Consider the following 115343-nt stretch of genomic DNA (forward strand, 5'->3'; position numbering starts at 1 on the left):
GTCGCTGGCCGCAGCCGGATTAACCCCGCCGCGTCAGACCGGGCGCCAGCTGGAGCAATGCCTCATATACCCGCGGCGGGGTAATTGACGCCACGTTATTATCCGCTGCATGCAATATCCTATGCTCCACCCGCCATGGCGACCAGCACACGGGATCGCTGTCACCGAACAGCGCGACTATTCCTTTTCCCAATCCCGCCGCGATATGCATGGCCCCACCATCGCTGGTCACCACGCGATCGCAAAGCTGCATGGCCGCTATCAGTTCATCCAGCGATTGGGTCGCGATAGGTATGAGGTTGGGTAAATCACAGGCGGCGATGATCCTGGCGGCCAGTTCATCATCGCCGGGATGGGCGGGATTGTCCGCGGTTCCGGGCGACCACAGCAGGATAATCTGGCAAGGACCCGCGGCCGCGATCGTGCGAGCCAGGGCTACGAAATCGGCCTCGGGCCAGCGCTGCAATACCCGGCGGGCGCTGATTTGCAGGCCGATAGCGGGCAGCCGGTCATCAATGCCGTAACGCCGGGACAGGGCGAGGGCCTGCGCCGGCGCGGCATTCAACACTAACGGGCCGGCGGCGCCGCGGATGCCCAGCGGGGCCAGCATGCGGTGAAAACGGTTGACCAAATGCTCCCCGCCGGCGGGAGGGGTCACCAAATCGGTGATCGCCGGATGGGATTGGTCTCCGAGGGCCAGAACCCTGCGCGCGCCCGATAGCGTGCCCCATTTCAACACCCGCCGATCCCAGCGGCTTTTGGCAATCACGGCCACGTCATAGTCCGTGCGCCTGATGCGCCACATAACCTTCAGCCGCTGCGCAATCACGGCCAGCCGGGATTCCCCCGCGGCGCGGTGGTGAATTTTTTTATAAATAAATACCGTGGCGACATCCGGATTCAGCGCGAGCACCGCGGCGTTATAGCTGTTGGCGACGACGTCCACCCGATAGTGGCCCTGGGTGGCCAATGCGTGAATCAGCGGCGTCGTCAGCAGCGTATCCCCGATATTATCCCGGCATATCACCAAGGCTCTCATTCACCCTCTCCGTACGTTAAAATGCGGTTTGGCGCGCGGCGCCGTGGGCCAAAATGCCGGCCAGCCGCAGATATGACACCGGCTTGGTTAACACGTTCATTGCAACGGAAGAGGAAGAGGATATGCAGCCCGGCCAATGCGCGGGGCATGGCCGGGCCGAGACGATGGCGAAAACGCTGCGGCGGGCAAAACGGCATCGACGGCGGGTAATCGACGCCTGGCAAAAGATGGGCAACCCGCCCGCTATTTGAGGATAAAACGATCCAGCCGCTGGAGCAGTTGGCGATTTTCCGTTTTAAGCCGCCTGATTTCATCAAGCAGGCTGACCGCCAGGGCGACGCCCGCCCAATCTATCTCCAGATCCTGCCGCAGGCGCTGCGCCCGTTGCAGATCGTACAGCGCCGCGGGCTCGAAGCGCCAATCGTCCGATGACTTATCGCGCGGGGCGATGATGCCCAGCGCGACGACTTCAAACAGCTCATCCCGGGAAATAGCGGCCGACTGGCAAATTTCGGTGATCTCCAGAGTAACCCTGACTTCGGTCATGACCCATTACTCCCATTCCGCACGAGGATTAAATGCACAATGCGTGGCGAGTTGCGCCCACAGCTCGCGGGCCTGTTCGTCGGCCTGCTGCGGCATCACCACTTTGATAAGGGCATATAAATCGCCGCTGCCCTGCTTATTCACCAACCCCTTGCCTTTAATGCGCAACTGCTGGCCGGTCTGGCTATTAGGCGGGACGGTGAGGGTAATCTTGCCGGTAAGCGTCGGCACGGTGACTTTGGCGCCCAGCGCTGCCTCCCACGGCGCCAGCGGCAAGGTCACCAGCAGGTTGTTGCCGTCGAGATCGAACAGCGGATGGGGCGCGATGCGAATGACCAGATACAGGTCGCCATTGGCGCCGCCGCCGCTGCCGGCCGGTCCCTGCCCTTTGACGCGAATGCGATCGCCGTCGCTGACCCCGGCCGGCACTTTCACCTTCAGCGTTTTGCTGACCGGCGGCCCCTGGCGGCCGCGCTCGACGGCGCCGGGCAGCTGGTAGCTGATGGTGCGCTGGTGCTCCTCAAGGGTTTCCTCCAGGAAAATCGGCACCTCGATTTCCACGTCCTGGCCGCGCCTGGCGGCCCGTGCGCGCTGGCCTCCCGAGGACTGGCCGCCGAACACCGATTCAAAAAAATCGGAATAATCGCGCTGCTGGAAACCGCCGGAGGCTTCGGCGCCGGCGCGTCCGCTCGGCTGCCAGCCGGGCGGCGCTTCGAAGCGCCCGCCCTGGCCGTATTTGCGCAAATCGTCATATTCCGCCCGGCGCGCGCTATCCTTCAGCACCTCGTAGGCCTCGGCGATCTCTTTGAATTTGCTTTCGGCATTGGATTCGGTGCTGACATCGGGATGGTATTTGCGCGCCAGGCGTCGATAAGCGGTTTTAATCGTTTTCACATCGGCAGAGGGATCGACACCCAATGCGGCATAATAGTCTTTAAAGTCCATACTGCTCTACCGCCATGTTTTTATGTGGAAAATCGCGGATTTTGAATCAGCCCGCTGACGGGGATACCTGCAATTTAATTCACTCTAGCACTTCGGCCGGGGCATTTAAAGCTTGCCCGGCAGGCCATATTCTACCTCATCGCGGCGCGGCCGATTATCAACCGCATGACTACCGGATGGAATAACCGCGATAGTGCAGGGCAACCGTCCATACAGCATAAAAGTCCACTTAATAGGGATAAAATAGCTGAATAATGTGATTCATATATCACAAAACCCGTTTTAGTAGCAGGAATGTGTATATCTTTAGCCAGCCGGGTCTCACGGTAGCCAGCAATGTGTTCCATGGTAGGGACGTATTCGGCACATCGCCAATGAACAAGCAGTTTGGAGACGACCATGTCACTGTCTGGTGAATATAAATTTTCCGTCGCCGCGACCGGCCCGCAGGCCGCCGGTAATGCGCGTTTTATGAATGCTTTTATTTCTTTTGCCGCCGCCATGGCGGGTTTGCTGTTCGGGTTGGATATCGGCGTGATCGCCGGGGCGCTGCCCTTGATTACCGAACATTTTTCCCTGGGCAGCCGGCTCCAGGAATGGATCGTCAGCAGCATGATGCTCGGCGCCGCCCTGGGCGCGCTGGCCAACGGCTGGTTCTCCTCCCGCCTGGGACGTAAATATAGCCTGATGATCGGCGCGGTGCTGTTTATCTTCGGTTCGCTGGGATCGGCCATGGCCCAGTCGCCGGAAATATTATTGCTGTGCCGGGTATTGCTGGGATTTGCCATCGGCATCGCCTCCTACACCGCGCCGCTCTATCTGTCGGAAATGGCCAGCGAATCCATGCGCGGCAAACTGATCGCCATGTATCAATTAATGGTGACCCTGGGCATCCTGCTGGCGTTTTTATCCGATACCGCTTTTAGCTACAGCGGCAACTGGCGCGGCATGCTCGGCGTGCTGTGCATACCGGCGATTATCCTGCTGGCGGCGGTATTATTCCTGCCCAACAGCCCGCGCTGGCTGGCTTCCAAAGGACGGCATATCGAAGCGGAACAGGTGCTGCGCATGTTGCGCGATACCTCGGAAAAGGCGCGGCAGGAGCTGAACGATATCCGTGAAAGCCTGAAATTAAAGCAAAACGGCTGGGGATTATTCAAAACCAATAGCAATGTGCGCCGCGCGGTGTATCTGGGCATGTTATTACAGGCCATGCAGCAGTTTACCGGGATGAACATCATTATGTATTACGCCCCGAAAATCTTCGGCCTGGCGGGGTTCACCACCACCCATCAACAAATGATGGCCACGGTGATCGTGGGCCTGACCTTTGTGCTGGCCACCTTTATCGCCATCGGCATGGTGGATAAAGCCGGGCGGAAACCCGCGCTGAAAATCGGTTTTAGCGTTATCGCCATCGGCACGTTGATGCTGGGGATTTGCCTGCAACTCATCGATAGCGGCAACCATTCCGCCGGGATTTCGTATTTATCGGTGGGGATGACCATGATGTGTATTGCCGGTTACGCCATGAGCGCCGCGCCGGTGGTCTGGATTTTATGCTCGGAAATCCAGCCGCTGAAAAGCCGCGACTTCGGCATCACCTGCTCCACCACCACCAACTGGGTCGCCAATATGATTATCGGCGCCACCTTCCTGACCTTGATGAACCATATCGGCGCCGCCGCCACCTTCTGGTTATACAGTGCGCTGAATATCGCTTTTGTGGCGATCACTTTTATCCTGGTGCCGGAAACCAAAAACATGACGCTGGAAAAAATCGAGCACAACCTGATGTCGGGTAAAAAACTGCGTGATATCGGGCAATGACCAGCGCGAAACGCGGCCTAGCGGCGCCGTTCCAGCATGGCGAAAAACACCACCGTCATGGCCAGCACAATCAGCAATAGCGCCAGGGCGGCCGCCGATCCCTCATTGATGGAGAGCCCGAGAAAAGCCCGGCGGTAAGCAAAAAAGCTCAGCACTTCGGTGGCGGTGCCGGGACCGCCGCGGGTCAGGACATACGGTAAATCATAGGTACGCAGTTCATTGATAAGCTGGATAACCACGGCAATGGCCGCCACCGGCCGCAGCATCGGCAGGGTAATATACCAAAATTGCTGCAGCCGTCCCGCCCCGTCCATTTCCGCGGCTTCGTAGGGGTCGCGGGGCAGCGCGGCCAGGCCGGCCGCCAGGATCAATATCACAAAAGACATTTGCTGCCAGACATCGATAAACGCCATGGTCCAGAACGCCAGGGTGGGATTCCCCAGCCAGTCCACCCGCGGCCAGCCCCAGGATTCCAGCAGATGATTGATGATGCCGAGATTAGGTTGCAGCAGCATGCGCCAGATAAGTCCCACGCAGACCGGCGACATGGCCATCGGGATAGTCAATAATGCGAAATAGAGCGGCCGGGTCCTGACCACCCGGTTAAGCATCAGGGCGATACCCAGCCCCACCACGAATTCCCCGGCGACGGTGATCAGGGAATATTTGATGGTCAGCCAGGCGGCCGACCAGAATGCCCCGTCGTTCAGTACGGCGACAAAGTTATCGATGCCGGCGAATGGCGCCAGCGCCGGCCGCATCAGGGTAAATGAGGAGAACGCCAGCACCACCGCGTAAATCACCGGGAAACCCAGCACGATGGCCAGCGCCAGTAAGCCCGGCGAGGCGAACGCCCAGCCGGTTAAACGAAACCGATCAAACCCGGCGACGCCGGGTTTACGTTGCCGCACAGGGGTTGCGGAAGTTTTAGTCAGCATCGTTGATCACTTTTTCATCAGCTTTTCAAGCTGCGTGGCCGATTCCGCCAGGGCGCCATCGATACTCCCGTTGCCGCCGGCCACCTGGGAAAGCTGGGTGCCGAGCACATCCTCATACTGGGCGGAATACGTAAAGATCGGGAAGGATTTGCCGCTGGCCACTACCTGCTGCGCGGTCTGGTAGTAAGGGAATTTAGCCAGAACTTCAGGGTCCTGATACACATCGGCGCGCACCGGCGCATGCCCCTCAAGCGCCCGCTGGGTTTCGACTTTTTTACTTTGCACCCATTGGATAAAGGTCCAGGCGGCCTGTTTTTCCTCCGGCGAAACGTTGCTGGGAATACCCCAGCCCCAGCCGCCGCTTTCACCATGGCCGCCGGGCATCGTGGCCAGCGCCAGCTTACCGGCCACCGCCGGGCATGCTTTCTCGTTATCCAGCTGCGGCAGCATCCACCAATAGGTAATCATGCTAAAGGCCTTACCGCTGCACATCAGGCGCATGGTATCGTCGAGCGTGGCGGATAGCGCCCCGGCCTGGGCGGCATTCTTGATGGCATCGACATATAATGTCAGGGCCTGCTTACCCGCCGGGCTGTTTAACACCACTTTATTATTCTCGTCCAGATAGTCGCCGCCGGCGGCAAACAGATAATTAGAGAACTCCATGCTATTGGGGTCGCCCCGTTGCCCTTGCATGGCCGCGCCGGCAATGCCCTGCTTTTGTTTAATATATTTGGCCAGCGTCACGTAATCCGCCAACGTCTGCGGCAGGGCCAGGGGTTTATTTATGTCGGCTTGATATTGTTTCTGTAATGTTTTGTCCGCCAATATATCCGTGCGGTAAATCAGGCCCATGGAATAGTTATACATGGGCAGTATATATAATTTTTCTTTATCGTGATTAAGTAGGGAAACGGTGGAAGGTATAAACGCCGGTGTATCGAATTTTGACTGTTTCACCATTGGCGTGAGATCGGTCAGCCAATTAGCGGCGGGAAACTCGCCGGCCCACAGGAAATCCACCTCCAGCAGATTGTAATAACTTTGCGGCGCAATCAGCTGGGAGACCAGCTTATCATGCATATCGCCATAACCGATTTTTTCAAACTCAACCTTTATTCCGCTTTCTTTTTCAAATTGCGGCAGCATTTGTTCGATAATGTGGGTTTCCGGGACATCTTCCATTAATGCGCGCAATACCACTTCTTTGGCTTGCGCCCCCATGGCGGCGGATAATATGACCAAACCTGATAAGCATAATAATTTTTTCTTTAGCAACATGGCTGTCTCCTGTTTCGTCTGGATAGACGTTTTTTCGAGTGAAAAAATACGCTGGCACCACTACTTAACGCTGCCGAAAGTCAGTCCTTTGACTATATAACGCTGGATAAAATGTGAAGCGATAATCAACGGTAAAATGGCCAATACCACGCCGGCCGAGACTTTACCTATTTGTACGCCATTGGAGGTTTGCAACGCGGCCAACGCCACCGGAATAGTGGCGGTTTGCGGCCCGCTAAGGACCAAGGCAAATAAAAACTCGTTCCAGGAAAGAATAAAACCCAGCACCGCGGCGGCGGCGAGACCCGGCAGGGAAACCGGCAGAACGATATGGCGAAAAGCGCCCCAGGCCGTGGCGCCGTCGGTCATGGCCGCCCATTCCAGATCGACCGGAATACCTTCAAAAAACCCCATTAAAATCCAGGTGAGAAACGGGAGGTTCAGCGCGGCGTACACCAGCGTTAAACCCGTCAGGGAGTTAGTCATGCCCAAGGTGCGCAATAACGCGAAGGCCGGTAACACCAGCGCCACCGCCGGCAGCATTTGCGTCGCCAGCATAATAAAACGCGCCGCCGGCCCGCCGGTTTTGAAACGGGCGAACGCATAACCGGTGGCCGCGGCGAACGGCATCGCCAGGACAACCGAACCAAACGAGACAATCAGGCTGTTGCCATAATGGGTCAAAAAATTATTATTGCTGATAAGTCCCCGATAATTCTCCCAAGACCAGGCGGGGAAAATATCGGTGCTATAAGCCATGGATTCGGGCACCAGGCTGGTGCGCAGCGCCCAAAGCGGCGGCAAGATCACGACGATACAAGCGATAATCAGTCCAACATGCAGTGCGATTTTGCGTAGCATGACCGTGACCCCCGGTAATTAGCTGGCGAGCGGCGGCGAAGCCCGGCGCGGCAAAACGTCGCCGGTATGGCTATCAAATAAATGCAGCGGATCGGGGTCCATATACAAAGTAATGGTATCGCCCGGCGCCGGCAAGGTGTGCCGGTCGAGGCGTACGACAAACCGGACATCGTCAATGGTGCCGGTGACGATATTTTCCGCCCCCAGCGCTTCCACGGCGGTCACTTTAAATTGCAAAGGCTGCCAATTCGGATCGAGCTGGCGGGCGTGAAAATCTTCCGGGCGGATACCCAGGGTCACCGTTTGGCCGTCATAGCGGCGGTAATCCGCCTGGGCATAATCCGACACCCGGATACGGCACCCCTCGGTGAGCATCAATGATACGCCGTTGGCCCAGGCGCGCACCACGCAGGGCAGTAAATTGATCGGCGGCGAGGAAAGAAAACGCGCCACGAAAATATTGGCCGGATTGGCATAAACCTCCAGCGGCTTGCCGCTTTGCACCAAATAACCATCACGCATAATGCATATACGATCGCCCATAGTCATGGCTTCAACCTGATCATGGGTCACATAAATCATAGTTTTACCCAGCCGGCGGTGAAGTTTTATTAATTCGGTGCGCATTTCGGCGCGCAGCTGCGCGTCCAGGTTGGATAGCGGTTCATCCAGTAAAAAGGCCTGGGGTTCGCGGACAATTGCGCGTCCCAGCGCTACCCGCTGGCGCTGGCCGCCCGATAGCGCGGCCGGTTTGCGATGCAATAATTGGTCCAGCCCGAGCATAGCGGCGGTTTCGGCAACTTTTTGCCGGATAATATCGGTAGGGGTGCCGCGCATTTTAAGGCCGAAGGCCATATTCTCCGCCACGGTCATATGCGGGTATAGGGCATAGCTTTGAAATACCACCGCGATATTGCGGTCCCGGGGGGCCACCCGGTTAACGTTTTGCCCGTTAATGCGCAATTCGCCGGACGTAATACTTTCCAAACCGGCAATCATGCGCAGCGTGGTGGATTTCCCGCAACCGGACGGGCCGAGAAATATTACGAATTCGCCATCATGGATGGTTAAATTAACATCCCGCACGCTGTATTGATTACTTTGATAGATTTTCGAAACATTTTGCAATTCGATCGAAGCCATAGGCTTTTCCCCCGATGCTGGTGCAAATGTCCTCCGCTGCCACGGTCAGCTGTCACGGTAAGCTGTCACAGTTAAAGAATGGCAAACGGTTGCTTATACTGAAAGCTGAAAGAAATCATCTACCTCATCCGCTCCTGAGGATCGCTGTTCGAAATTATTTATAATGTTACTTTTTGTTTGATATTCAACCAGTATATACGCCCCCGGTCACGTTTATTCCCTGGCCGGTCATAAACCGGGCGGCGTCGGAACACAAAAACACCACCACGTCGGCCACATCTTCCGGGGTCTCCAGGCGTCCCAGGGGCGTTTGACGGATATAATCATCAATCACCTGCTCGGACGTGATGGAGCGCAACTCGGCTTCCCATTCTATCTCACGGGACTGCATGCCGGTTTTGACGAACCCGGGACATACGGCATTGACCCGGATGCCCTTGCCCGCCAATTCCCGCGCCAGGGCCTGAGTCCAGCCCAGCACGGCGAATTTACTGGCGGAGTAATGGGCCAGCAGCGGCGCGCCCACCTTGGCCGCCAGCGAAGCGGTATTGACAATGACGCCCTGCCCCTGGGCCACGAACTGGCGGGCGGCAATCTGGTTGGTAAGAAAAATTCCCCTGGTGTTGACGTCAAAATTAAAATCCCACTCTTCATCGGTGAGTTTTAACGCATGCTGCATGGTTGAGACCCCGGCGTTGGCCGCCAAAATCTGAAAACTGCCGAAGACATCGTTCACCCGGGCGAATCCGTCGGCCACGGACTGGCGGGAACGGACATCCACATAAAAACCGATAGTATCGCCGCCCAGTTCTTCCGCGGTGCGTTTAGCCAATACTTCATTGATATCGCCGATGGCGACGCGAACGCCCTGGGCCATCAGCGCGCGGGCAATGGCCCGGCCGATGCCCGCGGCGCCGCCGGTGACGACGGCGGACTGTCCCGCCAGGCCGGGAAACTGACAGGGGCTGGGGTTCTCATTGGTCATTTTGCGCTCCTTTAAGTGATGTACTATTATCTACAACAAATAAACAAACAAATCAAAACAAATCAATCTACGATTTGTTTGATATAAATTTAATAATCCGTATTATGTTTGAATAAATGTTTGAATATCGCATCAATTCGAACATCACGGCTAAAATGGACATCGGCATGAATGCAAATCGAGACGAGCTACCGGCATATGAGCAAAAGCCGGAGCGTATCAAGCTTCTGGCACAGGATCGGCAGTTATATATCATTGAAACCCTGGTGCAGCAGGGTTCCGTGTCGGTAAGCAGCATCGCCGCCGAACTGGACGTGTCGGATATGACCATCCGCCGCGACCTGGTGGAGCTGGAATCGGAAGGCAAGCTGGTGCGCATCCACGGCGGCGCGGTATTGCCCGAAAACAGCACGCCGGTGGCCATGGATCGCGAAGAACCCAGCTTTGATACGCGCCTGATACAAAACTGCGAAGCCAAGGCGCGCATTGCGGCGGTCGCGGCGGAGATTGCCTGCGGTTATCTCACCGTGGCGCTGGACGTGGGCACCACCACGTTTTTGGTGGCGGAAAGGCTGCTGGAACGCAATCGGATGAAAATATTCACCAATAGCGTACGCATTGCCCACCGCATGAGTAGCGGCGCGCCGGAAATCTACCTGGCGGGCGGACATATGCGCGGCGATGAAATGGCCGTAGGCGGCCCCGCCGCCATCGCCCAGTTTGAACAGTTGTGGTTCGATATCGCCTTTGTGGGGGTGTCCGGCATCACCTGTAGCGGTATTTACGATTACTCTTTTGAGGATGTCGACCTGAAGCGGCTGTATCTCAACCGCTCGGGTTTCAAGGTGGTGCTGTGCGATTCCTCAAAATTCCAACACATGTCCCTGGTCAATATCGCCCCATTACAGGGCGTGGACATGCTGATTACCGAAAGTTCGCCGCCGCCGGCCATCGCCCTGGCGCTGGAGGCGGCAAAAGTTAAGGTGGTCATCGCCCCGCCTTTGCCCGAAGCCTGCTGATAGGTGGAAGTGAAGCACGCCTTCCCAATTACATCGTCTGGAGCGTCCTATGATTTTTGAATTTTTAGGTACTAAGAAAAAAGCCGTTATCGCCATGGCGCATATCGGCGCATTGCCGGGTTCTCCGCTTTACGATGCCGATGGCGGCATTGATAAGCTGATAGGCGACGTATTGGCCGACGTGGAAAAATTGCAGGCCGGCGGCGTGGATGCCATTATGTTCGGCAATGAAAACGACCGGCCCTATGTATTCAACGCCGCATTGGAAGGCGTGGCCGCCATGTCGGCGGTGGTACAGGCCGTCAAGCCCGTACTGAAAGTGCCGTTCGGCGTCAATTACCTATGGGACCCCAAGGCCAGCGTGGCCATCGGCGCCGTCACCGGCGCCAGCTTCGTGCGGGAAATCTTTACCGGCGTCTTCGCCTCGGATATGGGTATCTGGCAGCCCGATTGCGCCGCCGCGTCCCGCCTGCGGCACAGCCTGGGCCGCGACGATATGAAGCTGCTGTTTAATATTAATGCCGAATTCGCCCACTCGCTGGATAGCCGGCCGATAGAACTGCGGGCGCGCAGCGCCGTGTTTTCTTCACTGGCCGACGCCATTCTGGTCTCCGGTCCGATTACCGGGGAAGCGGCGGACCAATCCCATCTGCGCAAGGTGTGCGAAGCGGTGACCGACGTACCGGTGTTCGCCAATACCGGCACCAATATCGATAACGTGCGCGACGTCTTGAGCCTGGCCAGCGGCGTGATCATCGGCACGCATTTCAAAATTGACGGCAATACCTGGAACGCGGTTGACGGCGATCGGGTCAAACGCTTCATGGACGTGGTAGAAGGGCTGCGCTAACCAACGCCGCCGCGGCGATTGACGGGAGAACGCATGAACTGCTTGCTGGGTATTGATATAGGAACCACTTCCACTATCGGCATGTTGATTCAATTGCCGGATCGGGTGCTGGGCATAGTCTCACGTCCCGTGCGGTTGTCCTCGCCGCAGCCGGGCTGGACCGAGGAAGATCCCGAACAGTGGTGGCACAACGTCGGCGAGATTTGCCGCGAGCTGTTGGCCAGCGGCGGCGTCAGCGCCGATGCCATCGCCGGTATCGGCGTCACCGGCATGCTGCCCGCCGTGGTGCTGCTTGACGACCGCGGGCAGGTTTTGCGCCCGAGTATCCAGCAAAGCGACGGCCGCTGCGGCCAGCAGGTCGCCGAAATCCGCGCCGAGCAGGATGAAACGGCGTTTATCAAACGCAGCGGCAACGGCATCAACCAGCAATTGGTCGGGGCCAAGATCCGCTGGATCGAACGGCACGAACCGCAGATCCACGCGCGCATCGCCACGGTGTTCGGCTCCTATGATTTTATCAATTGGCGGCTGACCGGCGAAAAGGCGGTTGAGCAAAACTGGGCGCTGGAAGCGGGTTTTATCAATATCGCCACCCATCGCCTCGACGACGAACAGATAGCCGTGGCCCACCTGCCCCGCCGGGCCGTGCCGCGCCTGGTACCCTCCCATGAAATCCTGGGCCGGGTCAGCGCGGCGGCGGCGCGGTTCACCGGTCTGGCGGCCGGCACGCCGGTTATTGGCGGGGCGGCGGACATGATAGCGTCCGCGCTGGGGGCCGGGGTCACTCAACCGGGCGACGTGCTGTTGAAATTCGGCGGTTCGGTGGATGTTCTGACCGCCGCCGCCACGGTAAACCCGGACGCGCGCCTGTACCTCGATTATCACCTGATCCCCGGCATGTATATGCCCAACGGCTGTATGTCCACCGGCGGCTCGGGCCTGAACTGGTTTGCGGAAAACTTTGCCGGCCAGCACCGGGCGGCGGCGGAGCAGGCCGGATTATCCCTGCATCAATACCTTGATAGCCTGGCGCAGCAGCGTCCCGCGGGCGCCGCGGGCGTGTTGTGCCTGCCCTACTTCCTGGGGGAAAAAACCCCGCTGCACGATCCGGCGGCGCGCGGCGTGTTGTTCGGCCTGACCTTGTCCCATGACGCCGGCCACATCTGGCGCGCGTTATTGGAAGCCTATGCCTACGCCATTAAACATCATATCGACACCCTGCATGATATCGGTTACCCCACCCGGCGCTACATCGTTTCCGACGGGGGGTCGGCCAGCCGCTTATGGATGCAAATCGTGGCCGACGTGCTCGGCGTGCCGCTGCTGCGCCTGGTGGGACATCCCGGTTCATGCCTGGGCGCCGCCTGGACCGCCGCCATCGGTACCGGTTTAAGCACGGACTGGAACGGCGCGAGCGCGTTTGTGCGTTTCGGCGAAATCATTGAGTCAGACGCGCAAAGCCATCATTACTACACCGGCCAGTATCCGCGTTTTCGCGCGCTTTACGGCCAGTGCCAGCCGCTGACCGGCGCGCCGGCGCCATGATAATCCCGCGCGCCGGGGCCGGTTTAGCTAGCGCGGACCGCTAGCGTCCTCAGGCACGCGCCCGGGATTTAAAGCTTTCCAGCATCACGGCGATGATAATAATGGCGCCTTTAACCACCTGCTGGTTATAGCCGGAGATATTCATCAAATTCATCAGGTTGGAAATGATACTCAGGATCAGCACGCCGATAATGGTATTAACCACCGTGCCCCGGCCGCCGGCCAGGCTGGCGCCGCCCACCACCACCGCCGCGATCACATCCAGCTCGAAGCCGATGGACATCACCGGCGACCCCACGCCCGTACGGGTGGAGGCCAGCACGCCGGCCAGGCCGCAGGCCAATCCGCTCAGGGCATACACGGCGAATTTATACCAGTCGACCCGGACGCCCGCAAAACGGGTGGCGGTTTCGTTGGAACCGATGGAAATCACCAGCCGGCCGAATACCGTATATTGATAGACAAAATGGGCCAGGATCGCAAAGGCGATAAACACATAGACCGGCAGCGGCAGCCCTAAAAAGTAGCCGGTACCGAAATTCACATACGACACGTCGTCGATAAAGATCGGTTGGCCCTTGGCGGCAATCAGCGCCCCGCCGCGCGCGATGGTCATCATGGCCAGCGTGGCGATAAACGGGGCGATATTAAAGAACGTCACCAGGCACCCGGCCGCTGCCCCCACCAGCGTGGCGATGCCGGCGCCGGCGATAATGGCCGGGATAACCCCGATTTCAGGGATCAGCAGCGCCACGGCCACCGAGACCAGCGCCATGATCGACCCCACCGACAAATCGATGCCGCCGGTCAGGATCACGAACAGCATGCCGATCGCCGCCAGTCCGAGCGGAACGCTCTGCCTTAATACATTGGTAATATTCTCCGGGCTATAAAAGCGATCGGATAAAAAATTGGCGACAATCAACATCACAAAAAATACCAGTAACGTCGAGTTGTTGGCAAAAAACTTCAGTACTTTGGTCCGCAAGGCAAAGCCCGTCGTTTTCGTGGGATTGTTTACCGTTTCCATAATCTTTCCTCAGCTACACTAAAGCGCGTTTAGGTATGGCGAATCTCATGATGTTCTCTTCGGTAATTTGATCGCCCTGCAATTCCGTGGTTATGGTGCCTTCGCTCATGACATAAACCCGATGAGATAAGGAAATCACCTCGATCATTTCTGAAGAAATAACAATAATGGCGTAGCCCTTTTCGGCTAATTCATGAATGACGTTATAAATTTCCACCTTGGCGCCCACATCCACGCCGCGGGTGGGTTCATCGAGGATGAGCAAATCACATTCGGTGGCCAGCCATTTGGCGATCACCACTTTTTGCTGGTTGCCCCCGCTGAGGCTGGAAATAGGGTCCTCCACCGAACCTAATTTAATCGCCAGGCGTTTGCGCGACAGTTCGCTAAACGCTCTTTCGCTGCGGTAATTTATAATGCCGAACCTGTAACAAACGCGCTTTAAATTGGATAACGTCATATTCTCCCGGATAGGCCGGGATAAAATAGCGCCCTGCTCTTTGCGGCTTTCCGGCACCAGGCCAATACCCTGGCGCATGGCATCCGCCGGGTGGCGAATAGTGATTTCCTTGCCGTTTTTAACAACCCTGCCGGCGGTCATGCGATCCAGGCCAAACAGGCAACGGGAAATTTCCGTACGCCCGGAACCCACCAATCCCGCCAGACCGACGATTTCACCTTTTTTGGCGGTAATGCTGATATCTTTTAACAGCGACTTGGTGGACATGCCATAAACCTCAAGTACCGTTTCTTCCTGGGGAATATTTTTGGGCGGATAAAGGTTTTCAAATTTACGCCCCACCATGCTGGAAATAATGTCATCTTCCGTGCAGGTTTTGGGGTCAAGGTCGGTAACCGTTTCACCATCCTTGATCACCGTAATCGCATCGGCGATGGCAAATATTTCATCCAGCCGGTGGGAAATATAGAGGATGGTGACCCCCTGGCCTTTAAGCAGCTTCAACTGACTGAACAGAATATCGATTTCCCGGTTCGACAATACCGCCGACGGTTCATCCAGGATCAATATTTTCACGTCCCGGGCCAGCGATTTGGCGATTTCGACCATTTGCTGGTAAGCGACGCTCAGGGTACCGAGCCGCGCCGTGGGTGGAATATGAAAGCCGAGGTTGGATAATACCCGGCCGGCTTTCTGGTTCATTTTTTTCCAATTGACGAACTGGCCGCCAAAGCCCAGGTCGCCCAGAAAAATATTCTCCGCCACGGTGAGGTCGGGGGCCAGTGCCAGCTCCTGATAGATAATACCGATATTATTTTCCCGGCTCTGTTTTGGCGAAGTGAAATGGACCTCCTTACCGTTGATGTAGATGGTGCCGCTGTCTTTAATATAAATGCCGGACAGAATCTTCATCAGGGTGGATTTACCCGCGCCGTTTTCTCCCACGATGGCGTGGATGCTGCCTTTCTTCACTTTCAAATCAATGCTTTTTAGCGCATGGACGCCGCCAAAACTTTTTTTTACCTTATCGATAACGACTGCATACTGGTCCATGAAAATACCTCATTTTCAGCCCCCCTTGCTGACAAGGGGGGGAAGACTTTAGAAAAGTGATTTAGGATCGTAGACTTGTTTTACGTTATCTTTAGTGATCAATACGGTCGGGGTGTAGACGTAATCAGGGAAGTCTTTACTGCCGGCCTGATATTTGGCGATAATATCCAATACGGTATTGGTCAGGGTATTGGGGTTATTGGCCGCCGTCGCCTGCAGGTCGCCGCGTTCTACTGCTTCCAGTCCTTTCTTATAACCGTCGTGGGCAAAGACTTTCACATCCTGAAGCTTATTGGCCCCTTTTAGCGACAGTATCGCGCCGAGCGCCATGTCATCCATTTCGCTATATACGCAGTTAATTTTGTTGCCCTGGGCGACGATGATATCTTCCATGGCCTTCAGACCGCCCTGTTGATCCCAGTTGCCCCACCCCTGGCTGACAATGGTCAGATTGGTTTGGTTATATTTGCGGAGCTGCGCTTCCATTACGCCGCGGATAAAGTTGGAACGACGCGCTTCGCCCACCAGGTTGCCCTGGTTGCCGCTGATCAGGACGCAATTCATCGGTTTGTTGCCGAACTGCTCCACCGCATATTCGCCGATGGCGATATTGTTTTTGGCATTATTGGCCTGCACGCGGGTAATGACCGGCGCATCGAGGGAAATATCGCTATCGAGAATAACGGTGGGAATATTCGCGCGTTTGGCGATTTGCGTAATCCGCATGCCGGCTTCGGGGTCCTGCGGATTGAGCACCAGATAATTAATGCCCTGGGAAATCATATCTTCAACGTCCGAGATCTGCTTATTTAAGTCCCCACGCGCATCGGTGGTAATCAGATCGTAGCCGCGTTCCTTGGCATGAATCTTCATATACTCGGTCAGGCCGTTGAAAAAGGCACCATTGAGGGTCCGGTTTGCAAAACCAACTTTGATTTTATCTTCGGCATGGGCGGAAACCGCCACCGATGCGACAGCCAGCAGAAGACTCACTAATACTTTTTTCATCTGTATCCTTCCTTCTCTTTTATGGCGTTGGGGTAGACGTTGGTAGGGCGAAACCGTCTACTTCTTATGGTATTTGCGCTGGTAAAACGCCGTACTTATAGGCTTCCCGACCCGCGGCAACCGCGTTTGGGCCGGGAAACGTTATGGGTTATAGCACCAGTTTCCTGGCCTCCACCTGTTGGCGGTAAAACAGCCGGTAGCGGGCCAAACGACCGCGCAGCTGTTCGGCCCGGTCGGTTCCGGCGGTGAAACGGGTATGGATCGCCGGTTTACGGCAAACCTCGGCCTCGTTGCCGCCCACCGCCAGCCAGCCCAGGCGCGCGGCGCCCAGGGCGCCGCCGGCCGCGCCGTCCCTATGGGTCACCACCGGGATGTCGACCACATCGGCTATCAGCTGCGCCCACCAGGGACTACGGGCGCCGCCGCCAATCAGTGAAAATTGTTCGATCCTGCTGCCGGCCTGTTTCATCACTTCCAGTCCGTCATCCAGGCCGAACGCCACCCCTTCCAGCACCGCGTAGGCCAAAGAGGCGCGCTCGGTGGAGTGCGTCAGCCCGTGGAACGACCCGCTGGCGATGGGATCGTTATGGGGCGTGCGCTCGCCGGAAAGATAAGGCAAGAAGATCGGCGCCCGCTGCTGTTCTTCTATACTCAGCGCGGCTACTTCAGCCAACAGGGTGGGTTCGTCGGTACGCAATATCTGGCACAGCCAGCGCAGGGCGCTGGCGGCGGTGAGCATGACGCTCATCTGGTGCCAGCGGTTCGGCAGGGCATGGCAAAAAGCATGTACCGCCGACTGAGGATTGGGCCGGAAGCTTTCGTTTACGGCAAAAATCACCCCGGAGGTGCCCAGGGAAATAAAGGCATCGCCGGTATTCACCGCGCCGATCCCCACCGCGCTGGCCGCGTTATCACCGCCGCCGCCGGCGATGACCACGTTTTCAGACAGCCCCCACTCCCGGGCGACGGCGGCCGTCAGGGTGGCGGAAGGCGCGGAGCCCTCCACCAATGACGGCATATGATCCCGGCTCAGGCCGCAGGCGTGCAGCAGCGAATCCGACCAGTCCCGTTTGGCGACATCCAGCCAGAGGGTGCCCGCCGCATCGGACATGTCCGATACTTTTTCGCCGCTCATCAGCAAACGCAGATAATCTTTCGGCAACAGCACGGTCTGGATTTGGGCGAAAACCGCCGGCTCGTGTTTAGCCACCCACAGCAGCTTGGGCGCGGTAAAACCGGGCATGGCCAGGTTGCCGGCGATGCGGTGCAGTTCAGGCGCCCGATCGGTCAGTTCCTGGCACTCAAGGGCGCTGCGGGTGTCGTTCCACAGGATGGCCGGACGGAGAACCTGGTCGCCGGCGCCGAGCAATACCGCGCCGTGCATCTGGCCGGACAGGCCGATGCTGCGAATGCCCGCCCATAGGTCCTGGTGCCGGGCGCGTAGCCGGGCAATGGCCCGATTGGTGGCCGTCCACCACTGTTCCGGGTCCTGCTCCGACCATTGCGGGTGCGGACGTTGCACGGTCAGCGGTTCGCCTTCGCTCGCGACCAGGGTTCCAGCGTCATCAATAATGACGACTTTTATCTCCGAGGTGCCTAAATCAAGACCGAGATACATAATCGCTCCCTCTACGTTAGATGTGATGAATTAATGGCTGGCGGCCATCGGAGCATTCGCCTTCACCCAGGCATCAAGCCGGGTAATGGTTTCGCGCAGCAACTGCTCGAATTCCCCTTTGGCGGCCAATGGCCCGAACAGCTTGGCATCGCGGGCATACTGCGCGATGGGATCGGCCGACGCGAACATGGCGTGGGTGGCCGCCTCATCCAGAATGCCGTCCTGATAGGCATAAGGCAGATCTCCTTTATGCCAGCGGCGCATAAAGATGAAAAACAGGGCCGGCAATACGGCGGTGGCCTTGGGCTGCTGGCCGCGGCCGTAGCATTCAATCAGGGTCGGGGTAATAAAGCCCGGGATCTTGGAAAAGCCATCGGCCGCCACCCGCTGGTTAGTGTCGCGAATGTAGGGGTTGCTAAATCTCTCCAGCACGACGTCGCGGTATTGGGCGAGATCCAGGGGGCTTGGGGTCAGCGAGGGGATCACATCCTGCGTCACATAGTCATAGGCCATCTGGCGGATATCGTCGGTCCCGGTGCTTTCGTGGATATAGGATTGGCCGATCAGCGTGCCGGCCCAGGCGATACAGCTATGGCTGGCATTGAGGATGCGGATTTTCGCTTCTTCATAGGGCACGACCGAATCGACCATCTCGACGTCGACATCTTCCAGCGCGGGACGCCCGGCGATAAAGTTATCCTCCACCACCCATTGAATAAAGGATTCGCCCATGACCGGCGCCCGGTCGTCCATGCCCAGTTTTTCTTTGACGCGGCCGGCGATATCGGCGGCCGGACGCGGCGTAATGCGATCGACCATGGTGTTCGGCGTGGTGGTATGGGTTTTCACCCAGGCCAGCAGCTCGGTTTCGCCGCGCAGGGTCAGGAATTCGGTAAGCCCTTCATGGAAGCGTTCGCCGTTGTGGCGCACATTATCGCAGCTCAGCAGGGTGACGCCGCCGGTGTCACGGGCGCGGCGGGTACCGAGAATCCGCGCGATCGTGCCATAAATGGTGCGGGCGCCGCCCTTCAGATCGGCCTGGAGTTCCGGATTGGCCTGATCCAGTTTAAAATGCGTATCGAGGTAATACCCGCCTTCGGTCACGGTAAAGGAAATCACGCGCGTATCCGCGGCCGCGCCTTGCTCAACCAGCGCTGACAGTTGCTCGTCCCAGGGGATGATTTTGCGAATGGAAGTGATCTTTTCATAGCTGCGCTCCCCTGCCGGCGTCACGGTTTCCAGTGCGTATTCCCCTTTTTGCGCCGCCAGGATATCCAGCAATTGATTGGCATCGTCGCGAATATTGCCCAGGGCGATGGACCAGCGTTGATCGCCCTGTACCAGCAGGCGATGCAGATACCAGGCTTGGTGCGCGCGATGGAATGAACCGGCACCGATATGCATCCAGGTAAAGTGTTCTACTGTTGCCATAATGTATATTACCTCGCGAAATGGTGATGAGCATAAGCTCACAAAATGAGTAATTGCCTAGATAGAGAGCTTAATCGAATAATAGCCCACTAAATGAGCTTTAGCTCACACATCAGAAATGATCGATTTACGCCGTCTACGAATGATGGGTATAGTTTTATCACTGCCAAAAGTTGAGTATGATCAATGAGTAAAATCGATAGAAAATTAGATCAAGCAGCCCGGGCCGCCTGGATGTACTACGTTGCGGGCAAGACGCAGCATGAAATCGCCGACGTGCTGGGGGTATCACGCCAGGCGGCGCAGCGGCTGGTCGCGCTGGCTTCGGAGAATGGCCTGGTCAGGGTGAATATCGTGCATCCGGTGGCCGACTGCACGGCGCTGTCACAATTGCTGGCCCAGCGCTTTCACCTGTCGGTTTGCCTGGTCGTGCCTTCCTGCGGCATGGATAGCGCCAGCCTCAACCGCATGATTGCGGTAGCGGGTGCCGAGGTGATGATGCAATTTATCGATCAGGAGCAGCCTCGGGTGATTGCGGTGGGTTCAGGGCGGGCGCTGCGCGCCACCATCAACGAATTGCCGCAGATCGACCGCCCCCAGCACAGCTGCGTTTCGCTGATCGGCGCCATAGCTTCGGACGGTTCCTGTACCCGTTACGATGTGCCGCTCTGGATGGCGGAGAAAACCCAAGGCAAATATTTTATTTTGCCTGCGCCGTTATTCGCCGACAATCCGACGGATAAAGAATTATGGTGCAATCACCGCATTTATCGCATGGTCACGGATAAAGCGGCGCAGGCGGACGTCACCTTTATCGGCATCGGCCAGATGAATTATCTCTGCCCGCTGCATACCGACGGTTTTATTACCACCGAGGAAGTCAACCACCTGACCGACGCCGGGGTGGTGGCGGAGATAGTGGGCCACTTTATCGGCGAAAACGGCCAGCGGGTGCCAAGCGCCATGGACGACCGCCTGACCAGCGTCACCATAACCGCGCGCCCTGAAAAACCGGTTATCGCCTTTGCCGGCGGCGAGGAGAAATTTCGCGCCATCCAGGCGGTGCTGAACGGCGGCTGGATTAACGGACTGGTTACCGACGAGGATACCGCCATCAGGCTGCTGGCGACGCAGGACGCCTGATGCGCGGGCGCCAGGGCGGGCAAACCCGCGATGGCGCGGGTTGCCTGGCCGCGGCCGCGTTAGCTATTGATTCTGGTGGTTTTCCCGCCGCCTGGCCGCCCGGGGCGGTAACATTGATTTTCAGCACCGGAAGTAGTACCGTCACAGCATAATACGGATAAATCACTCTTCAAACGGTCCTCCATGCCTATCATTCAATCTGTCGAACGTGCCCTGCGTATTCTGGACCTGTTCGATGAACACGCCACCGAACTTAAAATTACCGATATCAGCATCAAAATGGGCATGCATAAAAGCACGCTGCACTCCTTGCTTAAAACGCTGCAGGTTCAAGGTTATATCGATCAGAATCCGGAAAACGGCAAATATCGCCTGGGCATGAAACTGGTGGAGCGCGGCAACCTGGTGGTTAATTCCATTGATATCCGGCAAAAAGCCAGAAGTTTCCTGCTCGATCTGTCGATAAAAACCGGCCAAACCACCCATCTCGGTATTCTGGACGGCAAGGAAGGGGTATATATCGATAAAGTAGAAGGCAAAATGGCCGTTATTTCCTATTCCCGCATCGGGCGCCGATTGCCGGTGCACTCCACGGCCATAGGCAAAGTGCTGTTATCTTTTATGCCGGCCGGCGAGATCCAGGCGCTTTTGGAAAATTACCAGTATACCCGGCAAACCCCGAATTCGATTACCGATGAAGCCCGGCTGCTGGCGGAATTAAATGAGGTGCGGGCGCGGGGTTACGCCCTGGATAATCAGGAAAATGAACAGGGCGTAAAATGTGTTTCCGTACCCATTTGGAATGTTGAGCGCCGGGTTATTGCGGCCATCAGTATTTCAACGCTGGTCGCCCGCACCAGCGAAGCCGAATTTTCACAATATATTACCTTATTAACCCAGGCCGGACGGGAACTGTCGCAACAATTGGGATATTAACCCCCGCATCAACCGGCTGAATAATAATTCCCCCCATTATTCAGCCGTCGATATTTATATTACCAGGCTCAACAGCATGATAAAGCCTAATCCCGCCACGGAAACAATGGTCGATAACACCGTCCAGGTGGCGAAGGTCTCTTTCATCGTCAGGCCGAAATACTCTTTTATCATCCAAAAGCCCGCGTCGTTAACATGCGAGGCTATGGCGCTGCCGGCCCCGGTCGCCAACGTCACCAGCGCCAGATTGGCGCTGCTGTGCGCCAGGGCGGGGATCACCAGTCCGGCGGTGGAGATGGCGGCCACGGTGGACGACCCGAGCGAAATACGCAAGATGGCCGCCACCACCCAGGCCAGGATAATCGGCGAAGCGGCGGTGCCGGCAAACAGATCGGCCACGTACTGCCCCACGCCGCCGTCGATCAGGACTTGCTTAAACGCGCCCCCGCCGCCGATAATCAGCAGCATCATGCCGATACTGGTGGCCGCCGAAGAGCAGGATGCCATCAGCGCCTTGATGCCGATATTCCTGGCGATCCCCATGCTGTAAATGGCGAACAGCAGCGAGATCAGCATGGCGACCGACGCATTGCCCAGCAAGCGGATAACGGACAGGGCCGTATTGTCCGCCAGGCCGGTTTCCTGCTGGATCATGGTCACGATGGTGGCGAAAGACATTAAAATCACCGGTAGCATGGCGGTCAGCAGGCTGATTTTAAACCCCGGAGTTTGATCCAGTTCGAACTGTTTCGTATCGCCCAGCGACTCGATATTACCGATTTTGTTAAAGCCTTCCGGCACGATCTTTTTCGCCAGTTTATTATACAACGGTCCGGCCAGGATCACCGTCGGCGTACCGACAATAATGCCGTACAGCAATACCGCGCCAATATCGGCGCCATATTCGCCGGCAATCATGGTGGGTCCCGGATGGGGCGGCAAAAAGCCGTGGGTGACCAACAGCGCCGACGCCATGGGGATGCCCAGATGTAAAATAGACACCTTAAGCTGCCTGGCGATGGTAAATATAATGGGGATCAATAATACCAAGCCCACTTCAAAAAACAGAGCGATGCCGACAATAAACGACGCCACCACTACCGCCCATTCGATATTTTTTTCGCCAAATTTGGCAATCAGCGTAATGGCGATGCGCTGGGCCCCGCCCGCGTCGGCAATCAGCCGGCCGAGCATGGCGCCGATACCGAAAATCAGGGCGATATGGCCTAAAGTACCGCCCAGGCCGCCTTCAATGGATTTCACCACGTTATTAAGCGGTATGCCCAAAGCCAGTGCGACGCCAAAAGAAACGATAATCAATGAAACAAATGTATTCAGTCGGCACTTCATAATTAAAATAAGCAGTACCAGTATTCCCAGAGATACAATAAATAATGGCATGAAATAACTCCCGGTTATACTGCGTCATGTGTTTTTAAAAATAGACGCAGCACTGTGCAGCACAATGTGTAGGCATCATGCTGGCGTTATTATTGGTTGAAGCCATACTCGGCACAGCGATAATATAACCACCCTGATTCAAGGGTGGTTATTAAATATCAATGCACCCGTAATCGCTTTATTTATATAAATACAGAGGCATGATTGGTTAATTAAATAATTTTCTGTTCCGCCAAGGCTTTTTCCCCCGCCGCCAATACTTTGATTATCCGATCCGCATCATAGACGCAGCCTTGCCAAGTCCCGCCGCTGACCGCCTGCAATGCCGCCCAAAGGCGGGTATCGTCGGGCAGCTCGGGATGCGGGCGCAGGCCGGGATGCGGTTCGCGCCCCTTTAGTTCCTCCGCCCCCGCCGCCGGCGACAGCGGGTGATGTTCCGTGCCGATAAAATTGATCGACCCTACCAGCCGGTCGCGATCGATGATCATTTCGATGATATCCCCGTCGCGCAGTTTGCCGATCGGCCCGCCGACCAGCGCCTCCGGCCCGATATGGCCGATACAGGCGCCGGTGGATACGCCGGAAAACCGCGCATCGGTCAACAATGAGACATATTTGCCGTATGAAAGATGTTTTAAGGCCGAAGTGAGCTGGTAGGTTTCTTCCATGCCGGTGCCCGACGGGCCGCCGCCGATCAGCACCATCATATCCCCGGCCTGGATGCCGCCCTGCTTGATGGCTTTAATGGCATCGGCTTCGGCGGTAAAAACCTTGGCCTTGCCGGTATGGCGGTAAACGCCGTCCGCGCCGACCACGGCGGGGTCGATGGCGGTGGATTTAATCACCGCCCCTTCCGGGGCGATGTTGCCGGTGGGGAACGTAATGGTGGAGGTCAGGCCGCGTTCCCTGGCCTGCTGCGGCGACATAATCACGTCGTCCGGCGCCACGCCGTCCAGCTCGAACAGACGTTGCCGGAACAGGGTGCGGCGTTGCGACGCCTCCCACCAATCCAGGTTGGCGCCCAGCGTTTCGCCGGTAACGGTTAACGCATCTTCATGCAATAAGCCCAGCTTGCGCAGGTGCAGCATGACTTCGGGTACGCCGCCGGCCAAAAACGCCCGCACGGTGGGATGATATACCGGGCCGTTGGGCAGCACGCTCACCAGCCGCGGCACCCGGCGATTCAGCTCCGCCCAGTCATCCACGGTGGGAATCTTGCAGCCCGCGGCGTGCGCAATGGCCGGGATATGCAGCAGCAGATTGGTCGAACCGCCGAAAGCCGCATGAATCACCATGGCGTTTTCGATGGCTTTATCGGTAATGATATCCTTGGTGGTCAATCCTTTGCGTCCGAGCACCAGCGCGGCGCGGGCGGACTGGCGGGCGATTTCATGCCATACCGGCTGGCCGGAGGGCGCCAGGGCGGAGTGGGGCAACGCCAGCCCCAGGCCTTCGGCCACCACCTGGGACGTACCCGCGGTGCCTAAAAACTGGCAGCCGCCGCCTGGTGAAGCGCAGGCCCGGCAGCCCAGTTCCGCAGCGTCCTGCAGGCTGAGTTCATGATTGGCGAACCTGGCGCCGATCGTCTGAACCTTGCCCGCATCTTCGCCGTGGGTCGGGGGCAGCGTAGCGCCGCCCGGTACGATAATGGTCGGCAGATCGTGCATTGACGCCAGCGCAATCATCATGGCCGGCAGCCCTTTATCGCACGTCGCCACCCCGATCACCGCTTTGCGGGTCGGCAAGGAGCGGATTAAGCGCCGGAACACCATGGCCGCATCGTTGCGATAGGGTAAGGAATCAAACATGCCGGTGGTGCCCTGCGAGCGCCCGTCGCAGGGATCGCTGACATAACCGGCGAAAGGCACCCCGCCGTGCCGGCTGATTTCCCGGGCGGCCGCCTGCATTTGCAAACCGATTTCCCAATGGCCCGTGTGGTAACCCAGGGCCACCGGCGAACCGTCGGGGTCGCGGATGCCCCCCTGCGTGCCTAATATCAGCACTTCGGTACCCAGCAATTTATTGGGGTCCCACCCCATGCCGGCATTTAACGTCAGGCCGAAAATATTGCCGCTAGGGGAATCCATCAGCATTTGCGCCGTCAGGGGCAGCGCGCCTTGCGGCCCCGGCGCATGGGTCCGGATCGCGTATATCGACTCGTCTGTATCGGTGAAAATCGTGTTTAGAGACATAAGTTTGCCCACCTGCTGGTAGCATATAAATCCGGGTTTCAAATAACATAGCGCCGGCCGCCATTAGCCGTCTTGCGCCATATCAGGCTTTATTTATCACCCCGGCACGCTGTAATACCTGGCGCACCGCGGCTTTTTTGGCGTTATCCAATGGTTGGGTCGGCGGCAGCGCATAGGTGGAAATATCCTGCCCGCAAAGCCGCATCGCCTCTTTCACCACATTTACGAACGGGCTGTCGATTTTATAAAGCGCGGGCAGCCCCAGCAGCGCTTGATTTAACCGGGCGGCTTCGCCTAAGTCCCCGGCGCGCACGGCGCGATAAATGCCGATGGATAATTGCGGCGCGAAGTTGGCGCTGGCCGAAATGGCGCCGTCGCCGCCCAGCAGCAGGGTGTTCAGCAGATGATCGTCAAAACCGCAGAATACCCGGAAATCGGGATGCGCCTCTTTTACCGTTAGAATCATCTCGCGCAAATGGGCGACGGAATCAATGGTATCTTTGATGCCGACAATATTAGCGTGGTCATCCGCCAGCCGTTTTACCAGGGCCGGGGTCAAATCCTGGCCGGTAAGCTGCGGGAAATTGTAGAGAATCACCGGAATATCCACGGCGGTGGCGATATCGGCATAATAGCGGCTGACGTTGGCTTCGGTAATTTGCCAGTAATAAGGGTTAATCACCACGATGGCGCTGGCGCCTATGGCTTGCGCATGCTGGCTCAGCGCCACGGCTTCGCGCGTATTGGTGCTGCCGGTGCCGATCAATACCGGCACCCGGCCGGCCACGCGCCCCACGACGAATTCCGCTACCCGCCGGCGTTCATCCGCGGACATCTGGGAAAACTCGCCCCCGGTACCCAGGAAAAACAGCCCGTTGACGCCGGCGGTAATCAGGAAATCAATAACCAGCCCCATGCCCGCCTCGTCCAACTCGCCCTGCGGGGTAAAAATAGTGGATACGGGGGGGATAATTCCGGTTAACTGCTTGATATCTGTCATGCTATTGGCCTTATTTTGATACAACGCGAAGTGTGAAGGAGTGATGTTTTACGCACCGGATAAGCAACCATTGGATAAATAACCACCGGCTTGCGTGCTGCCGCGCCACGTTATTTTTGTTCTATATTATAGAACACGGTTGCATAATGCGTAACAAGATACTAGCACCGGCCTTTTAGGGGTGTAAATCCCCTATGGGAAGTGTGTGTTCAATTTGTACTCTGGATCACAAAATGTTCTGGGGAATATCTTTTACCGGGCGGCGGGAAGTTATACCGCCGGGTGGCGGCAGCAGTGGGGCGCCGGGGCCAAGCCCCGGGATTAGTGCATCGTCATGCCGCCGGTGACGTTGATCGCCTGGCCGGTCATATAGGACGCCAGCGGGCTGGCGAGGAAGACCACCACGTTGGCCACGTCGGCGGGCAGGGCCGTACGGCCCAGGGGAATTTGCGCGCAGTCCTCCGCCAAAATATCCGCCGCCGCCAGTCCGCGCAGCAGCGCGCCCTCTTCGCGCTCGCGCCGCTTCATCGCGGTTTCGACGATGCCGGGGCACACGGCGTTAACCAGAATATTATCCCGGGCCAGCTCAATGGCCAGCACCTTGGTCAGGCCCAGCACCGCGTGTTTGGACGCGACATATTGCCCCATCAGGCGATAACCGTTTTTGCCGGCCTGGGAGGCGATGTTGATAATCCGGCCGCCGCCTTGCCGTTTCATGGGCCCTATCGCCGCCTGGGATATCAGGTAGACGCCTTTGGCATTCACCGCCATCACCCGGTCCCATTCGCTTTCCGTCACCGATTCCACACGGCCCATGGCGGACACCCCGCTGTTGTTCACCAGGACATCCACCGCGCCGAAATGGGCCACCGCGCAGGCAATTAGCGCCTCGGCGTGGCCCCGGCGGGTGACGTCGGTGCGGATATGCACCAGGCGCGCGCCGACCGCCCTGGCGCCGGGCGGACAGAGAATATCGCCGATCACCACGTTGGCGCCGGCCTCCAGGAACAGGGCGCCGATAGCTTCGCCGATACCGTTGAGCCCGCCGGTGATCACCGCGGTTTTACCGCTGAAATCCAGGTTAAGCATGGCGTCAGGTCCGGAAAGGATTGTCGCTGATGCCGGCGGTCAGCACCAGGCGCGCGTATTCCTTGGCGGAAAACAGCGAATGATCGCGATAATTGCCGCACTCCAGCGCCGACACCGCCGGCACCGTGTCGGCCTCCAGCACCTGCTCCAGTACCCCGGTCAGGGCCGCGGCAATCTCCGCCGGGTTATGTTCATCCCAGATAATCAGATAAAAACCGGTGCGGCAGCCCATGGGCGACAGATCGATAATCCCCTTTAACTGGTCGCGCAATCCGGTGGCCAGCAGATGCTCCAGGGTATGCAGCGCCGCGGTGGGTAAAGCGTCCTGATTCGGCTGGAGAAAACGCAGATCGTATTTTTGCACGATGCTGCCCTGCTCGTTGCGTTCCGTACCGGCCAGGCGTACGTAAGGCGCGGTTACCTTGGTATGATCCAACTGAAAGCTTTCAACATTAGCCATGATAGGTTTCCTTATTAATAAAGCCTGGCGGACAACGGTCCAGCAGGCAAAACGGCGCGGGAGAATCACTCCCGCCGGATGCGCCGGGCCAGAAAATTACCCAGCGACTGCAACAGCTGGACGATGGCGATCAGCACCAGGGCGGTGGTAACGGTGGCGAAGGTATCAAAGCGCTGATAGCCATAGGTAATGGCCAGATCGCCGATGCCGCCGCCCCCGACCGTGCCCGCCATGGCGGTGGCGCCGATCAGGCCGATGGTGGCGGTGGTCAGCGCCAGGATCAGCGACGAGAGCGCCTCGGGCAGCAGAAAGTGCCAGATGGCCTGCAGCGGGGTGGCGCCCATGGATTTGGCCGCTTCCAGGATGCCCGGGTCGACATCCAGCAGCGAGTTTTCCACCAGCCGGGCGATATAAGGAGCAATAAAAATAATCAGCGGCACGATGGCGCCGGGCGTACCGATCGTGGTGTGCACGATAAGCCGGGTAAACGGAATGATGGTAATCATCAAAATAATAAACGGCAGTGAACGCACGATATTCACGATGGGATTGATAATGGCATAGGCCGCCCGGTTGTGAATTAATCCGCCGGGGCGGGTCACCACCAGATAGATTCCCAGCGGAATGCCAATCAGCGAGCCGATGACCAGGGAAATGCTGACCATCAGCAGCGTATCGTGCAGGGCGATTAAGAACTGCTCTGCGGTTATTGCCGTGTCGAACATAGATCGATCTCCTGGATATCCACGCCGGCTTGCGCCAGGAAAGCCACGGCGCCGTCGATTTGCCCCGGTTCGCCGTTAAGCTGGACCATCATAAATCCCAGCGTCACGTCCTGGACCTCGGACATACTGGCATACAGAATATTCACCTCGACATCGAACCGTTTGATCAGGTTATTAATAATCGGCCGGTTGGCGGCCAGGCCGATAAACTCCAGCCGCAGCCGCCTGCCGCGGGTATCGTGGCGCAGCTCATCGCGGATACTGTCCGGCAGCCGATCCTGGATCACGGTGCGGACGAAATTCACGGTGGCGGGATGGGAGGGGTGGCCGAAGACGTCAATCACCGCGCCCTGTTCGATAATGGCGCCCCGCTCCATAACCGCGACCTTATTGCAGATTTTCTGGATAACCGTCATCTCATGGGTAATCAGCAAAATGGTGATGTTATATTCCCGGTTGATGCGTTTGAGCAGCAGCAGGATTTGGGCGGTGGTTTGCGGGTCCAGCGCCGAGGTGGCTTCGTCGCACAGCAGGATTGACGGGTTGGTGGCCAGGGCGCGGGCAATGCCCACCCGTTGCTTCTGGCCGCCGGACAGCTCATCGGGGTAACTGTGCGCCCGGTCGCCGAGGCCGACGAACGCCAGCAACTCCGCCACCCGCGCCCGGACAAAAGCGCGATCCTTACCCAGCAGCACCAGCGGCATGGCCACGTTTTGCCATGCGGTTTTGGACAATAGCAAATTAAAATTCTGAAAAATCATACCGATATCTTTTTTAATCGCCCGCAGCTGCTGCTGGCTGAAGCGATTGATCGCCGCGCCGTTAATCACCACCTCCCCCGTGGTGGGGATCTCAAGCGCGTTGACCAGCCGGAGCAGCGTGCTTTTACCCGCGCCGCTATAACCGATAATGCCGAAGATATCGCCTTTTTCCACCCGCAGATTGATACCCTGCAACGCCTCTATTTTTATGCCTTTACGCTCGAAGGTTTTGCTGATGTTGTTCAATTCAATCATCATGGTTTCTCAATCGACGCGCTCCCGGGGTTTACTGCAAATAATCAGGCAGCAAATAGCCGGCATACTGGCTGTCGCCATGGATATATTGCTTGAATGCCGCCGAGTGATAACCCTCGATAATATCTTTGGCAAACGGGGCGTCTTTATTTTTACCCGCCACGGTCACCACGTTGATAAATCCTTGGGTGGGATTTTCCAGGCGCAGCGCCGAGGACAGCTTCATGCCGCTGGAGACGGCGAAATTGCCCTGGATCGCGCCATAATCCACATCCGGCAACGCCCGCACCTGCTGGGCGTTATCCATTTCCTTGAACTGGATTTTATAGGGGTTATCGCTGATATTCTTCTGCGAGAAGGTCGCGGGGTCCACATTGGGGGCGATTTTGATCCAGCCGAGATCTTGCAGCAGCAGCGCGGCGCGGTACTCATTGGACGGCTGGTTGGGAACCGAAATCACGGCGCCCGGCGCCGGGGGATTGGCATTGGTATGCTTATTGGAATAAAGCCCCATCGGCGGGGTAGGCACCTGGACAATGCCAATATTATCAATGCCGAGGCGCTCATTGACCGATTTCAGGTACACCGGATGCTGCATGATATTGGCGTCGATTTCGCCGGTATTGACCGCGTTATTCACCTGGATGCCGTCGCTGAAGTCGCGATACTCGATGGCGTAGCCCTTTTGTTGCAAATAAGGGGCGACGCCTTTCTCGAACTGCTCTTTATAGGGGCCGGGGTTAAAACCCAGTTTCAAGGTCTTATCTTGCCCGGCGGCGCTCACGCTTAACGACGCCATGGCCAATACCGCCGCCAGAGAAGACGCGGCCAACCGGCCGGCGGTTAAACGCAGTTTCATAAACATTCCCGATTAATTAAATCAAAAAAATAACCCGCCCGGTTCAGCCAGACAGATAAGCGTATTATCATCACCGTCCAGGGACGGGTAAGATCTTATTCAAACATGATGTCAATAAGGGGTAAACCAAGAAATTAGCGTTAGCTTAGCTGTTTTTAAGCTATAACCTGCAATGCCGGGAAAGATATTCGCCAGGGATTAATAATATTAAAAACCCAGGGAGTAAACGGGAATTTTCCGTACGGATATAGCTATTATTGCTGAGTTATGTTTTTTATTTCTAATGGCGCTTCGGTATTGCTGAAATAATGCCTGATGGTATGACCGGCCAGAATTTTCCGCCTGCCGCGGATCGGGAATCGTTCCCCCCGCAGGCGAATAATATGACATCGGGGCGTCATACGCCCTGCTTACCCAGGATCAAGGAAACGTTATGCCTGATTTCGCCCCCGCCCGGCGGGTAACTTCCCTGCCGGAAAATTTGTTTAACCAGTTGGAACAGCAGGCATTGCTGGCCGGCGGTTCGGCGCGGCCGCTGATCGATCTCTCCAAGGGCAGCCCGGACCAGCCGCCGCACGATGCTATTATTCAGCGCCTGCGTGCGGCGGCGCTGGATGCCGATAACCACGGTTATCCGCCCTTTCTCGGTAAAAACAGCACCAAGCGCGCCATAGCCGACTTTTATCGGCGCCAGTACGACGTGGCGGTTGACGCCGACACCGAGGTCGCGTTATTCCACGGTTCGCATATTGGCGTCATGGGTATTCCCCAGGCTATCGTCAATCCCGGTGAAACCATTATCGGCACCGATCCGTGTTACCCGGTATATCGTTCGGCGGCCCAGCTGGCGCAGGCCGATTTCCACGCCATCCCGGTGGAGGAGCGCGACGGTTTCCTGCCCGATTATGCCCGCGTGCCGCCGGACGTGGCCGCTAAGGCGCGCCTGCTGCTGCTTAATTATCCCAATAATCCCACCGGCGCCCTGGCCACCCTGCCGTTTTTCGAACGTACGCTGGCGTTCGCCCGGGATAACCACCTCGCGGTGCTGCACGATTTCGCCTACGCGGCCCTGGGGGACGGCGCCGCTCCGCCGCTTAGCCTGCTGCAAGTCCCCGGGGCCAAAGCGTTTGCGGTGGAAACTTATACCCTGTCGAAAACCTTTAATATGGCCGGCTGGCGTTTTGGTTTCGCCGTCGGCAACGCCTCGATTATCGCCGCCTTTAACCAGTTCCATATCCATGCGTATAGCAGCGTCTACGGCGCGGTGCAGGATGCGGCCGAAACCGCGCTGGCCCTGCCGCGCCACGAGGTCGACGCCATAAACCGGATTTATCGCCAGCGCCGGGCGACGCTGATGTACCACCTGGCGCGCATTGGCTGGCGCGCCAATCCGTGCGTGGGGTCATTTTTCGTCTGGCTGAGGGTGCCCCCGGGGCATGATTCGCAGACATTTACCCGCCTGCTGCTGGAACAGGCGCAGGTATTGGTGGCGCCGGGCATCGGGTTTGGCCAGGGCGGCAGCGATTACGTCAGGATCAGCCTGACCGTCAACGAAGGTCTTTTGACCGAAGCCATTGAACGTATCGGCGCTTTGGCGCTGTTTTAATCCCCGCGGCGCTTAGACATTTTTCAGCTTTGCTTTACCGGTTTCGCACTTAAGCCGGCCTTCTTCTCCCCGCCATTTTTCTCCCGCCCGCGCCAAAACCCCGGCCGGCGCCGGAGAGCATTTTGGTTTGTCTTTCCTTACCGCTATACGGCTGAACATCCCGATGGCCAAACAGATTAATATATTCCATAAAGGCATATGCAGTAGTTATTTGTTCTTTAAAAGCGGCCATGATTCAGTCCTATTATCCACGAAAATCATCCAAGACCGCTTTTTTGGGAGCAACAATGCCATTACCTGATTCCGTACTGGACCTGATCGGCCATACCCCCGTGATGGAGCTGACGCGGCTTGATAGCGGCCCTTGCCGCCTGTTTATCAAATTGGAAAATCAAAACCCCGGCGGTTCCATCAAGGATCGCGTGGCGCTGTCGATGATTGAGCAGGCCGAACGCCGGGGCGATCTGCCCCCCGGCGGGACGATTATCGAGGCGACGGCGGGCAATACCGGGCTGGGGCTGGCGCTGGTGGCCGCGCAAAAGGGCTACCAGCTGATTTTGGTGGTGCCGGATAAAATGAGCCGCGAGAAAATTTTCCACCTGCGGGCGCTGGGAGCGAAAGTTTTGCTGACCCGCTCCGACGTGGGTAAAGGCCATCCGGCCTATTACCAGGATTACGCCCGCCGCCTGGCGCAGGAAACCCCCGGCGCGCTGTATATCGATCAGTTTAATAATGCCGCCAATCCCCTGGCCCATTACCAGACCACCGCCCCCGAACTGTGGCGGCAAATGGCGGGGGATATCGACGCCATCGTGGTCGGCGTCGGATCGGGAGGCACTCTGGGCGGGCTGCGGCGCTTCTTTAACGAAGTGTCGCCCAAAACCGAGTTTATCCTCGCCGACCCGGCGGGGTCGATTTTGGCCGATCTGGTGGAACACGGCACCACGCCTGAACCCGGCAGCTGGCTGGTGGAGGGTATCGGCGAGGATTTCGTGCCGCCGCTCAGCCACGTGGAAGAGTTGAGCCAGGCCTATCGGATTACCGATGCCGAAGCCTTCGATACCGCCCGCGGCCTGCTGCACCGGGAAGGCATCCTGGCCGGGTCCTCCACCGGCACCCTGCTGGCGGCGGCGCTGCGCTATTGCCGGGCGCAGACCGCGCCCAAGCGGGTGGCCACTTTTGCCTGCGATAGCGGTAATAAATACCTGTCCAAAATGTTCAATGATGACTGGCTGCGCCAGCAGGGACTGCTACAGCGTCCGGTCACCGGCGACCTGCGCGATTTTATCGCCTTTCGCCATGACGAAGGGGCGACGGTATTCGCCCTGCCGGACGACACCCTGGCCACCGCCCATGCCCGAATGCGCCTGTACGATATCTCACAGTTGCCGGTGCTGGATAACGGCCGGCTGGTGGGGCTGATCGATGAATGGGATATTCTGACGCAGGTCCGGGCCGATGCCGAACGGTTCGGCCTGCCGGTGGATGCGGCCATGACGCGCGACGTCATAACCCTGCCCAAGGAAGCCGACGAAGCGACGCTGCTGCGGACCTTCGGGCAAGGGCACGTGGCGGTGGTCATGGACGGCGAACAATTTCTGGGACTGATTACCCGCGCCGATGTGCTTAATACCTGGCGCAACCGCATTCATTCATAAGGATAATATCATGACGAAAATAGCCACCCTCGCCGTCCACAGCGGTTATACCCCCGACGCCACCGGCGCGGTGATGCCGCCCATTTATGCCACCTCCACCTTTGCGCAAACCGCGCCTGGCGAACACAGCGGCTATGAGTATTCGCGCAGCGGCAACCCCACCCGCCACGCGCTGGAGGAGTCCATCGCCCAGTTGGAACAGGGGTCCCGGGGGTTTGCTTTTGCCTCGGGCCTGGCCGCGTGCTCCACGGTGCTGGAATTGCTCGATCAGGGCAGCCATCTGGTGGCGGTGGATGATGTCTACGGCGGCACCTACCGGCTGCTGGAAAACGTACGCCGCCGCACCGCCGGCCTGCGGATCAGCTGGGTAAAACCGCAGGATCTCGCCGCGCTGGAAGCGGCCATTGAACCCGATACGCGCATGATTTGGGTGGAAACCCCGACCAACCCCCTGCTGAAGCTGGCGGATCTGGCGGCAATCGCCGCTATCGCCCGGCGCCATAATGTGATCAGCGTGGCGGACAACACCTTTGCATCGCCGATCTTGCAACAGCCGCTGACCCTGGGCTTTGATATCGTAGTGCACTCAGCCACCAAATATATCAACGGTCACTCCGATGTGGTGGCGGGTCTGGCAGTAGTGGGCGCTAACACCGAATTGGCGGAACGGCTGGCTTATTTGCAAAACGCCATTGGCGGCGTGCTGGACCCGTTCAGCAGTTTTTTGACCCTGCGCGGTATCCGCACCCTGGCGCTGCGTATCGAGCGCCATAGCGAAAGCGCGCAGCGCATTGCCGAATGGCTGGACGCGCAGCCGCAGATTGCCGCGGTCTATTATCCCGGCCTGCCCGGTCATCCGCAGTACCCGTTGGCGCAGCGGCAGATGCGGGGCGCGGGCGGCATGATTTCCATACGGTTGAAGGGCGGCGATGACGATTGCGCCCGGCGCTTTATCCGGCGCCTGAACCTGTTTACCCTGGCGGAAAGCCTGGGCGGGGTGGAAAGCCTGGTTAGCCAGCCGTTCACCATGACCCACGCATCCATTCCCCTGGAACTGCGCCTGGCCAACGGCATCACGCCGCAGTTGGTGCGCCTGTCCATAGGCATTGAGGACGCGGGCGATTTAATAGACGATTTGGCGCAGGGATTGACGGCCTTGTAAGTAAGCAATCACTATCTTCAACGGCGGTGCGCCAGCGAGCGCACCAGCCGGTTACCCAGCGACTGCACCCCCTGTACCAGCACAATCAGCACGACCACCGTGGCAACCATCACTTGATTATTAAACCGCTGATAACCATAACGTATAGCCAAATCGCCCAGGCCGCCGCCGCCAATCACTCCCGCCATGGATGAAAAACCGATTAGCATCACCATCGTAAGAGTGATGCCGGCCAACAGGGCGGGCAACGCTTCCGGCAGCAACACCTTGGTGATGACGTGGCGGGCGGAGCCGCCCATGGATAAGATGGCCTCAATGCGCCCTTTATCCACTTCGTCGAGGGCCGTTTCCACGATACGGGCAAAAAATGGAAATGCGCCGATGGTGATCGGGACAATGGCCGCGGTACTGCCAAGGGTAGTGCCGATAATCAGCCGGGTAAAAGGAATCAGCGCCACCAGCAGCACCACAAACGGCAGCGAACGGCCGATATTAATCACCGTTCCCAGCGCCCCGTGCAGGCGCGGCAGCGGCACAATCCCGCCTTGCCGGCTGACGAACAGCAGTACGCCCAGAGGCAGGCCGATCAGTACGGTAAACAGCGTGGCCAGCACCACCATATACAGCGTTTCCAGCGTGGCGTTCCACACCAGCGGCCACAGCGCGCTCCAGCCCATGCCGCCGTTCACCGCCCCCAGGATGCCGTCGATTAAGCGACTATGCATAACGGCGAGCCCTCCACCCCATGACGGCGTAAAAATGCCTGCTCCGCCTCGCGATCCGGCAGCAATGCCTGGCGCAAGCGCGAAGACGGCGTTCTCAGTAGGGCGGACAGCCGCCCGCTCTCCACCACCCGGCCGTGCTCCAGCAACGCGGCGCTATCGCAAATTGCTTTCACCACGTCGAGTTCGTGCGTGATTAGCACAATAGTGAGTGCTAACTGACGATGAATATCATTAAGCAGGGCCAGCACCGACGCGGTGGTTTCCGGGTCCAGGGCGCTGGTGGCCTCGTCGCACAATAAATACCTGGGCCGGGCGGCCAGCGCGCGGGCAATGCCCACCCGCTGCTTCTGGCCGCCGGAAAGCTGGGATGGAAACGCCCCGGCCTTATCGGACAGGCCCACCAGGTCCAGCAGTTCAGCCACCCGCTGCGCCCGCTCGCGCCGCGGCACGCCGGCGATGTCCAGCGGCACCGCCACATTGGACGCCACGGTACGCGCATGCAGCAGATTAAACTGCTGGAATATCATGCCGGTGCCCTGGCGCTGCCGGCGCAGTTCCCGGGCATCCAGTTGCGTAATATCCCGATCGTCGATGATAATCCTGCCGGAGCTTGGCCGCTCCAGCAGATTCAGGCAGCGAATCAGGGTGCTTTTGCCGGCGCCGCTGCGTCCCAGAATGCCATATACCGCGCCGTCTTCGATTGTCAGGGAGACCTCATGCAACGCGGGTCGCGCATTGCCGGGATAAATCTTGCCCAGACGCTCTATGACGATCATGATTTGGCATCCGCCACCGGAATAACCGAACCGGCATATTTATCCTTGATAAACTTGGCCACCTGCGGCGATTCCAGGTCGCGCGCCAGCTGTTTGATGCGCGGATCGTCGGCCAGCTTCGGCGTGGTGACCAGGATGTTGGCATAGGGGTTATGGTCGGCGCTCTCCAGTCCCAGCGCATCGCGCGCCGGACTCAGGCCGGCCTCCAGGGCGTAGTTGCCGTTGATCACCGCCAAATCCACATCATCCAGGGAACGCGGGATCTGCGGGGACTCGATTTCCAGTATTTTGATATGTTTCGGGTTTTCCGCGATATCCTGCGGCGTCGCCTGATGCGTCGCCGCATTGTCAAAACCCGCCTTGAGCTTAATCAGCCCCTTGCTTTGCAGCAGATACAGCGCCCGGCTCAGGTTGGTCACGTTATTGGGCACCGCCACCGTGGCGTTGTCCGGTACCTCCGCCAGCGTTTTATGCTTGGAGGAGTAAATGCCCAGCGGCTCGATATGCACCGTGGCCGCGACGGTAAATTTCTGTCCCAGCGTCTTTTCCTGATCGCGCAGATAAGGCACATGCTGGAAATAATTCGCATCCACATCGCCATGGGCCAACAGTTCGTTGGCATTGACCCCGCTGGTCAGCTCGATCACCTCCAGCTTCAAGCCGGGATCGAACGTTTTGACAAAATTGAGGATTTCCGCGTGGGGCACCGGATCGGCGGCAACGCGCAGCTGGCCGGCCGCCTGGGCGGGAAAAGCCAGGGAAACGGCAAGAGCTGCCCCTGCCAGACGTATAACGGCATGCTTTATCATAAAATTAATTCCTTATAAAATTAGACGATAAGTTCGCTACTGGCGCGCAGGATGTCGGGATAATACCGTTCGGCGACATCGGGATGGGACCGTAAACGTCCTTTCAGGTAATTCCAGCCCACGTCCCTCAGCAAGGGATTGAGCGGATCGCTGGCCGGGCCGCGGGCCTGGGCGGCCAGTTCAGGGGATAGCTGATAAAGGGGGACTACCGCGTCCAGCCTGGCGCCGAGGAAAAAGGCAATGGACAGGCGGTCCTGGGAATCCGGGGGAGAAACCACGCGATGTACCGTGGCGCGCAGATAGCCGTTAGTGGCCAGTTCCAGCAGCTCGCCGATATTCACCACAAAGGTGCCGGGCACCGGTACGGCGTCCACCCACCGATCCTCTTCTACCTCCACCTGCAGCCCTTTTTGCCGGTCTTGCAGCAAAAAGCTCAGGAAGCCGGAATCCTTATGGGCGCCGACCCCCTGGGCGCTGCCGGTTTGGTTGCGTCCGGGATAGCGGATTAATTTAATATGTTCGTTGGGCTTATCGCCATATAAGGTATCGAAAGCGTCGGCCGGCAGCGAGAGCGCTTCGGCAAACGCCCGCAGCAGCCGCAGGGACATGGCGGTCATGGCCGTTTGCCAGCGTAATAATACCGTTTTCAGGGCCGGCAGCTGTGCCGGCCACTGGTTGGGCCCCTGGAGGCGCGACCAGCCGGGGGAGCGATCCGTTGGCGCCAGCGCCGCCCGCTCCGCGCCGATGTCAAACTGCTCGCGCCAGTCCGGCTGGCCGCGGGTCAGCTCCGACGCGGCGCGGTTATAACCGCGGAAATGGGGGGAATTAATCATGGCCACCGCTTGCTTTTGCTCTTCGGGCAGCGCAAAAAACTCACGGGACAAGAGTTGAACCTGGGCCAGTAACTGCGCGTCCACGCCATGGCCGGTCAGGTAGAAAAAGCCGATATCACGCGCCGCGTGGCGCAGATCGGTCAGAAAAGCGGTTCTTTCAGCCGGGCCGCGATCAAGCCGGGAAAGATCGAGCAGGGGTAACGAGGTCGTGACGGTTGTACTCATGGATTGCTCCGTTAATCATAATTTATTCCTGGTCGTGGAAAACAGCGCCTGCAACAGGCTCTTGGCAATCTAAGCAGCAACGACAACGGTAGTCAGACATCATTTCCTCCTGGCGGGTAACCGGATAAATTTAGCGACGGCTCTTTATGGTTTTATGGATGGTTGTATGGGTCTTTGAATATGATAAAAGCTAGCACCAAGGTTAATTGGCCGCCCAATACCAATCTGTTCTATGTTATTTCAGCGGCAACTAAGCAAAAGTGGATAAGCAAGCTGAAAATTCAGCTATCGGGAGAATAAATAATAAGTTTGGCTAAATCATGCTGTGGATAATGCGCCCCGGCGCGGGGCGGTGACTGAATTGCCGAAACGGGCCGGCGCGTCTCTCGCCGCCGGCCCGTTTTTTATTACCGCGTGTTATCCGCGGTTCAGCCGTTATAAATCCCGGTCACGGCCGGCAGCCATAACGAAATTATCGGCACATAGGTAATAATCAGCAGCACGATAAACAGCACGCAGTAGAACGGCAGCATCGCTCTGACCACCGCCTCCATCTTTTGCTTGCTGACCGCGCTGGCGACAAACAGCACGGTCCCCACCGGCGGGGTAATCAGTCCGATGCCCAGATTAACCAGCATAATCATGCCGAAGTGTACCGGATCGACGCCTATCGAGGTGGTGACCGGCAGCAGCACGGGCGTGAGGATTAAAATCAGCGGCGCCATATCCATCAGGCACCCCACCAGCAGCAGCATGATATTAATGCACATCAGGATGATGTATTTATTATCGGAAATGCTCAGGAAAAAATCGGTAATAGTCTGCGGCAACTGCATAAACGTCATGACCGAGCCGAAGCCTGCGGCGAAGGCAATCAGCACCATGACGATAGTGACGGTTTTAATGGTGCGAAACAGCAGCAGGTGCAGGTCGCGCCAGCGGAATTCCCGATAGATGAACATGGTGACAAAAAACGCCCACAGGCAGGCAATGGCTGCCGATTCGGCGGCGGTAAAAATGCCGGACAGAATACCGCCGAGAATGATCACGATGGTAAACAGGCCCCAGAAGGCATCAAAAAATATTTTCAACGCCTGGCGGAACGGGACCATTTCCCCTTTGGGATAATTGCGCTTTTTGGCAAAGCCGATACACATAATCACCAGGCATAACCCGAGCAGCAGACCGGGAAAGATGCCCGCCATAAACATGGCGGAGATAGTGACGGTGCCGCCGGTGGCCAGGGAGTAGATGACCGAGTTATGGCTGGGCGGGGTGAGTACCGCCTGCACGGAACCGCTGGCGGTCACCGCGGCGGCAAAATCCCGCGGGTAGCCCTGCGCTTCCATCTGCGGGATCATCACCGAACCGATGGAGGCGGTATCCGCCAGCGATGAACCGGAAATCGCGCCAAAAAAGGTCGAGGCCACGATATTCACCAGCGACAGGCCGCCGCGGATAAACCCCACGAAGATATAGGCGAAATTGACCATTCGCCGCGCAATGCCGCCCTCGGCCATAATGGCGCCGGCCAGGATAAAGAAAGGAATGGTGAGCAGGGAGAATTTATTGATGCCGTTGGTCAACTGAATTACGATGGCCTCCAGCGGTAAATCAATCCACCACGCGCCGATAAAAGCGCTTAATCCCACCGCAAACGCCACGGGAAAGCCGAGGGCCAGGAGCACCATCAGGCTGCCAATCAGAATTAACGCATCCATTGAACCGCTCCGCAACCGTTAGTGGGAATTACCCAGCATCACCAGGGGGCGATGTGCCTGTGGGCCGCACATCATTCTTTCAATCACGAACAGCAGCGTAATAAGCATTCCCACCGGGATCGGCAAATACATTTCGCCGTAGCTCACGTCAGGTAATGACGCCATGGTCTGGTCCCACATCGCCGCGCACAGGCTGGCGCTGTACCAAACCAGGATCAGGCAAATCACGCACATTATGATGTCGCAGGCCAATTCGCAAAAACGCCGGCCGGCGGGCGATAACCGGTCGGTCATCACCGCGACCGAAATATGCGTATTGGCGCGATACCCCACCGCGGCGCCGATAAACGTAAAGATAATCATGCAGACAATCGCCACCGGTTCCGGCCAGGAGAGGGCGTTGTCGAACAGATAGCGGGCAAAAATGCCGATGGGTATCACCGTGACCATAATCATCAGCGAGATGCTGGCGATCGCCAGGCATGCAAAATACAACATGTCCATTAATCTGGGATAAGAATGCAACATAAGGATTCACCTGCGACGTTGGCTGCGGCGGTTAATAGTGATTTACCGCCGCCGGGAGTTAGGGACTAATTCACTTCCGCTATGCGCTTCATTAAATCTTCATGCCCTTTACCAAACTGATCCCGTACCGGCTGGGTCGCCTTGACGAAATAATCATGATCGATATCTTGGAAGTTAATTTTGGCGGCTTTCATTTTATCCAGCGACTGCTGATTGTATTGCGCCCACAGTTGGCGTTCATCCATTTGCGCTTCTTTGCCCAATTTCGCCAGGGTTTGTTGATCCTCTTTAGATAATTTATCCCACACGACTTTTGAAATAAGGATCATCTCCGGCTGAATAAAATGACCGGTCAGCGTGTAATATTTGGCAACCGGAATATAGTTGTGGGCGACAAAGGTGGGCGGGTTATTCTCGGTACCGTCCACCACCCCGGTTTGCATGGCGCTGAACACTTCGCTTACGCCCATGGCCACGGGATTGGAGCCCATGGCTTTCAGGGTGGCCAGGGAAATCTGGCTATTCTGGACGCGGATTTTCATGCCTTTTAAATCTTCCGGCTTAACCACCGGTTTTTTGGTGATCATATTGCGCACGCCGGCATCGGTCCAGCCGAGGAAAACCATTTTGGCCCGCGGGTCGGCGCTGACCTTATCGGCGATTTCCTGCCCGATCGCGCCGTCGAGCACTTTGTGCATATGGTCTTCGTCACGGAAGATATAGGGCAGCGTCAGCACGCTGGTTTCCGGGGCGATGGTGGTCATCGGCGCCAGCGAAACGCGGATCATGTCCACCGCGCCGATTTGCACCTGCTGCAACGCCTGCTCTTCATCCCCCAGCACGCCTCCGGAATAGACTTTAACCTCCAGCCGCCCGTCGGTGGCCTGTTTTAATTTTTCGCCCATGTGCTGCAATGCCACCACGGTGGGATATCCCTCGGGCTGCACCTCGGCCACTTTCAGCACCCGGGCCAGGGCGGGCAGCGTAACCAGAGTGGTGGCACAGGCCAGCGACAGGGCAATAAAAACTCTTTTCATTTTCATTATTATGACTCCCGACGGATTACAGAGATATACACGACCGGACACGTCAAACGGGCGGTATTCAGTCGCTTTGGTATTTGGAGGTTGAGGGAAGCAATATCTTCATCATATATGGAACGGCGTTTTAGAAAATACGCCTTCCGTCATTTGAATGAGGCGGGTCACATTTTTTGTGTTACCAATAGGTGAAATTTTAACGCTTATCACAAATTGAAATAAAATTCCTAAATAGTTGGCCTCCTATTTCATTAATCTATACTACCGCAACGGTTTGGTGAAAAAAATTAATAAAAACAATAAAATGATTGGATAATATCAAATCATTCCACCTTAATGCCTCTGATTAATGGGCCAGCGCCAATTGCGAACGGTCCTGCGCGGGCAATAACGCCAGGGCGTGTTTCAAATCCCGCGCTTCGTCCCCCGGGGTGCGGCCAAATAGCCGTTTAAACTCACGGTTGAATTGCGATGAACTTTCATAACCGACGCTGGCCGAGGCGGCCTGCGCCGACAGATTATCGCGAATCATCAGCAGCCGCGCCTGATGCAGGCGGGTCGACTTGATATATTGGATCGGCGAGGTATGGGTGACCGCTTTGAAATGGACATGGAAGGCCGGCACGCTCATGCCCGCTTCCGCCGCCAGGCGGGCCACATCCAGCGTGCCGGCATAATCGGCGTGGATGCGCCGCAGCGCCTTGGCGACTTTGCCGAACCGCCCCTGATGCGTCAGGGCGGCGCGAATCGCCCCGCCCTGCTCCCCCATCAAGACCCTGAAGCTGATTTCACGCACGATGGCCGGACCGAGCACCTCGGCCTCCAGCGGCGAAGCCAGGCATTGCAGCAGACGCAGCGTGGCGTCGGCCAGGTCGTCGCCCAGCGGGGTGGCGATGATCCCCAGCGGGGCCGCCGTCGGGCCGACGCCGGACTGGTCGAGGGTGAGCACCAGATCGGCCACCGCCAGCATATCCAGGCTCAAGGATACCGCCAGCATCGGCTCCTCCTCGCTGGCCTCGGTTTCAGTGGAAAACGGCAGCGGCACCGACAGCACCAGATAGTGCTGGGCATCATAAACATACACTTCGTCGGCAAGAAACCCGCGCTTGCGGCCCTGGCACACAATCACGATGCCCGGCTCATAGAGCACCTGCGTGCGGCCCAGGGGATGGTTGGCGCGCATAAAACGCACGCCGTCCAGGGCGGAACGGGTGTAACCCTCATGGGGCGCCAACTGTCCCAGCAGGTCGATCATACGCTGGGAACGGGACATGACTGGGAACTGCGGCATCAAAGGTACCTATGGCGTAGCAAGGGGCGTGAAGAGTAATAAAACATAAAATCCCCCCATTATCTCCTGTTAAATCCATATTAAATAGGAATAGGCAATAAACAAAAAGGACTGGATATTCGCCGATCGCCGCGTGCGTTTTACCATGGCTTTCCCAGACCATCCCTGATAAAGGCACACATTATGACTGCGATACAGAAAGCGAAAACCGTATTGATTACCGGCGCCAGCAGCGGTATCGGCGAAGCAACTGCGCGTTTGCTGGCCAGCCAGGGACACCGGCTGTTTATCGGCGCGCGGCGCACCGACCGGCTCGCCGAACTGGCCGACGAGCTGCGGGCGGCGGGCGGCGCGGTGGAATACCGCGCGCTGGACGTGACCAGCATGGAAGAGATGCAAGCCTTTGCCGACCAGGCCCTGGCCGCCAGCGGCCATATCGATGTGATAGTCAATAACGCGGGCGTAATGCCGCTTTCCCCGCTGGAGTCCCTGAAGGTAGACGAGTGGAACCGGATGATTGATGTGAATATCCGCGGCGTACTGCACGGCATCGCGGCGGTGCTGCCGCAGATGAAACGGCAGGGGCACGGGCAGGTGATTAATGTGTCATCCATCGGCGGGCTGAGCGTGTCCCCCACGGCGGCGGTGTATTGCGCCACCAAGTTCGCGGTCCGGGCCATCTCCGACGGACTGCGCCAGGAACACGATAATATCCGCGTCACCGTGGTTTGCCCTGGGGTGGTGGAATCGGAGCTCGCCGGCACCATTACCGATGACACGGCGCGGCGCGCGATGGAAGGTTTTCGGCGCATCGCCATTCAACCCGACGCGATTGCCCAGGCCATTGCGTATGCCATCGATCAGCCGGACGGCGTGGATGTCAGCGAACTGGTGGTACGCCCCACCGCCAGCCCTTATTGATTTCCCAACCCGCAATTTCCCAACACGCAATTTTCCCGGTAAGGGAACAGGAGTCGTATATGTCTGGCAACTCAGCCAAAACCTGGTTTATCACCGGCGCATCCAAAGGTCTGGGACTGGCGCTTACCCGCCTGCTGCTGGCCCGGGGCGAACGGGTCGCCGCCACCTCCCGCAGCAAGGCAGCGCTGGAAACGGCGGTGGCGCCCACCGCCGATCAGTTTCTGTTATTCCTGCCGGTGGCCGCCGACCTGACCGATGAAGCCAGCGTCGGCGCCGCCATCGACCTGGCGATCAAAACGTTCGGCAATATCGACGTGGTGGTCAATAATGCCGGTTATGGCCTGCACGGCGCGGTGGAAGCGTTATCCGATGCCGAGGTGCGCCAGAACGTCGAGGTGAATCTCTTCGCCCCGCTGAATGTACTGCGCCACGCGCTGCCCCATCTGCGCCGCCAGCGCTCGGGGCATATCATTAATATTTCGTCCATCGTGGGTTTCCAGGGCGGATATGCCGGCTGGGGCAGTTATGTGGCCACCAAATTCGCTCTCTCGGGCCTGACGGAAGCCCTGGCGGCCGAAGTGAAAGAATTAGGTATCCGCACCACCCTTATTTATCCGGGGCCGGTGCGCACCGATTTTCTCTCCGGCGGATCGCTGGCGGTGGCGCACCGGAAAATCGACGATTATACCGAGGCCCAGGCATCGCTGGATCTGCATCTGGGCACGTTGGCCGGCCGCCAGGCGGGCGATCCCGACCGGCTGGCTGCGCTTATCGCCGAAATCGCCGCCGCGGACCATCCGCCGCTGCATGTGTTTGCCGGTGAGATCTCATGGAACCTGGCCCATGAGAAAATTTCCCACGTCAAACAAGATCTGGCGGCATGGCGCGACGCGTCGTTCGCCACGGATTTCCCGCAATAAACCCGCCGCCGCCGGCGAGCAGCCGCGGCGCGTCATTTGTCATCTTTCCGCCATCAATCATTCATCCGCTTACCGCACCTTAGGGTGCGGCAAGCGTAGAAACTTCCCGGCGATTGCCTATTTTTTCTCCCCCAAGCCTGGGGGATGCCTTATTATGGAACTATCAACCGGTGGCATAAACAAAGCTCATGGTTTCATTTTGGCATTACCACATGGAGAACAACCTGACTATGAAAAAAGTGAATCGCGTATTATTAACCAACGATGACGGCATCGACGCCCCCGGACTGGAATTGCTGGCCCGGGCCGCCCAGGAAATCGCCAATGAAGTATGGATCGTCGCCCCCGCCCAGGATAAAAGCGGCGTCGCCAATTCGTTAAGCATGCGCGAGCCGGTGCGGGTGATCGATAAAGGCCCCCGGCGGTTTGCCGTCTACGGCACCCCCGCCGACTGCGTGGCTTATGCCGTGCACCAGGCCATGCGCGATACGCCTCCCGATCTGGTGCTCTCCGGCGTGAATAACGGCTCGAACCTGGGATTTGAAACGCTGCTCTCCGGTACGGTGGGCGCGGCCATGACCGGCATGTTATCCGGCGTGCCGTCTATCGCGCTCAGCCAAAACCGCGACCCGGACCAGCCGGTAAACTGGGACAGCGCGACGCGCTTTCTGGTGCCGACGCTACAGCATTTATTGCAGGCCAGCTGGGATAAGCAGGTCTGTCTCAACGTTAACTTCCCCGATATGGCGGCGGATGACGTTAAAGGCATCAGGGTCACCAAACAGGGCATGGGCAATGTGGACGGCATCATGGTCACCAGCGCGAAGGACCCCCACGGCGAGGACTATTTCTGGATACGGGTGCGCCACGGCGGCCTGGAACGGCCGGAAAACAGCGAGCTTAAACTCAATGACGACGGTTATATCTCGGTAACGCCGCTGACCTTCGAGCGCACCGAAATCCATGAATACCAGCGCCTCGGCGACCTGTACGGGCAGGATTTCTGAGGTTGCGTCCGGCGCGGCGCCTGACGCATTACATCATCTGTTTGATAATATCCGTCAGGGCGATGACGGCGCGCTCATACCTCTCGTCCCAGGCGTATGAGGTATTAAAGCGGAAATAATTATTATACTGGCCGCCGGCGGAAAACATCTTGCCGGGGGCAATGCTGATTTTTTGCCGCAGCGCCCGGTGATAAAGCTCCGTGGCGCTGATATGCGCCGGCAGCTCAATCCATAAAAAGTAGCCGCTATGGGAGTAGTTGATGCGCGCCGCCGGGGGCAAATGGGCATGCAGCGACTGCCAGGCGCTGTTTTTGCGCTGTTCGAGCAGGCGGCGCAGGCGCCGGAGATGGCGGTCATAACTGCGGGTGGCCAGGTAGTTGGCCAACGCCAGCTGCATCGGCGCGCTGGTGGACAACGTGGTCATCAATTGCAAGCGCTGGATCTTGCCCGCCATTTCCCCCGCCGCCACCCAGCCGACCCGGAAGCCCGCCACCAGATTTTTGGAAAACGACGAGCAGTGCATGGCCATGCCCAAACGGTCATAGGCTTTGGCCGGCAGCGGTTTATCGGCGCCGAAATAGAGTTCGCTATACACGTCATCCTCAATCAGATGCACCCGGTACTGCTGCAACAGGGCCACCAGTTGCCGTTTTTTCTCATCGGACAACGTACAGCCCAGCGGATTGTGGCTATTGGTCATGACCCAGCAGGCCTTGACCGGGTAAGCGGCCAGCGCGTTTTCCAGCGCGTCGAGATCGATGCCGAATTGCGGATGGGTGGCAATGGCCACCGCCTTTAGTTTCAACCGTTCCAGCGCTTGCAGGGCGCCGTAAAAGGCCGGGTTTTCCACGATCACCCAGTCCCCCGGCTCCGTGACCGCTTGCAGGCTTAGGTTGAGCGACTCCATGGCGCCGGCGGTGATAACTATTTCTTCGGGGGAAATTTGCATTCCTTGCAGGGCATAACGTTTGGCGATGGTGTTGCGCAGGTCCTCGTTGCCCGGCGGCAGATTATCCACGGCGCTTAGCGGGGTCATGGAGCGCGCCACCGTGGTCAGCGAGCGGGCGAGCTGCTGGCGGGGGAACAGCGAAGGATCGGGAAAAGCCGAGCCGAAGGGCACGATGGATTGATCGCGGCTGGCCTGCAGCACATCAAAGATAAAAGCGTTGATATCCACCTGTTCGGCGGGCTGCACCTGCTGGTGGGTGGCCGGGGTGGTGAGGAATTCGGCCTTCGGCGCAATGTAATAGCCCGACTGCGGGCGGGAGATGATCCATCCCTGGCTTTCCAGTATTTGATAGGCGTGCATCACCGTCATCAGGCTCATGCCCGAGTAGACCGCCTGCTCGCGCAGCGAGGGGAGCTTGTCCCCCACCTGCCAGATATTGGCCGCGATCTGCTCGCGTAACCGATCGACCAGCGTTTCGTATTTATTCATCCCAGGCACCGCGCCTCGTTATTTACAGCAACTGTTATAGCATAAATCATCATTTTTGTAGCTGTTATACCCCAGTTTTTCATTCTATGATCGACGGCGTCCCGCAGCGTTAACGCGCCAATCCCTTGGCGGGCAGCGGAACCCGGTTGTTCGGATTAATCAGTATGGGGTATGCCATGTTTGGGCTAGACGCGTTTCACCTTGCCAGAATCCAGTTCGCCTTTACGGTGTCCTTCCACATTATCTTTCCCGCCATCACCATCGGCCTGGCCAGCTTTCTGGCGGTGCTGGAGGGACTGTGGCTGAAAACCCGCAATGACGATTATCGCGATCTATATCATTTCTGGTCCAAGGTTTTTGCGGTGAATTTCGGCATGGGGGTGGTTTCCGGACTGGTGATGGCATATCAATTCGGCACCAACTGGAGCGGTTTTTCCCAGTTCGCCGGCAGTATCACCGGGCCGTTATTGACTTATGAGGTGCTGACCGCCTTCTTTCTGGAAGCCGGCTTTCTCGGGGTGATGCTGTTCGGCTGGCGGCGGGTGGGCAACGGCCTGCATTTTTTCGCCACCTGCATGGTGGCGCTCGGCACCCTGATGTCCACCTTCTGGATACTGGCGTCCAATAGCTGGATGCATACGCCCCAGGGATATGCGGTGCAAGACGGCCAGGTCGTGCCGCTGGACTGGGTGCAGGTGATTTTCAACCCGTCCTTCCCCTACCGGTTGCTGCATATGTCCACCGCCGCGTTTTTGGCCAGCGCCCTGTTTGTCGGTTCCGCCGCCGCCTGGCATCTGCTGCGCCATAACGATACCCCGGCCATTCGCAAAATGCTGTCGATGGCGATGTGGATGCTGCTGGTAGTCGCCCCGATCCAGGCGGTGCTGGGAGACATGCACGGCCTGAATACGCTGGAATACCAGCCGGCCAAGATCGCCGCCATCGAGGGCCACTGGGAAAACCGCCCCGGCGAGGCCACGCCGCTGATCCTGTTCGGCCTGCCGGACATGGCCGGGGAAACCACCCGCTACGCCCTTGAGCTCCCCTACCTGGGCAGCCTGATATTGACCCACAGTTTGCAGCGGCAGGTGCCGGCGTTAAAGGACTTTGCCAAACGGGATCGGCCCAATTCCACTCTTGTTTTCTGGTCGTTCCGCCTGATGGCCGGCTTGGGCATGCTGATGATTTTGCTGGGGATAACCAGTCTGTGGCTACGCCGGCGGCAGCGGCTGTACCGCTCGCGCGTTTTTTTGCGTTTTGCCCTGTTGATGGGCCCGACGGGGCTGATTGCCATCCTGGCGGGCTGGTTTACCACCGAGGTCGGCCGGCAGCCTTGGGTGGTTTACGGCCTGCTGCGGACCCGCGACGCGGTATCCGCCCACGGCGATTTGCATATGAGCATCAGCCTGCTGGCGTTTATCGCGATTTATTCATCGGTGTTCGGCGTGGGTTATCTGTATATGGTGCGCCTGATGCGCCAGGGACCGCAGCCGGGCGAGGGGCAAGCGCCGCCGCCGGGCGGTCCCGGCCGGCCGCGCACGCCGGCCCGCCCATTATCCGCGGTGCAGGAGCCGTTAAATCCCACAGGCAAGAGGAACTGACATGGGCATCGATCTTCCGGTAATCTGGTTTGCCATTATTGTCTTTGCCACCCTGATGTATATCGTGATGGACGGCTTTGATCTGGGCATCGGCATTTTGTTTCCCATGATTCGGGACCCGCGGCAGCGGGATATGATGATTAATACCGTCGCCCCGGTATGGGACGGCAACGAAACCTGGCTGGTATTGGGCGGCGCGGCGCTGTTCGGCGCGTTCCCCCTGGCCTACGCGGTTATCATCGATGCCCTGGCCATCCCGCTGACCCTGATGCTGTTCGCGCTGATTTTTCGCGGCGTGGCCTTTGAGTTCCGCTTTAAGGCCACGCCCCATCATCGTCCCTTCTGGGATAAATCCTTCATCGCCGGCTCCGTGATTGCCACGTTCTGCCAGGGCGTGGTGGTAGGGGCGTTCCTGAACGGGTTCCCGGTGGCGGGACGCAGCTTTGCCGGATCGGCCTTCGGCTGGCTAACCCCGTTCAGCCTGTTTTGCGGCGTGGGGCTGGCGGCGGCTTACGCCCTGCTGGGTTGTACCTGGCTGATTATGAAAACCGGCGCCGGTTTGCAGCTCGCCATGTTCCGGCTGGCCGTTCCGCTGCTGGCGCTGCTGCTGCTGGCGATCGCCGCCATTAGTATCTGGACGCCGCTGGCGCACCCCGCGATTGCCCGGCGCTGGTTCGCGCTGCCTAATCTGTTTTATTTCCTGCCGGTGCCGGTGCTGGTGGCACTGGCCGGCGGGTGGCTGTACCGGTCGGTGCGGCGCCGCGCCGATCGCGCGCCGTTCCTGCTGACCCTGGCGCTGGTATTCCTTGGGTTCACCGGTTTGGGTATCAGCATCTGGCCGGATATCATTCCGCCCGCCATCGATATCCGCGCCGCGTCGGCGCCGGCGCAAAGCCAGGGTTTTATGCTGGTGGGCGCCCTGCTGATTATCCCGATCATCCTGGTCTATACCTTCTGGAGCTACTTTGTGTTCCGGGGAAAAATCAATCCCGAAGAGGGATACCATTAATCGCCAGTCCCGGGCCGCCCGGGAGGAGGGGGAATAAGTATGGCGACCTTGCAAAATACCGCCCGGCAAAGGGAAATGAAACCGTTATGGCGGCGCCTGCTCTGGCTGGCGGTGCTCTGGACGGCCAGCGTACTGGCGCTGGGAGTGGTGGCCGCCTTGTTCCGGCTGATGATGACGGCGGCGGGCATGAGCAGTCATTAACTGGGTGGAGATAACCTTTTTCCCATGTTCCAATTCGCTAAAAATGACGCAAACAGCGAAAAAGGGCTACTAAAAGGGTTCAGCGAAGTTTTATCCTCTCTTGGCCACTTAAGCGACGTACGCAGATGCGGTTTTTTTATTGGCAAGATTGATACCCTGGATCATTATCTACCACAATCCACAACGCCTTTGTCAATTCTCCAGAACGGAGCCATCGCCGATGAAATAAACCAGCTTTGCCGCATCGCCAAATTACGCGGTATGCAGGATGCGGAATAAGCAAAAGAGCGCTCAACCATCTGCTATATTTATTATATTATTTTAATATTTAATCGTTCAAGCATGGTTTCTGCTTTTATACACAACGTCAGAATATTCATTATGGCTGCTGATAAAACCGCCGCAATAGCGCCAGCGGCCATTCGGCATCGTTATCCGGCCGCGCTCCGGGGCCGGCGGGCGTCGCTGTCCGGCCGCTGGCCCGCAGGCAGGCATCCATGACGGCGGCGGTGAATTCGGGGTGAAATTGTACGGAAAACGCCTGCGGGCCATAACGCAGGATCTGGCAGTCGTCCAGGCGCGAAGTGGCCAATACCCTGGCCTGCGGCGGGGGACAAAGCACCGTTTGGCGATGGGAGAGCCAGGCGCCGAAGCGGGCGGGCAGTCCGGCCAAGAGGGGATCGGCTAAACCGTCGGGCAGTAGATCGATGCCCTGCCGGCCCCCTTCCCATCCGCGCGGGTTATCTCCCACCTCGCCGCCCAGGGCGTGGGCCATCAACTGATGGCCATAACAGACGCCAAACAGCGGCAGCTCTTGGGAAAATGCCGTGCGCACCCAGGCGGCCGCGCCCTCGCTCCAGTCGGCCCGGTCGGTCACCATGGCCCAGGAACCGGTGAGAATAGCTCCCGAGACGGTGCCGGCTTCGGGTAGCGGATCGCCCAGATCGGGGCGGATCAGCCGGTAGTCCCGCGCGTTCAGCGCCAAAGCCCGGATAAACCAGTTATGCTGCTGGCCTTGCCGCGCGACAATCGCCGCCGGCGGTTGCCCTAACTGGATAATGGCTAACGGCGCCTTTGCGGGACTAGTCATGCTGATAAAAATCCTTGGCTGAATTAATCACCGGTTTGATAATGCCCGCGCGCACCGCGAAGTCGCCGAACGCCTCGCCGTCGCCGCGCCCGGCGGCCCAGCGGCCGATAAGCGCATCGGCCTGGGCCATAATGGCCTCGACGTCGATATTGTCCCGATAAAGCCGCGGGATACGCGTGCCCGCCAGATTACCGCCGATATACAGACTGTAACGGCCGGGGCCGCGGCCGACCAGCCCCATTTCCGCCAGCATAGCGCGACCGCACCCGTTGGGACAGCCGGTGACGCGAAAAATTATCGCCTCTTCGCCCAGGCCGTGGCGGGCCAGTATGCTCTCCAGGCGCGCGACCAAATCCGGCAGCACCCGCTCCGCCTCCGCCATCGCCAGCGGGCAAGTGGGGAAAGACACGCAGGCCATGGCGCTTTTGCGCTGGGGGCTCAGCCGGTCGTCTATCAAGCCGTATTGCCGCGCCAGGGCGTCGATCAACGGCTTTTGCTGCTCGTCCACGCCGGCGATAACCAGATTCTGGTTCGGCGTTAAACGAAAATCCCCCCGGTGAATCCGGGCGATCGCGGCAATACCGGTTTTCAGCGGCGCGCCGGGCCGGTCCACCAGCCGTCCGCTGGGAATAAACAGCGTGAGGTGGTACTTGCCCTCCACCCCGGCCACCCAGCCGATGCGATCGCCGCGCGAGGTGAACCGATAGGGGCGCAGCGGCGCAAAATGCTGGCCGGACCGGCGCTCCACTTCCGCTTTAAACACCTCGACGCCCACCCGCTCCAGGGTATATTTGGTTTTGGCATTGCGGCGGTTGGAGCGGTTGCCCCAGTCCCGCTGGGTGGCCACCACCGCCTCGGCCACCGCCAGCGTGGCGTCCAGGCCGATAAACCCGAATTCGGTGGCCAGGCGGGGATACGTGCTGGTATCGCCCTGGGTCATGGCCAGCCCGCCGCCGACCAGGACATTAAAGCCGATGAGCTTTCCGCCGTCTTCAATGGCGACAAAACTCAGATCGTTGGCATGTAAATCCACATCGTTTTGCGGTGGAATCACCACGGCGGTTTTAAATTTGCGCGGCAGGTAGCTGTTGCCCAATACCGGCTCATCCTCGGGCTGCCGCACCTTTTCCCCATCCAGCCAGACTTCGGCATAGGCATTGGTGCGCGGCAGCAGGTGCTCGGATATTTTTTTCGCCCATTCATAGGCATCCCGGTGCAATATGGATTCCACCGGATTGGCGGTGCAGAGCACGTTGCGGTTCACGTCGCCGGCGGTGGCGCGGGAATCCAGGCCCAACTGCTGCAACAGCCGGTGCACCGGTTTGATATCCCGCTTCAGCACGCCGTGAAACTGCACCGTCTGGCGATTGGTAATGCGGATGCTGCCGTATAAGGTATGTTCGCTGGCGAAGGAATCCAGTCCCTGCCATTGGCCGGGGGTGATAATGCCCCCCGGCAGGCGGATGCGCAGCATGACCGTATGCAGCGGCTCCAGTTTCTGGTCCTGGCGCTCCTGGCGGATATCCCGGTCGTCCTGCTGGTACATACCGTGAAAACGGATCAGTTGAAAATTGTCGCCGGTAAATCCCCCGGTCAGTTGATCGCTTAAATCCTCCGTCAAGGTCCCGCGCAACAAGCGGCTCTCGCTTTTTAAGCGTTCGTTGTCGGATAACTTATCATCGCTCATATATTTGCTCCTGACGCCCGGCGGCGCCATGTTATTATTTTTTAAATAGCATTAATAAAAGGAGTTAAACATGTAAGCGGACGGGGGGATATAAACAGTCGGCGCGACTTTTTATATAACAGTTTATAGAGACAGGTTATTCCAGCAGGATACTATTTTTTATTACTTTATTAAACCCTGTTATGGCGAAATGATATAACCCCCCGCCGCGGGATGTAAAACATGGCGCCCATAACCATATTTGCCTGACGCTTAACAGACAGCGGGGGGGTATTCTGGGCTATTATCGGGCTTGGTAGCGGATTCTCCGGGAAGATGACATTGTGGTTGTTAACTCTATTGCCCCCCTCGCCGCCGGCGCCGATAGCCGGCCGCAAGCGCCGGACGGCGGCGGCACGCCGGCCATCGCAGACTCCTGGCAGCGCTGTCGCCCGGTAATGCAGCCCGCCGTCTGGCGCATGCCGCACCGGGCGGCCGGCGCCACCTTTGCGTCCATTTGCCGGCGGAAAAACGATTTGCTGGTGCTGGGCCAGGCGGCGCTGGAAGATGCCTATGAATACATGGAGTCGCGCCCCTGCGTACTGCTGATCCTCGACGAGAGCGGCTGCACCCTGTGGCTATGCGGCCACGCATCCACCCGCGCGCAATTGGCGGCGCTGGGCATAGTGGAAGGCAGCTACTGGAGCGAAGGCCTGATGGGCACCAACGCGCCCGCCCTGGCCATGGCCTCGGGCAATCCGGTGCAAATCGCGGGCCGGCAGCATTTTAAACGGGCGCTGCACCCCTGGCACTTTTGCGCCGCCCCGGTATACGACAATAGCGGCCGCCAGCGGGCGGTGATCGTCCTGGGCAGTCTGCTGGCGGAAAAGGCCGCCAGCGATTTGTCGCTGGCGCTGGTGCTGGCCCGCGAAGTCGGCAATTACCTGCACGCCGATAGTCTGCTGGGCGAAACCAATCGCCATCTCAACGCGCTTAACGCCCTGCTGGACGGGGTGGAGGACGGCGTATTGGCCTGGGACCAGCACGGCTGCCTGCAATACCTGAATTCCCGCGCGGCCGCCATGCTGGGGCTGGATGAAACCGAAAGCCTCGGCAAACCGGTGCTGGCGCTGCTCACCCTGCCGGCGCTGGTTATCCAGGCCATGCAAAACCGCAGCGCGCTAAGCCACGTCCAGGTGACGTTTGAACACCGGCAGCGCTTTATTCCGGCGCTGCTGACCCTAAAACCCATCCCCGACGGCGATCGGTGCGGTTTTATCGCCCTGCTCCACCCCCAGGAACTGTTGCAGCAACTGGTGCATAACCAGCTTGGCCGGGTCAGCCACACGTTCGAGGATATGCCGGTGGCGTCGCTGGAGATGCGTCGGCTGGTGCGTTATGGCAAACAGGCGGCCAAAGGCGGGCATCCGGTGTTATTGCACGGTGAAGAAGGGGTGGGCAAGCAGCGCCTGGGCCAGGCGATTCATAATGCCAGCGACCGCGCCGCCGGGCCCTATATCGCGCTCAATTGCCAGGCGCTGCCGCAGAATTTGATGGCGCGGGAGTTTCTGGGCAGCGATGCCAGCGAAGGGGAATCCGGGCTGCCGAGTAAATTCGAGCTGGCCAACGGCGGCACGCTCTATCTGGAACAGGTGGAGTACCTGTCGCCGGAAATGCAGTCCGCCCTGCTGCAAATTATCAAAACCGGCATGCTGATGCGCGTCAATTCCAACCGGGTGATTCCGGTGAACGTGCGGATCATCGCCGCCACCGGCGCCGATTTGCCCCTGCTGGTCAAGCAAAACCGTTTTCGCCGCCAGCTGTTTTACACCCTGCAATCTTTTGAACTGCATATTCCGCCCCTGCGCCAGCGCCAGCAGGATATCCCGCTGCTGGTACAGGAGTGCCTGGCGGCGCTGGGCCGGCATTTCCAGTGCCGCTACCGCATCGGGGCGGAAGTGATGCAGCAGTTCGGGCTCTATCCCTGGCCGGGGAACGATCAGGAACTGAAAAGCGCGGTGGAGCGCGCCGCCATGACCTGCCGCAACAATCACATTTGTCTTAACGATTTGCCGGAGTATCTCTTACAGGAACGGACGCTGGCGGAGCCGGACATGCCGGATATGCCCCCCATGCTCTCGCTGGCGGATCTGGAGCGCCAGGCCATTATCCGCGCGGCGCGGGTCTGCCACGGACAGTTAAACGAGATGGCGCCGCTGCTGGGCATCGGCCGCACCACGCTGTGGCGCAAGATCAAGCAATATCATCTGGAGATTGGGCAATTCAAGGGGGATGGGGGCTGAACTCCCAGGCCGCCGGATAATGGCTTACCCGGCATCCCCCGTGGCCCGCGCCGGCGGCGTTATGCCGTGACCTGCGCCAGGCTAAGCGTGCCGGCCGCGGGATCGAGAGTTGCCGCCTGGCCGGTTTGAGTCGCCTCCAGGCAGCCGCTTAACCCCACCACCATCGGAATCCCCAGCGCGCGCGCCAGAATGGCGCTATGGGACAATATATCCCCGCGCTCCAGGCCAATGCCCTTCACCCGCTGCCGATCCATGGCGATCATTTCCGACGGAAACAGCTCGCCGGCGATCACCAGTACGCCAAGGTTCGCCACGGGGGCGGCCAGCGCCGGCGGCGGCGGTTCAGCGGCTAAATAGCCCAGCAGGCGGTTAAGGATATCGCGCACATCCAGCTCCCGGGCGCGCAGATAGAGATCCTCCATGGCGCCATACTCCCGCGCAATCGCCATGAGCTCCCGCGCCAGCGCCGCATCGGCCCCCAGCAAGTCCTGCTTTATCCGCCGCTCCACGGCCTGTAGCAAATCCTCATCATCCAGCAGCAGTTGATGGGCGCTGAAAATCGCCCCCTGCTCTTCTCCTATCAGCGTCACGGCCTGCTGCGCCAGCCGGCCCAAATCACCGATAACCGCCGCAATCGCCGTCCGCATCCGGCCGATCTCCGCGGCGATCTGGCCCTGGCCGATGGGGTCGGGACGGGGCTGATGGCGTACCGGCCGCAGTTGCAGCACCGGCGCGCTAATGCTGCCCGGAGGGACCGGCGTGCCGGTCAGGATCTGCCCGGATGGCGGGGCGATAGCCTCGCCAAACCCCTGCCGCGCCAGGTCGCTGAACGCTTCAAGCGCCTGCGCCGCCTGGGGGCCGCTGGCCAGCAGGCTAATGGTGTCCCCCTGGCGGATTTGCAACGCCGCCAACTGGTTCAAGCTGCGCGGATCGGCGCCGCGGCCGGCTTTCTCCAGCCGCAGATCCGCCTGGAAGGGCGCCAGCGCGCCCGCCAGTTTGGCGGCCGGCCGCACATGCAGGCCGTTGGGATTAAGCACGGTCCAGCTGACGCGTTGGCTATCGGCGGGCATCGCCGGCGGCGACGGCCCGGCGGCGGGCGCGTCCGGATCGTCCTGCCCGGCCAGTTGGCCCATTTTGGCCGCCAATGCGCCCAGGGCTTCCGCCCTGACCCGCGCTAAATCCCCGCCGGCGGAAGCGGCGACCACCGCGGCCAGGGCGCCTTCCACCAGCGGCGCGGCGCATAACCGCACCCGCCGCGCCACGTCAGGCGCCAATAAATCCAGCGCCGTTTCGGCGCTCAGCAGCGCGCTGCCCAGATCCATCAACACCAATACGCCGGAAGGATCGTCCACCGATTCGATGGCTTCCATTACCTTAATCGCATCGGTGCCGATGGGATGCTCCGCGTCGTCCACGCCGGCGGCGATGGCCAGCCGGCACCCGTCCTGCATCATTTGCCCGGCCAATTGCTCGACGCCCTGCGCCAGCAGCAGGCTATGGGACACTACCACGATATTGACCATATCTCCTCCCGCTATCCCGCCGTGCGCTTATTCACGGCTGGCCACCTGGTAAAGCGCCTCGATCATCAGCATGGCCGAGGTGGCGCCGGGATCTTGATGGCCGATGCTGCGCTCGCCCAGATAACTGGCCCGCCCTTTGCGCGCCTGCATGGTAATCGTGGCCGCCAGCGCCTGCTGCGCCCGGGTCACGCCCCGTTGCAGCGCATCCACGATCGTCAGGTCTTGATCCCGCGCCTGCTCCAATTCGTCCACCACCGGCAGCCAGACATCGCACATGGTTTTATCCCCCGGCTCCGCTTTGCCGCGCATCACCACGCCCTCCGCCCCCTCTTTCAGCATCAGGCAGAGCGCCGGCAAATCGAGGCTTTGCTTGGCATTGGTGCTTTGCGCCGCGCGAATAAAGAACGTGCCCAGCAGCGGGCCGCTGGCCCCGCCCACGCTCGACAGCAGCGTCATGCCGGTATTCTTTAAAATAAACCCGATATCCTTGTCCGCCACCGACGGCAATTTCTCCAGCACTTTATCAAAGCCGCGGTTCATATTCAGGCCATGGTCGCCGTCGCCGATATCCGAATCCAGCTGGGTCAGGAACACCCGCTGGGCGGTAAAAACCGCGGCGCACTGCTCCAGCCAACCGACAATATGCTGTTTGGTGATAACCATTCGTTCCTCCAGGAATTAGCAGCCCCAACGCAGGGCCGGGGTATTAACCGGTGCGTCCCATAATGCCAGCAGCGGATCGTCGACTTGGAGCAGGGTGATGGAGATGCCCTGCATATCCAGCGAAGTACAGTAGGACCCGATAAGCTTGCGTTCAATCGTCAGGCCGAACTCATCGCAGCACTGCGCCAGGCGGTGCCAGACGCCATACAGTTCGGATAACGGCGTGGCCCCCAGATTGTTCACCAGCGCAATCACCCGATCGCCTTTGGCCAGCGCCTGCTTGGTCTGGCGCGTCTCCTGCCAGTCCCCCGCCAGCCGATCCCAGTGGCGCAGGGTGCGCTGATAATGACCATGCTCGATCAGGGTGGTAAACATGCTGTCCACCGTCTCGTTGAGCGAGCCGAAAGGACGGCGTTCGATACCGGGTTCGCCGTGAATGCCGATGCCGAACTCCATCTCGTTTTCCGCCAGCGCAAACGACGGCTTGCCGGCGGCCGGTACGGTGCAGGCGCCCAGGGCGATGCCCAGCGAGTGCCCCTGATTATTGATGCGCTCCCCCAGCGCCCGGCATTCATCCAGCGAATCGCCGCGCGCGGCGGCGGCGCCGAGCAGTTTTTCAATCAGTACGGTATTGGCCACCCCGCGCCGGCCGGTGGTAAACAGGCTGTCTTTCACCGCCACGTCATCGTCAATCACCAGCGTCGCGACGGCCGTTCCGCTGGCGTGCAGCAACTCCGCCGCCGTCTCGAAATTCAGGATATCGCCGGTATAGTTCTTGATCAGCATAAGTACGCCCTGACCGCCGTCAATGGCCTGCCCGCAGTCATACATCTGATCCGGCGTCGGGGAAGTGAAAATTTCGCCGGGGCAGGCGCCGGCCAGCATGCCTTCGCCGACATATCCGCAATGCATCGGTTCATGGCCGCTGCCGCCGCCGGACATTAACGCCACTTTGCCGGCCGCCGCACCCGCGCTGCGGGTCACAAACAGCGGTTCCTCGTGCAATCGCAGTTCGGGATGGGCCTCCACCAGGCCGTGCAGTTGTTCGTGCAGTACCGCTTCAACGCTGTTGATTAATTTTTTCATACGTTGCTCCGCCATCAGAGAGATAAGAAATAGGCTATGGGTACTTACTATAAAGCGGAGATTCTTGCAGGGTGATAGCGGCGGAAAAAGTTCCATTATGAAACATTGCGCCGCCGGCGACGTTTTATTATGAAACGGCCAACCGGCAAATAATGCCAGAAAGTGAGCTGCCGCACACAATGGAGGGAAGAGGAATTAAGAGAGGAACCCCGGCTTATGCCATATCGTCCAGCGCCCGGCGCGCGCGTTCGAGCTGGGCCTTTCGTTCTTCCGGCGCCTGGAGGGCCAACTGCGTCAGCAGCAGATCGAGGGTCAATAACAGGCCGTAACGCGCCGCCCCCGATTGGGAAATAGTCGCCACGCTGTCGGTATTGAGCGGCAGAACCACCCCCGCCAGCGTAGCCAGGGCGCTGGCCGCGGGAACCATGGCGATAACCGGGGCGCCGTACCCTCCGGCAATGCGGGCGGCGGCCAGCAGATCCGGGTTTTCCCCGGTCATGGAGAGCGCCAGCACCGCCTGCCGCGGCCCCAAATTAGCCGCCGTGATACGCATCATTTCAGCGTCATGGTAAGCAAACGCCGGATAACCGGCGCGCATTAACCGGTGCTGCAAATCGTTGGCCAGCAGCGTGGCGCTGCTGCCGGTGCTGAACAGATAAATACCCTGCGACTGGTTTAAAATTTCGCTGGCGCGGGTAAACGCCCGCGCTTCGAATTGCAGCAAGTGCCGGTGCAAAGTCTGCTCGATCTCCGCCACCGTCTGGCGCCACAGCAAAGGGATGGAGTCCGGCACGGGGGGCGCGGCGGGCAAATAACGTGAACCGACGGCGCTGGCCTGCGCCAGCTTCATGCGCAAATCGCGGATATCATCGCAGCCAATGGATTTGGCAAAGCGGGTGATGGTGGCGGGGCTGACTCCGGCCTGCGCAGCCAATTGCTCAATAGTGGCCGACGAGGCGAACGGCACATCGTCAAGGATCGCCTGGGCGACTTTGGCTTCCTGCTGGCTAAGCTGATTAAGCTGCGCGCGGATTTGGTAAATAATATCGCCAATATCTTCTTCAGCGCCAATCGAGCGGGCAAACAGGCCGATGGCCGCGGCGCTGACGCCCGGCAGCTTGCCAATGGCGGAGGCCGAGGCAAACGCCACGTCCATATTGCCTAATACCGGCGGCGCGACCGGGATTTCGGCGGCCGCGGCCGGGGGCTGCTGTTCACGCATACGATAAATAAAATCGTTCAGATCCGCGCAACCCAGGGATTTGGCGAAATTGCCGACAATTTCCTTGCTCACGCCGGCCCGGGCCGCCAATTGATCGATAGTCGCGGTGGAAGCGAACGTGGGATTCTCCAGGATGGTTTTGGCGACCCTGGCTTCCTGACGATTAAATTGGTTTTGCCTGAACTGAATTTGATAAACGATATCCATGACCAAGATGTCCCATTTTTGCGCCGACCGGCCAGCCCCGATCAAATTAACGTAGTTTGCGTACCGGTTAAAGGCCTGGCCCTTAGGATACCTCAGTGAAAATATTTTTCATAGGTCCCTCACAATTTTGGCGTATGGGGCGTCATGAAAAAAGACTTTATTTATAAATCACTTTAAATCAACATGTTATAATAAATTGCACATCTTGAATTTTTCATAAAAATCGATGATGATCACATTGATGAAAAATATTTTCATTGACAGATGTTTTCAACTTGCTGTTTTTTAATGATTTTTTATTTCCATAATTAAAAGCTATGGGCCCAAGGTATTTACAACCGGTCATCGCTGCTGTTTTATGTTTATACCAAGCGAGGATTGCCTGTTATAGGGAAGCAAAAAAATGAAAAAGATTATTTTATGCTGCGCCGCCGGCATGTCCACCAGCATGCTGGTGCAAAAAATGAAAGCCGAGGCTAAAAAACGCGAATTGGAGATCGATATCCAGGCGATCCCGGTGGCGGAATTTGAACAAGTGGTGGCGCAGGCGGATATTATTCTGCTTGGCCCGCAGGTGAAATATGAATATTCCCGGTTATCCGCCATTGCCACGCCGCTGGGTAAACCCGTGGCGGTAATCGATATGCTGGATTACGGCACCATGCGTGGGGATAAAGTATTGGATAAAGCGCTTAGCCTTATTTCCTGACGCCTCTTAATTAAATCAACGCGTGAATGTTTTGCTTCACGCGCCGGGTGAGCTATGCCTGAACAGCGGCAAACGGGGGGCAATATGGATCTGGAAAGCAGCGTAATGGAGTTATTGATCCAGGCCGGCAGCGCCAGAAGTAGTTTATTAACCGCATTGCGGCAGGCCAGGCACGGGGATACCGGCGCCGCCCTGGCGGGAATGGCCGAGGCCAGGGCCGCCATATCCCTGGCGCACAAAATACAAACGCAGTTAATCAGTTTAGATGAAGGCAGTGGAAAAATACCGTGCAGTTTAATTCTGATGCATGCGCAGGATCATTTGATGAACGCCATGCTGGTACAGGATTTAGCCGCCGATCTGATAGAACTTTATCGCCGAATACCGCAAGGGGCACACCATGACTAAAATAACCGTGATTGGTGGTGGCAGCAGCTATACACCGGAACTGGTTGAAGGATTGATTAACTATCACCATGAAGTCGCGCTCACCGAACTGGCGCTGGTGGACGTGGAATCGGGCCGTGAAAAAGTGAATATTATCGCGGCGCTGGCGCGGCGCATGCTTAAGCGCAACGGGTTGGAGCAGGTCGTGGTATCGGTGCATTTTAGCCTGGAAGAGGCGATCCGCGGCGCCAGCTTCGTCCTGACCCAGCTGCGGGTCGGCCAGCTCGCCGCGCGGGCCGGGGACGAACGGCTGGGATTATCCTTTAATTTGCTCGGGCAGGAGACCACCGGCGTCGGCGGTTTCGCCAAAGCGCTGCGCACCATCCCGGTCATGCTTGAGGTGGCGCGCACCGTGGAAGCGGTGGCCCCCGACGCGTGGATTATTAATTTCACCAACCCGGCCGGCATCGTAACCGAGGCGGTGTCCCGCTATAGCAAGGCCAAAATCATCGGGCTGTGTAATGTGCCGGTATCCATGCACCATATGATTGCCGATATGCTCAAGGCGCCGCGCGCTGACGTGGATCTGCGTTTCGCCGGCCTCAATCATATGGTATGGGTGCATCAGGTCACGCTGCGCGGCCAGGATGTCACCCGCCGGGTCATCGATTTGCTGAGCGACGGCGAAACGCTGACCATGAACAATATTAAAGATGTGCCCTGGCCGCCGGCGTTCTTGCAAGCCCTGGGCGCCATTCCCTGCCCTTACCATCGCTACTTTTACCAGACCGCCGCCATGCTGGAAGAGGAAATAGCCGCGGCGCGGGAGGGCGGCACGCGGGCGGAACAGGTCATGAAGATCGAAGCGGAGCTGTTTGCCCTGTATGCCCAACCCGAGCTGGATAAAAAGCCCGAACAGCTCAGCCTGCGCGGCGGGGCCTTTTATTCGGAAGTCGCCGTCGAACTGATCCGCGCCATTCATAATAATTCCGGCAAAATATTAGTAGTGAATACCCGCAATAATGGCGCTATCCAGGGTTTGCCCGACGATGCGGTAATCGAAACCAATTGCGTGGTTGACGCCCAGGGCGCCCACCCGTTGAGTTTCGGGGCATTGCCGCCGGCCATGAACGGCCTGACGCAGCAGGTAAAAGATTTCGAACGCCTGACCATTGAAGCCGCGGTACACGGTTGCCGCAAAAGCGCGCTCCTGGCGCTGGTGGTCAATCCGCTGATCGGCAATGTCGCAATTGCGGAAACGATGCTGTCCGAGGTGTTAAGCCAGAACCGGCGCTATTTGCCGCAATTTAATTAAATAGCCCGGCACTGCCCATAAAAACAATCAGGCTACACTCCGCAACCGCCGGAGAAGGGGGGATTATGTCTCGTGTAAATAGTATTCTCGAACGTTATATATTGCCAACAGCGTTAAAAATCGCCGGCCAGAAACATATATTATCGGTACGCGACGGTATTATCCTGAATATGCCGTTTATGTTAATCGGCTCTTTTTTCCTGATCTTTGCCTATTTGCCTATTCCCAGTTATGCCCATTTTATGGGGGAGATTTTCGGCGATGCCTGGCGCGATAAACTGCTTTATCCGGTTAAAGCCACATACGACATCATGGCCATTATCTCCAGTTTTGGCATCGCCTACCGGCTGGCGGAAAAATACCGCGGCCTTGACCCGCTCACTACCGGCGCCGTCTCGCTAGTGGCGTTTATTATGACCATTCCTCAGCACACCTTGTTCACTCCGGTACAGGGCGCGGCGGAACAAATGGTCAAAGGCGTGCTGCCGATGAATTTTATCGGCAGCCAGGGCTTGTTCGTGGCCATCGTGGTGGCGATACTTTCCACCGAGATTTACCGGTTTGTGCATAACCGCAATATGGTTATCACCATGCCGGAAGGGGTGCCGCCGGCGGTGGCCAAATCGTTTCTGGCGTTGATTCCGGGCTTTTGCGTATTGGCGGTGATCCTGGCGCTGCGGCTGATCGTGGAGGCCACGCCGTTCGGCGATATCAATACCATGATCGCCACGATTATCGGTATCCCGATGCATCATATCGGCGGCACGCTGCCGGGCATGATTTTCTCGGTGATCCTGATCGGGCTGCTGTGGACCCTGGGTTTGCACGGCGACGCCATCGTCCTGGTGTTTATCCAGCCGGTATGGCTGTCCAATATGTCGGAGAACCTGACCGCGTTTCAAACCAATCAACCGATCCCGCACATTATTACCCAGCAATTCTATGATTTGTGGATCGCCCCCGGCGGGACCGGCGCACTGCTGGGACTGGTGATTTTTATGCTGCTGCGCAGCCGCAGCGCGCAAATGAAACAGCTGGGGAAAATCGCCGCGCCGGGCTGCTTGTTTAATATCAGCGAGCCGATGGTGTTTGGCATTCCGCTGGTCATGAACCCCTATTTTTTCCTGCCGTTTATCCTGACCCCGGTGGTGCTGGTCATCGTCACTTATACCGCCATGGCGACCGGGCTGGTGACGCCGCCGGTGGGCATTGCGCTGCCCTTCACCACGCCCATCTTTATCAGCGGCTATCTGGCTACCGGCGGCCACATCTCCGGCACGGTGATCCAGGTGGTTAACCTGGCGATCTCCATGGTGATTTACTACCCGTTCTTTTTAGCCTGGGATCGGCAGAAATTCCGCGAGGAGCATCAGGCGCGGCAAGCTTCGGCCGCCGAGCTGGCCGCCTCGGAGGGGCATCGGGCCTAATGCGCCGCGGGCCATGGCATAACAGCACGGGCGGGAACCAGCGGTATTCCTGACCCGTGCCGCGGGCCGGTATGGGACATCAGGCCCGGTCCGCCCCGTCCCGATAGCGCCGGCGTCGGCGCGAACAAGCCCCCGCCCCGATAAAAAATGTCCCTACGGGCGGCCACCCTCGGCTTTTTCCGGTAATATTAAGCTCTCCGGCTTGTTTTATGGCCGCGCTATAGGGCTGTTATGACACCACTGATTTATTTGCAAGGCTACCCCGAGCATCTGCTGGCGCAGGTACGCACGCTTATCGCGGAACAACGCCTGGGCGACGTGCTGGCGAAACGCTATCCCGCCGCGCACGCTGTCACCAGCGACAAGGCGCTGTACGTATATACGCTGGATTTAAAAAATCACTATCTGCGCAATGCCGCCCCGGTGAATAAGGTGGCCTGGGACAGTAAAATCCATGTGCTGAAAAATGCGCTGGGCCTGCATACCGCGGTGTCCCGCGTGCAGGGCGGCAAACTGAAAGCCAAGGCGGAGATCCGTATCGCCACGGTATTCAAAACCGCTCCGGCGGATTTCCTGCGCATGATCGTGGTGCATGAACTGGCGCATCTTAAGGAAAAAGAGCACGACAAGGCGTTTTACCAGCTGTGCTGCCATATGGAGCCGCGCTATCATCAGTTGGAATTCGATACCCGCTTGTGGCTGACCCAGTTGGCGCTGGAAGCGCCGCGGGAATAAATTTTTCGTCGAATAGACCCTCTTCATTGCTGTTAGTCAAATCACTAAATAGAGAGGGTAAATATAGTGTGGAGTTATCTATTTAACAAAAATGGCATACGCTAAAAACAATTCTTCAAGCCAAAAATGTTACTAGCCATAATATATTAACACCATAGATTATAGTGAGATTGAATTTCTTATAATATTCTAGGTGCTGCCGGTGCCGATTCCCCTGAACTGCACCGATGGTTTTAGCGAGGCGTATTACGGCCGGCCCGAGCGGCTGCTCGATCCGGGCGCGCGCCGGGCAAATTCCGCATGGAGTTTTGCCGATCCCGCCATCGCCGATCGGTTCGCCAGGGATTTAAGCCGCGATCTGGCTGACGGCAGTTGGGACGCCCGCTACGGGCATTTGCGCCGACAGCCCTATTTTGACGGCTCGCTGCGCCTGATTATCAGCCGGCCCGCCGGACGTGATTAGCCTGCGAACCATTGCGCAGATATGCTATCGTGGCGTATCTCTGCTATATGAAATAACCCCATGAAAAATAGCAATACCTACTCCCCGGGTCGGGTGACCACCGCTGGCGATCGCATTTTGGGATGGCGCGATCTGTTCTCGCTATGGTTTTCGTTAGGCATCGGCCTGGCGGTACTGCAAGCCGGAGCCGTGCTGGCTCCCGGCCTGGGCATGCTGGAATCGCTGTATGCCGTGGCGATCGGCTCGCTGGCGGGCAGCGTCCTGCTGGCATTGTCCGGAGTGATTGGTTATGACACCGGGCGCTCGGCCATGGCCACCATGGCTTTCAGCCTGGGCAACACCGGCGCGTCGGTGCCCGCCGTGCTCAATGTATTGCAGCTTATCGGCTGGGGGGCGTTTGAAATCGTGATGATGCGCGACGCGGCCAGCCTGCTGGCGGCGCGCGCCCTGGGCAGCGGGAGCATGTGGGCCAATCCCGCGCTGTGGACCTGGGTGTTCGGCTTGTGCGCCACCGGACTGGCCCTGGGCGGGCCGCTGGCGTTTATCCGGCTGGTATTGCGGCGCTTTGGCATCTGGCTGCTGCTGTTTGCCTGCGCCTGGTTAAGCTGGTCGCTATGGCGGCATGCGGATTTAGCCAAGCTGGCCGCGACCGCCGGCAACGGTTCGCTGCCGTTTGCGGCGGGTTGCGATATCGTCATTTCCATGGCGTTATCCTGGCTGCCGCTGGTGGCGGATTATACCCGGTTCGGCAAAAGCGCCCGCCAAAGCTTTTTCGGCACGCTGAGCGGCTATCTGCTGGGCGGGCTGTGGATGATGGCCCTGGGCGGCGCCTACGCGCTGGCCTATACCGGCGACGGCGACGCCAATGCGCTGCTGGTCGCCCTGTCCGGCGCCGCCTTGGGCATTCCGCTCTTGCTGATCCTGATCGATGAAAATGAAAACGCCTTCGCCGACATCCATTCGGCGACCTTGTCCTCGGCGCTGTTATTGCCGCTGCGGGTCAAGCCGCTGACGCTGATTATCGGTTTGGTCTGTACGCTGATCGCCTGGCGGGCGCCCCTGTCGCAATATGAAAATTTCCTGTTATTAATCGGTTCGGTGTTTGCGCCTTTATTCGGCGTGGTGCTGGTGGAGCATTTCGCGATCCGCCGGCGCCGGGATCTCGCGCCGGGCGCGGCGCTGTCCTGGCGCGCGTTTTTGTCCTGGGGCTGCGGCATCGCCGTTTACCAGCTAATGGCGCAAGTTTATGCGCAGATAGGCGCCACGCTGCCCGCGCTGATCGCCGCCGGGGCGCTGTACTATCTGTTATCCTGGCGCGGAGTATCTTACCGCGCCGCCTTGCGCCATCCCCGGTAATCGCGGCGGGGAGCATGTCTTCCCCGCTATTTACCCCAACCACCAACAGGATTAACCGGCCCGATGTCATTCGTTTTTTTGCCACAGTGCCCACAGCGCCCACAGCGCCCACAGCGCATAGTACCCGCCGTCCGCGGCGCGGCGGCCCAGCAGCGCCAGGCAGGACGCCTTGCCGTCCTGGCGCTGCTGCTGACGCTGGCCGGCTGTGGCACCCAGCACCGGCAGGCGCAGGCCCCCGCGCCGAGTCCGCAGGACGTACGGGCGAAAATCGTTAAGCTGTTGCCGGCGAACACCGCCGATCGCGCCGGCTGGGCGAAGGATATCTATGCGGCGTTTGCCGCGCAGGACCTGGACCCGTCCACCGAAAACCTGTGCTCCGTATTGGCGGTGGCCGGGCAGGAATCCGGCTTCCAGGCCGACGCCCCGGTACCGGGGCTGGGCAAAATCGCCTGGGCCGAGATTGACCGCCGCGCAGCCCAGGTGCATATCCCGGCCATGGTGGTGCACGCCGCGCTGCATATTCCGTCCCCCAACGGCAAAAGCTATAGCGAACGCCTGGATGCCGTGCGCTCCGAAAAAGAGCTGAGCGCTATTTTCGACGACTTTATCGGCATGGTGCCGATGGGGCAACGGCTGTTCGGCAACCTGAACCCGGTGCATACCGGCGGGCCGATGCAGGTAAGCATCGCCTTTGCCGAAGCCCATGCCAAAGGCTATCCCTACCCCGTCGACGGCACCATACGCCGCGAGGTGTTCAGCCGCCGCGGCGGTCTGTACTTCGGTATCACCCACCTGCTGGGCTACCCGGCCCATTACGACCGGCAGATCTTCCGTTTTGCCGATTTCAATGCCGGCTGGTACGCCAGCCGCAACGCCGCCTTTCAAAATGCCGTCGGCCGGATCTCGGGCAAACCGCTGGCCCTGGACGGCGACCTGATAAATTATGGTTCCGCCACGCCGGGCGCCACGGAGCTGGCGGTGCTTTCCCTGGGCAAACGGCTGGATATCAGCGCGGCGGCCATCAGGCGCGCGCTGGAGAAAGGCGAGCGGCTGGATTTTGAGGAGACCGACCTTTACCAGCGCGTGTTCGCCCTGGCGGACCAAGGACGCGGCCAGCCGCTGCCAAGGGCCATGCTGCCCGGCATTACGCTGGAAAGCCCGAAAATTACCCGCACGCTTACCACCGCCTGGTTTGCCCGCCGCGTCGATCAGCGCCATCAAAGTTGCCTGGCCAAGGCCGCCGGCGGCTGATGTCCCGTCGCCCCGCTGAATTCAATAGCGATCGTTAAAAAACGTTGACGGCCGGGGCACCCCGTCCTACCTTGATGACGGCCCGGTAATCGGGCCGATTTCCCTACATCATATAACGATGAGAAAACCAACATGGCTAATCCGGTACAAGATCTCACTTTTTACCAAGCTTCGATCCCCGTATTTATCCGGGCGCTGAATAATTTATCCGCGCTGCTGCATAAAGCGACGGCCTTTGCCGCCGAGCAGGGTATCGACGAGTCGGCGCTGGTTAATGCCCGCCTGGCGCCGGATATGTTCAGCCTGGCCAGGCAGGTGCAATCCGCCAGCGACGCGGCGAAATCCTGCGCGGCGCGGTTGTCCGGCGGCGAAATTCCCAGCTTTCCGGATACCGAAACCACCTTCGCGCAATTGCAGGAACGGATTGCGAAAACCATCGCTTATCTTAACGGACTCCCCCGTGAACCGTTCGCCCATGCCGGCGTGCGGCCGATCGTAATGAACATGCGCGGCACCGCCAGGACGTTCAGCGGTTATGATTACCTGTTCCGGCTGGCGCTGCCCAACCTGTTTTTCCATGTCACCACGGCTTACGATATTTTGCGCAATCAGGGGTTGGCGATAGGCAAGAGCGATTATTTGGGGTCGTTCGAGGAGTAACGGGCGGGTAACCAATGAAAACGGGGGGCCGGGATAACCGGCCGCCCCGTTCTCAACGGATTATTCATAGATTACCGCGGTGCCGTGCAGGTTGTTCTGGCCGGTGGTGGAGGTAATCTGGAACGATTTGGCGCCTGACTCGGCGGCTTTGGCGGCTAACTGCCCTTCCAGGGAAGAGAGGTTGCTGCCGCCGGTGGCGGAAATCACCCCGATCTGCTGCTGGCCGGCCGGCGCGGAAGTGACCAGGTCGGCGGCAAAACTACCAAAGGACAATGCGCTCAGGGCGATGGCGGCTGCGGCATATTTTACGTTTTTCATACTGTTCTCTCTTATCGTTAAACAGGTGATGGTTAATCAGGATTTTGTTGGCGACGTTAATTTGTTAACGTTCGATAACTAAATACTAACCCTGACGCTGGAAGCGATCAACTGTTTTTTATTATCGATCGTTAATATAATAATCAACCTACTGAAAAATAAAATGTTAAAGTTTATTTTTTTTGATTTTTCCACTAAAGATCGGGATCAGGACGGGGCTTTGCCGTCAGTATTGTCACGCGGTGCTTGTATTTTAATTAATGATCGTTAATTATATGGGTATCATCCGACAACACTAAGAGAGGAATTTATGGACACACAGAGTGAGGCGTGTGTCAAAAAGGGGCCGGGGCGTCCTAAACAGTTTGACCGCAATGACGCCCTGGATAAAGCGCTGGTCTTATTCTGGCGCCATGGCTATGAAGCGACGTCAATGTCCGATCTCGTCAAGGGCACCGGCGCCAAGGCGCCGACGCTTTATACCGAGTTCGGCAATAAAGAAGGCCTGTTCCGCGCCGCCGTCGAGCGTTATACCGCCCTGTTCGCCCAGCGCGGCAAATGCGTCTTGAGCGATGCCGGGCGCCCGGTCGCCGAGGTAGTGGAAGAGTATCTCCGCGATGCCGCGTCCATGTTCACCGACACCGAACTGCCGTCAGGCTGCTTTTTGACCTGTACGTCCGCCGCGCTGTCATCATCATCCGATGACGTGGCGCATATGCTGCGCGCCCGGCACCATCGCCAGGAACAACAGCTGGTGGATTTTTTGCAGCGGCGCCAGGCGAGCGGCGAGCTGCCGGATCGCATCAATGCCCCGGCGCTGGCCAAAAGCCTGATGTGCGCCCTGCACGGCATGTCGGTGCAGGCGCGGGAAGGCGCCACCCGTGAAGACCTCGATGGAATCATTGCCACCTGGATGGCGGTATGGCCGGCGTTGGCCCGTTCTGAGTAAGCTGATATTTGCGGTGGACTTTTATCCGATGAGATATGAAAATGATACTCATTATTGATTAAAGTCCACTTCAGGAATAACCCGTAATGCGCGTCCATCCCGTAAGGTTTCCGGTTCTGTCCCTCCCCGTCCTGTCCGTTCTGCTGCTGCTTTGCAGCGCGCTAAGCCACGCCGCCACGGCCACCTGGCCGCGGCAAATCGCCAGCCTGAACGGCGGCAGCCTGACGTTGGAACAGCCGCCGCGGCGCATCGTCTCCACCAGCGTTACCGTCACCGGCACCCTGTTGGCCATCGGCGCGCCGGTGATTGCCAGCGGCGCCACCACGCCCAACAACCGGGTCGCAGACGACCAGGGGTTTTTGCGGCAATGGGGCGAGGTGGCCAGGGCGCAAGGGGTAAAACGGCTGTATATCGGCGAGCCTGACGCGGAAGCCATCGCCGGGGAGAACCCCGATCTGATCGTGATCGCCGCCACCGGCGGCGATTCGGCCCTGCCCCTGTACGATCGCCTCGCGGCGATAGCGCCCACGCTGGTGGTGAATTATGACGATAAAAGCTGGCAGCAACTGGCGCTGCAGTTAGGCCAGGCCACAGGCAGGGAAACCGAGGCAGCGCAGGTTATCGATCAATTCGACCGGCGCGAACAGCAGTTAAAATCGCGGCTCGCGTTGCCGCCACAGCCGGTCTCGGCGCTGGTTTATCATCAAGACGGCAAGGCGGCCAACCTGTGGACCGCCGCGTCCCCGCAAGGGCAATTGCTGCAAGAACTGGGCTTTATCCTGGCCACGCCCCCCGCCGCGTTGGGTGAAAGCCACAGCATGGGCCAGCGCAAGGATATCCTCCAGCTCGGCGGCGAAAATCTGGCCAGCGGGCTGAACGGGCAAACCTTCCTGCTGTTCGCCGGCGGCGAAGCCGATGTCCGGGCCCTGCTGGCCAACCCCTTTCTGGCCCATCTGCCGGCGGTGCGGCAGCAGCGGGTCTATGCTTTGGGCGGCGATACCTTCCGGCTGGATTATTACAGCGCCGGCAATCTGTTGACGCGCCTGGAACAGCAGTTTGCCCGTCCCTGATTTTTTGACGCATATCAAGCATGGCGCAGTCGCTGGCGGAACGGCATACCGCCGCGCTGCCTAAAGCGCGCCATTCATGGTAATCTCCAATCCTTTAATTAATAATGATAACAACAATCGTTATCATATCTGTTTGTGGTTTTTCTTTATGACGCGCCAACTCCCGGGATTACTGTTAGCTGGTCTGCTGCTGGCGCTGGTCATGGTCGCCAGTCTGTTTATCGGCGCCAAAACGCTACCCGCCGATACCGTATTGGCCGCGCTGGGCGGCCAGTGCGTCAGCGCCGATTGCGTTATCGTGCTGCATGGCCGCCTGCCCCGCACCCTCGCCGGTCTGTTGGCCGGGGTCGCCCTGGGATTATCCGGCGCGCTGATGCAAACCCTGACCCGCAATCCGCTGGCCGACCCCGGTATTTTAGGGGTGAACGCCGGCGCGGCCTTCGCGGTGGTGGTGGGGATCACGTTTTTCGGCGCCGGCGCGGTGGATGATTATCTCTGGTTTGCCTTTGCCGGCGCGCTGCTGGCCACCCTGCTGGTGTCGCTTATCGGCGCGGCGGGGGGCGGACGGTTAAACCCCATCCGCCTGACCCTGGCGGGCGTGGCGCTGGGCGCGGTGCTGGAGGGCATGGCTTCCGGCATCTCGCTGCTTAATCCGCTGGTCTACGATCAGTTGCGTTTCTGGCAGACCGGCACCCTGGATATCCGCAGCATGGCGGCCATTAAGGCGGTTGCGCCGTTTATCGTCCTGGGCGCCCTGCTGGCCCTGTCCCTGGCCCGGTCGTTAAACAATCTGGGCATGGGCAGCGATCTGGCCACCGCCCTGGGATCGCGGGTCGGTACGACCCAATTGCTCGGGGTGGCGGCCGTTACCCTATTGTGCGGCGGGGCCACCGCCCTGGTGGGGCCTATCGCCTTCATCGGGCTGATGATGCCCCATGTGGCGCGCCGGCTGGCGGGTCCGGACCATCAAAGACTACTGCCCTGGATCTTACTACTGACGCCGGTATTGCTGTTAAGCAGCGATATTATCGGACGGCTGATCGTGCCGGGGGAGCTGCGGGTGTCGATAGTGACCGCATTTATCGGTGCGCCGGTGCTTATCGCGCTGGTGCGTTATCACCGCGCGGTGGCCCGTTTATGACCCGGTACGCCCGTCCCTGGATTGCCGGCGCCCTGCTGCTGGCCGGCTGCGTGCTGCTGGCGATTTGGGCCTTGGGTACCGGCTCGCTGTCGTTAAGCGCCGGGCAAGTGGTGGATGCCCTGCGCGGGGCGGCCCCGCGCAATATCCAGACCATCGTAACGCAGTGGCGATTACCGCGCGTGGCGGTGGCCTTGCTGCTGGGGGCGGCCCTGGGCGCCAGCGGGGCGATTTTCCAGTCCCTGCTGCGCAACCCCCTGGGCAGCCCGGACGTGATAGGATTTAATATCGGCGCCTATAGCGGGGTATTGATCGCCATAGTGGTGTTCAACAGCAGCTATCTGGCCATCTCGGGCGCCGCGATGGCCGGCGGACTGCTTACCGCCGCCCTGGTCTATCTCCTGGCCTGGCGCAACGGCGTACAAACTTTCCGGCTGATTATCGTCGGTATCGCCGTGCGCGCCCTGCTGATGTCGTTTAATACCTGGCTGGTGGTAAGCGCCTCCCTGGAATCGGCGCTGACCGCCGGGTTATGGAGCGCCGGCTCGCTTAACGGCATTACCTGGGCGAAGAGCCTGCCGGCGGCCGGCGTAATTACGGCGGCGCTGCTGCTGGCGCTGGCATTGGCGCGCCGGATGCGCCTGCTGGAAATGGGCGACGATACCGCCTGCGCCCTCGGCGTGACGGTGGAGCGATCGCGCCTGTACCTGATGCTGGCGGGCGTGGCGCTGACCGCCGCCGCCACCGCCGCGGCGGGGCCGATATCGTTTGTCGCCCTGGTGGCGCCGCAAATCTCACGCAGGCTGGGCGGCACCGGCGCGCAGGCAATCCCCCTGGCCGCCCTGACCGGATCGCTGCTGCTGCTGGCGGCGGATCTGGCCGCGCAGCGCCTGTTTATCCCTTATCAACTGCCCGTCGGGGTGATTACCGTCAGTATCGGCGGTATCTACCTGATAGGTCTATTAATCCGGGAATCGCAAAAAAAATGAGCGTTCACTCCCTTCCCCCCGCCCGACTGCGGGGCGAGCATCTTACCCTGGCCTATGATAAAAAAATTATTGCCCGCGACTTGTCCATCACCATTCCCGACGGCGAGCTGACGGTGATTATCGGGCCCAACGCCTGCGGCAAATCCACCTTGCTGCGCACCCTGAGCCGCCTGATGCGGCCCACCGACGGCACGGTATGGCTCGACGGCCGGGAGATCGGCGGTTACGCCACCAAGGAAGTGGCGCGCAGGCTGGGTCTATTGCCGCAAAGCTCCAGCGCGCCGGGGGATATTACCGTCGGCGATCTGGTGGCGCGCGGGCGTTATCCGCATCAATCCGTGTTCGGCCGCTGGCGCGAGCAGGATGAGCGGGCGGTAAGGGAGGCCATGGCCGCCACCGGCGTCGGCGAACTGGCGCACCGGCCGGTGGATACATTATCGGGGGGACAGCGCCAGCGGGTATGGATAGCGATGGTGCTGGCCCAGCAAACGCCCCTGCTGCTGCTCGACGAACCGACCACCTGGCTTGATATCGCCCATCAAATCGATTTGCTGGAATTGCTGCGCCAATTAAACCGCGACCACGGCCATACGCTGGTGGTGGTACTGCACGATCTTAATCATGCCTGCCGTTATGCCAGCCATTTAGTGGCCATGCGCGACGGCCGCATTGTGGCGCAGGGCGCGCCGGGGGATATTATCACCGCCGAGCTGGTGGAGGAAGTGTTCGGCCTGCGCTGCCTGATCATCGACGATCCGGTGTCCCATACGCCGCTTATCGTCCCCCTGGGACGATCATAACCCCGCCCAGAGATCGCGCAGCCCGTCCAGCAGTCCGCCGCGCCAGCACAGCGCGTCATGGCCGCCGTCCACCACGCGGTAGGTGACGCGATGCCGCGTCCGGCCAAGGATAGCCACCAGGCGATCGTTGACCTGACGGATCAGCGGCTCCCGCTGCCCGGCTTCGATAAACATTTTCAGCGACCCGCCCGCGCCCAGGCCGTCTTCCAACTGGCGCAGCAGGCGGCATGATTCGCCCGGCGCGGCCAGATCCCGGTTCGGCCACCAGTAGGAGCCGGACTGGCTTAGCACGCAGCCAAAACGCTCCGGCCAGTTTAACGCGGCATACATGGCCGACAGGCCGCCAAAACTTTGCCCGGCCACCACCGTGGTCGCCGGGTCGGAGTGATACGGCGCCCATTCCCCCAGCCGGGGCAATAGCTCCTCCTGCACCGCCAGCCAGAATTGCGCATTACCGGGCAATTCCCGCCCGCGCCGCGCGGTATCGCCCGCATCAATCAATAAATAGACCGCCTCCGGCAATTGCCCGCCGGCGGTCAGTTGCATCAGCGGCGCCCAAACCGGCATTTGCGTGGACCAGAACCGGCCGTCAAGCAAAATGGCCAGCGGCCGGCGGGCAGGATCGCCCTGGCCGGTGGTAAATATCCAGATATCGCGGCTATTGCCCAACCGGTCGCTGTGCCAGCGGCGGCGTTCGAGCGCGGCGGGCGGCGGCGGCGCCATTGGGCCCTGGGTGTCGAATTCGCGCCAGGCCGTCTGCGCCGGCGCCAGCGGCAGATGCGCGCCGGAAACCGCATGGCCCCGCGCGCCCATCCAGGACCGCAGGGGATTAAACGCATCGGCCTGGGCCCCGGCCAGCAGCCCCCGCCATACGTTGCGTCGTTCCGCCATAGCGGTGGGTCCGTTGCCGGCGCCGAAGGGGCAATCGTCGGTGCGGGGAATAAAACAGTAACTGCCCCGCCAGGTAGCGCTCAGCTCGGTGGTCCAGTGCCAGACATCGGTACCCGCAAGACGCGACAGTCCCTGCGGGCCGGCGTTTTGGTGATGATCGGTAACACCGGTGATATTAAGCCATACCCGGCGGATGGGAGACGTCAGTTCATCGCCCTGCGGATCGCGCCACAGAAAGGTTACCCGGCAGCAGCCGTCGTTCTCGCCGGCGCCAATCCAGGGCGTACCGCGGCGTGCGACTTCCCGCCACCAATCATCGCTGCCTGTCTCGCTGTCTGTAAGGGTCATTTTTTTCACCGGTTGGGAACTTTTACACAAAACGTAAACGCAATACTATTGATAATTATTTCTATTTGCAATAGTGTGTAAAAGCACCATTTCTGGACCGCCTTCAGGGGCAAAAAAGCGGCCAAAATGGCAGCCGGCCGCGCAAAATAGCTTATTTTTAACAATAAGTTAATAGCAAGCTAACATTGCGCCGCCGTCGCCGGGCATCGACCTGTTTTCAGGATCGCCCATGGTTATTACTATTTAGATCGTCCGGCCCGGCCATACTGCACGGATTACACACAGCGCAGTTTTAGGGTTGGCAATTCTCCAGGGAAATTCATGAACACCACCTTATCGCGTTATTCCTTAGCGACTCTTATCGGTCTGGGTTTGGGAACTTCAGCATTCGCCATAGCCGCCACCACCGCCCAAACCGGTGCTTCCGCTGAAACCGCCGCCCCCGTAGAAACCGACGCCGACGATACCATCGTGGTTACCGCCGCGCAGCAAAATTTGCAGGCCCCGGGGGTTTCCACCATCAGCGCCGATGAAATCAAAAAGCGCCCCCCGGCGCGGGATCTGTCGGAAATCATCCGCACCATGCCCGGCGTCAATCTGACCGGCAACTCCACCAGCGGACAGCGCGGCAATAATCGCCAGATCGATATTCGCGGCATGGGACCGGAAAACACCCTGATCCTGATCGACGGCCGGCCGGTCAGCAGCCGCAACTCGGTACGCCAGGGGTGGCGGGGCGAGCGTGACACCCGCGGCGATACCGCCTGGGTGCCGCCGGAAATGATCGAACGCGTCGAAGTGATTCGCGGCCCTGCCGCGGCGCGCTACGGTAACGGAGCGGCGGGCGGCGTGGTGAATATTATCACCAAACGCGATACCCAGCAGTGGCACGGTTCTTGGAACACCTACCTGAATATGCCGCAGCATGACGATGAAGGGTCCACCAAACGCACCAATTTCAGCCTGGCCGGCCCGCTGAACGACCAGTTCAGTTTCCGCCTCACCGGCGGCTACAGTAAAACCCAGGCCGACGCGCAGGATATCAACGACGGCCATCAGTCCCTGCGCACCGGCACCTATAGCGATACCATCCCGGCCGGGCGCGAAGGGGTCAGGGACAAAAATATCGATGCCCTGCTGCGTTGGGATTTAGCGCCGATGCACTCGCTGGAGTTTGAAACCACTTACAGCCGCCAGGGCAACATTTACGCCGGCGACACGCAAAATACCAATACCAGCGCGCTGGTGCAGGATAATTACGGCAATGAAACCAACCGTATTTATCGCCAAACCCATGCCATGACCTATCGCGGTACCTGGGACAGCGGCGTCAGCACCATAAACTATGTGCAATATGAACGCACTAAAAATACCCGCCTGAACGAAGGGCTGGCCGGCGGCACCGAGGGTATCTTCGCCAACGATGACTTCTCCACCATCCAGCTGGACAGCCTGTTGGGACATACGGAACTCAGCGTACCGTTTGAACTGGGGGTCAATCAGACCGTCACCTTCGGCAGCGAGTGGAACCAGCAGAAAATGAAGGACCCCGCGTCCAATACCCAAACCCTGCTGGGCGGTCCCATTCCGGGCGTTTCCAGCACCGGGCGCAGCCCCTACTCCTCGGCGGATATTTTCTCGCTGTTCGCTGAAGATAATATGGAACTGACCGGCAGTACCATGCTGGTGCCGGGCCTGCGCTTCGACCATCACTCCATTGTCGGCGACAATTGGAGCCCGTCGCTGAATCTATCGCAGGGACTGGGGGATGATTTCACGCTGAAAATGGGTATCGCCCGCGCCTATAAAGCGCCCAGCCTGTTCCAGACCAACCCCAATTACCTGCTCTATAGCCGCGGCCAGGGCTGCGCCGCCAGCACCGGCGGATGCTATCTTTTGGGTAATGACGATCTGAAAGCGGAAACCAGCATTAACAAAGAGATCGGGCTGGAATTTAAACGCGACGGCTATCAGGCGGGGATAACCTATTTCCGCAATGATTACCGCGATAAAATCGAGGCGGGTTATGTACCGACCGGCGTATCCACTAACGGCGCTTCCGATATTTACCGTTGGGAAAACGTGCCCAAGGCCGTGGTGCAAGGGTTGGAAGGGTCGCTGAATATTCCGGTCAGCACCAATATTACCTGGAGTAATAACCTCACCTATATGCTCGAAAGCAAGAATAAAGAGACCGGTGATTATCTGTCGATTATTCCCGAATACACCCTTAACTCGACCCTGAGCTGGCAGGCGCGCCAGGATCTTTCGGTGCAGTCCACTCTCTCCTGGTATGGACGCCAGAAACCGAAAAAATACAATTACAAGGGCGAACGGGTCACCGGCAGCGAAACCAACGAGGTCAGTCCTTATGCGGTTGTCGGCCTGAGCGGTACCTATGATATGACTAAATATGCCAGCCTGACGCTCGGCATCGATAATGTGTTTGATAAGCGCCAGTTCCGCGCCGGCAATGCCCAGACCACCGGCAACGCCGCCACCAACGCCTATATGTACGGCGCCGGCGCCGCTACCTATAACGAGCCGGGCAGAACGTTTTATCTTAGCCTGAATACCCATTTTTAACCGCCGCCCGCCCGGTGGGGCGGGGATAGCGGGCGGGATCGCCTGCAAGCGCTTTAACGGGAAAACGGCCGGGCCGTTTTCCCGTCCCTTACCCGGCGCGCTTCATACCGCGTAGCCAATCATTTCCAGCATTTTTTTCACCTGCTGCACCGCTTCCTGCCGCTGCCCCACCCCCAGTTTCTGATACAGATTACGGATATGGGTTTTAATGGTGGTGGACGCCACGTCCAGTTCGCCGGCGATTTGGTTATTGCTATAGCCGGAATAAATCAGGCCCAGCACTTGCCATTCGCGCTGGGTCAGGGGACTGATGCGGATAAGCTCGGGCACTTGGGGATGATGCAACAGCTGTCGCACGAAATCTTCGTCGAAATGGGCGAATTTATGCCGGTGATGGGCGTTGATATCGCGCAAAATACGACGGGTGCGCTGCTGCTCCAGCTCCGGCAGCACATCCAGCTGGAGCAATTGGCGCAGCTGGATGCCCATGGTTTCGCCCTCAATCACGAAGTGGCTGATAAAACCGGTGCGGTTGGCCAGCGACAACGCCTCGATCAATACCCGCTGGGCATCGCTTTTACGCCCGGTTCGGCAATAGATCAGATTATTGAGCAACAGATTGCGGTTAAGGTCGCTGACCAGATGCAGTTGCCGGGCATTATCATTTAATTCATCCAGCACCACTTCCGCTTCATCATACTGCCCCAGCAGGATCTGGGCGCGGGCGATATTGCGCCACTGCCCCTGCAAAAAATGGTTATCCACATTATCCGGTTTCACGGTCTGATCCAGCCAGTGCGCGGCGGCCGCGGTATCGCCGGTGAGTTGCCAATACATCACCCGCGGCTTATCGGCATTGGTAATCCAGTCGCTATGGTATTCCCCGCCGCCCAGCAGGTTTTCGCAGCGGTGCAAATGGCGGCGGGCGTTGTCGAAATCGCCGCGCGCCAGGGCGATTTTGGCCAGCAGGGCCACGCACTGCAACTGCTGCGACGGCTCGGCGTTGGCCAGCACCTTGACGCCGGCATTGGCGGCCTGTTCCGCTTCATCGAGACGCGCCCAGGACCAGAGCAATTGCGCGCGCAGACGCAGCAAAAACTCATGCATCGGCAGTTGTTCCAGATGCTGTTCGCCCACCAGTTCAAAAGCTTTGTCCTGAATCTCATAAGCGGCCTGCAAATATCCCTGCGCAATCAGGATTTCACTTTGCTGCAATAACGCCCACAGGGCGTAATGGCATACGCCGCGCTGGCGCGCCATCTGCTCGGTCTGCTGCATCATGGACAAGGCATAGGTCAGCCGTCCCTTGCAGTGCGCGACTTCGCCGGTCACCGACATGGCGACGATGCGGCCGTTGTAATTGGATTGCGGCAAAAACCGCAGCGCTTCGGCCGCCAGGGTTTCCGCTTCATCGGGCTTGCCGGTATTAATCGCCACCTGGGCCAGCAGGGCATTGAACTCCGCCAGCAGCCAGGGCGAAATATCCAGCTTGCGCGCGGCCATCTCCGCTTTATCGTGGGCCAGTAAGTTCGCCACTTCGCCGCACCGGTGCTGGCTTTGCGCCAGCCAGCCTTTGAGCAGCACCAGCCTGGGGCGCAGGATCAGCACCTCATAAGGCACATGTTTCAGGCATCGATCCAACAGCGCCAGTGCGCCGTGATTAAACAGCGTCCAGCCATTCTCCAGCAGAATCTGGCATATCAGATTCAGATCGTTGGCCGCCATCGCATGGTGGATAGCTTCCGCCGGATAGCCCAATTCCAGCCAGCCCGCGGCGGCGCTGCGGTGAATTTCGGGTAACTCCGCCGGCAGCTCCCACTGGCAGCGCTGGCGCAGGAAGCTGGCGAACAGCGGATGGAAGCGGAACCACTCGCCGGTATCATCCATGCGCTGGATAAATAGCCCCTGATGCTCGGTCCGCTCCAGGCGCTGCTGGCCGTTGCCTTCGCCGGTGAGACGATCGATCAGCACATCGTTCATGGAGCGCAGCAAAGAGCAGCGCAGCAAAAAACGGCGGGTGGCGGCGTCGACCCGGTCGAGCACTTCATCCACCAGATAATCGGATAAATGGCTGGCATTGATGCCGGACAGCCGCCGGGCGGTTTTACTGGCCGGCGTGTCCGACTGCCGGGAGGAGAGCACAATCAGCTGTAGCGCCGTCGCCCAGCCCGCCACCTCGTCGCACAACCGATCGCTGTCCTGGGATTCAATGGTCATGCCGAGGCGGCAGTCGAAAAACTGCTTGGCCTCCTCATGGTTAAAGGCTAATTGCTGGCTGCCGATTTCCAGCAATTGATCGCGTACCCGCAGATTGGCGATCCCCAGCGACGGCAGGTTGCGCGAGAGCAAAATCAGCTTGAGATTTTCCGGCTGGTGACGCAGCAGCCCGCGCATGGCCTCGTGGATCACATTGTTGGTAATCAGATGGAAATCATCAATGACCACGAATACCGGCGTGGCCCAGTTGGATAAATCCATCGCCAATTGGTCAAACAGCGACCCCAGGGTGGCATATTGATGTTTTTGCGCCAGGGCTTCGCTGCGCAGACAATGCCCCCCCGTCGCTTCCTGGATCGCCGCCACAAAATAATTGGCGAACCGCTCGGGTTCGTTATCGCTTTCATCCAGTGAATACCACCCCAGATTCTGCCTGGTCGCCGCCCACTGCGCCACCAGCGTGGTTTTGCCATAACCGGCGGGACTGGTGAGCAACGCCAGACGATAATTGGCCGCCGCGGATAAACGATCGAGTAAGCGCTGACGCATAACGGTGTTATTCAGCTTCACCGGCCGTCTGAGTTTCGATGGGATTAACATGAATTTTCTTATTATCCTGATGCTGCGAAACAAAGGGCAAACTAATGCAAACCAATGTAATGATAATGTAACTAATTATTGCCCAAGGTTATCCATTTCCCATTTTGTTAAATTGCGCCCTGTCACAATTTTAACTACGCCTTGCCGCTCATCCCTATTTAACTGGCCATCGGGAGGATGAGGAATCTAAACGCCGACGTCATGATAGTTGCGGATAACTCTATCAACCGCACGCGGGCGGGGCTGGTCGGCGCCCGCGATGCGCACCACGCAACCTGGCGCCGGAGGGGCGAATGGAACCATCCTGTTTGGAGCAACTGTCCGCCCGGGCCGGCATCGGCGCGGAATATATTAATGCCAGCGGCCAGCGGCAGACCATTGAGCCGCAGATCCTGCGGCGTCTGTTGGCCGTCATGGGAAACCGGACCGGATCGCCCGAGGCGCCGCCGTCTCCGGTGCCCGAGGTATTCGTGCGTCGCCAGGATGAGCCGGCGGCCCTGCGGCCCGCGGGCCAAGGCGGGTATCGCTGGCGCCTGATGACCGAACAGGGCGAAATCCACCGCGGCGCGGTAAATGCCGGCCAGGCGCTGGCGCTGCCGCCCGCTTTGCCGTGCGGCTACCATCTGTTGTTCCTCGCCCAGGGGAAGGATACGTGGCACTGCCGGGTGATTATCGCCCCGGAACGCTATTATCAGCCGCCGGCTTTAACCGCCGGGCGCAAGCTGTGGGGAACCTGCGTCCAGCTCCATACGCTGCGTTCGGCCGCCAATTGGGGCATCGGCGATACCGGCGATCTAAAAACCATGGTGCGGGACGTCGCGCGGCGCGGCGGCGCCTTTATCGGCCTTGATCCGATTCATGCGCTTTATCCGGCGCTGCCGGACAACGCCAGTCCCTACAGCCCGTCGTCGCGGCGCTGGCTGAATACGTTATATATCGATGTGAACGATATTGAGGATTTCCAGCACAGCCCGGCGGCGCAGCGGTGGCGGCGGCAAGCGGACGTGCGGCAAACCCTTGCCGAGGTGCGCGCCGCCGACCAGGTGGATTATCCCCGGGTGGCGCGGTTGAAGATGACGGCGCTGCGCCTGGCCTGGCAGCAGTTTTTGCTGCGCCCCCCGGCTGACGGCCAGCGGGCGGACTTTGACGATTTCAGGCTGCGCGGCGGTGAAAGCCTGCGCGGCCAGGGCGTGTTTGATGCGCTGCATGCGCATTTGCTGGCGCAGGACCCCGCGTTTTCGGGCTGGCAGGCGTGGCCGCAAGACTACCGCATCGCCGAGGGCGCGGCGGTGGGCGCGTTTTGCCGGCGTTATCCCCTGGAAGTGGAATTTTATCTCTGGCTACAGTGGCTGGCCGACCGGCAATTCACGCAGTGCTACGCGCTCAGCCGCGAGATGGGCATGCCCATCGGTTTATACCGCGATTTGGCGGTGGGCGAAAGCGACGGCGGCGCCGAAACCTGGAACGACCCCGGCTTGTATTGCCTGGGAGCCTCGGTGGGGGCGCCGCCGGATATTCTGGGGCCGCAGGGGCAAAACTGGGGGCTGGCGCCCATGGACCCCAAGGTGCTGTTCGCCCGTGGCTATCAGCCGTTTATCGATCTGCTGCGTTCGAATATGCGCGGCTGCGGCGCGCTGCGCATCGATCACGTGATGTCGCTGCTGCGCCTGTGGTGGATACCGCGGGGCGATCCGGCCGCCCTGGGAGCGTATGTGTATTATCCGCTGGACGATCTGCTGGCGATCCTGGCGCTGGAAAGCCAGCGCCACGGCTGCATGGTGATTGGCGAGGACCTGACGGTACTTAACGCGGAAGATGGGCAAAAAAAATGGCGACACGAGGTCGCCAAAATGCGGGACTTAGACACAGACACGAACACCGAACATACGCAATTACAGCCAAAATGACGTCAACCTTTCAGGCCCCCGGCGGTAAGACCGCTTACCAGCCAGCGCTGGGCCAACAAAAACAGTAGGGTAATCGGAATGGCGGAAAGCACCGCGGCGGCGGCGAAATCCCCCCATAGATAATTCTGCGGATTCAGGTACTGCTGCATCCCCACCGCCAGGGTGTAGCTGTCCACATCGCGCAATAGCAGCGACGCCACCGGCACCTCGGTGATGGCCGCGATAAACGACAGCACGAACACCACCGCCAGGATCGGCACCGACAGCGGCAGCAAGATCAGGCGGAACGCCTGCCAGGGCGTGGCGCCGTCGATGGCCGCGGCTTCCTCCAGGGAGCCTTCGATGGTCTCGAAGTAGCCTTTGATGGTCCAGACATGCAGCGTAATACCGCCCATATAAGCGAAAATCACGCCGCTATGGGTATTTAAGCCGATAAACGGCAGGTATTGCCCCAGGCGATCGAACAGGGCATACAGCGCCACCAGCGACAGCACCGCCGGGAACATCTGGAAAATCAGCATGCCGTTGAGCAGGCTGTTTTTACCGCGAAACCGCATGCGGGCAAACGCGTAGGCGCAGGTGGTGGACAAGGTAACGATGCCCACCGCGGTAATTGCGGCCACTTTCACCGAATTCCATAACCACCACAGCACCGGGAACGGCGGCGGCGTGGTGCTGCCGTCGGGATGTTGCACGCTGAACCCCAGCGCCAGCCGCCAATGGTCCAGCGAGATATGCTCGGGGATCAGGCTGCCCGTGGCGAAGTTGCCCGCCCGCAGCGAAATGGCCAGCACCATCAGCAGCGGAAAAATAATCATGGCGATAAGCCCCAGCAGCAGCAGATGCGTCAGGACTAACCGCAGATAGCGCGAACGGGCTTGTACCATGGCCATCGTTGTTCCCCTTAATCCGTATTCAGGCGCATGGCTTTCAGGTTAAGCACCGCCAACCCCCCCACCAGCAAGAAAATAATGGTGGCGATGGCGGCGGCCAGGCCAAAATCCTGCCCGCCGCCCCCTTCAAACGCGATCCGATAGGTATAACTTACCAGCAGGTCGGTATAACCGGCCGGGGTGGTGGTGCCGAGGCGATCCGGCCCGCCGTTGGTCAGCAACTGGATCAGGACGAAATTATTAAAATTAAAGGCGAAACTGGCAATCATCAGCGGCGCGAGCGGTTTTATCAGCAGCGGCAAAGTGATAAAGAAAAAGTTTTGCAGCGGCCCCGCCCCGTCCATGGCCGAGGCCTCATATAAATCATCCGGGATGGATTTCAGCAGCCCCATGCACAAGATCATCATATAGGGATACCCCAGCCAGGTATTGACCACCACCAGCATCAGCCTGGCCAGCGCCGGGTCATTGAACCAGCCGGGTTGAATCCCGAACAGGGCATGCAGCATCAGGTTGATTTCGCCGAAGCTCTGGTTGAACAGCCCCTTGAAAATCAGGATGGAGATAAACGACGGCACGGCATAGGGCAAAATCAGCAGCAGGCGGTAGACGGCGCGGCCTTTCAGCGCCTCCCATTGCACCACGCAGGCCAGCACCATGCCCATCGCCACGGTCAAGATCACCGTCAGCAGGGAAAACGCGATCGTCCAGATGAAAATCCATAAAAACGGTTGCTGAATTCCCCGATCCTGTACGACCCGCAGGAAGTTTTTCCACCCCACCGGAACGGTAAAACCGGGGGTGAGCACGTCGCCGGTAAACTGCCCGCCGGCGCCGATCCCTTGATAAAACCCCGTAGCGGGATTGGGCCGGTAGACCACCCCGGTCTGGCTATGGATCAGGCTGTTTTGCCCGCCCGGCGTATAGAGCGGCTCCAGGCTGGAAAACTGCCGCAGGGAACTCATACGCAGCCGTTGACCGTCCGGCAATTGCAGCGTCAGGCGGCTCAAGGCCTGGCGATGCTGAGTCACGGCGCGCAGCAGGGCGCGGTCCCCCGCCGGCGCGGCGTCGGTGTCGATCAGCGGGAGGGTTTGTTCCGACTCGCCGTCGAGACGCACGGGGGATGAAACCAGCAGCGCGCCGCTGCCGGGATCGGTTAATACCAGTTGCCAGGCGGGCCCCGCCGCATACAGGCCGAATGCATAGGGTTTGCCCGATAAGAGCTGCTGTTCGCGCAGCACCGCCGACGCGCGTTCAAACGTCAATTGATGGGTGCTGCTGTAGTTGGTAAACGCGATGGCGATGGTACAGATCAGCGGAAACAGCACGAACAGCCCGACCCCCGCCAGCCCCGGATAAACATAGCGCCATGCATAGGCCCGGGCGTTGGCGAAAATAGTCAATCCCACGCTGGCCAGGATCACCGTCATCATGGCGAACAGATATTCGCCCTGGGCATACATCGGTATCACCAGCCAGGCGATCGACAGGGCGGAAAAAACCACGGCCAGCCACTTCACCGGCGGCTTTCGCCACCAGCCGGTTCGCTTGCGGGACGGTATGATGGGATCAATGACTGTCATAACCTTTCCTGTACATCGGTGGCCACCGGCGCGCCATTCGCCGCCGCGGCACGCATCGGGCGGCGCTTCGCCGCCCGATGGTTACGGGTTTATTTGGTAATCCGGTCCTTTACTCCATCCAGGGCCTGCTGGACGCTTTGCTTACCGTTAATGGCATTAACCACCGCGCTGCGCTCGGCATACCAAAAGGCGCTCATCTGCGGAATGTTCGGCATGATCTCCCCGCGCTGGGCATTATCCATGGTCGCGGCGATGCGCGGGTCCTTGGCCAGCTCGGCCTGGTAGCTTTTCAGCGCCACCGCGCCCAGGGGTTTGTCTTTGTTCATGGCATCCAGGCCGTCTTTGGTCAGCAGGTAATTTTCCAAAAATTCTTTCGCCAGTTCTTTATTGGGGCTGGCGGCGTTAATGCCGGCGCTCAGTACCCCGACAAACGGTTTCGACGCTTTACCCTGGAAGGTGGGCAGCAACGCTACGCCATAGTGAACGCCGCTTTTTTCCAGATTGCCCCACGCCCAGGGGCCGTCGATGGTCATGGCCGTTTGCCCCTTATTAAAGGCGGCGTCGGCAACGGAATAGTCGGTATCGGCGCTGATATGCTTGTTTTTGATCAAATCGACGATAAATTGCAGCCCGGCCACGGAGCCGGCGTTATTGACCCCCACATCCTTGACGCTGTACCCGCCGTTCTCCGGTTTAAACGCATAACCGCCGGCGGCGGCGATAATCGGCCAGGTAAAATAGGGTTCCTGCAGGTTCCACATAATGGCGCTTTTACCTTTGGCGCGCAGTCGGGTATCCAGCGCCGGGATCTCTTCCCAGGTGGTCGGCGGGGTGGCGATCAGGTCTTTATTGTAAATCAGCGACAGGGATTCCACCGCGATGGGATAACCGATGAGCTTGCCGTTATAACGCACCGCGTCCCAGGTAAAGGGGAACAGCTTTTCCTGGAAGGCTTTATCCGGAGTCACTTGCGCCAGCAGGCCGGACTGGGCATAACCGCCAAACCGGTCGTGCGCCCATAAAATAATATCCGGGCCGTCGCCGGTCGCCGCCACCTGGGGATATTTTTCCTCCAGCTTATCGGGATGCTCGACGCTGACTTTGATGCCCGTATCCTGTTCGAATTGCTTGCCGACCTCGGCCAGGCCGTTATAACTCTTATCGCCGTTGATCCAGATAAGCAGCCGGCCTTCCTCGATTTTGGCAAACGCCGAAGAGCAGATCATCGCCGACATTACGGCGGAAAGTGTCAGAATGCGTATAGCGGATTTCATGGCAAGCATAATTCCATCCTTTCTGTTAGCAGACCTTCTTTTTCAACGGACATGGTGCGCATAAGCGCCGGCGGCCTCATCCTCCCCCTCCCTACGCCCCTGGCGGCCCGACTGTGACCGCTTTAACACTCCGGGGGAATTTGCGGTCCATACCACATAAAACATGCTGCATATTTGTCGCCGGCATCACGCTTTTAGCGTTACGGCGCCTGACGGCGCCCGAAAAAAGTTTTCCCGTCCTCCCGCCGCCTCCCCCTTGAAAAAAAACGGACCGGATGATTTACGTCCCCCGCATTTCACTCACACTTGCCGACACTTGATGCCGACCCGCCGTCGGACAACGCGGCGTAGATAGTGGGAAAGGAAGTGCATATGGCAAGCGTGGCCCTGCGCAATGTCTGCAAAAGTTACGGTGACAATGTGATTTCCAGCGATATCAACCTGGATATCGGCGAGGGAGAGTTCGTGGTGTTTGTCGGGCCGTCGGGCTGCGGCAAATCCACCTTGCTGAGAATGATTGCCGGACTTGAGGATATTACCTCCGGAGAGCTGCATATCAACGGCCGCCGGATGAATGATATCCCCCCCGCCGAGCGCGGAGTGGGCATGGTGTTCCAGTCCTATGCGCTTTATCCCCACCTGTCGGTGGCGGGCAATATGTCCTTCGGCCTGAAACTCGCCGGGGTCAAAAAGGAAGAAATCGATCGCCGGGTAAACCAGGTGGCGGACATTCTCCAGCTCGGCCATCTGCTGAGCCGCCGCCCCAAGGCGCTATCAGGGGGGCAGCGCCAGCGCGTCGCCATCGGCCGGACGCTGGTGGCCGAACCCCAGGTGTTTTTGCTGGATGAACCGCTGTCGAATCTCGACGCCGCACTCAGGGTACAGATGCGCATCGAGATTTCACGCCTGCATAAACGCCTGCGGCGCACGATGATTTATGTCACCCACGATCAAACCGAGGCCATGACGCTGGCGGATACGATCGTGGTGCTTAACGCCGGCAGCGTGGCGCAAACCGGCAAACCGCTGGAACTGTATCACTACCCCGCCAACCGTTTCGTGGCCGGGTTTATCGGCTCGCCGAAGATGAATTTTCTGCCGGTAAAAGTGACCGCCATCGCCATTGATCAGGTACAGGTTGAATTGCCCAACGGCCAGCAAGTGTGGCTGCCGGTGGACAGCAGCCGGGTGGAGGTCGGGGCCAATATGTCGCTGGGCATCAGGCCGGAGCATTTGCTGCTGAGCAGCATTGCGGACGTGCTGCTGCAAGGCATAGTCCAGGTGGTTGAGCAACTGGGGTATGAAACCCTGATCCATATACAAATTCCCTCCATTCGCCTCGATCTGGTGTATCGCCAGAACGACGTGGTGCTAGTGAATGAGGGTGCCATATTCGCTATCGGCCTGCCGCCCGAGCGTTGCCATTTATTCCGAGAGGATGGTAGCGCCTGCCGTCGGTTACATCAGGAACCGGGCGTATGAGTCTGCCTGCTCGCAGGCAATAATAATCTGGAGAAAATAATGACTAACCTACGCATATTACCTTTGTCAGTGGCTATCCTCGCCGGTGCGGTCTCCGCTCAGGCGATGGCGGTGGATTTTGGCGGTTACGCCCGTTCCGGTATCGGCTGGACCGGTAGCGGCGGTGAACAGCAATGCTTCAAAGCCACCGGTGCTTCGAGTAAGTATCGTCTCGGTAACGAGTGCGAAACCTACGCCGAACTTAAGTTAGGCCAGGAGCTGTGGCGCGATGGCGATCGCAGCTTCTATTTCGATACCAACGTCGGCTATTCCGTTTCGCAACGCAATGACGACGAGCAGCTGGAACCGAGCTTCCGTGAAGTGAACGTCCAGGGTAAAAATATTATCGACTGGGCGCCTGGCTCCACGCTGTGGGCCGGTAAACGATTCTATCAACGTCACGACGTTCATATGATCGACTTTTACTACTGGGACGTTTCCGGTCCCGGCGCCGGTTTGGAAAACATCGATCTGGGCTTCGGCAAACTGTCGCTGGCGGTCACCCGCAACAGCGAAGCCGGCGGTTCGTATGGCTATATCGACAACCAGCTCAATCAAGTGCCGACCATCAACGACATCTATGACGTGCGTATCGCCGAGTTGGAAACCAACCCCGGCGGCAAGCTGGAGTTCGGCGTCGACTATGGCCGGGCCAACGTCCAGGATCACTTTAGCCTGGCTGACGGCGCAACCAAAGACGGTGCGATGGCCACGGTGGAACACACCCAAAGTATCGGCAACGGCTTTAACAAATTTGTCGTGCAATACGCGACGGACGCCATGACCACCGACAATACCGGTCGTCCGCACGGCTCCTACGTGGATAACGACGGCCATATGATCCGCGTGCTCGACCATGGCGGCCTGGACTTCAACGACAAGTGGGCAATGATGTATGTCGGTATGTTCCAGGATATCGACCGCGACAATAATAACGGCACCACCTGGTACACCGTGGGCGTACGCCCGATGTACAAATGGACGCCAATCATGAGCACCCTGCTGGAAGTGGGTTATGACAACGTCAAATCCCAGCGCACCAGCGATCGCAACGATCAGTACAAAATCACCCTGGCCCAGCAGTGGCAGGCGGGCGACAGCATTTTTGCCCGTCCGGCTATCCGTTTGTTCGCCACGTATGCCAAGTGGAATGAAAAATGGGGCTACGGCAACAACGACGCGGGCTATGCCAACGGCATCGCTTACCGGGATAACAATACGACCACCTTTAGCCGCGGCAACGACAACGAAATGTCCTTCGGCGTGCAAATGGAAGCCTGGTGGAAATAAAGTCTGATGCCTCTTGCCCGCGCGGGTCGGGAGGCAACGGATAAGTACTTGGCGGGCATGAGCTACTTGCCTGGCGCTTGCCCGCCGCTCATCACGCTGATAAGGCGATAATAATGAAAATAAAATTACTTTCCCTGTGCCTGATGGCCGCACTGAGCGCCATCCTGCCCGCGGCTTCGCAGGCGGAAAGCTTGATCACGCCGCAGGACGTCTCCGTGGCGCCGGTAATCCCGATGTCCACCCTGCGCCAACTGACCTGGCAGCCGCTGATGCCGCCGGTCAATCAGGATTTGGTATTAAACAGCGCGTCGCCGCGCATCCTCCAGGGCGATATCACCGGCCCGGTGGCCGCCGTATCCCTGCCGGCCAACCGCGGTTCGCTGGAAATCACCCTGAGCAGCCTGGCCAACGGTCTATCGGTCTATGCCCCGAACGTGCTGGTGCTGGACGAAAAAATGCGCCCCGCGGCGTTCTACCCCAGCGGCTACTTCCCGTACGAAAAGCCCGGAATCATGTCCCTCGATCGGCTGGAAGGCAAAATGAAGCTGACTCCGGCCTTGGGCCAGCAACAAATTTATCTGCTGATTTACACGACCCGCCAGGATCTGCTGGCCACCACCACGATGGCTAATCCGGCCAAAACCTTTGCCGAGGGCGTGGGCAACGCGGTGCCGGCTATTCCCGATCCCATTGCCCATCATAGCCAGGACGGCACCATCCGGCTAAAAGTAGTGGCGGAACAAAAAAGCGGCAATATCACCATAGGGCAGGTACTGTTCCCGCAGGACACGACGCCGGTCATCGTGGGCAACAGCGCGCCGGCGGCCACAGCGGCCCGGCCCGTCGAATCGGCCGCACCGGCCGCACCGGCCGCGCCAATGCTGAACGAAACCGAAGGCTATTTTAACCGGGCCATTAAACAGGCGGTGAACGACGGTAATATCGACAAGGCGCTAAAACTGCTTAACGAAGCGGAGCGGCTGGGATCGACGTCGGCGCGGCAAACATTTATCAGCAGCGTAAAAGGCAAGGGGTGACGTTATCCCGATACTGCTGATATTTGGCAGATCGCTGGTGCGCTTCGGCGCACCTTTTTTTCAGCACGCCTGAAAAAAGCCATCAAATACCGCGTTGCAATAATCTATATCATTGTTTCGGCCGGGTAAGATCATTATGATGCCGCAGCTCATCATCGGGCGGGGAATTCACCTCCGCCGCCGGGGAGTTATTGGATAATCAATCCACTTCATTTGGCCTTTTTCTGCTGAGGATATATGCATACCAACAAGTTGGCGAACCCCGGCCCGCTGGGATTAATGGGTTTTGGGATGACCACCGTCTTGCTAAACCTGCATAACGCCGGTTTTTTTCCCCTGACCTCGATTATTATCAGTATGGGTATTTTTTACGGCGGTATAGCGCAAATCATCGCCGGCATCATGGAGTATAAACACGGCAACACCTTCGGTACGACGGCGTTTACGTCCTATGGCGCATTCTGGCTCAGCCTGGTCGGCATTTTGCTGCTGCCCCGCATGGGGCTGGCCGAGGCCAGCGACGCCGTGTTCCTGGGCGTTTACCTGGGGTTATGGGGCATTTTTACGCTGTTTATGTTTTTCGGCACCCTGCACGCCGGCCGCGGCCTGCAAATCGTCTTCGGCAGCCTGACCGCATTGTTCGCGCTGCTGGCCGCCGGCAACATCACCGGTAACCACGATATCATCGTGACCGGCGGTTATGTCGGGCTGTTTTGCGGCGCCAGCGCCATTTATCTGGCCATGGCGGAAGTGGTTAATGAGCAGTTGGGCCGCCAGGTAATGCCCGTCGGCTGAAATAGTCGTTCCTTCAACCCCGCGATTTGCCCCGTAATATAACCTTGCCCAGGCCCCCACGCGAGGCCTGGGCAAACGCGGGTTTGACCTTCGGCCCTCGTTTTCCCCCGCGCTACGTCATCCCCGCTACGCTCTGGATGAAGATTTTCGCCCATTAAGGATAAGCGTTTTGATACAAAGCAACGTTATAGCAGCAGCAAAAAAGGAGGCAGGGAAGATAACTCATGGCGCGCAATAAAAACAAGGACGAGGGTGGATATACGGTTCCCACGGAAGGAGGATTTATTACTCATGCCCTGCCTTTGAAATGGCATATCCCGATTCCAGTAGGGTCCAACCAGGCGATCTGCTATTTTCCGGCAGCTCATCGCATTTGATACGGGACAGCCATTGTTCCGCCACCATGAAAACCATAGCTGCCCGTATCGGCGTAACCCTTACCTGTCGCTAAGCGATTAACCGCGCCGGCGCCGCAATCACCTGTGCCGGCAGCTTATAGCTGGCCGGTTCTTTGCCGCGCATCTTGGCCATCACCCGTTCCGCGACGGCCAGCACCTGATGACAATAATCCAGCGTGATGGTCAGCGGCGGTTCAATACGTACGGTCTTGGCATTGTTCAGGGTACCGGCCACCAGCACCTGATGGCGGAACATGCCCTGGGAAAAGGCATAACCGATATCATTGCGCCGGAACTCCAGCGCCTGCATCAACCCCCGGCCCCGCGCTTCAACGATAAATTCGGGATAAGCCGCCGCCAGGCCGGCAAAACCCTGCAAGAGTATCTGGCCTTTTTGCGCGGCCTGCGCCGGCAAATCCTCGGAGAGCAGCACGTTGAAGGTAGCCAGCGCCGCGGCGCAGGCCAGCGGATTGCCGCCAAACGTGGTGGTATGTAAAAAAGGATTATCGAACAGCACCGAAAACACTTCTTCGGTGGCCACCGTGGCGCCGATTGGCATCACGCCGCCGCCCAGGGCTTTGGCCAGGCACAGGATATCCGGCTGGACGCCCTCGTGTTCACAGGCGAACATTTTGCCGGTACGCCCCATGCCGGTCTGGACTTCGTCGAGGATCAGCAACGCCCCCACTTCGTCGCATAATGCCCTCACCGCGCTCAGGTAACCCACCGGCGGAATAATCACGCCGCCCTCCCCCTGGATAGGCTCAAGCAGGATGGCCGCCACGTCCGCGCCGGTGTCCCGGCAATGATAGACCCTTTGGCGCATCGCCGCGATATCGCCAAACGGCACGTGCTCGAACCCCGGCAACATGGGCATAAACGGGCTACGGAAAGTGGCTTTGGCGGTGGCGGCCAGGGCGCCGAGGGTTTTACCGTGAAACGCGCCGGCGGCGGCGATAAAGGTGGATTTGCCGCGGGGCGACTGGTAAGCCTTAGCCAGCTTAAGGGCGCATTCGACGGATTCGGTGCCGCTGTTGCTGAAGAAACTGTATTTGAGGTTACCCGGCGTCACCATCGCCAGGGTCTTGGCGAGCAATGAGCGCAGCGGATCGAGTAATTCCTGACTGTGCAGCGGCTGCTTGGCGAGCTGTTTTTCGACGGCGGAAATAACTTTTGGATTACGGTGCCCTACGTTAAAAATACCAAAACCACCCAGGCAATCGATATATTCCCTGCCCTGAGTGTCGACCAGCGTATTAAGTCCGCCGGCCCGCCATTCTACGGCTCCGTAATCCCCGCCTACCGTGACCGATTTCCGATATTCCAGAAAACCAGGATTCACATATTCTTTAAAATTATTGATAACTTCTTTATTCAAGCTAACCATTTCATCATGGGTCAGCGTCTCTTTTTCAATCCATTTCAGCGCTTGCCGGGTACATTCCAGCGGGGTGAGGTTTGCAGTTGCACGAGTCAAAATGAGCTCCTTGGAGGGAGATATCATATGATATCCCTTTGACTGATGCAGCCCCCGGGCCAACTGTAACCAGGCATGTCGTTTCAGAATAAAAAGTTACTTTTATTTTTATCGGCAGTATTAAAACAGTAATAATATGATTGTGCGGGACGAAGTGCTGAAAATTAATAAAGCGGGATAATTTTTAAAGATAGCATGCACCATTATTGATCGCTACTGCATCAAATAAGTGCAAAAAAAGCAGCATATATCATATATAAAGAGTGGGTAATTTTTTAACGCAGACTTTTATAGCAAACATGGAGAATGATGGCAATAAATTTATTGCCATCATTCTCCATTATGGGTTTAAAAGCGCGCAATTAATAACACGGAATCAATGGCGAATCATCACATGACGCACCGCGGTATAATCTTCCAGCCCGTACATCGACAAGTCTTTACCGAAACCGGAAAGTTTTTGCCCGCCGTGGGGCATTTCGCTGACCAGCATAAAATGGGTATTGACCCAGGTACAGCCGTACTGCAACCGGGCGGCGACCCGGTGCGCCCGGCCGATATCCCGCGTCCAGACCGATGACGCCAGCCCGTACTGCGAAGCGTTGGCCCAGCGGATGACCTGCGCCTCGTCGTCGAATACCGTGACGGTCACCACCGGCCCGAACACCTCCTGCTGGACGATTTCGTCCTCCTGGCGCGCATCGGCCAGCACGGTGGGAGCGAAATAAAACCCCGGGCCGTCGATGGGCGAACCGCCGGTAATCACCCGGATATGCCCCAAGGCCTTGGCGCGGTCGACAAACCCGGTCACCCGTTGCAAATGGGCGGCGGTAATAAGCGGCCCCAGTTCGGTTTGCGCATCCGCCGGATCGCCGGTTTTAAGGGTGGCCACGCTGCGCCCCAGGGACTCGACCAGTTCGTCATACACCCCGCGCTGCACGTACAGCCGGCAGGCGGCGGTGCAATCCTGTCCCGCGTTATAGAAACCGAAGGTCCTGACCCCGTCCACTACCTCGGCGATATCGGCGTCATCAAAGACAATCACCGGCGCTTTACCGCCCAGCTCCATATGGGTCTTTTTAACGCCGCCGGCGGTATGGGCCAGAATATGCGCGCCGGTGGCAATCGATCCGGTCAGCGAGACCATGCGTACGCGCTCATGGCCGGTCAGGGCATCGCCCATCTCGCCGCCGGTGCCGAACAGCACATTGACCACGCCCTGGGGAAAGATATCCGCCATCAGCTGCGCCAGGTAAAGGGCGGTCAGCGGCGTCTGTTCCGCTGGCTTGAACACCACGCAGTTACCGGCGGCCAGCGCCGGCGCCAGCTTCCAGGCCGCCATCATCAGCGGATAATTCCAGGGAGCGATGGAGGCGATCACCCCCAGCGGGTCGCGGCGGATCATTGACGTATGCCCTTCCAGATATTCCCCGGCCGCGCTGCCGGACAGGCAGCGGCTGGCGCCGGCGAAGAACCGGAACACATCCGCCACCGCCGGAATTTCATCATTGATGACGCAGTGATAGGGCTTGCCGCAATTCAACGACTCCAACCGCGCCAGGGCCTCGCCGTGCTGTTCGATGGCATCGGCCAACCGCAGCAACAGGCCGGCGCGGGTCTTGGGCGTCGTTTGCCCCCAGCTGTCAAACGCCAGATCCGCCGCCAGCACCGCCGCGTCGATTTGCTGGAGGCTGGCCTCATTGATGGTAATCAGGGTCTCCCCGGTGGCCGGATTGACCACCGCCGTCGGTTTGCCCGCCCCGGTCACCGCCTTGCCATCAATCAATAATTGGTCATGCATAGTCTGTTCCTTATTGATAATGCCGGCCTTCAGCCGACGTCATAGCCGGTTATACAGCCGGGTTATTTACCGCCGCCCGCCACGTCCTCGCCGCCCCGGGTCAGGTAATAGGCCCATAGGATCGGCAGCATGGTCACCAGCGTGACCAGCAGGGAAACCACATTGGTAATGGGCACGTCGCGCGGCCGGCCCAGCTGATTCAACAGCCACAGCGGCAGCGTGCGTTCGTGGCCCGCGGTAAAGGTGGTCACGATAATTTCGTCAAACGACAGCGCAAATGCCAGCATCCCCCCGGCCAGCATGGCGGACGCCAGCCCCGGCATCACCACATAACGGAAGGTTTGCCACCCGTCTGCGCCCAAATCCATCGACGCCTCGATTTGGCTATGCGAGATCCGGCGCAGCCGGGCAATCACGTTATTAAACACTATCACCACGCAAAAAGTGGCATGGCCGATCACGATGGTCAATAACCCCGGCGCCACGTCCAGCGCCTTGAACGCGGACAGTAGGGCAATACCGGTAATAATGCCCGGCAGGGCGATGGGCAGGATCATCATCATGGTAATGGCCTGCTTGCCCAGGAAATCGCGCCGGTACAGGGCGGCGGCGGCCAGCGTGCCCAAGATCAGGGCGATGGCGGTGGCCAGGCAGGCCACCTGCAGCGATAACCACAGGGCGGAGAGAATATCCGCACGCCCGGCGGCCAGCCTGAACCAGTGCAGCGTAAAACCCCGGGGCGGAAAGCTAAAGGCCGCGTCCTCGGTATTAAACGCATACACCGCGATAATCAGCAGCGGGAAATGCAGGAATACCAGTCCGCCCCAGGCGGCCAGTTTCAGCGCCAGCGGCGCGCGGTCAGAGTGCATCGAAGGCCCCCAGGCGTTTGGCCAGCGTCAGGTAAATACCAATCAGTACGATGGGCACCAGCGTAAAGGCCGCCGCCATGGGCATATTGCCGATGGCCCCTTGCTGGGCATAGACCATGCTGCCGATAAAATAGCCCGGCGGCCCCACCAGCTGCGGCACGATAAAATCGCCCATGGTCAGCGAAAAGGTAAAAATCGAACCGGCGGCGATGCCCGGCACCGCCAGCGGCAGCACCACATACCGGAACGTCTGGTCCGGACGCGCGCCCAGATCGGCGGACGCCATCATCAGCGAAGGGGGCAAGCGCTCCAGCGCAGCCTGGATCGGCAAAATCATAAACGGCAGCCAGATATAGACAAACACCAAAAAACGCCCCAGATGGGAGGTGGATAGCGTACTGCCGCCGATACCCGGCACGGCCAGCACCGCTTGTAGCGCCGATTGCAATCCCAGGTGCTGCAAAAACCATTGCAGCACGCCGTCATGGGCCAGCAGCAGGGTCCAGGCATAGGCTTTGACGATATAGCTGGCCCACATCGGCATCATCACCGCGATATAAAAAAACGCCTTGCCCCGGCCGGAGGTATAGCGCGCCATATAATAAGCGATGGGAAACGCCAGCAGCGCGCTGGCCAGCGTAACCGCCGCCGCCATGGCCAGGGTGCGCAGGATAATATCGTAGTTGGCGGGGTTGAATAGCGCGGCGAGATTGGCGGTGGTCAGATCGGGCAATACCGTCATGGTGAAGTCGTCAAAGGTATAAGCCCCCTGCCACAGCAGGTTCAGCAGCGACCCCAGATAGACGATGCCGAACCACATCAGCGGCGGCAACAGCAGCAAAAGCAAAAACAGCGTCGGCCGGCGGTAAAAAAATGTCGCCAGGCCGCGTCCGGCGGAAGAGCGCTCCGGCCGGCTGGCTTGCGGCTGTGGTTGCGGCTGCAGGCTCATGACCATTCTCCTTACTCCGCCAACGCGGTCATGGCGGCACGCGGCCAGGCGACGGTCAGTCGCTGGCCCAGGGGCAAGTCTTCGTCGCCGGACGGGCGTACCGGATTGGTGGCGCAGACGGTAAAACGGGCGCCGCCCGCCAGCAGCAGTTCGTAACGGGTGCTCGCGCCCTGAAACAGCACATTGCCCAGTTCGCCGCTTACGGATACCTCGCCGTCCGCCGCCGGCTGGCCGGCGGTAAGCAGGCGGGCAAATTCCGGCCGAATGGCGAATACGCCGTTTTCGCCGGTCAGTTCGCGGGCCAGTTCGCCGCCGATCACATTGGCGCTGCCGACAAAGTTGGCTACGAAGCGGCTTCGGGGATGCAAATAGAGCTGGCGCGGGGTATCCACCTGCTCGATGCGCCCGCGATTGAATACCGCCACCCGATCCGACATGGAAAGCGCTTCCCCCTGATCGTGGGTAACAAAAACAAAGGTAATGCCCAACTGGCGTTGCAGGGTTTTCAACTCCCCCTGCATTTGTTCGCGCAGTTTAAGATCCAAAGCGCCCAGGGGTTCGTCCAGCAACAGCACCCGCGGTTCGTTGACCAGCGCGCGCGCCAGCGCCACCCGCTGGCGCTGGCCGCCGGACAGATGGGCCGGCTTGCGGTTATGCACGTCGCCCAGTTCCACCCGCCGCAGCGCCGCCTGCGCCCGGGCCAGGCGTTCGGTTCGCCCCACGCCTTTAACCATCAGGCCATACGCCACGTTATCCAGCAGCGACATATGCGGAAACAGCGCATAATCCTGGAATACGGTATTCACGTCCCGCTGGTACGGGGGCAGGTTTACCGTATCCACACCGTGCAGATATAAGGCGCCGCCGTCGGGCCGCTCAAAGCCGGCGATCAGCCGCAGACAGGTGCTTTTGCCCGACCCGGACGGCCCCAGCAGGGAAAAAAACTCCCCGTCGGGAATATCCAGCGACACCCCGTCCACTGCGGGTACGCCGTTAAAACGGCGTGAAACGTCGACTAAAGTCACCGCGCTGCTCATGGTTATCTCCTTGCGTCAGCGGCCGCCCATCATGGCGATATAATCCTGGGTCCAGCGGCTATAAGAGACGCACTGGCCGCCGTTGCTGCTGTCGCATTTCGCCGTCGGCGTTTTCCAGAAGGCGATTTTATCGAACTGGCTGAAACCGTTGGTTTCGCATCCCTTGCCCCCCAGCAACGTGCTGGCCTTGCACCCTTCCGGCACTGCGGGCACCGATCCGAACCAGGCGGCGACATCCCCCTGGACTTTCGGCTCCAGCGACCAGTTCATCCAGCGATAGGCGCAGTTCGGATGCGCGGCGCCGCTATGCAGCATGGTGGTATCCGCCCAGCCGGTCACGCCCTCCTTGGGAATCACCGTGGCGATGGGCTGCCCTTCCCCCGCCAGCGCGTTCGCCTGGTAAGGCCAGGCGCCGGACGCCACCACCCCTTCATTTTTAAAATCGCTCATTTGCACGGACGTATCGTGCCAGTAGCGATGCACCAACGGATGTTGCTGTTTTAACAGGGCCAGGACCGCCTGGTATTGGGTTTCATCAAGCTGGTAGGGATCTTTAATACCGAGCTCCGGCCGGGCGCTTTTCAGGTAGAGCGCCGCGTCGGCGATATATATCGGCCCGTCATAGGCTTGCACCCGGCCTTTATTGCTTTTGCCGTCCGGCAGGTTTTGCGGTTCGAATACCACCGACCAGCTATCCGGCGCGGTGGTGAAAACTTTGGTGTTATACATCAGCAGGTTGGGACCCCACTGGTAGGGCGTGCCGTAGGTTCTGCCGTCGACGTTATACCATGGCCCGTTAATCAGCCGCGGATCAATCAAATGCCAATTGGGGATCAGCGCCGTGTTGATCGGCTGAACCCGTTTGCCCACGATCAGGCGCAGCGACGCATCCCCGGAGGCGGTCACCAGATCGTAACCGCCCTTGGCCATCAGGCTCACCATTTCATCGGAAGTGGCGGCGGTCTTCACATTGACCTGGCAGCCGGATTCCTTCTCGAAGGTTGACACCCAGTCATATTGTTTATCGGTCTGGCCGCGTTCGATATACCCCGGCCAGGCGATAATATCCACCTGCCCTTCGCTTTTGCCCAACTGGTTGGGAAGATCGGCAGCCCGGGCCAGGCCGGCGGCGCATAACACGCTAAAGCATACAGCACTTACCTGCGTTAACTTCTTCATTGCCTGTCTCCTGTCATACGTTTAAGGCCCGGGGCTACGCCGAGCGGCGCCAAGGCGCCAGGAATTACCGGGGGGGCCGGAAGGGAAAACGGGTATTGAATTTGGCCATGATGTGACGCACCACGCTGTACTCCTGCAACGCCTCGCCGGAGAGATCCTTGCCATACCCCGAGCCTTTAAGGCCGCCGTGCGGCATCTCGCTGACCAGGGTGAAATGGGTATTGATCCAGGTACAGCCATATTGCAATTGCGATGCCAGATAAAAGGCCAGGTCGACGTCCCGGGTCCAGACCGACGACGCCAGCCCGTATTCGGACGCGTTGGCCCATTCCAGTACCTGCCCGATATCCTCGAAACGGGTCACGCTCACCACCGGGCCGAAGACCTCTTTTTTGATGATTTCATCGTCCTGGCGGCAACCGGCCAGCAGGGTCGGCGGATAGTAAAACCCGGGGCCGTCGTGCGGCTTGCCGCCGGCGATCAGGGAAATATGCGGCTGTTCCAGCGCGCGTTCGATAAAACTGGCCACCCGGTCGCGCTGGCGCGCGGAAATCAGCGGGCCAAGATCGTTTTCCCCATCGTCCGGCCGGGCAAACCGCAGGCCGGCCACCGCTTCCCCCAGGGCGTCCACCAGCCGCGCATAAATACCGGCCTGGGCATACACCCGGCAGGCGGCGGTGCAATCCTGGCCGGCATTGTAGTAACCGTAGCGGCGGATGCCCGCCACCACCTCGGCCAGATCCGCGTCATCGCAAACGATCACCGGGGCGTTGCCCCCCAGCTCCAGATGGGTGCGCTTGATCCCGCTAACCGCGGCCTGGAGGATCTTCTGCCCGGTTACGGTATCGCCGGTCACCGAGATCATGCGCACCAGCGGATGATTGATCAGCGCCGATCCGGTGGTTTCGCCCCGCCCGAAGATCACATTGATCGCGCCGGCCGGCAGCAAGCCGTCCAACCGGGACATCAGGGCCAGAATGGACAAAGGGGTATGTTCGGAGGGTTTGAATACCAGGGTATTGCCGGCCGCCAGCGCCGGGGCGATTTTCCAGGCGGCCATCATCAACGGGTAATTCCACGGCGCAATGGAGGCCACTACGCCGAGAGGGTCGCGGCGCAGCATAGACGTATGCCCCGGCGTATATTCCCCGGCCAGTTGCCCCTGCTGGCAGCGTACCGCGCCGGCAAAAAAGCGGAACACGTCGGCGGCGGCGCTGATGTCGTCATTTAACGCCTGGTGCAGCGGTTTGCCGCAGTTCAGGGCTTCCAGCCCGGCCAACCGAGGCCCGTACCGTTCGATCACCGCCGCGATCTCCAGCAGCACGCCCGACCGGTGGGCCGGGGTGGTGGCCGACCACTGGCGAAATGCGCCATGGGCGGCGGCTACCGCGTCAGTAACTTGCTCTTCGCCGGCTTCACGCAAGGTCAGAATAATCTCGCCGGTGGCGGGATTGATGATATTCTCCGCGGCGCCCTCGCCGGCGACGGTTGCGCCATTGATATAATTTAGCCACGGGATGTCGGTTAACAGGGAGTCAGTCAAGGCGTAACCCTCTGGTGATGGCTCGGGAGTTAACAACTTATCTACACAGCAGATTAACCGAGACTATCCCCAGCGGTGGCCCAGCGACAAATTCTAAATAACGAACGCCTCGTTCGACTAAACCGATGGCTTGCGGACCGGCGTTTTTTCCCGCGCGAGCGCCAGAAAAGGCGTAACCAGCTCCGGCCGGCTATTGCCCCGCCGCCAGGCCAGACCGATATTCAGGTGTTCATTAAGATCCGCAAGCTGCCGCGCCTCGATCATGCTGCCTTCCAGCGACCAGGGGCGATAGGCCATATCCGGCTGGATGGACAGGCCCAGGCCGGCGGCCACCATGCTGCGCACCGCTTCGGTGGATGCGGTGCGCATAACTATCGTGGGATGCAGGCCGGCCCCGGCCCATATTTGCCGGGCGTGGCGCTCCATCTCATCGGCATTAAGCTGCACCAGCGGACAGGCGGCAACGTCGCTTAAGGTAATGGCTTCCTGATCCAGCAACGGGTGCAGCGGCGGCAGCCACAGGCGATAAGGGGAATTAACCAGCACTTCGGTTTGCAGGGCATGGCGATCTTCCAGATTACTTAAGATCAGCACGCCGATATCAATCTCGCCGTTGACCAGCAGATGTTCGATATAGCGGCGTTCATCCTCGATAATGCGCACGGTGACAGCGGGATAACACGCACGGAAACGGGTCAGCATATCCACCAGGAAATAACCCGAGACCAGGCTGGTCACGCCGAGCGTCAGGTTGCCGCTCAGGCGTTCCATCCCTTGTTTTACGCTGAATTTAGCATTCTCGACGGTGGCCAGGATCAGGTTGGCCTGACGCAGGAACTGGTGCCCCTGGTGGGTCAGCGTCATGCCTTTGGCGTGGCGTTCAAACAGCGGCGCCACCAGTTCCTCTTCCAACTGCTGCACCGCCAGGGTCAGCGAGGACTGGGCGACAAAGGTCGCCTGGGCCGCGCCGGAAATGGAACCGGCCTCGGCTACCGCGATGAAATGGCGAAGCTGTCGCAGCGTTAACATAGGCACCCCCTGTTATGCGAATTATTGCCAACCTTAGCATTCAGTTATATATAGCGGCGGCGCACAATTCTACTTTTTAGTGCGCAGCCCGGCGGATTTCAGAAAAATAGCGCGCTGCGCGCCCCCCGCGTCCGGGCCCGATCCGGCGTCAAGCGGCCCGCCTGGAAAATCATGCTTATATCCTGCCGCCGAGGATAAAAATATATCGTTAATTAGCATTAGCCTGCGCATTGGCGCGGCGAAAAATTAATACTTTCTTCTTGCAATTAATTGTGGGTAAACGAACAAGTCAATAATGCGAATTCACGTTGTGCTTGGCGGCAGGTTAATATAAATTAATTTTTTGACGGAACATGAATAATATTCCAATTACATTAATCTTTTATTTTTAATGATGATGACTTATGCAAGAAACAAATTCACGTTATTATCCGGTGAGCCCGGCGATCAATTTCTATGTTCCGGAGGCCCACTCCGCTGAGATTCGTTATCCCATCGGCGGCAACCATGGCCACGGCTTGATGGCTAATGAGCTGGAGCGCATATCCAACTCGCCGGCCGTTCTAGCGCATTCACTGGGTAAAGCCTTGGTATATGCAACGGTGGCCGTGGGATCGGCAATAATAGCAAGCGACATTATCTCAACCTCGGCGCGTAATATAAACAGCGTGTCGGAAAATGAAGAAGGCGGCACGCCACATCTGCTTTATCGCTCTGTGCATACAGGCGTCTTTGCCGGCGCCATCGGCGGGACGCTGAGCGGGTTATTCGCGGGGCTAGCCATGCACAACTTAGTTAATGCCTGCAATATCATGGGCCTGCATATCCGAAAAGAACGGCTCTGGATTGGCGCGTCCACTATCGCCGGATTATGTATAGGGAGCGTTGCCGGAGGGATATACGGCAGCATGATGGACAATGTCGCCAACGAACGGCTCCCTAACGCCATCAAGACCTCCGGGGGTTTTTGATTGGCGAATCCATTCACGCGTAGCGGAATTTTCGCTGGCGGGAGAGGATCATTGCCCCGTCCAGCCGGGGCCGGCGGCGGGTTATCCCCGGCCGACAAACGGCATATTGCTGGCCATGACCATCATACTGAGAATATTGGTCGACAACGGCAATGACGCCATATGGCGTACGGCATCCGCTATATATTTTACATCGACCATGGGCTCCGGCGCGACATGGCCATCGGCCTGGAGCACCCCTTTTTGCATCCGTTGAGATAACTCGGTCAGCGCATTGCCGATATCAATCTGGCTGCAAACGATATTAAATGCGCGGCCGTCCAGCGCAATGCTTTTGGTTATGCCCGAGACGGCATGCTTACTCGCCGTATAAGGGGACGTAAATGGCCGGGGGGTATGCGCGGAAATCGAACCGTTATTGATGATCCGGCCGCCCTGGGGGACCTGTTTGCGCATCAGGCCAAACGCGGCCCGCGCGCACAGGAAAACGCCGGTGATATTCGTATCGACAACATTGAGCCAGGTTTCCACGGGCAGCTCGTCCATCGGCACAGCGGGAGCATTCACGCCGGCGTTGTTAAACAGCACGTCAAGCCGTCCGTACTCCTGGGTTATCCTGGCGAAAAGCGCCGCTACGCTTGCCGGTTCCCGTACATCGGTCGCCACCGCCAGGGCCTGCTGACCCGCGGCCCGGGCCGTCTCGACGAGCGCGTCCAGCGGTTCCTGCCGGCGCCCCGCCACGACCACGGTAAAACCGTCCTGCAACAATCCCAGGGCCACTGCTCGGCCGATGCCGCTGCCGGCACCGGTGACCAGGGCAATCCTGCTTTTCTGCGCCTCTTGTTGTGATTCTGACATAACCTATCCTTATTTTCGTTATCGGGAAGGGTGGATTGACAACCATCTTGAAACAATGGCCATTTAGCGTAAAGCTGATTTTGCCGCTATTATCACCCCGGTGCGCAGTCTTTTATCGGCACGCGGAGAAATACCCAAAACCATAAAAAAACACGCGGGGACTTCGCAGCATTTACACTATAAGCCCGCTATTTTATTGGGCTTTTGCCATATCTGATGTTTGAGATAAATTTAATTACCTGATAAAAGAAAAATCAGTCAAGGTTAACTTACCGGTTAAGCTTTGCGATACCTTATTGCTCTTCGCCTGGGCGGTCGCCGCCGGCCGGAGGGCTATGCCCACCCGGCATGGCCGACGAGGGGGATAACCTGTCCTTCGACCCCGCGCCGGCCATCCCGGTCGTTAACAGCCCGCCCGTGTTATTCCAGCATGTACGCATTTTCGACGGCAAAGGCGATTCCCTGTCCGGCCCCGCCAACGTTTTGGTCACGGGCAATACCACAACGCATATTTCCACCGGCCTCATCGACGCGCACTGGCATGCTTTTATGGCCGCTACACCGAAAATGGTGCCCATGACCGCGCAATCCTCCTATCTCCAATTGTTGGCGTTATCCGGTTTTATCAACCCTTATCCCGGCAAGGTCAATCACATGCCCCCTGCGCCACGCGCCAATGAAAAAAGCCCTGACGTTGAGGTCAGGGCTTTTAGGGTGCTACGGTTTTAAGGTTTAACATTCATAACTTCAGTGAGTATAGCAAACTTCACATGATGTACATTTGTCATAACGGAAACATTGAGTATCTATAACGAACATTCCTCCGGTATATTTACAAAATGATATATTTAAGAACTCGGGATTATCCCGGCACTTCGCTATGTTAATCAGTCAGGGAACGAATCGACCGACTGAGTACATCCCCCATCGCGATATATACTTTTGTTACAAGGCCGTACTTTCTTCGCGAAATTCTCAATTAGCTGGTTACTCATCTACAATAGCCCACAATCGCGAATATTCACTACAAACTACAAGGCCTTACATTATCGCGCTATCAACTTACAAACCCCGATGCGATGGTAAAGCTGTATTTCAGTGCCTTACTTCATTCGCGACGTCTGCTTTTCACACAAACTCAACATTACAATCGCGAATATTTTACCACTTCAGAGCCTTTATCGCATACTCTATGGAACACAGGCTTAGCATTATTTAAAAAATAATTTCTATTTCAAAAACAATGTCGTTTGTTTACTGATTGCGCCTGCGTTGGTATTTAATCTACCCCTTTCCAACAGCATGTCAACACCCTATTTGCCAACATCAACGGCATATCACATTAGCGCCCCTTAACCAGGGAAACCCTGGCGCCTTGGCGCGCCTGGGGCGCAAATATTGATAGCCGTTTATGGGTTATTCGCCGCCAGGCGCGGCCTTGGCTTGCTGTTTGCGGCCCAGATCATCCAACAGGCGAAACTCTGCGCCGGTTAATTGTACCCGGGTCGCCTCAAGGTTCTCTTCCAGGTGTTTTACGTTGCTGGTGCCGGGGATAGGCAACATCACCGGGCTGCGTTTTAATATCCATGCCAGGGCGATCTGGCCGGGCGTAAAGCCTTTTTCCTTCGCCAGGGTATCAAGTATCGACCCCGGGTTGGCCAACTCGCCCGCGGCTAGCGGAAACCAGGGAATAAACCCGATTTTGTGTTCGGTGCAATAATCCAGCACGGCCTCGTGGCCGCGTGATACCAGGTTAAACATGTTTTGCACCGAGACTACCGGGAAAAAGCGCTGGGCGGTTTTGATTTGCGCCACATTCACTTCGCTCAGCCCGACGTGGCGGATCAACCCCTCTTTTTGCATCTGCGCAATGGCGTCAAACTGTTCGTCTTCCGGTACCTTGGGATCGACGCGATGCAGCTGCCATAACCCGATCTGTTCCACATTAAGTTTACGCAGGCTCATCAGCACCGCCTGGCGCAAATACTCGGGACGGCCCACCGGCTGCCAGATATTCGGACCGTGGCGCGTCAAGCCGCCCTTGGTGGCGATGAGCAGGCCGTCATAGGGGTACAGCGCCTCGCGTATCAGGTTTTCACTGACATCGGGGCCGTAGCTGTCGGCGGTGTCGATAAAATTAATCCCCAGTTCCGGCAGGCGGCGCAGCGTGGTCAGCGCCCCGTCGCGATCGGCCGGCTCTCCCCAAATCCCCTGGCCGGTAATGCGCATGGCGCCAAACCCCAAACGGTTAATCTGGATATCCCCAAGCGTAAATTGACCGGCAGCCGATGCATTTAATGTACTCATGGTAGCTCCCCTTATGGATCTGGCAGATAAATTGGCCGTGAGAAAAAGCGTTATATTGTCGAACCGCTTGGTTCAAGTTAGACCGTCGCGTCAAGGATGGCAAGTAATTTTGAACTGATTGGTTTTTTTCTGGCGCAACCGCGGCCACCCAAACGGCCGGCGCTGCTTTGCCGACCCGGTTGGGTGACTACCTATCGCGCGCCGTCAGATATACACATCCACCTGATGCGTATCCGACTGGCCGTTTACGCCTGTGGTTTGGGTTTGCGCGGCGGCGGTAGCCGCGGCCTCCTGCTTGTTGAGGACATTTTGCGCCTGCTGCTGTTGCAACTGGTTGATCTGCGCCTCCAGCATCTGGATTTGGTTCTCAATCAATTGCTGCTGTTGCTGCTTTTGATCGGCGCTAAGGCTGGATTGCGCTATCGAGCCTAACTGCTTGATGAGTTTGTTAATCTGCTGGGTGATATTTTTAATTTGCGCGGCAATATCGCTCCCGCCGCCTGACGACGCGGAAGAAATAGCTGAGGTGATAGTGTTGGACACGATTTTCTCCTGGTATGAAGTCCTAACCGGTTATCGGCCAGCCGGCGGCATAATTCAGCACCCGCGGCGCAAAGCAACCGCAAAATAAGCGTAAAAAATGCGTAAGGCCGGCATTTTCCCTGGCTGCGCGGGCGGCCGGATCGCGGGATCATGATGAATCCGCGGTAAGAAAATCAACCAGCCGTTTTGCCGGCGGGGACAAATCATCATAGCGGCGCAAAGTCAGCATTAATTGACGCTCGGTCCAGGCCTCCCGTAATGGAATCACCACCCCTGCGCCGTGATCCTGTCCGGCTACGAGCAGGGATAGGGGCAATACCGCAATGCCCGCCCCGAGGGTCACCATGCGATAGACATTTTCCAGGCCGCTCACCCTGGCCCGCAGCCGCATGGGTTTGCCCGCTCTGACGGCATGGGCGGCAAGGTGCTGTTGCAACGCGCTGTCCGTCGGCAGGCCGATAAAATCATAATCCAGCGCTTCGCTGAAGGTCAGGTTTTTACGGCGCGCGAGTGCATGGCCGCGGGGAACCGCCAGCACTAAACGATCGGATTTAAACGGCAGGACTTCAAGACCGGTGAAATCGGCATGATCCGCGGCGATACCGAGCTCAGCATGACCTTGCGCCACCGCTCGGGTAATGGCGACGCTGGGCATTTCAGCCAGCTCGATATCCACGCCGGGATAAAGATGCAAAAAGCCGGATAGGGGTCCGGGTAAAAATTGGCCCATGGCCACCGTATTGGCCAAAAGACGGATATAGCCGGTCAACCCTTGGGTAAATTCGTTTAACTCTCCGGCTAAGCTGGCGATTTGCCGCAAAATCAGCTTGGCGTGCTGATACATCACCCGGCCCGCCGGCGTGGCCGTTACGCCGCGGCGCCCCCGCTCCAGCAGCCTGACGCCGGCCGCTTTTTCCAGGCCGCCAATCCGGGCGCTGGCCGATGAAAGGGAAAGGCATGCTTTATCCGCCCCGGCGGTGATGGTGCCGGTTTCGATAATCAACACCAATAACCGCAGGTCGATCAGGTCAAAATGCATAGCGGCGACTCCCGGAAATCAGCCTTCGCGATAGACGAAGGCCGGGTTAACCATATACCCATTGTGGCCCGGCGCGGCCGCGGCAAAAATAGGGATTCCCTCATTTTGAGAAAATGGTCGTTATGATGGATATCATGTTTTATATTTCGCTGATTGGCATCACTTTTCTCATTGCGGGTACGGTTAAAGGCGTCATCGGCCTCGGCCTTCCCACCGTGGCGATGGGCATCCTCGGTACGCTGATGCCCCCTTCGCAGGCGGCGGCGCTGCTGATTGTTCCTTCGTTGGTCACTAATGTCTGGCAACTGTTCAGCGGTTCCCATGTGACCACTTTACTGCGCCGGCTGTGGCCGATGCTATTGGCGGTTTGCCTGGGCACCTGGTTCGGCACGGGCATCATGGCGGGGGAATCCGCCGCCTGGACCTCGCCGCTGCTGGGAATTTTGCTGATGGTTTACGCGTCGATCGGCCTGGCGAACCGGCAGTGGCGGATTAGCGGGCGCAGCGAACCCTGGCTTGGCCCGGCGGCGGGATTATTGACCGGCGCAATCACCGGCGCCACCGGCGTATTTGTCATTCCCGCCGTACCGTATCTCACCGCGCTATCCCTGGAACGGGATGATTTGATCCAGGCCCTGGGCCTGTCGTTTACCGTTTCGACGGTAGCCCTGGCGGCAAGCCTGGCGCAGCACGATCTGCTCACCGTCCATTCGCTGGGTTTATCGCTATTTGCCATCATTCCGGCGCTGGCCGGCATGTTTATCGGCGGCTACCTGCGGGCGAAAATCAGCCCCGTGCTATTCCGGCGCTGCTTTTTCCTCGGGCTGCTGGCGCTGGGCGCTGAGATTACGTTACAGCATCTGCGCTAAACGGCTTTTTTTCGTCTTAACGCAGCGGCCGGAAAAACGCCCGGATCTCCTGTGCCAATTCCTCCGGGCATTCCAGCGCAGCGAAATGGCCGCCGCGGGGCATTTCGGTCCAGCGCCGCACGGTAAAACCGCGCTCTACCCAGGAACGCGGCGGCATCGGCAACTCGGCGGGAAAATGCGCCACGCCCAGCGGGGGCAGAATACGCTGCTCAGGGGCGAAGTGCATGGGCCGCGCGCGGCTCTCCACATACATGCGAAAGGATGAGCCGATGGAACCAGTAAACCAATAAATAGAAATATCGGTTAACAACTGATCCAGGGAAACCGCCCGCTCGATGTCACCCCCGCAGTCGCTCCACGCCTGGAATTTTTCGGTTATCCACGCGGCCAGGCCCACCGGGGAATCATTCAACCCCAAGGCCAGACTCTGCGGTTTGGTGCCATGCACTTTGCCATACGCTCCCTGTTCGTCGCTCCAGCGGGCCACCCGATCCAGATAGTCCTGCTCCTGCGCGCCGATCGGCGGGCGATCGGCGCCTAAATAAGGCCGGTAGGAGCCGGGAATAAAATTAAGGTGCAGCCCCGCGATCCGTTCGGGGTAGCGTGCGGCCAGCCAGGTTGATACGCCCGCGCCGATATCCCCGCCCTGGGCGCCGAAGCGCTCATAACCCAATCCCGTCATTAATTCGGCCCATAGCCCGGCGACTTCAAACGGTCCGGTGCCCTTGGCCCGCGGCGCCGCTGAAAAACCATAACCGGGCAGGGAGGGAACCACCACATTAAACGCATCCCGCGGGTCGCCTCCGTGTGCGCCCGGGTCGGCGAGCAAGGGGATTATCGCTTCCATCTCGGCAAACGAACCTGGCCATCCGTGGGTCAGCACCAGCGGCAAAGGGGCCGGGCCGGCGCCCGGCTGGTGGACAAAATGAATCCGTTCATCCCCTACCCTGGCGATAAACTGCGGCAAGGTATTGAGCCTGGCCTCCCGGACCCGCCAATCGAATTTATGCTGCCAATAATCCGCCAGATGACGCATAAAACCCAGATCCGCGCCTTCGCTCCAGCCCGCATCGTTTATGCCGGTTAACCAGCGGGTCCGGGCGAGCCGATCCTGTAAGTCCCGTAATGCCGATTCTTCCACGGCAATGGTGAAAGGTTGAATATCCATCAATATTTTCTCCCCGGCGGCGGCGCCGTCCCGTCTTGGCGGTTGATTACTGAATATAGCGTATCGCGCGCGCCGGCCCGGGTTGTTACGTGCGCGCCATATCGATAAACGCCCGCAGGGCGGAGGGCATCTGCCGCTGCCGGGGGTAATAGATCATAAATCCGGTGAAGGCCGGACACCAGTCCGCCAACACGCTCGCAACCCGCCCCTGCCGGATTTCGTCTTGCGCCATGTCCTCCAGCACAAAAGCCAGCCCGATGCCATCCATCGCCGCGCGTATCGCCAGCTGTTGGTCCGCCACCGTCAGCCGCCCTTTGATCTCGATATCGAGCTTGACGTCGCCCTGGGCAAATTCCCATTTATAGAGCCGGCCGCTGGGAAAACGGTAGCGGACGCCTTCATGGCGGGCGAGTTCGCCGGGATGCTGCGGCACGCCGCGGCGCTGGAAATAATCCGGCGAACCGATCACCGCGAAACGGCGCGGCCCGCCGATGCGTACGCCCACCATATCCTCCGGCACCGTCTCCTCGAAACGTATGCCCGCGTCAAAACCCGCGGCGACGATATCCACAAAGGCGTCCTGCTCAACGATTTCCAGGTGGATTTCCGGATAGGCGATCAGAAAACGCTGCATTAATGGCGCAACCAGCAGCTGCGAGGCGACGCGGGGGGTATTGATCCGCAGGGTGCCGGTGGGGGTGGTGCGAAAATTATTCATCTCTTCGATGGCGCCCGCCACATCGCGCAGCGCTGGCTGCAGGCGCTCCAGCAAGCGTTGCCCGGCTTCGGTCAGGGAGACGCTGCGGGTGGTGCGGTGGAACAGGCTGACCCCCAGCCGATCCTCCAAACCGCGGATCGCATGACTGGCGGCGGAGGTCGACACCCCGGTTTCGGCCGCCGCTTTCTGAAAGCTGCCGTGCTGGGCGATGGCGGCAAAAATGGCTAAATGGGAGAGATTCGGCTGCTGCATAATTAGTGAATTTATCTCATCAATTCATCCCGATATTCAGCATTGATCCGGGGTTTCATCATGCTACATTGTCCTATCCCGCTAAACAAGCGCGTCGACCGGCGGGGTTCAGCCCCGCCTGCCAAGGCGCTTGTTATCTATCGTGCAGTTCCGGTTCCATTCAAATCCAATCAGGAGTTATCCAATGATTAAAGCTCATGGCTATGCTGTCCACGACGACCATTCACCGCTGGTGCCGTTCGACTTTGAACGCCGCGATCCCGGTGACCATGATGTGCAGATCGAAATCCTGTTCTGTGGTATTTGTCACTCGGACCTTCACCAGGCCCATAACGATTGGAGCAATTCGCTCTATCCCATGGTGCCCGGCCATGAAATCGTCGGTCGCGTGGTCAAAGTCGGCGCCCACGTCCGTAAATTGAAAGTCGGCGATATCGCCGGCGTCGGCTGTATGGTCGATTCCTGCCGCCAGTGCGAGGCCTGCGAGGACGATTTGGAGCAATATTGCGTTGAAGGCCCCACCGTCACCTATAACGGCAAAGAGCGCGGCAGCGATCGGCTGACGTTTGGCGGCTATTCCGATCAAATCGTCGTTGAGGAGCGGTTTGTGGTGAAGGTGCCCGATACCCTGGATATCAAAGCGGTGGCGCCGCTGCTGTGCGCGGGCATTACCACCTATTCGCCGCTGCGCCATTGGAAAGTGGGCCCCGGCCAGAAGGTCGGCGTGATTGGCCTCGGCGGCCTGGGGCATATGGGCATAAAATTCGCCAAAGCGCTGGGGGCCCATGTGGTGATGATCACCACCTCGCCGGCTAAAGGCAAAGACGCTTCCCGCCTCGGCGCCGATGAAATACTGATCTCAACCGATGCCGCGGCCATGGCGGCCCATGCGGCGAGCTTCGATTTCCTGCTCAATACGATCCCCGTTCCGCACGATCTCAACCCGTACGCCGCCCTGCTTAAACGCGATCAAACCATGGTATTGGTCGGCGTACTGACCGAGCTTGAGCCCCCGCTCACCGGCGTCAGCCTGATTATGGGCCGTAAGAATATCTCCGGCTCGGCCATCGGCGGCATGGCCGAAACCCAGGAGATGATCGATTTCTGCGCCGAGCACGGCATAGTGAGCGACGTGGAGATGGTGAATATACAAGATGTCAATGCGGCTTATGAACGCTTGCAAAAAAACGACGTAAAATACCGCTTCGTTATCGATATCGCATCGCTGCGGGCGCAGGCGGCCTAAGCCGGCCCAGCGCGGCAACGCGCAGCCGCCGACAGCGGCTGCGGCCACCCGGCCACCTCATTAAACGAGGTGGTTTTTTTTGGCCTGCCGGCGCCGATGACGCGCGCCAAGCGCGGCAGAGAGCCGGCGTCAGGTTCAAAGCGGCGGCCGGGTTCATTTCTTCGCGTGATCCCTATGCCATGTGAAAACCAGATTTTTTAACAATGGTTTGTTAAGCGCGTTTAAAATGCGATATCAATTTTTTATCATTATTATCAGTATATTGAATCATTTTAGCCTCAGCAGGGAAAGAGCGTATTTTGTGATTATCGAACTTTTTTTGTGAAAATGGTATGCGTATACTAGTTATCAATCGGGGAAGCGGGGCGTTCCCGCAAAACCACAGGAAAGCGTAATGGGGTTAAGTGCCAACGAGCGTCAGGAATTCATTTACCGCTACATACATGAAAACCAGATCGCACAATATAATGATTTAGCCTCCTTAATGAATGTTTCCCATATGACGGTGCGCAGGGACGTGCAGTCTTTGGAAAGCGAGGGCAAGGTCTCCCGGGTCAATGGGGGGATCAGGCTCAGCGAATTTTTGCATCAGGAATTGCCTTATCAAGACAAATCCTACCTGAACCATAAGATCAAAAAAGAGTTGGGTAAGTTTGCCGTACAAAGGATCGCCGAAGGCAGTATCGTTTATCTGGATGCCGGCACCACCACGTTTGAAATTGCCAGGAATATTCCCTCAAATTTCAGGCTGACCGTGGTGACCAATGATTTCTCCATTATGCAATTGCTAATGACTAATCCCGCAATTGATTTGTTTCATGTGGGCGGCAAAGTGGATAAAAAGAATTTCTCCTGCGTTGGGTTAAGCGCGGCTAATTTTATCAAGGGAATGAATATTGATTTATCATTCATCAGCACCAGTTCCTGGGACCTTCGCCATGGTATTTCTACCCCCTATGAAGGCAAGGCGGTGGTAAAACAAATAGTGATTTCCGTTTCGAATCGGAAGATATTAATATCGGACAGCAGTAAATATGGAAAGTACGGATTTTACAACGTGTGCTCCCTGGATAAAGTGGATGAGATTATTAGCGACTCTCTTTTTAACGACTGCAAAAAAGAGTTAAGCGCAATAATGTCGCCTAAAGTGACATTGTTAGATATTTTCTAAAGAGATATTAGTAATGAAAAATGAAACCGCCTTGCGCGAAGAGATATGCTCCGTTGGGGAAGGATTGTTTCGCCGTGGATACACGGTTGGCTCATCTGGGAATATCAGCGTTCGTTTAAATGACGGTTGGTTAATTACGCCAACGGATGCATGCCTGGGAAATATTGATCCAGCGCGCATTGCGAAAGTCGATGAAAAAGGCAATTGGATTAATGGCGACAAACCCTCCAAAACGCTTTTACTGCATCAGGGAATCTACAGCAATAATAATGAGGTAAACGGTGTTTTACATACGCATTCAACCTACCTGGTCTTATTAACATTAACCGGCGTGTGGTCTGAAGAAGCCATTCTTCCCCCCATTACGCCTTACCAGGTAATGAAGGTAGGTAAAATCCCCTTGGTTAAATATCATCGGCCCGGCGATCCGGAGGTCGTTAAGATAGTAAGCGCCGTTGCAGAAAAAGTCCGTGGCGTCATGCTGGAAAAACTTGGGCCGGTTGTCTGGGGAAAGACTATTTCACAAGCAAGCTTTATTCTGGAGGAGTTGGAAGAAACAGCAAAACTTTGGTTAAAATCCGGTAAGAATTCTAGTCCTCTTACAACAGATAACATAAATGAAATTTTTGCCGTATTTGGGAGCAAGTGGTAACTCCCCAGAATAATTATTTCGAGCTTTATCTGTTTCCTCTGTACGTATAAATAGGTGAATAAAAAATGACTGCCTACGACATCATGCCGCGCGTGGCTTATTTAATTGCAGTATCAATCTTGGGTTGGTATGCATCTAAAAAATTCAAGATTAACTCACAAGACATTTCGAAATTACTTATTTATATTTTTTCTCCAATTGTTTGTTTTGTGTTGATTTTAAACTCGCCAGCGAGCGTCAGCTATGCCATGTATTCCGTCGTATTTTACGTCGTTTCCTGTATCGCGGCGGCCCTGGCGTACGGCGTAGGTAAATTATTATGGAAAGACAACCGGGCCAACCTGTTTGGCGCGGCCGGCGGGCAAGGAAATGTGGGATATTTCGTTTTACCCTTGGCCATCGGTTTGTTAGGCGGCACGCCGGATGGGGCCGCAGCCATCAGCGTCGTGGTTTTTGCCAAGGTCGCTTCCAGTATCTATGAATTTACCGCGGCTTATTATATTACGGCTCGCGGACGTTATTCGGCCAAACACAGCTTTATTATGGTCGCAAAGATGCCGACCCTGCATGCCGCAGTCTTAGCGTTAATCTTTAAATACTATGGCTTTCAATTACCCGACTTCCTGAAAAGCGGCGTCGATGGGTTTGTGGGCGGCTACAGTACGCTGGGTATGATGATCATCGGTATGTCCCTGGCCAAATTCGATAAGCTGATCCCGGATTGGAAATTTATCTTCGCCTCCATCATCTGGAAACAAGGGGTGTATGCGCTGGTAATTATTTTAATTTTCAAACAGTTCAACCTGGAACATTATGAATATGTCGTGATGGTGATGCTGGCCTGTAATCCCTTGGCCGCAAATATTGCCGCCGTGGCCTCTGCCCTTGATGTTCACCCGGAAAAAGCCGCATGCGCGATTATGATTAGTACTATCGTGGCCGTGGTGACCGTTCCCTTTACGATATGGCTGGTTTTCTAGTTATCAGAGTTTCTGAAATTACAGACGTTCTACAATAAGAATGAGGAGTAGAAAATGACGCAACATGTTCCGGCAATAACGCTGCACAGCGCTTTAGTGGTTCGTTCGCCCTTCGATGCGTCGCTGCTGGAGAAGTACCGTCAACAGCATGGCCAGGTCGACGCGACCTGGACGCCCACCACCGTACTGATGAAAAACATCGAAAACGGGTTGTCCTGCGATGTGGTTATCGTGACGGATTCGGCGATGGATTCATTAATCGAGGACGGGATTGTCGACGTGGCAAGCCGCAAGCCGCTGGTGATATCGCAAATCGGTTTGGCGGTGAAAGCCGGCGAGCCAAAGCCGGATATTTCCACCGCCGAGAAGCTTAAAACGGCATTGCTTCAGGCGCGCTCGATATGCTATTCGATTGGCGGCGCCAGCGGAATCCACTTTAAAACCGTGTTGAAAAAATTAGGCATCGAAGCGGAAGTGGACGCCAAAGCCTCCCCCGTACCGCAAGGGTTTACCGCCGAGAAGTTAATCACCGGCGAGGCCAGTCTCGCGGTACAGCAAATCAGTGAACTGCTGGTGGTTTCCGGCATCGAGATTGTGGGACCGCTGCCTGATGAAGTGCAAAAATCAACGTCGTTTTCGATTGCGGTATTCAGCGATTCGCCAAACAAGTCTGCCGGCAACGCCTTGATAGATATCGTTACCGCGCCGGAAAGCAAAGATGAATATCACCGTTTCGGACTGCAAAGTCGTTTTTAACATCGGCATGTCGGGAGACGTAAATGTCACATAACATCGTATTATTGCATGCCACGCCTGTGGCCATGCAGCCGATCAACGCGGCCATGAACGCGCTTTGGCCGCAGGCGACCGGCATAAACCTGCTTGATGAAGGTTTATCCCTGGAGCGGGCCAAATCGAAAACGTTATCGGAGCCGCTGTTCGAGCGTTTTGTCCGCTTCGGCATCTATGCCAGTGATATGGGCGCGGACGGCATTCTGGCGACCTGCTCGGCGTTTGGCGAGGCGCTGGAACACCTGAATACCCTGTTGCCGATCCCGGTATTAAAACCGAATGACGCGATGTTTTCGCAAGCGATAAAGTGCGGACAACGCATCGGCATGCTGGCGACCTTCGCCCCCGCCATCGGCGGCATGGAGCAAGAGTTCCGCGAGATGGCGGCGAAAATGAACAGCCGTGCCACGCTGACCACCGTATGCGCTGAAGGCGCAATGGAACATTTACGCCAGGGCGATGCGCAAACCCACAATGAAATCGTGGCGCGCTATGCCGGCAAGCTTGCCGATTGCGATGTCATTATGTTGGCCCATTTCTCCACGTCCCGTGCGTTAGAAGCGGTCGGCGCCGTGAGTCCCATCCCCGTCCTGGCCGCGCCGCAGGCGGCCGTAATGGAAATGAAGGCGCTGATTACCGCGCAATAACTAAGGAATTACAGCATGTTGATTGGTGTTATTGCCGATGATTTCACCGGGGCGAGTGATATAGGCATCACTTTGGCGAAAGGCCTGGCAGGGGAAGGCGGTTTAAAAACGGCATTGTTCCTTGAGACCCCGGACAAACCCGCCGGGGATGATATCGATGTCGGCGTGGTAGCGTTAAAGAGCCGTTCACTGCCGGCCGAAGACGCCGTGGCGCAATCACTGGCCGCCTGTGAGTGGCTGCTGCGGCAAGGGTGCCGGCAAATCCTGTTTAAATATTGCTCGACGTTTGATTCGACGCCGCAAGGCAATATCGGGCCGGTGGCGGAGGCGTTAGCCGATAAGCTGGGCGTCAAAGGCGTGGTGGTATGCCCATCCTTTCCTGATATGGGCAGAACGCTTTACCAGGGACATCTGTTTGTCTACCAAACCCTGTTGAACGAATCCGGCATGCAGCATCATCCTCTCACGCCGATGACGGACCCGGATATACGCCGCGTGTTAGCCGCGCAATCGCAAGGCCAGCCCGGGTTTATTCCGTGGCAAGTGGTGCAGCAAGGCGCAGCCGCGATCCATGCCGCGCTTGAAGAACGCGCCAGGCAGGGAACCTCCCTGGTGGTGGTGGATGCCATTACCAATGAGGATCTGGTCACTATCAGCGCGGCGTGCGCGGATGAGCGCTTGATTACCGGTGGTTCCGCCATTGCG

105 protein-coding genes and 1 pseudogene (2 of these 106 only partly in view) are annotated in these 115343 nt (G+C 58.4%); 49 read left to right on the top strand and 57 right to left on the bottom strand.

Going from position 1 to position 115343, the window contains the following annotated elements; genetic code table 11:
- Window positions 1-23, top strand: partial view of a DUF1493 family protein gene (locus ACL2XP_RS23655; RefSeq protein ID WP_413735764.1) — the final stretch only. Its footprint begins 376 nt before the window's first position; only the last 23 of its 399 coding nucleotides appear in the window; the start codon falls outside the window, past its left edge; its stop codon occupies window positions 21-23.
- On the opposite strand, the gene ACL2XP_RS23660 is transcribed toward ACL2XP_RS23655, so the two are convergent.
- Entirely contained in the window at window positions 20-1039 is a 1020-nt protein-coding gene (locus ACL2XP_RS23660; RefSeq protein WP_413735766.1) for a glycosyltransferase family 9 protein, read from the bottom strand. The two genes, ACL2XP_RS23655 and ACL2XP_RS23660, sit on opposite strands and share 4 nt — an antisense overlap.
- A gap of 83 nt (window positions 1040-1122) precedes the next feature.
- Here ACL2XP_RS23660 and ACL2XP_RS23665 point away from each other — a divergent pair, with 83 nt between their 5' ends.
- Complete coding sequence (locus tag ACL2XP_RS23665) at window positions 1123-1290, top strand: hypothetical protein (protein ID WP_413735767.1); 168 nt, start codon at window positions 1123-1125, stop codon at window positions 1288-1290.
- Here ACL2XP_RS23665 and ACL2XP_RS23670 read toward each other — a convergent pair.
- Together ACL2XP_RS23670 and cbpA are read right to left on the bottom strand one after the other, a co-directional pair.
- Entirely contained in the window at window positions 1283-1585 is a 303-nt protein-coding gene (locus tag ACL2XP_RS23670) for a chaperone modulator CbpM (RefSeq protein ID WP_413735768.1), read from the bottom strand. The two genes, ACL2XP_RS23665 and ACL2XP_RS23670, sit on opposite strands and share 8 nt — an antisense overlap.
- 6 nt (window positions 1586-1591) lie before the next feature.
- Window positions 1592-2530, bottom strand: a complete 939-nt coding sequence (gene cbpA / locus ACL2XP_RS23675; RefSeq protein ID WP_413735770.1) for a curved DNA-binding protein — start codon at window positions 2528-2530, stop codon at window positions 1592-1594.
- A gap of 399 nt (window positions 2531-2929) precedes the next feature.
- Here cbpA and ACL2XP_RS23680 point away from each other — a divergent pair, with 399 nt between their 5' ends.
- Window positions 2930-4360, top strand: coding sequence for a sugar porter family MFS transporter (locus tag ACL2XP_RS23680; RefSeq protein WP_413735772.1), 1431 nt, complete (start codon window positions 2930-2932; stop codon window positions 4358-4360).
- Between the two features lie 17 nt (window positions 4361-4377).
- Here ACL2XP_RS23680 and ACL2XP_RS23685 read toward each other — a convergent pair whose 3' ends face one another.
- The 5 genes from ACL2XP_RS23685 to ACL2XP_RS23705 form a co-directional block, all read right to left on the bottom strand.
- Complete coding sequence (locus ACL2XP_RS23685) at window positions 4378-5298, bottom strand: carbohydrate ABC transporter permease (RefSeq protein WP_413735774.1); 921 nt, start codon at window positions 5296-5298, stop codon at window positions 4378-4380.
- A gap of 6 nt (window positions 5299-5304) precedes the next feature.
- A complete protein-coding gene (locus ACL2XP_RS23690; RefSeq protein ID WP_413735776.1) occupies window positions 5305-6579 on the bottom strand; it encodes an extracellular solute-binding protein in 1275 nt (424 codons plus the stop codon).
- A 60-nt stretch (window positions 6580-6639) separates the two neighbouring features.
- The gene (locus ACL2XP_RS23695) at window positions 6640-7440 is read right to left on the bottom strand and encodes a carbohydrate ABC transporter permease (protein ID WP_413735777.1); all 801 of its coding nucleotides are present in this window, start codon (window positions 7438-7440) and stop codon (window positions 6640-6642) included.
- 18 nt (window positions 7441-7458) lie between these two features.
- A complete protein-coding gene (locus ACL2XP_RS23700; RefSeq protein WP_413735778.1) occupies window positions 7459-8583 on the bottom strand; it encodes an ABC transporter ATP-binding protein in 1125 nt (374 codons plus the stop codon).
- Between the two features lie 184 nt (window positions 8584-8767).
- Window positions 8768-9568, bottom strand: coding sequence for an SDR family NAD(P)-dependent oxidoreductase (locus ACL2XP_RS23705; protein WP_413735779.1), 801 nt, complete (start codon window positions 9566-9568; stop codon window positions 8768-8770).
- Between the two features lie 167 nt (window positions 9569-9735).
- Between ACL2XP_RS23705 and ACL2XP_RS23710 the strand changes: the two genes are divergently transcribed.
- From ACL2XP_RS23710 to ACL2XP_RS23720, 3 genes are read left to right on the top strand one after another with little or no spacing between them, the layout of a single operon-like run.
- Complete coding sequence (locus tag ACL2XP_RS23710; protein WP_413735781.1) at window positions 9736-10587, top strand: DeoR/GlpR family DNA-binding transcription regulator; 852 nt, start codon at window positions 9736-9738, stop codon at window positions 10585-10587.
- A 49-nt stretch (window positions 10588-10636) separates the two neighbouring features.
- Complete coding sequence (locus tag ACL2XP_RS23715) at window positions 10637-11437, top strand: BtpA/SgcQ family protein (RefSeq protein WP_413735782.1); 801 nt, start codon at window positions 10637-10639, stop codon at window positions 11435-11437.
- A gap of 33 nt (window positions 11438-11470) precedes the next feature.
- Window positions 11471-12982, top strand: coding sequence for an FGGY-family carbohydrate kinase (locus ACL2XP_RS23720; RefSeq protein WP_413735783.1), 1512 nt, complete (start codon window positions 11471-11473; stop codon window positions 12980-12982).
- 49 nt (window positions 12983-13031) lie between these two features.
- Here the strand turns inward: ACL2XP_RS23720 and ACL2XP_RS23725 are convergent, their stop codons facing one another.
- The 5 genes from ACL2XP_RS23725 to dalD all read right to left on the bottom strand — a co-directional run bounded on the left by ACL2XP_RS23725 (window position 13032) and on the right by dalD (window position 19582).
- Entirely contained in the window at window positions 13032-13910 is an 879-nt protein-coding gene (locus ACL2XP_RS23725) for an ABC transporter permease (RefSeq protein WP_413739273.1), read from the bottom strand.
- A 115-nt stretch (window positions 13911-14025) separates the two neighbouring features.
- A complete protein-coding gene (locus tag ACL2XP_RS23730; RefSeq protein WP_413735785.1) occupies window positions 14026-15525 on the bottom strand; it encodes a sugar ABC transporter ATP-binding protein in 1500 nt (499 codons plus the stop codon).
- A gap of 48 nt (window positions 15526-15573) precedes the next feature.
- Window positions 15574-16533 (bottom strand): substrate-binding domain-containing protein, encoded by a 960-nt coding sequence (locus tag ACL2XP_RS23735; RefSeq protein ID WP_413735787.1) that lies wholly within the window; start codon window positions 16531-16533, stop codon window positions 15574-15576.
- Window positions 16534-16681: 148 nt separating this feature from the next.
- Window positions 16682-18151, bottom strand: a complete 1470-nt coding sequence (gene xylB, locus ACL2XP_RS23740) for a xylulokinase (protein ID WP_413735788.1) — start codon at window positions 18149-18151, stop codon at window positions 16682-16684.
- Window positions 18152-18181: 30 nt separating this feature from the next.
- Window positions 18182-19582 carry a D-arabinitol 4-dehydrogenase gene (dalD, locus tag ACL2XP_RS23745; protein ID WP_413735789.1) on the bottom strand — a complete coding sequence of 467 codons (1401 nt, stop codon included), beginning with the start codon at window positions 19580-19582 and terminating at the stop codon, window positions 18182-18184.
- A 186-nt stretch (window positions 19583-19768) separates the two neighbouring features.
- Between dalD and ACL2XP_RS23750 the strand changes: the two genes are divergently transcribed.
- On the top strand, window positions 19769-20725 hold the full coding sequence (locus ACL2XP_RS23750; RefSeq protein ID WP_413735791.1) for a sugar-binding transcriptional regulator: 957 nt from the start codon (window positions 19769-19771) through the stop codon (window positions 20723-20725).
- A 183-nt stretch (window positions 20726-20908) separates the two neighbouring features.
- A complete protein-coding gene (locus tag ACL2XP_RS23755; protein WP_413735793.1) occupies window positions 20909-21661 on the top strand; it encodes an IclR family transcriptional regulator in 753 nt (250 codons plus the stop codon).
- Between the two features lie 54 nt (window positions 21662-21715).
- Here the strand turns inward: ACL2XP_RS23755 and ACL2XP_RS23760 are convergent, their stop codons facing one another.
- The 8 genes from ACL2XP_RS23760 to ACL2XP_RS23795 form a co-directional block, all read right to left on the bottom strand.
- Window positions 21716-23062: a gluconate:H+ symporter gene (locus tag ACL2XP_RS23760; RefSeq protein ID WP_413735794.1), complete on the bottom strand. Its 1347-nt coding sequence runs from the start codon at window positions 23060-23062 to the stop codon at window positions 21716-21718.
- A gap of 212 nt (window positions 23063-23274) precedes the next feature.
- The gene (locus ACL2XP_RS23765; RefSeq protein WP_413735795.1) at window positions 23275-25254 is read right to left on the bottom strand and encodes a YjhG/YagF family D-xylonate dehydratase; all 1980 of its coding nucleotides are present in this window, start codon (window positions 25252-25254) and stop codon (window positions 23275-23277) included.
- Window positions 25255-25336: 82 nt separating this feature from the next.
- On the bottom strand, window positions 25337-26254 hold the full coding sequence (locus ACL2XP_RS23770; protein ID WP_413735796.1) for a dihydrodipicolinate synthase family protein: 918 nt from the start codon (window positions 26252-26254) through the stop codon (window positions 25337-25339).
- A 321-nt stretch (window positions 26255-26575) separates the two neighbouring features.
- Window positions 26576-27343 carry an SDR family NAD(P)-dependent oxidoreductase gene (locus tag ACL2XP_RS23775; RefSeq protein ID WP_413735798.1) on the bottom strand — a complete coding sequence of 256 codons (768 nt, stop codon included), beginning with the start codon at window positions 27341-27343 and terminating at the stop codon, window positions 26576-26578.
- 4 nt (window positions 27344-27347) lie between these two features.
- Window positions 27348-27803 carry an S-ribosylhomocysteine lyase gene (locus tag ACL2XP_RS23780; protein ID WP_413735800.1) on the bottom strand — a complete coding sequence of 152 codons (456 nt, stop codon included), beginning with the start codon at window positions 27801-27803 and terminating at the stop codon, window positions 27348-27350.
- Between the two features lie 65 nt (window positions 27804-27868).
- Window positions 27869-28528, bottom strand: coding sequence for a methionine ABC transporter permease (locus ACL2XP_RS23785; RefSeq protein WP_413735802.1), 660 nt, complete (start codon window positions 28526-28528; stop codon window positions 27869-27871).
- Window positions 28510-29544 carry a methionine ABC transporter ATP-binding protein gene (locus tag ACL2XP_RS23790; RefSeq protein WP_413739274.1) on the bottom strand — a complete coding sequence of 345 codons (1035 nt, stop codon included), beginning with the start codon at window positions 29542-29544 and terminating at the stop codon, window positions 28510-28512. Before ACL2XP_RS23790 ends, ACL2XP_RS23785 begins: the two co-directional genes overlap by 19 nt.
- Before the next feature lie 31 nt (window positions 29545-29575).
- A complete protein-coding gene (locus tag ACL2XP_RS23795; protein ID WP_413739275.1) occupies window positions 29576-30343 on the bottom strand; it encodes a MetQ/NlpA family ABC transporter substrate-binding protein in 768 nt (255 codons plus the stop codon).
- 493 nt (window positions 30344-30836) lie between these two features.
- Here ACL2XP_RS23795 and ACL2XP_RS23800 point away from each other — a divergent pair, with 493 nt between their 5' ends.
- On the top strand, window positions 30837-32009 hold the full coding sequence (locus ACL2XP_RS23800; protein WP_413735804.1) for an aminotransferase class I/II-fold pyridoxal phosphate-dependent enzyme: 1173 nt from the start codon (window positions 30837-30839) through the stop codon (window positions 32007-32009).
- 49 nt (window positions 32010-32058) lie between these two features.
- Here the strand turns inward: ACL2XP_RS23800 and ACL2XP_RS23805 are convergent, their stop codons facing one another.
- Window positions 32059-32241 carry a hypothetical protein gene (locus ACL2XP_RS23805; RefSeq protein WP_413735806.1) on the bottom strand — a complete coding sequence of 61 codons (183 nt, stop codon included), beginning with the start codon at window positions 32239-32241 and terminating at the stop codon, window positions 32059-32061.
- A gap of 55 nt (window positions 32242-32296) precedes the next feature.
- Here ACL2XP_RS23805 and ACL2XP_RS23810 point away from each other — a divergent pair, with 55 nt between their 5' ends.
- Together ACL2XP_RS23810 and ACL2XP_RS23815 are read left to right on the top strand one after the other, a co-directional pair.
- Window positions 32297-33667 carry a pyridoxal-phosphate dependent enzyme gene (locus ACL2XP_RS23810; protein WP_413735808.1) on the top strand — a complete coding sequence of 457 codons (1371 nt, stop codon included), beginning with the start codon at window positions 32297-32299 and terminating at the stop codon, window positions 33665-33667.
- Window positions 33668-33677: 10 nt separating this feature from the next.
- The gene (locus ACL2XP_RS23815) at window positions 33678-34829 is read left to right on the top strand and encodes a trans-sulfuration enzyme family protein (protein WP_413735810.1); all 1152 of its coding nucleotides are present in this window, start codon (window positions 33678-33680) and stop codon (window positions 34827-34829) included.
- 17 nt (window positions 34830-34846) lie between these two features.
- On the opposite strand, the gene ACL2XP_RS23820 is transcribed toward ACL2XP_RS23815, so the two are convergent.
- From ACL2XP_RS23820 to ACL2XP_RS23855, 8 genes are all read right to left on the bottom strand, one after another.
- Window positions 34847-35506: a methionine ABC transporter permease gene (locus ACL2XP_RS23820; protein ID WP_413739276.1), complete on the bottom strand. Its 660-nt coding sequence runs from the start codon at window positions 35504-35506 to the stop codon at window positions 34847-34849.
- A gap of 32 nt (window positions 35507-35538) precedes the next feature.
- Window positions 35539-36330, bottom strand: coding sequence for a methionine ABC transporter ATP-binding protein (locus ACL2XP_RS23825; RefSeq protein ID WP_413735812.1), 792 nt, complete (start codon window positions 36328-36330; stop codon window positions 35539-35541).
- A complete protein-coding gene (locus ACL2XP_RS23830; protein ID WP_413735814.1) occupies window positions 36327-37139 on the bottom strand; it encodes a MetQ/NlpA family ABC transporter substrate-binding protein in 813 nt (270 codons plus the stop codon). Before ACL2XP_RS23830 ends, ACL2XP_RS23825 begins: the two co-directional genes overlap by 4 nt.
- A gap of 20 nt (window positions 37140-37159) precedes the next feature.
- On the bottom strand, window positions 37160-38197 hold the full coding sequence (locus ACL2XP_RS23835; protein ID WP_413735816.1) for an isopenicillin N synthase family dioxygenase: 1038 nt from the start codon (window positions 38195-38197) through the stop codon (window positions 37160-37162).
- 428 nt (window positions 38198-38625) lie between these two features.
- On the bottom strand, window positions 38626-39918 hold the full coding sequence (locus ACL2XP_RS23840) for a TRAP transporter large permease (RefSeq protein ID WP_413735817.1): 1293 nt from the start codon (window positions 39916-39918) through the stop codon (window positions 38626-38628).
- A gap of 18 nt (window positions 39919-39936) precedes the next feature.
- Window positions 39937-40446: a TRAP transporter small permease gene (locus tag ACL2XP_RS23845; protein WP_413735818.1), complete on the bottom strand. Its 510-nt coding sequence runs from the start codon at window positions 40444-40446 to the stop codon at window positions 39937-39939.
- A gap of 65 nt (window positions 40447-40511) precedes the next feature.
- Entirely contained in the window at window positions 40512-41483 is a 972-nt protein-coding gene (locus ACL2XP_RS23850; RefSeq protein ID WP_413739277.1) for a TRAP transporter substrate-binding protein, read from the bottom strand.
- A gap of 349 nt (window positions 41484-41832) precedes the next feature.
- Window positions 41833-42777 (bottom strand): AraC family transcriptional regulator, encoded by a 945-nt coding sequence (locus ACL2XP_RS23855; RefSeq protein WP_413735819.1) that lies wholly within the window; start codon window positions 42775-42777, stop codon window positions 41833-41835.
- Between the two features lie 183 nt (window positions 42778-42960).
- Here ACL2XP_RS23855 and ACL2XP_RS23860 point away from each other — a divergent pair, with 183 nt between their 5' ends.
- From ACL2XP_RS23860 to surE, 3 genes are all read left to right on the top strand, one after another.
- Complete coding sequence (locus tag ACL2XP_RS23860) at window positions 42961-43698, top strand: SDR family oxidoreductase (protein WP_413735821.1); 738 nt, start codon at window positions 42961-42963, stop codon at window positions 43696-43698.
- A 59-nt stretch (window positions 43699-43757) separates the two neighbouring features.
- Window positions 43758-44618: an SDR family NAD(P)-dependent oxidoreductase gene (locus ACL2XP_RS23865; protein WP_413735822.1), complete on the top strand. Its 861-nt coding sequence runs from the start codon at window positions 43758-43760 to the stop codon at window positions 44616-44618.
- A 230-nt stretch (window positions 44619-44848) separates the two neighbouring features.
- Window positions 44849-45625, top strand: coding sequence for a 5'/3'-nucleotidase SurE (gene surE, locus ACL2XP_RS23870; RefSeq protein ID WP_413735824.1), 777 nt, complete (start codon window positions 44849-44851; stop codon window positions 45623-45625).
- Window positions 45626-45653: 28 nt separating this feature from the next.
- Here surE and ACL2XP_RS23875 read toward each other — a convergent pair whose 3' ends face one another.
- A complete protein-coding gene (locus ACL2XP_RS23875; RefSeq protein WP_413735825.1) occupies window positions 45654-47063 on the bottom strand; it encodes a PLP-dependent aminotransferase family protein in 1410 nt (469 codons plus the stop codon).
- Between the two features lie 176 nt (window positions 47064-47239).
- Here ACL2XP_RS23875 and ACL2XP_RS23880 point away from each other — a divergent pair, with 176 nt between their 5' ends.
- Genes ACL2XP_RS23880 through ACL2XP_RS23895 form a run of 4 tightly spaced genes read left to right on the top strand, consistent with a single transcriptional unit; the run spans window position 47240 to window position 50153 of the window.
- Window positions 47240-48664, top strand: coding sequence for a cytochrome ubiquinol oxidase subunit I (locus ACL2XP_RS23880; RefSeq protein ID WP_413735827.1), 1425 nt, complete (start codon window positions 47240-47242; stop codon window positions 48662-48664).
- 1 nt (window position 48665) lies between these two features.
- On the top strand, window positions 48666-49673 hold the full coding sequence (cydB, locus tag ACL2XP_RS23885; protein ID WP_413735828.1) for a cytochrome d ubiquinol oxidase subunit II: 1008 nt from the start codon (window positions 48666-48668) through the stop codon (window positions 49671-49673).
- Between the two features lie 39 nt (window positions 49674-49712).
- Window positions 49713-49874, top strand: coding sequence for a DUF2474 domain-containing protein (locus ACL2XP_RS23890; protein ID WP_413735829.1), 162 nt, complete (start codon window positions 49713-49715; stop codon window positions 49872-49874).
- A gap of 24 nt (window positions 49875-49898) precedes the next feature.
- Entirely contained in the window at window positions 49899-50153 is a 255-nt protein-coding gene (locus ACL2XP_RS23895; RefSeq protein ID WP_413735830.1) for a hypothetical protein, read from the top strand.
- A 100-nt stretch (window positions 50154-50253) separates the two neighbouring features.
- On the opposite strand, the gene ACL2XP_RS23900 is transcribed toward ACL2XP_RS23895, so the two are convergent.
- Complete coding sequence (locus ACL2XP_RS23900; protein WP_413735831.1) at window positions 50254-50964, bottom strand: glutamine amidotransferase; 711 nt, start codon at window positions 50962-50964, stop codon at window positions 50254-50256.
- Window positions 50957-52651, bottom strand: coding sequence for an assimilatory sulfite reductase (NADPH) hemoprotein subunit (cysI, locus tag ACL2XP_RS23905; protein ID WP_413735833.1), 1695 nt, complete (start codon window positions 52649-52651; stop codon window positions 50957-50959). Before cysI ends, ACL2XP_RS23900 begins: the two co-directional genes overlap by 8 nt.
- A 338-nt stretch (window positions 52652-52989) precedes the next feature.
- Between cysI and dhaR the strand changes: the two genes are divergently transcribed.
- Window positions 52990-54933 carry a dihydroxyacetone kinase operon transcriptional regulator DhaR gene (gene dhaR, locus ACL2XP_RS23910; protein ID WP_413739278.1) on the top strand — a complete coding sequence of 648 codons (1944 nt, stop codon included), beginning with the start codon at window positions 52990-52992 and terminating at the stop codon, window positions 54931-54933.
- A 59-nt stretch (window positions 54934-54992) separates the two neighbouring features.
- Here dhaR and dhaM read toward each other — a convergent pair whose 3' ends face one another.
- The 4 genes from dhaM to ACL2XP_RS23930 all read right to left on the bottom strand — a co-directional run bounded on the left by dhaM (window position 54993) and on the right by ACL2XP_RS23930 (window position 59634).
- Window positions 54993-56456, bottom strand: coding sequence for a dihydroxyacetone kinase phosphoryl donor subunit DhaM (gene dhaM / locus ACL2XP_RS23915; RefSeq protein WP_413735834.1), 1464 nt, complete (start codon window positions 56454-56456; stop codon window positions 54993-54995).
- 27 nt (window positions 56457-56483) lie between these two features.
- The gene (dhaL, locus tag ACL2XP_RS23920) at window positions 56484-57119 is read right to left on the bottom strand and encodes a dihydroxyacetone kinase subunit DhaL (RefSeq protein WP_413735835.1); all 636 of its coding nucleotides are present in this window, start codon (window positions 57117-57119) and stop codon (window positions 56484-56486) included.
- Window positions 57120-57134: 15 nt separating this feature from the next.
- Entirely contained in the window at window positions 57135-58205 is a 1071-nt protein-coding gene (dhaK, locus tag ACL2XP_RS23925) for a dihydroxyacetone kinase subunit DhaK (protein ID WP_413735836.1), read from the bottom strand.
- 214 nt (window positions 58206-58419) lie between these two features.
- Complete coding sequence (locus ACL2XP_RS23930; RefSeq protein WP_413735838.1) at window positions 58420-59634, bottom strand: SIS domain-containing protein; 1215 nt, start codon at window positions 59632-59634, stop codon at window positions 58420-58422.
- A gap of 403 nt (window positions 59635-60037) precedes the next feature.
- On the opposite strand from ACL2XP_RS23930, the gene ACL2XP_RS23935 reads away from it, so the two are divergent.
- The 9 genes from ACL2XP_RS23935 to ACL2XP_RS23975 all read left to right on the top strand — a co-directional run bounded on the left by ACL2XP_RS23935 (window position 60038) and on the right by ACL2XP_RS23975 (window position 67937).
- A complete protein-coding gene (locus ACL2XP_RS23935) occupies window positions 60038-60343 on the top strand; it encodes a PTS sugar transporter subunit IIB (RefSeq protein WP_413735839.1) in 306 nt (101 codons plus the stop codon).
- Window positions 60344-60427: 84 nt separating this feature from the next.
- The gene (locus ACL2XP_RS23940; RefSeq protein WP_413739279.1) at window positions 60428-60751 is read left to right on the top strand and encodes a PTS lactose/cellobiose transporter subunit IIA; all 324 of its coding nucleotides are present in this window, start codon (window positions 60428-60430) and stop codon (window positions 60749-60751) included.
- Complete coding sequence (locus tag ACL2XP_RS23945) at window positions 60744-62045, top strand: 6-phospho-beta-glucosidase (protein ID WP_413735840.1); 1302 nt, start codon at window positions 60744-60746, stop codon at window positions 62043-62045. The genes ACL2XP_RS23940 and ACL2XP_RS23945 overlap by 8 nt, the downstream gene beginning before the upstream one ends.
- 65 nt (window positions 62046-62110) lie before the next feature.
- Window positions 62111-63472 carry a PTS cellobiose transporter subunit IIC gene (celB, locus tag ACL2XP_RS23950; RefSeq protein ID WP_413735841.1) on the top strand — a complete coding sequence of 454 codons (1362 nt, stop codon included), beginning with the start codon at window positions 62111-62113 and terminating at the stop codon, window positions 63470-63472.
- Window positions 63473-63703: 231 nt separating this feature from the next.
- A complete protein-coding gene (locus tag ACL2XP_RS23955; protein WP_413735842.1) occupies window positions 63704-64207 on the top strand; it encodes a YgjP-like metallopeptidase domain-containing protein in 504 nt (167 codons plus the stop codon).
- A 202-nt stretch (window positions 64208-64409) separates the two neighbouring features.
- On the top strand, window positions 64410-64670 hold the full coding sequence (locus ACL2XP_RS23960; protein WP_413735844.1) for a hypothetical protein: 261 nt from the start codon (window positions 64410-64412) through the stop codon (window positions 64668-64670).
- Between the two features lie 60 nt (window positions 64671-64730).
- The gene (cytX, locus tag ACL2XP_RS23965) at window positions 64731-66026 is read left to right on the top strand and encodes a putative hydroxymethylpyrimidine transporter CytX (RefSeq protein WP_413735846.1); all 1296 of its coding nucleotides are present in this window, start codon (window positions 64731-64733) and stop codon (window positions 66024-66026) included.
- A gap of 63 nt (window positions 66027-66089) precedes the next feature.
- Entirely contained in the window at window positions 66090-67277 is a 1188-nt protein-coding gene (locus tag ACL2XP_RS23970; protein ID WP_413735847.1) for a DUF1615 domain-containing protein, read from the top strand.
- A 132-nt stretch (window positions 67278-67409) separates the two neighbouring features.
- Complete coding sequence (locus ACL2XP_RS23975; protein ID WP_413735849.1) at window positions 67410-67937, top strand: DUF1993 domain-containing protein; 528 nt, start codon at window positions 67410-67412, stop codon at window positions 67935-67937.
- Between the two features lie 60 nt (window positions 67938-67997).
- Here ACL2XP_RS23975 and bhsA read toward each other — a convergent pair whose 3' ends face one another.
- Window positions 67998-68255, bottom strand: a complete 258-nt coding sequence (bhsA, locus tag ACL2XP_RS23980; protein WP_413735851.1) for a multiple stress resistance protein BhsA — start codon at window positions 68253-68255, stop codon at window positions 67998-68000.
- 310 nt (window positions 68256-68565) lie between these two features.
- On the opposite strand from bhsA, the gene ACL2XP_RS23985 reads away from it, so the two are divergent.
- The 5 genes from ACL2XP_RS23985 to ACL2XP_RS24005 all read left to right on the top strand — a co-directional run bounded on the left by ACL2XP_RS23985 (window position 68566) and on the right by ACL2XP_RS24005 (window position 73201).
- Entirely contained in the window at window positions 68566-69204 is a 639-nt protein-coding gene (locus ACL2XP_RS23985) for a TetR/AcrR family transcriptional regulator (RefSeq protein ID WP_413735852.1), read from the top strand.
- Between the two features lie 86 nt (window positions 69205-69290).
- Window positions 69291-70274, top strand: coding sequence for a Fe2+-enterobactin ABC transporter substrate-binding protein (gene fepB, locus ACL2XP_RS23990; RefSeq protein WP_413735853.1), 984 nt, complete (start codon window positions 69291-69293; stop codon window positions 70272-70274).
- 148 nt (window positions 70275-70422) lie between these two features.
- On the top strand, window positions 70423-71415 hold the full coding sequence (gene fepD, locus ACL2XP_RS23995; RefSeq protein ID WP_413735855.1) for a Fe(3+)-siderophore ABC transporter permease: 993 nt from the start codon (window positions 70423-70425) through the stop codon (window positions 71413-71415).
- On the top strand, window positions 71412-72401 hold the full coding sequence (gene fepG / locus ACL2XP_RS24000) for an iron-enterobactin ABC transporter permease (protein ID WP_413735856.1): 990 nt from the start codon (window positions 71412-71414) through the stop codon (window positions 72399-72401). Before fepD ends, fepG begins: the two co-directional genes overlap by 4 nt.
- The gene (locus ACL2XP_RS24005) at window positions 72398-73201 is read left to right on the top strand and encodes an ATP-binding cassette domain-containing protein (protein WP_413735858.1); all 804 of its coding nucleotides are present in this window, start codon (window positions 72398-72400) and stop codon (window positions 73199-73201) included. The genes fepG and ACL2XP_RS24005 overlap by 4 nt, the downstream gene beginning before the upstream one ends.
- Here ACL2XP_RS24005 and fes read toward each other — a convergent pair.
- Window positions 73196-74440, bottom strand: coding sequence for an enterochelin esterase (gene fes / locus ACL2XP_RS24010; protein ID WP_413735860.1), 1245 nt, complete (start codon window positions 74438-74440; stop codon window positions 73196-73198). The two genes, ACL2XP_RS24005 and fes, sit on opposite strands and share 6 nt — an antisense overlap.
- A 321-nt stretch (window positions 74441-74761) precedes the next feature.
- Between fes and ACL2XP_RS24015 the strand changes: the two genes are divergently transcribed.
- Window positions 74762-77026: a TonB-dependent siderophore receptor gene (locus tag ACL2XP_RS24015; protein ID WP_413735862.1), complete on the top strand. Its 2265-nt coding sequence runs from the start codon at window positions 74762-74764 to the stop codon at window positions 77024-77026.
- 102 nt (window positions 77027-77128) lie between these two features.
- Here the strand turns inward: ACL2XP_RS24015 and malT are convergent, their stop codons facing one another.
- On the bottom strand, window positions 77129-79843 hold the full coding sequence (gene malT, locus ACL2XP_RS24020) for an HTH-type transcriptional regulator MalT (protein ID WP_413735863.1): 2715 nt from the start codon (window positions 79841-79843) through the stop codon (window positions 77129-77131).
- A 293-nt stretch (window positions 79844-80136) separates the two neighbouring features.
- Here malT and malQ point away from each other — a divergent pair.
- Window positions 80137-81702, top strand: a pseudogene (gene malQ, locus ACL2XP_RS24025) (4-alpha-glucanotransferase); the annotation flags it as partial.
- A 50-nt stretch (window positions 81703-81752) separates the two neighbouring features.
- Here malQ and malG read toward each other — a convergent pair.
- The 3 genes from malG to malE form a co-directional block, all read right to left on the bottom strand.
- Window positions 81753-82643: a maltose ABC transporter permease MalG gene (gene malG, locus ACL2XP_RS24030; protein WP_413735865.1), complete on the bottom strand. Its 891-nt coding sequence runs from the start codon at window positions 82641-82643 to the stop codon at window positions 81753-81755.
- Window positions 82644-82654: 11 nt separating this feature from the next.
- Window positions 82655-84226 (bottom strand): maltose ABC transporter permease MalF, encoded by a 1572-nt coding sequence (gene malF, locus ACL2XP_RS24035; RefSeq protein ID WP_413735866.1) that lies wholly within the window; start codon window positions 84224-84226, stop codon window positions 82655-82657.
- 89 nt (window positions 84227-84315) lie between these two features.
- Window positions 84316-85509, bottom strand: coding sequence for a maltose/maltodextrin ABC transporter substrate-binding protein MalE (malE, locus tag ACL2XP_RS24040; protein ID WP_413735868.1), 1194 nt, complete (start codon window positions 85507-85509; stop codon window positions 84316-84318).
- A gap of 363 nt (window positions 85510-85872) precedes the next feature.
- Between malE and malK the strand changes: the two genes are divergently transcribed.
- From malK to satP, 4 genes are all read left to right on the top strand, one after another.
- A complete protein-coding gene (gene malK / locus ACL2XP_RS24045) occupies window positions 85873-86982 on the top strand; it encodes a maltose/maltodextrin ABC transporter ATP-binding protein MalK (RefSeq protein ID WP_413735870.1) in 1110 nt (369 codons plus the stop codon).
- Between the two features lie 39 nt (window positions 86983-87021).
- A complete protein-coding gene (locus tag ACL2XP_RS24050; RefSeq protein WP_413735871.1) occupies window positions 87022-88311 on the top strand; it encodes a maltoporin in 1290 nt (429 codons plus the stop codon).
- Between the two features lie 113 nt (window positions 88312-88424).
- Entirely contained in the window at window positions 88425-89348 is a 924-nt protein-coding gene (malM, locus tag ACL2XP_RS24055; protein WP_413735873.1) for a maltose operon protein MalM, read from the top strand.
- 237 nt (window positions 89349-89585) lie between these two features.
- On the top strand, window positions 89586-90143 hold the full coding sequence (satP, locus tag ACL2XP_RS24060; protein WP_413735875.1) for an acetate uptake transporter: 558 nt from the start codon (window positions 89586-89588) through the stop codon (window positions 90141-90143).
- Between the two features lie 447 nt (window positions 90144-90590).
- On the opposite strand, the gene ygjG is transcribed toward satP, so the two are convergent.
- The 8 genes from ygjG to ACL2XP_RS24100 all read right to left on the bottom strand — a co-directional run bounded on the left by ygjG (window position 90591) and on the right by ACL2XP_RS24100 (window position 100425).
- Window positions 90591-92018: a putrescine aminotransferase gene (gene ygjG, locus ACL2XP_RS24065; protein ID WP_413735876.1), complete on the bottom strand. Its 1428-nt coding sequence runs from the start codon at window positions 92016-92018 to the stop codon at window positions 90591-90593.
- A gap of 376 nt (window positions 92019-92394) precedes the next feature.
- Window positions 92395-93819, bottom strand: coding sequence for an aminobutyraldehyde dehydrogenase (gene patD, locus ACL2XP_RS24070; protein WP_413735877.1), 1425 nt, complete (start codon window positions 93817-93819; stop codon window positions 92395-92397).
- A gap of 62 nt (window positions 93820-93881) precedes the next feature.
- Window positions 93882-94688: an ABC transporter permease gene (locus ACL2XP_RS24075; protein ID WP_413735878.1), complete on the bottom strand. Its 807-nt coding sequence runs from the start codon at window positions 94686-94688 to the stop codon at window positions 93882-93884.
- Window positions 94678-95637 carry an ABC transporter permease gene (locus tag ACL2XP_RS24080; RefSeq protein ID WP_413735879.1) on the bottom strand — a complete coding sequence of 320 codons (960 nt, stop codon included), beginning with the start codon at window positions 95635-95637 and terminating at the stop codon, window positions 94678-94680. The genes ACL2XP_RS24075 and ACL2XP_RS24080 overlap by 11 nt, the downstream gene beginning before the upstream one ends.
- An 11-nt stretch (window positions 95638-95648) precedes the next feature.
- Window positions 95649-96674: an ABC transporter ATP-binding protein gene (locus ACL2XP_RS24085; RefSeq protein ID WP_413735881.1), complete on the bottom strand. Its 1026-nt coding sequence runs from the start codon at window positions 96672-96674 to the stop codon at window positions 95649-95651.
- Window positions 96675-96689: 15 nt separating this feature from the next.
- Window positions 96690-97853 (bottom strand): putative ABC transporter substrate-binding protein YdcS, encoded by a 1164-nt coding sequence (ydcS, locus tag ACL2XP_RS24090; protein ID WP_413735883.1) that lies wholly within the window; start codon window positions 97851-97853, stop codon window positions 96690-96692.
- Window positions 97854-97917: 64 nt separating this feature from the next.
- On the bottom strand, window positions 97918-99396 hold the full coding sequence (locus ACL2XP_RS24095) for a gamma-aminobutyraldehyde dehydrogenase (protein ID WP_413735885.1): 1479 nt from the start codon (window positions 99394-99396) through the stop codon (window positions 97918-97920).
- Window positions 99397-99513: 117 nt separating this feature from the next.
- Window positions 99514-100425, bottom strand: coding sequence for a LysR substrate-binding domain-containing protein (locus tag ACL2XP_RS24100; RefSeq protein WP_413735886.1), 912 nt, complete (start codon window positions 100423-100425; stop codon window positions 99514-99516).
- A gap of 404 nt (window positions 100426-100829) precedes the next feature.
- Between ACL2XP_RS24100 and ACL2XP_RS24105 the strand changes: the two genes are divergently transcribed.
- Window positions 100830-101396 (top strand): hypothetical protein, encoded by a 567-nt coding sequence (locus tag ACL2XP_RS24105; RefSeq protein WP_413735887.1) that lies wholly within the window; start codon window positions 100830-100832, stop codon window positions 101394-101396.
- 81 nt (window positions 101397-101477) lie between these two features.
- Here the strand turns inward: ACL2XP_RS24105 and ACL2XP_RS24110 are convergent, their stop codons facing one another.
- Window positions 101478-102254, bottom strand: coding sequence for an SDR family oxidoreductase (locus ACL2XP_RS24110; protein ID WP_413735889.1), 777 nt, complete (start codon window positions 102252-102254; stop codon window positions 101478-101480).
- Between the two features lie 348 nt (window positions 102255-102602).
- Between ACL2XP_RS24110 and ACL2XP_RS24115 the strand changes: the two genes are divergently transcribed.
- Entirely contained in the window at window positions 102603-102983 is a 381-nt protein-coding gene (locus ACL2XP_RS24115) for a hypothetical protein (RefSeq protein WP_413735890.1), read from the top strand.
- 687 nt (window positions 102984-103670) lie between these two features.
- Here the strand turns inward: ACL2XP_RS24115 and ACL2XP_RS24120 are convergent.
- From ACL2XP_RS24120 to ACL2XP_RS24130, 3 genes are all read right to left on the bottom strand, one after another.
- Window positions 103671-104561, bottom strand: a complete 891-nt coding sequence (locus tag ACL2XP_RS24120; protein ID WP_413735891.1) for an aldo/keto reductase — start codon at window positions 104559-104561, stop codon at window positions 103671-103673.
- Between the two features lie 204 nt (window positions 104562-104765).
- Window positions 104766-105104, bottom strand: a complete 339-nt coding sequence (locus tag ACL2XP_RS24125) for a BlyB family putative holin accessory protein (protein ID WP_413735893.1) — start codon at window positions 105102-105104, stop codon at window positions 104766-104768.
- A gap of 148 nt (window positions 105105-105252) precedes the next feature.
- Window positions 105253-106143, bottom strand: a complete 891-nt coding sequence (locus tag ACL2XP_RS24130) for a LysR family transcriptional regulator (RefSeq protein ID WP_413735894.1) — start codon at window positions 106141-106143, stop codon at window positions 105253-105255.
- Window positions 106144-106265: 122 nt separating this feature from the next.
- Between ACL2XP_RS24130 and ACL2XP_RS24135 the strand changes: the two genes are divergently transcribed.
- The gene (locus ACL2XP_RS24135; RefSeq protein WP_413735895.1) at window positions 106266-107012 is read left to right on the top strand and encodes a sulfite exporter TauE/SafE family protein; all 747 of its coding nucleotides are present in this window, start codon (window positions 106266-106268) and stop codon (window positions 107010-107012) included.
- Between the two features lie 16 nt (window positions 107013-107028).
- Here ACL2XP_RS24135 and ACL2XP_RS24140 read toward each other — a convergent pair whose 3' ends face one another.
- Window positions 107029-108180 (bottom strand): epoxide hydrolase family protein, encoded by a 1152-nt coding sequence (locus ACL2XP_RS24140; RefSeq protein WP_413735896.1) that lies wholly within the window; start codon window positions 108178-108180, stop codon window positions 107029-107031.
- Window positions 108181-108265: 85 nt separating this feature from the next.
- The gene (locus ACL2XP_RS24145) at window positions 108266-109150 is read right to left on the bottom strand and encodes a LysR substrate-binding domain-containing protein (protein WP_413735897.1); all 885 of its coding nucleotides are present in this window, start codon (window positions 109148-109150) and stop codon (window positions 108266-108268) included.
- 184 nt (window positions 109151-109334) lie between these two features.
- Between ACL2XP_RS24145 and ACL2XP_RS24150 the strand changes: the two genes are divergently transcribed.
- The 7 genes from ACL2XP_RS24150 to otnK all read left to right on the top strand — a co-directional run.
- On the top strand, window positions 109335-110396 hold the full coding sequence (locus ACL2XP_RS24150; protein WP_413735898.1) for an NAD(P)-dependent alcohol dehydrogenase: 1062 nt from the start codon (window positions 109335-109337) through the stop codon (window positions 110394-110396).
- Window positions 110397-110790: 394 nt separating this feature from the next.
- Window positions 110791-111567, top strand: a complete 777-nt coding sequence (locus ACL2XP_RS24155) for a DeoR/GlpR family DNA-binding transcription regulator (protein ID WP_413735900.1) — start codon at window positions 110791-110793, stop codon at window positions 111565-111567.
- 13 nt (window positions 111568-111580) lie between these two features.
- Complete coding sequence (locus ACL2XP_RS24160) at window positions 111581-112219, top strand: aldolase (protein WP_413735902.1); 639 nt, start codon at window positions 111581-111583, stop codon at window positions 112217-112219.
- A 65-nt stretch (window positions 112220-112284) separates the two neighbouring features.
- On the top strand, window positions 112285-113199 hold the full coding sequence (locus tag ACL2XP_RS24165) for an AEC family transporter (protein WP_413735904.1): 915 nt from the start codon (window positions 112285-112287) through the stop codon (window positions 113197-113199).
- Window positions 113200-113253: 54 nt separating this feature from the next.
- Window positions 113254-113955 carry a molybdate ABC transporter substrate-binding protein gene (locus ACL2XP_RS24170; RefSeq protein ID WP_413735906.1) on the top strand — a complete coding sequence of 234 codons (702 nt, stop codon included), beginning with the start codon at window positions 113254-113256 and terminating at the stop codon, window positions 113953-113955.
- 23 nt (window positions 113956-113978) lie between these two features.
- Complete coding sequence (locus tag ACL2XP_RS24175) at window positions 113979-114638, top strand: aspartate/glutamate racemase family protein (protein WP_413735907.1); 660 nt, start codon at window positions 113979-113981, stop codon at window positions 114636-114638.
- 15 nt (window positions 114639-114653) lie between these two features.
- Window positions 114654-115343: the 5' portion of a 3-oxo-tetronate kinase gene (gene otnK, locus ACL2XP_RS24180; RefSeq protein ID WP_413735909.1), read on the top strand. The gene runs 585 nt beyond the window's last position; the window shows 690 of its 1275 coding nt (coding positions 1-690); its start codon is at window positions 114654-114656; its stop codon lies off the right edge, out of view.

Origin of the sequence: Sodalis sp. RH21 (assembly GCF_047324175.1) — a bacterium.
GTDB lineage: Bacteria > Pseudomonadota > Gammaproteobacteria > Enterobacterales > Enterobacteriaceae > Acerihabitans.

Excerpts from the sequence above, each read along its gene's own strand:
- ACL2XP_RS23970 (WP_413735847.1), top strand. The coding sequence starts at position 66,090 with ATGTCATTCGTTTTTTTGCCACAGTGCCCACAGCGCCCACAGCGCCCA.
- ACL2XP_RS23715 (WP_413735782.1), top strand. The coding sequence starts at position 10,637 with ATGATTTTTGAATTTTTAGGTACTAAGAAAAAAGCCGTTATCGCCATG.
- ACL2XP_RS23860 (WP_413735821.1), top strand. The coding sequence starts at position 42,961 with ATGACTGCGATACAGAAAGCGAAAACCGTATTGATTACCGGCGCCAGC.
- ACL2XP_RS24105 (WP_413735887.1), top strand. The coding sequence starts at position 100,830 with ATGCAAGAAACAAATTCACGTTATTATCCGGTGAGCCCGGCGATCAAT.
- satP (WP_413735875.1), top strand. The coding sequence starts at position 89,586 with ATGCATACCAACAAGTTGGCGAACCCCGGCCCGCTGGGATTAATGGGT.
- ACL2XP_RS23775 (WP_413735798.1), bottom strand. The coding sequence starts at position 27,343 with ATGCTTAACCTGGATTTCAGCGGTAAAACCGCGGTGATCACCGGCGGG.
- ACL2XP_RS23850 (WP_413739277.1), bottom strand. The coding sequence starts at position 41,483 with ATGAAAAGAGTTTTTATTGCCCTGTCGCTGGCCTGTGCCACCACTCTG.
- ACL2XP_RS23895 (WP_413735830.1), top strand. The coding sequence starts at position 49,899 with ATGTTCCAATTCGCTAAAAATGACGCAAACAGCGAAAAAGGGCTACTA.
- ACL2XP_RS23935 (WP_413735839.1), top strand. The coding sequence starts at position 60,038 with ATGAAAAAGATTATTTTATGCTGCGCCGCCGGCATGTCCACCAGCATG.
- ACL2XP_RS23790 (WP_413739274.1), bottom strand. The coding sequence starts at position 29,544 with ATGATTGAATTGAACAACATCAGCAAAACCTTCGAGCGTAAAGGCATA.
- fes (WP_413735860.1), bottom strand. The coding sequence starts at position 74,440 with ATGACCCTTACAGACAGCGAGACAGGCAGCGATGATTGGTGGCGGGAA.
- ACL2XP_RS23730 (WP_413735785.1), bottom strand. The coding sequence starts at position 15,525 with ATGGACCAGTATGCAGTCGTTATCGATAAGGTAAAAAAAAGTTTTGGC.
- ACL2XP_RS23685 (WP_413735774.1), bottom strand. The coding sequence starts at position 5,298 with ATGCTGACTAAAACTTCCGCAACCCCTGTGCGGCAACGTAAACCCGGC.
- ACL2XP_RS24135 (WP_413735895.1), top strand. The coding sequence starts at position 106,266 with ATGATGGATATCATGTTTTATATTTCGCTGATTGGCATCACTTTTCTC.
- ACL2XP_RS24120 (WP_413735891.1), bottom strand. The coding sequence starts at position 104,561 with ATGAGTACATTAAATGCATCGGCTGCCGGTCAATTTACGCTTGGGGAT.
- ACL2XP_RS23810 (WP_413735808.1), top strand. The coding sequence starts at position 32,297 with ATGCCATTACCTGATTCCGTACTGGACCTGATCGGCCATACCCCCGTG.
- ACL2XP_RS23765 (WP_413735795.1), bottom strand. The coding sequence starts at position 25,254 with ATGTCTCTAAACACGATTTTCACCGATACAGACGAGTCGATATACGCG.
- ACL2XP_RS23805 (WP_413735806.1), bottom strand. The coding sequence starts at position 32,241 with ATGGCCGCTTTTAAAGAACAAATAACTACTGCATATGCCTTTATGGAA.
- ACL2XP_RS24115 (WP_413735890.1), top strand. The coding sequence starts at position 102,603 with ATGGCCGACGAGGGGGATAACCTGTCCTTCGACCCCGCGCCGGCCATC.
- bhsA (WP_413735851.1), bottom strand. The coding sequence starts at position 68,255 with ATGAAAAACGTAAAATATGCCGCAGCCGCCATCGCCCTGAGCGCATTG.
- ACL2XP_RS24080 (WP_413735879.1), bottom strand. The coding sequence starts at position 95,637 with ATGAGCCTGCAGCCGCAACCACAGCCGCAAGCCAGCCGGCCGGAGCGC.
- fepB (WP_413735853.1), top strand. The coding sequence starts at position 69,291 with ATGCGCGTCCATCCCGTAAGGTTTCCGGTTCTGTCCCTCCCCGTCCTG.
- ACL2XP_RS24075 (WP_413735878.1), bottom strand. The coding sequence starts at position 94,688 with ATGCACTCTGACCGCGCGCCGCTGGCGCTGAAACTGGCCGCCTGGGGC.
- ACL2XP_RS23820 (WP_413739276.1), bottom strand. The coding sequence starts at position 35,506 with ATGGGCTGGAGCGCGCTGTGGCCGCTGGTGTGGAACGCCACGCTGGAA.
- ACL2XP_RS23735 (WP_413735787.1), bottom strand. The coding sequence starts at position 16,533 with ATGAAAAAAGTATTAGTGAGTCTTCTGCTGGCTGTCGCATCGGTGGCG.
- ACL2XP_RS23930 (WP_413735838.1), bottom strand. The coding sequence starts at position 59,634 with ATGGATATCGTTTATCAAATTCAGTTCAGGCAAAACCAATTTAATCGT.
- ACL2XP_RS23955 (WP_413735842.1), top strand. The coding sequence starts at position 63,704 with ATGACACCACTGATTTATTTGCAAGGCTACCCCGAGCATCTGCTGGCG.
- ACL2XP_RS23690 (WP_413735776.1), bottom strand. The coding sequence starts at position 6,579 with ATGTTGCTAAAGAAAAAATTATTATGCTTATCAGGTTTGGTCATATTA.
- surE (WP_413735824.1), top strand. The coding sequence starts at position 44,849 with ATGAAAAAAGTGAATCGCGTATTATTAACCAACGATGACGGCATCGAC.
- ACL2XP_RS23825 (WP_413735812.1), bottom strand. The coding sequence starts at position 36,330 with ATGATCGTCATAGAGCGTCTGGGCAAGATTTATCCCGGCAATGCGCGA.
- ACL2XP_RS24170 (WP_413735906.1), top strand. The coding sequence starts at position 113,254 with ATGACGCAACATGTTCCGGCAATAACGCTGCACAGCGCTTTAGTGGTT.
- ACL2XP_RS24110 (WP_413735889.1), bottom strand. The coding sequence starts at position 102,254 with ATGTCAGAATCACAACAAGAGGCGCAGAAAAGCAGGATTGCCCTGGTC.
- fepD (WP_413735855.1), top strand. The coding sequence starts at position 70,423 with ATGACGCGCCAACTCCCGGGATTACTGTTAGCTGGTCTGCTGCTGGCG.
- ACL2XP_RS23865 (WP_413735822.1), top strand. The coding sequence starts at position 43,758 with ATGTCTGGCAACTCAGCCAAAACCTGGTTTATCACCGGCGCATCCAAA.
- ACL2XP_RS24175 (WP_413735907.1), top strand. The coding sequence starts at position 113,979 with ATGTCACATAACATCGTATTATTGCATGCCACGCCTGTGGCCATGCAG.
- ACL2XP_RS23785 (WP_413735802.1), bottom strand. The coding sequence starts at position 28,528 with ATGTTCGACACGGCAATAACCGCAGAGCAGTTCTTAATCGCCCTGCAC.
- ACL2XP_RS23815 (WP_413735810.1), top strand. The coding sequence starts at position 33,678 with ATGACGAAAATAGCCACCCTCGCCGTCCACAGCGGTTATACCCCCGAC.
- ACL2XP_RS23680 (WP_413735772.1), top strand. The coding sequence starts at position 2,930 with ATGTCACTGTCTGGTGAATATAAATTTTCCGTCGCCGCGACCGGCCCG.
- ACL2XP_RS24085 (WP_413735881.1), bottom strand. The coding sequence starts at position 96,674 with ATGAGCAGCGCGGTGACTTTAGTCGACGTTTCACGCCGTTTTAACGGC.
- ACL2XP_RS23890 (WP_413735829.1), top strand. The coding sequence starts at position 49,713 with ATGGCGACCTTGCAAAATACCGCCCGGCAAAGGGAAATGAAACCGTTA.
- celB (WP_413735841.1), top strand. The coding sequence starts at position 62,111 with ATGTCTCGTGTAAATAGTATTCTCGAACGTTATATATTGCCAACAGCG.
- ACL2XP_RS24100 (WP_413735886.1), bottom strand. The coding sequence starts at position 100,425 with ATGTTAACGCTGCGACAGCTTCGCCATTTCATCGCGGTAGCCGAGGCC.
- malF (WP_413735866.1), bottom strand. The coding sequence starts at position 84,226 with ATGACAGTCATTGATCCCATCATACCGTCCCGCAAGCGAACCGGCTGG.
- ACL2XP_RS23835 (WP_413735816.1), bottom strand. The coding sequence starts at position 38,197 with ATGAGTACAACCGTCACGACCTCGTTACCCCTGCTCGATCTTTCCCGG.
- ACL2XP_RS23695 (WP_413735777.1), bottom strand. The coding sequence starts at position 7,440 with ATGCTACGCAAAATCGCACTGCATGTTGGACTGATTATCGCTTGTATC.
- malM (WP_413735873.1), top strand. The coding sequence starts at position 88,425 with ATGAAAATAAAATTACTTTCCCTGTGCCTGATGGCCGCACTGAGCGCC.
- ACL2XP_RS23945 (WP_413735840.1), top strand. The coding sequence starts at position 60,744 with ATGACTAAAATAACCGTGATTGGTGGTGGCAGCAGCTATACACCGGAA.
- dhaM (WP_413735834.1), bottom strand. The coding sequence starts at position 56,456 with ATGGTCAATATCGTGGTAGTGTCCCATAGCCTGCTGCTGGCGCAGGGC.
- ACL2XP_RS24050 (WP_413735871.1), top strand. The coding sequence starts at position 87,022 with ATGACTAACCTACGCATATTACCTTTGTCAGTGGCTATCCTCGCCGGT.
- ACL2XP_RS23760 (WP_413735794.1), bottom strand. The coding sequence starts at position 23,062 with ATGCCATTATTTATTGTATCTCTGGGAATACTGGTACTGCTTATTTTA.
- ACL2XP_RS24150 (WP_413735898.1), top strand. The coding sequence starts at position 109,335 with ATGATTAAAGCTCATGGCTATGCTGTCCACGACGACCATTCACCGCTG.
- malT (WP_413735863.1), bottom strand. The coding sequence starts at position 79,843 with ATGTTAATCCCATCGAAACTCAGACGGCCGGTGAAGCTGAATAACACC.
- ACL2XP_RS24145 (WP_413735897.1), bottom strand. The coding sequence starts at position 109,150 with ATGCAGCAGCCGAATCTCTCCCATTTAGCCATTTTTGCCGCCATCGCC.
- ACL2XP_RS23845 (WP_413735818.1), bottom strand. The coding sequence starts at position 40,446 with ATGTTGCATTCTTATCCCAGATTAATGGACATGTTGTATTTTGCATGC.
- cysI (WP_413735833.1), bottom strand. The coding sequence starts at position 52,651 with ATGAGCGATGATAAGTTATCCGACAACGAACGCTTAAAAAGCGAGAGC.
- ydcS (WP_413735883.1), bottom strand. The coding sequence starts at position 97,853 with ATGAAGAAGTTAACGCAGGTAAGTGCTGTATGCTTTAGCGTGTTATGC.
- ACL2XP_RS23975 (WP_413735849.1), top strand. The coding sequence starts at position 67,410 with ATGGCTAATCCGGTACAAGATCTCACTTTTTACCAAGCTTCGATCCCC.
- xylB (WP_413735788.1), bottom strand. The coding sequence starts at position 18,151 with ATGTATCTCGGTCTTGATTTAGGCACCTCGGAGATAAAAGTCGTCATT.
- ACL2XP_RS23855 (WP_413735819.1), bottom strand. The coding sequence starts at position 42,777 with ATGCCGCAGTTCCCAGTCATGTCCCGTTCCCAGCGTATGATCGACCTG.
- malG (WP_413735865.1), bottom strand. The coding sequence starts at position 82,643 with ATGGCCATGGTACAAGCCCGTTCGCGCTATCTGCGGTTAGTCCTGACG.
- ACL2XP_RS23795 (WP_413739275.1), bottom strand. The coding sequence starts at position 30,343 with ATGGCGTCGTTAAGCGTGAGCGCCGCCGGGCAAGATAAGACCTTGAAA.
- ACL2XP_RS23830 (WP_413735814.1), bottom strand. The coding sequence starts at position 37,139 with ATGATAAAGCATGCCGTTATACGTCTGGCAGGGGCAGCTCTTGCCGTT.
- cytX (WP_413735846.1), top strand. The coding sequence starts at position 64,731 with ATGAAAAATAGCAATACCTACTCCCCGGGTCGGGTGACCACCGCTGGC.
- ACL2XP_RS23755 (WP_413735793.1), top strand. The coding sequence starts at position 20,909 with ATGCCTATCATTCAATCTGTCGAACGTGCCCTGCGTATTCTGGACCTG.
- ACL2XP_RS23720 (WP_413735783.1), top strand. The coding sequence starts at position 11,471 with ATGAACTGCTTGCTGGGTATTGATATAGGAACCACTTCCACTATCGGC.
- ACL2XP_RS23700 (WP_413735778.1), bottom strand. The coding sequence starts at position 8,583 with ATGGCTTCGATCGAATTGCAAAATGTTTCGAAAATCTATCAAAGTAAT.
- ACL2XP_RS23780 (WP_413735800.1), bottom strand. The coding sequence starts at position 27,803 with ATGGCTAATGTTGAAAGCTTTCAGTTGGATCATACCAAGGTAACCGCG.
- ACL2XP_RS23840 (WP_413735817.1), bottom strand. The coding sequence starts at position 39,918 with ATGGATGCGTTAATTCTGATTGGCAGCCTGATGGTGCTCCTGGCCCTC.
- dhaL (WP_413735835.1), bottom strand. The coding sequence starts at position 57,119 with ATGGTTATCACCAAACAGCATATTGTCGGTTGGCTGGAGCAGTGCGCC.
- ACL2XP_RS23750 (WP_413735791.1), top strand. The coding sequence starts at position 19,769 with ATGAGTAAAATCGATAGAAAATTAGATCAAGCAGCCCGGGCCGCCTGG.
- ACL2XP_RS24160 (WP_413735902.1), top strand. The coding sequence starts at position 111,581 with ATGAAAAATGAAACCGCCTTGCGCGAAGAGATATGCTCCGTTGGGGAA.
- cydB (WP_413735828.1), top strand. The coding sequence starts at position 48,666 with ATGGGCATCGATCTTCCGGTAATCTGGTTTGCCATTATTGTCTTTGCC.
- cbpA (WP_413735770.1), bottom strand. The coding sequence starts at position 2,530 with ATGGACTTTAAAGACTATTATGCCGCATTGGGTGTCGATCCCTCTGCC.
- fepG (WP_413735856.1), top strand. The coding sequence starts at position 71,412 with ATGACCCGGTACGCCCGTCCCTGGATTGCCGGCGCCCTGCTGCTGGCC.
- ACL2XP_RS24130 (WP_413735894.1), bottom strand. The coding sequence starts at position 106,143 with ATGCATTTTGACCTGATCGACCTGCGGTTATTGGTGTTGATTATCGAA.
- ACL2XP_RS23940 (WP_413739279.1), top strand. The coding sequence starts at position 60,428 with ATGGATCTGGAAAGCAGCGTAATGGAGTTATTGATCCAGGCCGGCAGC.
- ACL2XP_RS24015 (WP_413735862.1), top strand. The coding sequence starts at position 74,762 with ATGAACACCACCTTATCGCGTTATTCCTTAGCGACTCTTATCGGTCTG.
- ACL2XP_RS23770 (WP_413735796.1), bottom strand. The coding sequence starts at position 26,254 with ATGACAGATATCAAGCAGTTAACCGGAATTATCCCCCCCGTATCCACT.
- ACL2XP_RS24140 (WP_413735896.1), bottom strand. The coding sequence starts at position 108,180 with ATGGATATTCAACCTTTCACCATTGCCGTGGAAGAATCGGCATTACGG.
- ACL2XP_RS23670 (WP_413735768.1), bottom strand. The coding sequence starts at position 1,585 with ATGACCGAAGTCAGGGTTACTCTGGAGATCACCGAAATTTGCCAGTCG.
- patD (WP_413735877.1), bottom strand. The coding sequence starts at position 93,819 with ATGCATGACCAATTATTGATTGATGGCAAGGCGGTGACCGGGGCGGGC.
- dalD (WP_413735789.1), bottom strand. The coding sequence starts at position 19,582 with ATGGCAACAGTAGAACACTTTACCTGGATGCATATCGGTGCCGGTTCA.
- ACL2XP_RS23660 (WP_413735766.1), bottom strand. The coding sequence starts at position 1,039 with ATGAGAGCCTTGGTGATATGCCGGGATAATATCGGGGATACGCTGCTG.
- ACL2XP_RS23985 (WP_413735852.1), top strand. The coding sequence starts at position 68,566 with ATGGACACACAGAGTGAGGCGTGTGTCAAAAAGGGGCCGGGGCGTCCT.
- ACL2XP_RS23725 (WP_413739273.1), bottom strand. The coding sequence starts at position 13,910 with ATGTTGATTGTCGCCAATTTTTTATCCGATCGCTTTTATAGCCCGGAG.
- malE (WP_413735868.1), bottom strand. The coding sequence starts at position 85,509 with ATGCTTGCCATGAAATCCGCTATACGCATTCTGACACTTTCCGCCGTA.
- ACL2XP_RS23900 (WP_413735831.1), bottom strand. The coding sequence starts at position 50,964 with ATGACTAGTCCCGCAAAGGCGCCGTTAGCCATTATCCAGTTAGGGCAA.
- dhaK (WP_413735836.1), bottom strand. The coding sequence starts at position 58,205 with ATGAAAAAATTAATCAACAGCGTTGAAGCGGTACTGCACGAACAACTG.
- ACL2XP_RS23875 (WP_413735825.1), bottom strand. The coding sequence starts at position 47,063 with ATGAATAAATACGAAACGCTGGTCGATCGGTTACGCGAGCAGATCGCG.
- ACL2XP_RS24165 (WP_413735904.1), top strand. The coding sequence starts at position 112,285 with ATGACTGCCTACGACATCATGCCGCGCGTGGCTTATTTAATTGCAGTA.
- ACL2XP_RS23880 (WP_413735827.1), top strand. The coding sequence starts at position 47,240 with ATGTTTGGGCTAGACGCGTTTCACCTTGCCAGAATCCAGTTCGCCTTT.
- ACL2XP_RS24005 (WP_413735858.1), top strand. The coding sequence starts at position 72,398 with ATGAGCGTTCACTCCCTTCCCCCCGCCCGACTGCGGGGCGAGCATCTT.
- ACL2XP_RS23705 (WP_413735779.1), bottom strand. The coding sequence starts at position 9,568 with ATGACCAATGAGAACCCCAGCCCCTGTCAGTTTCCCGGCCTGGCGGGA.
- malK (WP_413735870.1), top strand. The coding sequence starts at position 85,873 with ATGGCAAGCGTGGCCCTGCGCAATGTCTGCAAAAGTTACGGTGACAAT.
- ACL2XP_RS24155 (WP_413735900.1), top strand. The coding sequence starts at position 110,791 with ATGGGGTTAAGTGCCAACGAGCGTCAGGAATTCATTTACCGCTACATA.
- ACL2XP_RS23800 (WP_413735804.1), top strand. The coding sequence starts at position 30,837 with ATGCCTGATTTCGCCCCCGCCCGGCGGGTAACTTCCCTGCCGGAAAAT.
- ACL2XP_RS23710 (WP_413735781.1), top strand. The coding sequence starts at position 9,736 with ATGAATGCAAATCGAGACGAGCTACCGGCATATGAGCAAAAGCCGGAG.